Below are 115343 nucleotides of genomic sequence, written 5' to 3' on the forward strand. Positions count from 1 at the left end.
AAACTTTAGTTTACGCTTTTGGAAGAATACGAATAAGATGATAACCGTAATCAACAAAATAAGCAACACCAAAGATGATGTTGCAACAACTAATAATATTTGAGCATCTTCAGGTTGCATGATTTTTTATTCTTATATATTAAACAGTTTTACATTTTTTCTGTAATCCAATAACTTTTGGGTTTTCTTTTTGTGCAATATTAATATTAATATTGTAAATATAATTGAACTAAAAAATATAATAGCGGAAGACACAATTACAGTTAATTCTATACTTGAACTTTCCATTACATATCAGTTATTTGATTGTTATAGTTCTTTTTCATGGTGTAAAATCCAATTATAAAACAAATACACATCACAAAATTCAAGAAAAACAATACTGTACTAAAAATCTTTTGATCTCCCAAAAGGAAAAATTCAGATGCAACTTGAAACGGTAAAAATGTTCCATGAAACAATAAAATTCCTAAACTAAACCAAAAATGAGTCGATTTAGTGATATTAAGTACCATATCGCTTTTAAATATTTCTATGAAATAAAAACATATTGATATTATTAAAAAGATTACTCCTAAAGCATATGTGAAATTTTGTATACCTGTGTAAAAACTTTGAATATAGAATATATTAACTAGTGAAAAGCTAAGAAATAACAATCCAAAAGCAATTAATAAATTCTTTTTAAACTTGGGTTTTATTAATCTAAAATACCACCAATAATAAAAGAGCATAAATGTTATTATGTATGTATTATAGACAGGATAATTTAATATGCCAAACCATGAAGTGAATTTACTTCCTAAAAAATCGAATCCAGCCATTATAAAGACTGATAATAAAAAATATTCAGTCTCAGCAAATTGTCTCTTCTTGTGCTTAGTATAATTAACTAAATAAAAAAACAAACCTATAAAGGCTGTTGCTAAGACTAAATATTTTGATAAGAAACGTAATTCTACCATTAATTTAAAATGTTATTTTCCATAAATGTTTTGCGGAGGATTTCCTTGATCTCCTAAATTCATAGCAGGAATTTCCGTCACATCTTCACTGTTAGCTTCCTCATCTCTTGATAGTTCAGAACTTGCCTTGGTTGGACACATAAACAATGTGTTTTGTCCTGCTTTAGATTTATCTTTCATATTTTCAGGATATACACCAAAATAAAATCGAATACCATCTACATTAATTTTCTTCTCTAAAGCATTTTGCTTCACATAATTAATATAGCCTTCCAAATCTTCTAGAGAATACCAATTCGAACAACAGGAATCATGATCATTCTCAGTGCCAAAGACGCTGTGTTGCTTCTCTTTGTAACAAGCATTCAATTCAGATGCTTGCTGGCTAGTAATAAGTTTTTCATTAGGGGTTTTGTAGTCACTCATACTCATAGTATTATTGATTATTATTTTACCAAGTTATTTATAAAGAACCACATATCAAAGACGGTTACAAACACGATATTTAACTAACTTAATATAAGTTATTGATTTTGAGGTATTTAACCACATAATACTCAAAAATTCTCAGGGTATTTCCCTTGAGAAAGGGGAAAAACCCCTTTTATTTAAGGGACTTTCCTCTTGTCAAATGCCAAACAACACACTACATTCGCTCTACGAAATAAAACTATCTAAACCTCCAAAATGACCTCAATAGAGAAAAATAAAAGTGCATCACGATTGATTATTCAATCACATATTGATAAAGCTTTTACTGAAAAACACATTCAGTGGAATGATGGACTTAACTACACCGAATTTATTCGAGCATTATGGCGCTTGTTTCTAAATCACGATAGCTTTAAGCTAGGAACACAAGACATTTTAGGAAAACTAAGTGAAGAAGATGCCATGCAATTACTTTCTGACGAAATTGATATTACAAAATTGAAAGCATCTTAAAGTGTATACTATCTCTCGTATGCTTTTGCGAAAGTATACTGATACTTTTTTTGTCTAATTGCAATATTCTTGGGTAACCGCCAGTAGTTTGACAATCTTTCATCAAAATGATTAATTTTCCCGAAGGTGTCAATTGAATCGTGCCAGGCAAAACTGCCGAAGTAATGATTGACGGAAAGTCATTTGCGAACAATTCGTTCAATTGAAACGCCATTCTATTATTCAATCCGACTGAAAATGTAGTATTTAATAGCTTTTCTTGTTGCAGTTTAGATAAAAAGTCAAATTCTGGACCTTTAAAAACGTTAATCTCGTAACTATTGAATAATTCTGGCTGAAATCCTATGTTTGATGATACTTGTATTTTTTCAGCTTTCGCTAGATACGGAACGAAATCACCTGTTGCAATCCTAGAAGTTGCTGTGATTCCATCATAAAAACTACGACTTCCCAATATTTTTTCTGTTTGAAAACCATCTTTAACGGCTAAATACGTTCGAACTCCATATTTTCGTGCGCCAAATTCGAGTTGGTCACCTTTGGATACATTTACTGGAATATTCAGCCTTAGAAGCTTTCTATTTAGCTTTGGCGATAAATCTGCACCACAAATTACAATCTGAGTTGCTTCATGAAAATGGACGCTTGCGCCTTGCAATGTCATTTCTAAAACGGCTGCATTTTGGTCATTTCCTAAAATAAGATTCGCCAATTTTGCATGAAATTCGTCCATCACACCCGAAACTGGAACCCCATAATTTCGATATCCAAATCTTCCTAAATCTTGAATGGACGTATACAATCCGCTTTGCAAAATTTCTAACATTCTACACTCGATTTTAGTTCGTAATTTCCGCTAGAAACGGCATCCAAAATTTCATAATATTCATTCAAAGAAATTGGAACAAATTTTATAAAATCGCCCGCTTTTGCAAAACATGGTTTTTCGTTTGAAACATCAAAAAAATTGATTGGAGAATTGCCTAAAATTTGCCAACCACCAGGACTTGTTTTCGGGTAAATTCCTGTCTGCATTCCACCAATGCCAACAGCACCTTTTTTGACTTCTAATCTTGGTGTTGATTTTCGATCGATATGAAGTTGTTTATCCAATCCGCCTAAGTATAAAAAACCAGGTAAAAACCCAATGGAAAATACTTGGTATTTTGGAGTTGTATGAAGCTTTATAATTTCAGGAATAGTAAGCTCATTTTTTTGTGCGATTTCTTCCAGATCGATTCCAAATTCTGCATCATAACACACTGGAATTTTAAAACAATACCGTGTTTCGGGCGGAAGCTTTTCAGTTTCTATCAAAAATAGCCGTTCCAACAAATGTTGGAGTGATTTAAAATCAATTTTTAAATTATCATAACTTATTAACAATGAATTATTTGATTGAATTAACTCAACTATTACTTTAATATTAAATTTTGTGATTTTATCTTTAAATTCCAACACGTTATCAAGCACTTTCGAAGTCATTTCTGCTTCCCAAGTAAGCAACATTGCTGAATCTCCGTATGGTTTATACGTTGGGAATTTTGGTTTAGAATCCTTATTTTTCGTGTTGAAATGTGTATAGATTTGTTGTACAATTTCGATCGCGTTTTGCGTATCTGAATGTACACAAAATGTATTTGATTTTAATGCAATTTTTTGACCAGAAATTGTCTGTACTTTTTGTTCATTTTTCAGTATAGAAACATGCTGAATAATCTCCCCTATTTCGGTTGAAATTGCATTATCTTTTTTGCGTGAAACTAGTGTTAAATCATCATTGTAATTCCGATCAGCAAACGCTTCATAAAAGACTTGAAAATTTTGTTGTAATGCTACTTTTTCAATCACAGAATTATACGGAATATAGAGCTTATATTTGTCTTTATATTTTGAAATTGCCTTTAGAAAAAGTAATACTTTTTGTTCACTTTTTGCTACATCATTATACAATGCGCCGTGTGGTTTTATATGTGTGATTTTTGCGTCTTGCAATGCTACAATTTCTTCCAAATTAGTAATTTGATTTTGTATTGTTTTGATGAATTCAGCTTCCGACATTTCCATAGAAACGCGCCCAAAATTTTCACGATCAGGATATGAAGGATGCGCGCCAATTTCTACCTGATATTTTTTCGCCAATGCTACAACTTTATGCATCGTTTCCGAATCGCCAGCATGTCCACCACACGCAATATTGCACGCGTTTATGTACGACATCAGAATTTCCTCATTGTCTACGCCTTCTCCAACATCACAGTTGATATGTATCATTTTAAGTAAAGATTATAGATCGCTTCGCTACTAGAGTCTAGATATTAGACTTTTATTAATTAACATTTTCAACTTTAAAACACACTTACAATTCCTTTGATTCCTAAAACAATTGTGATGAGAATGATGCAAATTGCTAAGATATTTTGAAATAATGTATTCTTGTATTTCCCTAAAACATTGGACTTATTGACAATCCACACTAGAAAAATTGCAACAATTGGTAACAATAATCCATTCGCAACTTGTGCAAACGTAATGACTTCTACAGGATTAAATTTCATTGAAGAAAACACAACTCCTAAGATTAAGATAATTGCCCAAACCACACGAAATCGGTTGTCTTTTAACGTTCCTTTCCACCCAAAACAACTTTTTGCAACATACGCAGCCGCTAAAGGTGCTGTTATTGCTGACGTAATTCCTGCTGCAAATAAGCCAAGTCCGAGTAAGTATTTGGCGTATTCTCCGTATAATGGTTCTAATCCTTTTGCCAAATCGAATGCATTCGTTATATCGCCGCCAGTTGTTGCTGTTGCTGCGACAATGATTGCCATAGAGACAATTCCGCCTAAAATAATAGAGATAAATGTATCTTTTCTAGCAATTACTAAGTCTTCTTTCGTTTTCCATTTTTCTTTTACTAAAGAAGCGTGTAAAAACAAATTATACGGAACAACCGTTGTTCCTATTAATCCAATGATAATCAAAAAGTTATCTTTAGGAATTGTTGGCACAAACGTTCCTTTTAAGATTGCCATAATATCTGGTTTTGTCAAAATCGCTGTGATTATAAAGGAAATACTCATCAGTAAAACAAGCGTCACTAAACTGCGTTCCAATACTTTGTAATTTCCTATGAATAGTACAATGAACGCAATCACACCAATTAAAATTGGGTATAACATTGCATTCGCTTCTCCAAAGACCTGCATTCCCAAAGCCGCACCGCTAATGTTTCCAGCTTCGTACGCAGCATTTCCAATCACAATTGCTCCAAGAATTAAGAAGATTGCCAAGTTTCGTAATAATGGACTTGTGATTTGTCCTTTGATAACTTCCGCCAATCCTTTTTGCGTAATGATTCCGGTGCGCGCCGCCATTTCTTGCAATACTATTGTTGCAATGATGGAGAGCAACATTGCCCAAAGTAAACTGTAGCCAAATTGTACGCCAGCTTTTGTACACATCGTAACCGTTCCTGGTCCGATAAACGCAGCGGCAACCAACGTTCCTGGTCCTATATTTTTAGTCCATTTGAACATTCGCAGCAGTATTTAAAGCGTAAATAGCAAATGAACCTAACCAATGTGTTCCTTCATAATTATCATCTACAATGCTTGGTAATGAATAGTTTATGTGTTCGTTTGCCACATTTTTCAAGTGTTCATATTCGGGAAATTGATTCGCGATTCCGTATAAACACCAAGCACGACTGAAGTTTACGCCATCTAAATGGACGAGTTTTCCATCAGTGCGATCAGACACTTTTCCTTGTGCCAATTGAAAGTCTTTGTTTGCTAGTTGTGGTAAAAATTTGTGCAACCAAGTTTTGAATTCCTCTTTTCCCAAGATTCTTCGCATAATGTCTGCTTCTTCCAAACATGGCGACAGAAAGTCGAATCCGCTTGGTTCCCAAGATATTGGGCAGTTTTCATCTGTAAAGTAGAAGTCTTTTGCTCGCTTTTCTATTAAACTGGCTAACGTTGTGTCTTCCACCGTTTTTGCATAATCATACGCAAATGTGAGTCCGAACGCTGTATTTGTGTGTTCTCCAACTCGGATTGGATAGTTTAGTTTTGGTAAAAAGTCCAAATATCCTTGCACAACAATTTTTGTTAGTGGTTGTAAATTTGTTTCTAATTCGCGTGCTAACGGATCGTTCCACGTGTGTAATTCTTCTGCTAGTTTTAGCAACCAAGCCCAACCATACGTGCGTTCAAACGACTTGTTGTATTTCCCTTTGAAATATAAGATTTCAGTTTCTATATTTTCTTTGGAGATATTTTGTGCTAGTTTTTCTCTGATTTCAGCACTATTTTCCAAGTTTGGAAATTGCTTCAATAAAGTTATTAATGACCAATGTCCGTGAACCGAAGAATGCCAATCAAAACAACCGTAAAATGCTGGATGCAATGTTTTTGGCGATTGTAAATCTTCGCCACTTCCAATGGTTTGATTTAGTTTGTTTGGGTATTCTTCTTGCATACAATGCAATGGCAAGTTTGCCAAACGGTTTGCTTCTGTTAAAGATAAAGCGGTTATTTTATTAGAAACCTTCACGGTTTCACTGGTTTTTGCGGTTTCTGTGACTGCTTTTTCTGTTTTTTCGTTCGGTTGACATTGTACGAAAATACAAATCATTAAAAAATAGCTAATTTTTCTCAATGTTGAGGATGTTTTGGTTGAACGTTCAAGATAGTTATTTCTGTTTAGACTGCCTTAGACTGATTTGGACTTTGTTAGACTACTTAGATTTGTTAGATTGTTAGATTGTTAGATTGTTAGAAAAAAATAAAGAGAAATTAGAATCTTCGTTATTTAATGTTGTAATAAAACATTTAGTGAGTTCATAATGCTTACTTACAGCTTTAAACAAAAAAGCAAGCCGAAGCTTGCTTTAAATAATTGTTTTTATTGATTACTATACGTTAAAATAATTACCAACATGGGAAACATGTACCTGCACAAGTCCAGAAACAAGATACTATACAATTTGTCATGCACGTATTATCTGTTACTTTTGGCAATGTACACACAGGGCAACCGGAACGTATGTGTGTACCAACGGGAACTGGTCCGTTTGCTAAACCTCCGCTAACTTCGTCTAAATTAGATACTGCTTTTTTGTTTAATGACAGTTTTTTTATATTCTTTTTTTTCATATTCTATAATTGGTTATGTAAATTATTTTAGATTCCTACTGCCATTGGTTTGTCTGGACAACCAACTGAAAAGTTTGGACAAGCGTCTCCTTTACATTGAGTTCTACGTACTGAGTCACAAGCATGACAACCAGACCACATGTTTGTTCCTGCTGCAATAGGAGTTGCTGCCAATCCACCTTTTAAATGATCGAGTTTTGAGATTGCGCTTTTGTTTAAAGCTAATTTTGTTACATTTTTTTTCATAATGATTGAAAGTTTAGTGGTTATTAAATTTTTTTAGAATTGTTTTTGATACGACTTATAGATTTTACGTATTAAAACTTATCACAATAATAACCTGTTTTTCAAGTGTTTGAAAATAAATGTGATGAATGAAGTTGTTTTGTGACGAATGAAGAAGTATGTGTTTATCGTTTATTTTAGATACGGAAGTACTGTTTTTGTGTAACTTTTGCTGACAGGAACTTGCTCTTTCATACCATTTAAGGTTAATAATATACGTTGTGAATTTCCTTTGCGCGCTTTTATTTTATGAATGTTTACGTAGTATTGTCGATGACATTTTATGATGAAATCGTATGTTGCTAAACGTTCAGCTATGAAATGTAAGGAAGCTCTTAAGAGTTGTGGTTTTTTGTCTTCAATACTATAAATTTCTACATAGTTTCCGGATGCTTTTATATAGCCTATTTGTGATGGAATTATTTCAATACATTGATTGACCACAGGAGATTTTAGAATGATTTTCTCGTCTGATTGTATTTTTTCTTCTGTATGAATCGTTTGCAGACTTGCTTTAACAACTTCAAGAGACGTTTTGTTTGTATATAATTGATCTAATAATATGCTGATGATGAATAATGGAACACTAATCATGATCGACCTTGGAATGGTGACAAACAGATAATAACTGGTTGCTACTTCGCCAACGTCCATCATAAAACGATGGTAAATTGTTCCGAAGAATCCTGCAACACTCATTATTGCAACGAGTAGTAACCAATGATGATATGTTTTCCAAGTACGCTTTTTGTTGGTAGATTTTAGTTTGTGAAAGAACAACCAATATAATGCGTAAATAACTAAGGCTGTGTTGATTCCGTATCCAAGTTGGATGATTTTTACAGGAAGTTCATATTTTGGAATGGCTAAGTAATTGTCATACGGATCAAATGTGTAGACAAAAATCGTTAGCACAATTCCGATAATAACGGAAAGTTTTAGATAATATGACTGGTTATCAATGAGTTGATGTTTTTTCTGAAAGTAGTATGCTATTTTAGTCATTATCACATTTTTATTAAAATAGTGATTTGAAGTTACAAAATTGTTTTCTTTATTTATGGTAATTCATGTATGATTTGTTACGAAATTAACTGTTTTGTGATGAATGCATTGGTGAAATGAGTGAAATTACTTTACTAGCATGTTACAATTCGCGTAAGGGATAGAGCGATTGTTGGAGCTCTTTTAAAATGAAAACTGAGGTTAGCGAAGTTTTCATTTTAAAAAGCGACTCGCAAAAGCCCGACCTGAGTTTTTCGCGAAGGTTACGCCCAAATTAAAAGTTTATCCCAATCAACCTTCGCTGTCCAAACTTCTATATTGAATTGCTTCCGCTGTGACAATGACCTGATTTAATAGTAATTTAACTATTTAATTTTCAATTTATTACATAAAAAAAAACCTCTATTTGGTAATAGAAGTTTTAATGAAAAAAGTAATTCGTAAGTACTGAATAATTGAATATTAGTTGACCATTCTGAAAAAAATATTATTTTTTATAATTGAATTTCTATTTCTTTTGGAAGCTCTAATTCATTATCTATTTCATCCTTAAATGCAATGTAACATTTGTAAGCTGTATCCAAAGTGATTTCCTTTAAAAAAAAGTTTTCTCCATTAATATCAACTTGGTCTTCCTTGATTTCAAATGAATTTAGAGCAATAGAGAATCCTTTTCCGTTCGCTTTTACTACAGCTTCTTTTTGAGTCCAGTATTTAAAAAAGGCTTCCGTTTTATTTGTTGTTGTCTCAATACCTTGCCATTCATTTGCTGTCATTTGTGTTTTAAAATCTTCAATATTGACAGTGTGCATTTTTTCAATATCAATACCTACTTCAGAAGTGTCAGTAAGTACACAAATGACAATATTACCTGAATGCGATATATTGAATTTTATTTTTTGATCTTTTAGCCTCGGCTTACCATAAGCTGAATATTCTAAGAGTTCTTCAATGTGAACTTGATTGATGGTTTTTAATCCATGCTGCAATAGTAATCGTCCTAGTAAGGATAATTGAGCATCTTCCCATCGTCTGTATTTTAATATTCGCTCTTGGAAATTTTCAGAGAAATCTGATAAATATGTTTGCAATAATTTGTCATGATTTTCTTTTGATATGTATGTGTAGTATATGTGTGTCATTTTTTATTTTTAAGAAACACATTCATAAACTATTGCTTCTACTGCTCCTGTAGCTGAATTGATGACTCCAACATCAGTTGCTACTTCAGACATTCGTACCCAAACACCTCCATAGGTTTCTCCAAAACCAAATGCGCCCCAAATTAATTTATGTGGTGTCCAATCATGTTGTTTGTTAGGCGCAAAAAAGTCAAGTGAATCACTAAATTCTTGCGCTATAAAATGTCCATTTTTTATTGCAGTTTCAATTGCTTCTTCCCATTCAGTGCTAGAAGAGAATTTACCAATAAAAACATCTTTTCCTTGAAATCCTTGTGCCGCTTTTATGACTAGTTCATCTTTTTTTGTTCTTAATAAATTGAGCATTGAAATTTTTTCCTGATTGTATAAAACTTCACGATCAGTTATGTTTGCTGTCCAAGGAATTGATTGAAGTATTAATTGATTATCTTCTGTTGAAAATTTACCTTGTTCGGCTAATTCTCGAAGTAATCCTAAGTTTCTTTTGTCTCCATACATTCCACTAGCAATATGATCAGGAAGGTACACATTATCTAAAATGAACGATCTAAAAACATCAAGTGGAATTTCTTCACCTTCTAAGTTTAGAATAATGATGCCGTGTATGTTTGTATTTTCAAGGTATATTTTTCCTTGATTTAATTTTAGGTCTTTGAGTTTTCCAGTGAATGCTTCTCCTCGTAATCCTCTCTTTGAAAATTCTTTTTTAAGCATTTCATCAAAAAATGCCAGATTTATAGCTTCCACTTGTTTGTCTTCTATATTTCCCATTTTCACGAAAATATTGACTTCATCTCCTTGAATTTTAACATGTTGAAGTACTTTGTCTACTAAAAACTTGATGTAATATTTTTGTGAGTTTTCAGAATGATAATTTCTACGAGTTTCTTGATTTGAAAGTTCTGGGTGTAATTTTCTAATAATCGATTCAAAACTTTGCACTTGCCAACCACCTATTGACGAACCTACATTTATTTCAAGTACTTGAAATCCTTTTTTTGATAATGTTAAGTCTAATCGGCATCCTGATTCAATATTTTTTTCGTGACATATCATTGCAAATTGACTTACCATAGCATTTCCAGAAAAGTAATAGTCTGCAATTTTTTTCTGATCATTATTAAAATATAGTTTAGGAATTTGATGTAATAATTTAGGTAATTGTACACAAAGTTTCTCTAACATTGCTGCAACATCTTTGTTAATGATTACTGGCCATGAGTTTATTGGATACGCATATTTTTTAAATATTTCAGGTACTTCTTTTGCTTGAGTATTTATCCAAACAGGAAAGTCCTTTACTGATTCATTTTTGAAATTACTGAATTTATCAGAAAGTATTGTGTTTTCCATTTTTTTAATTGTGTTTTAAAAAACTAATGTTATTGTTGCTTTCCATTACACTAGGTATTGTATTCGTAAACAATTGCTTCTATTGCACCAGTTGCTGAGTTAATAATTCCTGAGTCATTTTTATTGGCAGACATACGAACCCAAGCGCCTCCATAGGTTTCTCCAAAACCAAAAGCTCCCCAAACTAGTTTGTGTGGAATCCATTGGTTGTCATTATTTGGAGCATATAAATCAATTGAATCGCTAAATTTTTGAGCGATGTATGTTTTAGTTTCCAAACTATGTATGATGGCTTTTTCCCATTCGTGTGCGGTTAAAAATTTTCCAACAAAAACATCATTTCCTTGTAAACCATCAGATATTTTAATTACAAATTCGTTTTTGCGCGCTCGTAATAGTGTAATCATATTCTGGATTTCTCCTTCATAGTTAAGTTCTACATCTGCTACGATTTCTGTCCAAGGAATGCATTTTAGAATTTTTTCGTTTTCAGAAGCTTCAAATTTCTTTTCAATGGCTAATCGTCTTAGCAATGCCAAGTTTCTTTTGTCTCTCAGAAACATAGTTCCCAAATGATCGGGGAAATATATTTTGTTAGTAATTAGTGCTTTGAAAACATCAGGTGTGATATTGTTTAATGCAAAGTCTAAAATTAAAACAGCTTGAACACTTTTATCATTATAGGATAATTGTTTGTTTGTAAACTTTAGCTTTGAAATACTATCTAAATAAACCGTGCCTTTTAGGTTTCTTTTATTGAGTTCATTTATGAGTAATTCATTGTAAAATCCGCGAATTGTTTCTTTTAGATTTGCATCTTGATGTGCTTCACTGACTAAAAAAATGTTGATTTCTTCTGGATTTCCAGATACATATTCTAGGACTTTATTCACTAAGAAATTTACATAGATGCTTTGTGTTTTTTTTGACTCATATGTATTATTATTAGAAGATTTTGTAAGTTCTGGATGCAATTCTCTGATAATTGGTTCAAAGTTTTGAAACTCCATTCCTCCAATTGATGAACCCATGTTTACTTCTAATACTTTAAAACCATCTTCAGTATATGTTAAGTCTAAACGACAACTTACGTCTACATTTTTTTCATGACACATTAAGGAGAATTTTGCGGTATTTTTATTCCCTTTAAAATAAAAGTCAGCAATTTTATCTATTTCATTATTGAAGTATAATGATGGAACTTTTTGCAAAACCCTTGGAATGAATGTACTTATTTCTTCAAGATCTTTTGTAAGTTCTTTGTTTATAATTACTGGCCATGAAGAAATAGGGTATTTAAATCCTCTAAAAAACCAGTGAATTGCTTCACTATCGTTGTCTATTATGTGAGGAATAGCCGCTTCCTGCTTTTCTATAAATGCATTATACGTATCAAATAAGATGGTATTTTTCATTTTTTGTTGATTTAATTACACAATTACAATGAAATAATTCCCCAATGAAACATGTATGTAATTAACAGCATATGAGAAAATAATACTGATAACATGATACTTCTATCTGATATTTTTTTGATTCTCACAATAAAGAATACCAATGAAATTAAGGTAAGTGCAGTAAAAACTATCGTAAGCGTGAATAAATAATTGAAGTTTTCAGGAAGTCCAAAAGCTAAAATGAAGAAGTTTTTATTCATTACTTCTAAAAGTGCGAGTACGAGTCCTGTAATGGTTACCAATCCTATAATGGAAGTAATTATGGTGATTATACGTATAATTTTATTGGATACTCCTTGATATTTTTTTCGAACTAAATTGAATGAGTATATAAATATGTAAGCTATCATGATAAGAAATGCTATCGCTAGCGGAGCAAGAAATAGAGGATCCATTTGACCAATACTATTCCCCATATTTGATACGCCTGGATTTACCGTAACGTTACTCACCAATTGCATTTTTGCTGCTTGTTTAAAAGCTTCTGCATCAGGTTGCTGCGAAGGATTTTTTGTAAAAGCGCCGATCACTTCATTTCCTATGAATGTAAACCCTGGAACATGTCCGTATGTATATCCAGTTACCGCGTATGCATTTTTGAATTTTTTCGCTACTTTTTCACCATTTGTCAAAGGCGTAATTGGATCATATTCACCAGAGATTACTATTACAGGAAAGTCAACATTTGCCAATCCACTTAAGTCGTAATTTTGTGCTAAAGAATCTGGTTTGCTAAGATTCCATTTTTCACAAACTTTAAAGTCCGATTTATAAAAAGAAAGTCCGCCTTTTAGTTTTCCGTATTGGGCAGCATTCGATTCAAATACTTGTATATCATTGTTTGGCAAAGCTTCATTACAACTTACACAGTAATATACTCCATAATCTAAGCCAAGCAAACTAGAAAAAGAAGCTACTAAAGTTCCTAATGCATCTTTGTTTCTCTCTTTAAATTGAGAAATAAGCAATGGCATTATTTCAATAAATTGTTTGTTGTAAAGTGTTTGTTGAATTGCAATTTTAAAATCTTCCGCATTGAATGTAAATTCTTCCGATTCTACAATATTTTTACTAACAGAAACCGTAATTGGATTGTCTGTTAAATCTGCAATCACTGCATAATAGTCTTCTTCTAAATTTGGAAATTCTGCATTACAGTCTGCATCATTTTTACAAGCGTTGAACACTTTACCAAGGCTTGTCATGTAATTGCTTGTATTTTCAGTGTAATAGTCTGAAATATCTGCGATGGAAGAATCTAAGATGAGCGATTGTACATCATTTGGATAGTAACTCGCATAGACTTGCGCCATATACGTTCCGTAAGAAGCGCCATAAACTATCCATTTGGAATATCCAAGCTTTGATCGTAATGCATTTAAATCTTTCGCTACCGATAAACTGTGATACGCATCTGTATCTACTCCATTTTTGATTAGTTCTTGTTTGCAAGAGAATGCTACATTTGTTTTGTCTTCTTCGTCTTTTTCAGGTGATTGATTTTTTGCAAGAATGGTTAAAAATTCTGCTCCAAGATCAGGACAAAGTCGTGGTTCTGAATATCCTGTTCCTCTGATATCAAATAGGACAATGTCATTGTTTTCACGCAATACATGATTTACCCATGAACCAATATTTTGTACGCCACTAGCTCCTGGACCACCTTGTATGAATACAACTGCTGGCGCATTTTCTAAATTTGCCTTGTTTTTTAGTACCGAAACGGCAATTTTTATGGTATTACTTTCTGGTTTTTCCCAGTTTTCTGGAACGGATAAGTAATGCCAAGTAATTGTGTCTTCATTTAGTATATCTGCATATGGAAAAAAGGAATCTGCTTTATCCAAGGATACATTTTGAGACCATCCGCTAAAGACAATGGCAAAAATAAATAGCTTTAGTATGATAGTTGTTCGTGTCATTTTGAAATTCATTATATGTGGCTAGTTTAGTGAGTGTTAAAAATTAAAATCTATGGAAATTGTTTCTTCTTTTTCGAAAGCGAAATCAATGTCAATAGCATGTATTGGAGTTGTTATGTCTGATAAGATTTGTTGTAAAAATTTTTCATATTTTACGGTAAAGAAATTCATAGTTTCTTCTTCATATTTTGTGGTATCATAAAGAATAGATCCTCTGAGATGTTCTCCTTTTACAGAAAAATCAATTAGTAAAGGAAGTCTATTGTATTTTGTAATTACAGGACTCATGTGCAAAGCAACATCTTCTGTGAGGTCAAATTTTCCATAATTAAATGTTTGGTTTTGTAATACTAGAATCGCTTCAAAACGCAATGTATTCAATACATCTTCTGTAATATCTTGATGCTCATCTACCGTTAGTAAATTTTCATGCATGTTTTTCATAAGTGCGAGAAAGGAATCATTGGATGTTACGCTACTTCGCAACGGTAATGTTTTTACAAACATTCCAACTTGATTTTCCAAGCCTGAAAAAGTACGTCCCGAATTTATGGTTCCGACACATATATCATCTATTCCATATAACTTGTGAAGTAATACATGAAAAGAAGTCATGAGTAAGGTATGAAGTGTTACGTTGTTTTGAACTGCAATTTCATTTAAATCATCCATGAATTTCTTCGGCCAATGAAATATGTGAAAACTTCCCGTGTATTTTTCTTCTGAAACACTATAATCGTAGGGAATTAAAGTTTTCCATTGGTGTTTTTGTAAATAGTTTGTCCAAAATTCTCGATTGCTTGCTTCGTTTTGTTGTTCAATATTATTTTGCCATACGACAAAGTCTTTATATTGAAAGTCGAGTTTTTCTTCTGTAAGAGATTTTTGTGTTGCCAAAGCACTGTAACGCGAGGTGATTTCTTTTACTATGATTTCTAAAGACCAACCGTCCATCATTACGTGATGTGTTGTAAATACTAAGGTGCAGTTTTGGTTTTCTGTATGAAATAACGCAACTCGGATGAGCATATCATGTTCAAGCTGAAATTCTTTGTTTGTATATTCTTTTACAGCATCATCATATTTATCTGAAGTTGTATACATCTCATCAACCGAAAAATTTACTTCTGTTGTAGAGTTGATTTTTTGGTATGGATTTCCGTTTACTTCGATGAAATTAGTTCGGAAGATTTCATATTTCTGGATGATTCCAAGAAATGCTCTTTCTAACAATTCTTTGCTCATTTCACCTTCAATAGTATATACACCAGACATATTGTAAGCAATCGATTTTTCTGATTGAAGCGACGCCAACCAAATCATGTATTGCGGAAATGTTATCGGATAATATTCTTGAGGTTTTACAGGTGTAATTGCTTGTAGCGTGCTAGTTGATTTGTTTTGTAAATAATTAACCAACGAGCTAATATCAGGATAGTTAAATATATCTTTTAACGAAAGTCGTTGTTGGTATTTCTTTTCGATTAAACCTATAAGTCTTACAGCATTTAAAGAATGTCCGCCTAAAGCAAAGAAACTTGTAGAGATACTGAAATCATCATCTCTTTCGAGTACTTTTTTATAGAATTTATATAATTCTTTTTCTTGTTTGCTTGTTGGAAGTACTACTACTTCTTCTGCCCTATTTTGTATGGTTTCTAATTGTGCTAATTGTTTTCTGTCAACTTTTTTGTTTGGTGTTAGCGGAAATTCATCAATAGCAATTAGCGTATATGGAATCATATACTCAGGGAGTTTGCTTCGCAAGTGTTTGATTACTTCTTCATAGTCAAAACCTTCTTTTTCTGAGATTAAATATGCAACCAAAAATACTTCATGATCTTTGCGCTTTTTTGCAATTACAACCGACGATTTTATATTTTTTATTTCGTTTAATTGCGTTTCTATATCTCCTAATTCAATACGATAACCTCTAATTTTTACTTGATTGTCATTTCGTCCTAAGAATTCAATTTCTCCATCTATTGTCCATTTTCCTAAATCACTTGTATCATATATGATTTCTTCAGGTTTGAAAGGATTTTTGATAAACTTTTGACTTGTTAAATATTCATCTTTGAAATATCCTTTTGCCAAGCCTTTTCCTCCAATGTATATTTTTCCAGGAGTGTTTACAGGAAGTAATTGCATGTAATCATCTAAAATATAGAAAGAAGTATTTTGTATTGGTTTTCCAATGTTTGAAGCATCTTTAGCAGAAAGAATTGGTTTGATACTAGACCAAATTGTCGTTTCCGTTGGTCCGTACATATTCCAAACTTTATACGAAGTGTCCAATAATTTTTGCGCTAATGATTCACTTAACAAATCGCCACCACATAATATTTTTAATTGTTGATCACCTTTCCAACCTACATTGTACAACATTTGATAGAAACTTGGTGTTCCTTGCATTATTGTAGGTTGTACTTTTTGTATTTCATCAATTATGACTAAAGGATCGTCTAACGTTTTATTTGCTACTACGTATAATGTTGCTCCAACAATTAGAGGTGTGAAAAATTCTAAAATAGAAATATCAAATGATTGCGTCGTTACAGAGTAGAGAATATCATGATTTTCTACGCCAGGATGATTTTTTATACTTTGTAAAAAGTTAATTAATGCTTCATGTCCTATTTCAACACCTTTTGGATTTCCAGTTGATCCTGAGGTGTAAATAATATAAGCAGAAGCTTCTGATGTGACTTCTTTTAATTCTTGATCTGAATGTTTTTTGGAATGAATTAACTTTTCAACATCAATAAAAACTACGTCTGAATTTATTAAATGTTTTAAATCCTTATTTCCAACAACACAATTTACATTGCTATGTTTTGTAATGTAGTTGAGTCGTTCTTTTGGAAAGCTAGGATCTAAAGGAATATAGGAATGTCCGGATTTTAATATTCCTAGTAATGTTAAGACTAAATCTGCCGAACGTTCCATTAGCACTGCAATTGGTGCTGTATCTTTTCCGCTGAAGCGATCTTGTATTTCTAATGCTATTGCTTTTGAAATACGATCTACTTCTGCGTATGTGTATTGTTTTTCAAAATCTTGAATTGCTATTTTAGTGGAATATTTTTTAGCGACTTCATTAAATGCTGAAAGTACCGTAGCTTTTTTAGGCAAAGGAGTTTCAGTTTCATTAAACGTATGTATTAATTGTTGCTGTTCAGTATTCGTTATATATGAATAGTCTGATAATTTTTGAGAAGGATTTTTAATAATACTTTGAAGTAATTCTTCAAAATGCATTACCGCTTGACTTATAGCTTCCGCTTCAAAATAATTGGTATTGTAATCAAAATCAATGGTAACACTTTCTGAAACATCAAATTCTCTAATATAGATTGCCAAAGCAACACGTTCTGATTGATGTGTTAGCGGAATTACCTTCGTTTTGGTATTTGCAAAATGATCTGCATAATCTTGCTTTTCATAGGAAAGCGTAATGTTAAATAGTTGTTCTCTTTCTTTGAAAACTCCTTTTTCTTGAATTAGTTTCCCTAAGGGAAAACGCTGATGGCGATAGTCTTGACGTAATTGTTGTCGTATGGTTTGGATTAATTCTTCAAAAGAGGCATCAAAATCTAGCGGAATTCGCAATGCGGAAATTCCCATGAAAAGTCCAACCGTTTTCTTGAATATTGATTTTCCTCTGTTTAGTACAGGAAGTCCAATAGAAATGTCATTATTTTGATGTTTTCTTGCGAAATATAAATATAACGTTGCTAGTATAATGTGAAACGTAGAAGCTCTATTAGCTTTAGCAATTTCGGTAAGTTTATCGTATACCGATCGTTCTATGTGAATGGTTTTACGCTTACTTTTATTACTGTATATGGTTTCGTCTATTCTTTTGAATAAAGGTGCTGGTAAGTTTTCAAATTTAGTTAACCAATATGCTTTGTCTTTTTGATAATCTTCTGATTTTGCATACAGTTCATCATCTTCTACAAATGTTTCATAACTGTACGGATATTCAGAAATTACTTTTCCGTGTTCACTGAGTTCATTATAGTTTTGTACTAAGCGTTGAAACATTACCGAAGTTCCCCATCCGTCAGTAATGATATGATGATACATAGAAAATAGATAGTGAAATGTATCATGAACTTTGACCAAAATGAACGTATGCAATAGGCTTTTAGCGTCAAAATTAAACGCTTTCCCAAACATAGTTTGCATATACTGATTTGCTTTTTCATCAGGATTACTTTCCATAGAAAAATCTAAGAAACCTAAATCAGAGTTGTGATCTGCAAGTATTTCTATTCGCGGATTTTGTATGTCATTGATTACAATACTTCTGTATGCATCATGCTGATCTATTAGTTTTTTGTAAGCTTGATTGAATATTTTTGCATCAATGATTCCTTCAATTGGGATTTTAGCGCCAATGTTATAAATAGGCTCATCAGGATATAACAATTGCTCAAAGTAAACGTCTTGTTGTGGCAACGTAAGTTTCATAGAGTTTGTATAATAGTTAAGATAGTAGCATTGAGAAGAGTTAATTCCTCAATCCAAAAAAAGATACATGTATTTTTGGCTGTTATTTTATTGCCATAAACTTTCTGTCAATTCTTGTCTACTGATTACAGGAACGTCTCTTACAATTTGTCCGTAATCAAATTTGATAATACGATTGGCATTGTGGAAATAGGCATCATCATGTGTTACAGCGATAATTGTTTTGCCCATTTCTTGTAATTTTGGAATTAATTCTTCGTAGAAATATTTTCTAAATTGTGGATCTTGATCTGCTGCCCATTCGTCCAATACGATAATTGGTTTTTCTTCTAGTAACGCAAATATTAGCGACATACGTTTACTTTGACCTTTTGAGAAGCCTCTTCTTGCTGATTCTTCTTTGTCATCAGCTACAACTTCTTTTAATTTCATTATTTCTAACCATTCATTGTAAAATGTATTACCCTCAATTTTGTAGTTATCGTAATTGTTAGAAAAGATATGGTTTTGTGTAAATACAGAAGAAATTATATTTTGCAAGTCACCTTTTATATTTTCGGTTTTTCCGTTTAAGGCAATTTCACCCATAGATGGATCATAAATTCCAGTTAGTGCATTGATGAATGTGCTTTTTCCTGAACCGTTTCCTCCAACAATAAAGATTGTTTCTCCTTTTTTAATTTCCAGATTTATCGGACCTAATGCAAAAGATTCTTTGTTTTCTTCATCATAGTAAAAGTAAACATCTTTAAAAACCAACGATTCAAACTCCAACGATTCTGTAACTTCCAAATTGACATCATTAGCTAGCAGTTTGAAATCATTCAAAAAACGATTGATTCGTGAATTTGCAACTATAAATCTCGTGTACATTTGTTGTAGATTGATCAAGTTATTTATGGGTCCTGAAACAAACATAATAATTACCACATACGAAATTACATCAGCGCGAGGCAATATTCCCATTCCTGGTAATACAAATAGAATTACAGCGATTACGACATATAATCCATATTGACTGATAAGGTTTACAGATAAAAATATATAACTTATTTTGAAATCTAGTTTTTTAGCTAAGTCCCTATTTGGCACTAAGAATTTGTTCATTAGATTAGTTCTTCTGAAGAAACTTAGTTTTAATTCTTGGAAACCATCAATTACATCTCCAACATATTGATAGTAATCTTCGTTGTATTCCCTTAATGTTGACACCTGACTAGACATGGAGTTTATGACGACAAAGTAACAGGCAGCGACTATAGCAATCAAACCTATAACAATTAATGCAGATATTGATGATAAGGAAAACATATACACTAAACAAAGTACTAGCATTAGCACTGAGTTTACCGTATGTGTAACGGTATATGGCAACTGAGAAAATGTTCTTAAATCTTCAACCGCTGTTAAAAATCGTTTTGAACCAAAACGTTCCAAACTTCGCATTGGCGCACTTAAAATTTGATTGAATATTTTCTTTTCATTATCGTATAAGACATCAAAAGCAAACTTATTTAGCCATTTCTGAAAAACAATATTTAGAAGATATGTATACCCAATTAACGCTAAAAAAACAATTCCCATATGGTCTCCTAAAAATGCCTGATTTCCAGAAAGGACATTGTTAATAATATATACAATACCAAAACTTAAAATTGTGTTGGGTAATGCATATAAAATTATATAAACGATATTTTTAATTTTTAATCGTATCATAATATAGTTTTTTGTTTTAAAATAATAGTGTTTAGGAATAAAGGTTGTTTCAAAGAAACAAAAAATTGTTTAGCGTAGAATTTCTTTAATTTTTAATCGCTCTACATCCATTTGCTGGATAACTTGTTCAATTTGTTTTTGGTTTGTAGTTTCTTCAAGACTAATGACTAATTTCATTAATACTTCTGAAACATTGAAGAATACGTAATGTCGCATTTTTTCATTCTTGATTTTTTCTCGACTTTTTTGATATAAAAAATTAAAACTTCCAAGTAAGTATCGAAATTTCATAGATGATTTTTCCGATAATTTAATTTGATTAATTGTCAAAGGAGTTCGCTCATCCACCACGTGAATGGTGGTTTTGAATTTTAGTATATATACTTCGTTTTCTTTAACTGAATATATGTTTTTTGGATACTCAACGATTAATTTGTCTGTTAAATCCATAATTGATAAGTTAGATTAATAAATATGATACGAGAATGTACTCTAAAAAGAAGTTCTTAATTTTAAAAGTTATCTTTATAACTGTTTAAAATAATAGTAGAAAGTTTTTCGGGATGACCGTGTATAAAAAAGTGATTTCCTTCTAGGAGATTAGATTCAAATGTTCCCTTGGTGAATTTTTTCCAGTTTTCAATGTGTTCGCAGCGTTCTTCTTCAGAACCCATGAGTGCATAAATTGAAGATCTAAGTTTTATTTCTTCCTCAGAATAATCGCTTTCTTTTTCTAAAATTGCAAAGTCGGCTCTCATTATAGGCTCAAAGAAATCATATAATTCATCACTATTCAGTATTTCTTCAGGTATGCCTCCAAGAATTTCCAATTCAGCTTTAAAATCAGCATCATTCATTAAATATCTAGGACCCTTATTATCAGGATCTTCAGGTTCTTTTATTCCAGGACCAGGATTTCCGGAAACAATTATAGACAGAGCAATGTCATTAATTTTTTCCATTTCATACGCAATAGAGAGTGCCAAGGTAGCTCCCATACTGTGCCCAAAAATTAAATACGGTTTTCGATGATTTCTGAGTTTTTTTATTTGTTTGGTATAATCTTCTATTGCTGCTGCTTTGGTTGCTAATAAAGATTCGTGAAATCTTTTTCCTCTCCCAGGAATTTCTAATGGAATAAATTCAAAATTATCATCCATGTAGGCTCTAAGAAAATCATAGGAGTAACTACTTCCACCCGCAAAATGGAGCAGAAATAGTTGTACTTTATGTTCAGTTCTCATGTTTAGTTGGCTCCTGCTCTTCTTCGTTCTTCATCATTACCAAATCCTCTCTGATCCACGTTGATTTTCTTATTACCAAAACTATATGTTAATGACAATCTGAAATATCTGTTACTATAGTTTTGTGTATAGTTTTGTTTAATTCCATTTACTTTTGAAACTAAATTATTCTGACTTGCAGTATCAAAAACATCATTTATAAGTACTGATAGTTGAAGTGCTTTTTCTAGGAAATCTTGTTTGTAGCCAAAGCTTAAACTATATGTTTCTCCAAAGTCAAAAAGATTCGTTTTATAAGATGTACTATACCAATAATTTACTTGAAATTTTGATGATTTCCCAAAAGAGATTGTATTGTATGATGATACATAAAGTCTGAACCCATTCATTTCTTTTGCAGTAATAATGTCATCATAAAATTCAGTTTTCGAACCTAATAAATAGACTAAATTATTGTTTTGCAACCATGATAATCCTTTGTATCCGTATGATTGTCCAAGTCCAAAGTTATAATCTTCAAAGTAGTTTTGTCTGCTAACTACTTGTGTAGTGATATCTGCTATTGGTGTAAAAATTGTTCCAAATCCGTTGGTAGTTCTGTTTAAGAAAAAATTTGTTCTTAAGTTACTTTTGTAGGTATATGTAAAGTCATAATTATCACTAAAAGAAGGTTGTAAAAAAGGATTTCCTTCTGAAAAGTTATTACTATTTACATAGAAACGGAAAGGGTTTAAATCTCTAAAACTCGGTCTGCTAATTCTTTTACCATAATTAATCACAAATTGGTGATTGTCATTTTTTCGATACGAAATATAAATCGTTGGAAATAATTTAAAATAATCATTCGTAGTCGTTTGATTTAAGGTTCTTGAAAATCCTTCGGTATTCGTATTTTCTACACGCAAGCCTACTTGAGCTTCCCATTTGTCATTGAATGATTTTGTAGCATTTATATATGCCGCTTGAATATTTTCTTCGTATTCAAATTCATTCGATAATGCTGGATCAAATACAGGATCTCCGCTTAATGTGTCAAAAAATTGTACATCACTTGAGTTTCTAATGAAACTAAATTTAGTACCATAGGATAGTTTTACAGCTTTTAACGGATGTTCAAAATCTACTTTTACACTATAATTGTCTACATTTTGATTTGAGATGTTTAATGCGGACTGATTTAATGCAATAAATTGATTAGATGGTGAGAATGTTTCTGTGATAAAGTTTCTATTAAATTCAGAATTTAAATCAAAATAATCTAAGTCTATTGATAGTTCTCTTCCTAAAGTATCCAGTTTTGAAACTAAGTGTACGTTATATAGATTATTGTTATCGTCTGGCTGACTTCTTCCTGTGTTTAACAACAATGTTTGCAATTCATCTGAAGGATCAAAAATTCGTGTACTAGCTCTATCATCTGTTCCTCCTTTGTCTACATTTCCAAGAAATTGCATTCCAATTGTCGTATTCTCAGTAATATCATAGTCGAGTAAAATTCTACCAGAATAGTCTTTTCGTTCACTTTTACCTCTCAAGTCTGTTTTCCATGTGCCGCTTGGATAGAAAATATCAGTTTGTTCTATTCCTCTTGTAAATCCTGTGTTTCCGTTTAAGTTTACAGATAACTTGAATTTATTTTTATTGTATGAGAAATTGTTTCTAAGTGTAAAGTAACTAAACTCATTTTGATTATACGCTGCGGTTGTGGTATTTTTCCATGAATTTCTAACTCCTTTTTTATAAATAATATTGATTAATCCACTATTTCCTTCTGCTTCATATTTTGCAGGCGGATTAGTAATGATTTCAATACTTTTTATATCATCTGCAGAAATAGAACTTAGAAAGTTTACCAAGTCTTCTCCACTTATTGGTAAAAGGCGTCCATCTACCATGACTCCGGTAGCTCCTTTTCCAATCATTCCAACACTATTGTTTTGAATTGTTAAACCTGGAGCTACTCTAAGTGCATCTAAAGCATCTGCACCAACAAGACCAGGATTGTTTTCTACATTGAATACAAGGCGATCCGTTTTTTGAATGATTAAGTTTTTTCTTCCTTCAAGAAAAACTTGTCCTAAACTCTCCGGATTTTCCGTTAATACGATAGTTCCAAGGTCTAAGTCTGCTTCAACGACAATGCTTTTTTCCCAATTTGTATATCCAATAAAACTTACTGTTATTTTATAAGTGCCCTTATTTGTTTTTATAACAAAAGCCCCATTTTCATCAGTTATAGCGCCTCCGATAATTTTATCATTTTCACCAGTTAAAACAACATTTGCAAAAGAAATGGATTCTTTTTCACTTGTTACTTTCCCTGTGATTTGAACTTGTGCCATTACCAAACATGGAACTATTAGCAAAGCTAAAATGCACATTTTTTTATTAATTTTTGACAAACTTTTTTTCATGAATTGGTTGTTTATATATTTATTTTGATTTTTATGAGTCCATCCTTATCTGGGATATTGTATTGTGAAGCTGATTTTAAATACACTTCGATATTTTCTACCTTGGAAGCAGAAATGCTTTTGAGATATTTGATTAATTCTTTACCAGAATATGTAACCAAGGTATTATTTATCATAATTTCCGCCTTTTCTTTCCCTACAATGAAGATGTTGTCTTTTACAACCGCAACACCTGGTGCTTCAGGTAATACATCAAAAAGAGAACTTTCATTGAACGCTTTGTTTGCATTTACTAAGAGTTCGTAATAGTTGTCATGCTTCTTGATAAATTTTTTACTGCTCGCTGCATTTTGCTTTTCTTCTAATTCAACGTTCCCTAAGTGTACGTCATTTTTGAGCGAAACTTTTTTAGACCATTCTTCACAGCCTAAATATTTAATCACAGCTGTATAAGAACCTTTGTAGGTCCAAATGTTCAAATACCCACGGTCATCGGTTACTGTTCCTGCGACTACTTTATCATTGGCATCGACTAGATACACAGTAGCATGTGGTGTGTTTTCTGAATTTACTTTAACGGTTCCTTTTAGTTGCACTTGAGATAGTATTAAATATGGGAGCAATACTGCAATCACCAATATTAGGTTTTTTTTACTGATTTTAATTATTGTCATAACGTAAACATTTTATAGGTTTTCTGTAAATAATTCTAATATATTTATAAAGTAAGGTCTATACCTTTCTACTTTATTTTCTACCGCTAGGCTTTTTGGGTATACTAATTCTATTTCAATACTATTTTTTGAAGACACACATGTCATATTAATTCTACTATCCATTTCGAAAGGAGTAGTTCTTGTATGATCTTTTCGTTCTTCTTGTTCTGAATTTGTATTATTTACATATCTAAAACTGAATATTCCTTTTGTGTGTGAATCAAGATCTATTCCCTTTTCAGCATTGAAATCATTTTTTATCATATTGTATGGAATTTGTTGATACGCTCTAGCTTTTATATACTCAGTATATCCCTTTCTAATAAAAGCTTCATATGCTTCTGATTCGATCTCCGTGTAAGGAAGTGGTAACAGATTATGCATAACGCCAAGATTTTGAGCAAAGTCAAAGTTCTCATCTTGTTGCTCTCTTCCATTAGCAATGGTTATTTGTATTCCACTATCAACATGAAATATATCTTGCATCATTTTTTTATGGATTGCCATTAAAACTCCTGTTATTGGAAGGTTGGTTTTTAAATGAATATCATTCAATTTTGAAAGTAAATCATTTTCAATGTAAAAAATTTCCGATACATCACCAGTGTTATTTTTACTATTTAACATTTTTAATGTTGGATATGTAATACTTCCCAATAAATTTTTCCAATATTTTCTGTATTCATTTCCTGTTTCAGATTGTAAAAACTCTTGTTGCCAGTTTACAAAATCTACATTCGTTGTTTTATCACCTATTATCTTTATGTCTGACAAAAAGTTTGTCAAACTTTCCCCAATAATAGTATTCGTATGATGATCCGTAAGACAATGATGAATTCCAACTAATAGAAAAGATTGTCCATTATCTTCATTAATACCAACAAATAGGCGAATTAATTGTCCATCAATAGTTTTGTATGGGTCGGTTAAATAATTTCTAGAGATTTCTTCAACCTTTTCTTCATCTGAATAATTAACAATTTGTACATCAAAGTCTACTTCTGTTGCTGCAATAGGAGTTTGAATAATAGCACCATCCAACTCCGTATACTTAATAGCTAAAACTGGATAGTGTTCTATGAATTTTTGAAATGTTTTGCGCAGTTTGTCTTCCGACTCAAAACGGTAGTAGTACGGACCTAGCATTCCTACAGACTGTGCGTTATTCATTAAATATCTTTGGTTATGTGATACAGGATAGTGTGTTTTTTTAACAGCTTTTTCTATATAATCAGAAGGTTCTGACGAAAGAATATCATCAATTAAGCCACGCAAGTTCTTTTCGTACGCCTTTATCAAAGCATTCATTGTATCTTCATCAAAGAGCGAAGTAGGATATGCATATGATAGTGTAAGTTCTCCCATAGCCTCAATTCCTAATATAGAAATTAATACATCACTATTGATTCCTGCATCTGAGCTTTCTCCAATATATGCAGATGCGTATTCAAAAACACCTTCTCCTGCTCCAACAGAATCTCCAAAATCACCTAAGTAATTAAATTCAACAGTTGGTTTCAATTCTTTTAGCGATGCTTGTTTTAAATATTTTGCAATCCAGAATCCAATTCCTTTATTAGGAACATCTCTAAAATCTTTTTTAATTTTTAATAAGTTTTTAATTGAAGATTCAGACGCATTGTCTAATACAAAAGGATATATAGATGTAAACCAACCTACAGTTCTACTAACGTCTATATCTTTTACGATATGTTCTCTTCCATGAGTTTCCATTTTTATAACACATTTATCTACATCGAAAACGTCTTTTAAGGCTAATCCAAAAGCGGTTGTCAATACATCATTGATTTCAGTATTGAACATACTAGGCACTTCTGTTTTTAAAAGTGTAGTTGTCTTTTTATCAAGTACAAAATGTGCAGTTCCATCAAGTTTATGGGTTTCTTTTTCAATTGGACGATCTGTTGGAATGCCTTTTATTTCTTGGTTACACATTTCTCTCCAATAGACAAGCTCTTTTTCCAGCACTTCACTTTGTGAATAGCTATGCAATGTTTTTGCCCATTTTTTATAGGAATCTGATTTTAAAGGCAATAACAGTTCTTCCTCTTTTTTAATATTGGTGTATAAACTTGCAATATCTTCCAAAATAATTCTCCAGGATATTCCATCTATTACTAAATGATGCACTATCAATGCTAAATAATCTCCGTCCTGTAATCTAAAGTGTCCTATTTTGAATAAAGGTCCTTTGCTAAGGTCAAAACTTTTCTGGATGTCATTTGCTAATTCTCCCATCATTTTAAGACTATCTTCTTCTTGAGATAAATCGTGGAATGTAACAAAAGTAAGATCGTTATTTATAGGAGTATTGTATTGCTTCCATTCATTTTCAGTCTGTGTAAAAGTCATCCGTAAAGCATCATGATGCGCTACTAGTTTTTGTGCACATTTTTCTAAACTTTCAGAATGTATGGGTTCTTTACTTTTTAAAACTGCTGATTGGTTGTTGTGTGAATAATTTTTGATCGTTGGTGAATTGAACAAGTACAACTGAATTGGTGTTAATTTTACGTCGCCAATTACTTCTGATTGATCAATAATGTATGTATTTAGTACAACATGTTCTGCAAGCTCCTTAATAATAGGATACATTAAGATGTCTTCTACTTTTAGACTGTATCCTTTTTGCTTTATTTTGTTTATGATTTGAAAAGACTTGATAGAATCTCCACCGATGTGATAAAAGTTATCATTGATACTTATTTTGTCTTCCTTGAAGATATCCTGAAGGATTTCCATCATTAATTTTTCTTCAAAAGTTGTTGGTGCTTCGTATACAACTTCACTTGAAAGCGCTCTTCCATTTGTTTCTTGAAGTTTTTCTTTATCAACTTTCCCGTTAATTGTCAATGGAAATTCGTTAAGTAAAATAAATTTACCTGGAATCATATAATCAGGTACTCTTTTGGACAAGAATACGTGAAGATCAGATACTTTTTCTATTTCTTCTTCATTGGTTGTAATATAGGCTACTAACTCTTTACCCGCTGCCGTATTTTTAGCAATTACAGCAACATCTTTAATAGTTGGTTTTTGCAGAATGTATTGTTCTATTTCTGAAATTTCAACACGATGTCCTCTAATTTTTACCTGATCGTCAACTCTTCCAATAAAATGAATATTCCCATCTGGAAGCCTCTTTGCCATATCGCCAGTTTTGTATAATAGTTCGCCAGCTTTGAATGGATTTTCAATAAATTTTTCTTTTGTTAATTCAGGTTGGTTTATATATCCTTTAGAAAGTCCTTTACCAGCTATGCATAATTCGCCAATAACACCTTTTGGTTGTAATTGATCGTGCTCGTTTATAATGTAAACCTGAGTATTATCAATAGGTTTGCCAATTACGATGAGTTCTTCCGCCTTCACTTCGTGTACAATACAGCCAACTGTTGCTTCCGTTGGTCCGTATTCGTTATAAATTTTGATCTTAGGATTGATACTTCTCAGAATATCTACATGATTTCGATGTAGTGCATCTCCTCCGACAATTGCAATTTTTAATGCATCACTTTTTAGTTCTAAACTATCTAAAAGAGTAATATGCGCTGGTGTTAGCTTAATGCATGAAATGCCTTTATCAATATAATCTTTAAGAACAAAAGAAATATCTTTAGATGAATAGGTTGTTAATGTTCCGCCTGATACTAATGGTAGAAATAAGCTTGTAACTGTTAAATCGAAAGCAATTGAAGTAAATAGACCAAAAGAAATTTCTTCTAGCGTTTCTAAATAATATTTTTTACCCCAAGTTATATAATTCAATAAAGCGTGATGTTGAATTAGTGTTCCTTTAGGGTTTCCGGTAGAACCTGATGTATATATAATGTATACAGGATCATTTTCAGATTGAATATTATTTACAGGTTTTGATGCGTATGCTGTAGGATCAAAATCAGCATCTACAACAAACTGTGTTCCTTTGTAAATAGCAGCATCCAATACATTGTTGGAAGTTGTTATGAGTAGTTTTGCATTTGCATCATCTAAAATAAATTGTTCTCTTTCTGGAATACTTAATGTATCTATCGGAAGATACGCAGCACCCGTTTTTACAATGGCAAGGATACAAGGTAAAATCCATTTGTTTCGCTCCATTTTTATGGCAACAATATCTCCTGAACCTATGTTGTAATTCTTAATTAAACAATCAGCTATTTGATTGGATAATTGGTCAAGTTGCACATATGTATATTTTTGTTCTTCAGAAACGATTGCAATTTTTTCTGAACTTTTCACTACTTGATTTTGAAATAAATCAAGAATCGTTTCCTGTTTTGAGAGCGTAACTTCTGTATCATTGAGCGTTTGTATTAACTCTTTCTTTTCAACCGCTGATAGTAGTTCAACAGCTTCAATAGGTTTTTCTGGATTTGATACAACTGTATGAAGTAATTGCTTGAAATGCCTCATTATTTGCATCACCATTTCTTTTTCATACACATCTGTATTGTATTCAACATCAAACGATAAATATTCGCCTTCTTCTTTGAAGGTAATATTCAAGTCAAATTTTGCAATACAAGCACCTCTATCCGATATTATGTGTTCGTCTACTACGGATACATCTCGTTTTCCTTCACCAATATTTTGTAGTATTAGCATGATATCAAAAATGGCACTTCTTGAAGTATCTCCATTTGAGTTGATGTTTTCTACCAAGTGATCAAACGGATACACTTGATGGTTGAATGCGATTGCTAAATCATCTTTTAATCGATTATAGAATGCTACAAATGACTCGTTAGAATCCATTTGCGTTCGCAATGCCAACGTGTTTACATAAAACCCTATTTGATCTTCAAGGTCAATATGATCTCTTCCAGCAATAATTGTACCTATTGTAATATCTTTTTCACTTAGGTATTTATAGAATAATACATTGCAAATACCTAGTAAACTAAAGAATAAACTTCCGCCTTCTGCATCTATGAATTTTCGTAGATTTCGGATGTCATCTGCTGCTATAAAAGTACTTAATGAATGCCCTTTATATGTTTTTACTCTTGGACGTATTTTCGTAGACGGAAGATCGATCGTTGGAATTTTTCCGTAAAGCTTCGATTCCCAATATTCTTTATGTTCTTGGTATCCGTTACTTGTTAATTGATCAAGTTGCCAAATGGTATAATCTTTATATTGAATGCGAAGTGGAGTGATTTCTGGAGTTTTACCCAAAACGAAAGATTCATAATAATTCATTACATCACCTGTGAGTACTTCCATTGACCAACCATCACTAATAATATGATGCAAATTGAAGTAAAAAATGTATTCATCTTCAGATAATTGCAGTAGACTAGCTCTGAATAATGGCCCTTTTTCTAAATCAAAAGGTATGTACGCATCTCCTAAAACATACTTTTCTACTTCTCCATCGCTGTTTTCGGAAGTTCTGTAATCTTGATAGTCAATTTTAAAGTTGAGTTGTTCAGCACTAAGTATCCATTGACATACTTTTTCTTTATCATTTTTTCTAAAAACCGTACGTAATATTTCATGACGTTCAATAACTGCATGAATGGCTTTTTTAAAACTGTCAATCTCGTAGCTTCCATTTAAATAAATGTGCATTGGCATGTTGTAAGCCACAGAAGCTTCTCTGTATTGACTTAATATCCAAAGTCGTAACTGAGCGTTCGACAATGGATAGCTTTCACCTTTTGGAGCTTCTTTTATTGTTTGGAAAGATTGATTTTTAAATTTGACTCTTGTCTTTAATAACTCAATAATTTCCTCTTTATATCCTTTGATATCTAGGATATTGTCTTGTGTCAGACTATTAACATTACCTGTAACTTCAATGTTTCCAGCCTTTTCATCAAGCTGAACTTTAATGTTTTTAGTAATTAATTCTTTCAAGATGCTCTTAGCACTTTTTACTTTTATGTTTTCCATCTTATTTTTTTTAAAAAATTAATTTTTGTCCTGTTTCGTTTTCATTTGTATTTTGTTGCTTTTCTAGCATGATAATCGTTTCCATATAATCTGATAATTTTTCTATGGTTCGTTCTCTAAAAACATCTTTGAGTTCTAATAAGATTTCAAATTCTCTGTGAATTCTTGTGATCAATTTTATGGCAACAATACTTTGTCCGCCTAATGAAAGAAAATCATCATGTATTCCTATCGTTTCTTGCTTCAGTACTTCTTGCCATAACACGGCTAACTTTTCTTCTATTTCGTTTCTTGGAGCAACATATGCAATTGTATTGGAAAGCGTTTTTCCCTCAGTTTTTATGAGTTTCTTTTTGTCTATTTTTCCATTGATTGTAAGTGGAAAGTTTTCTATTTGTATAAACACACTAGGAACCATGTAATCTGGTACTTTTTCTAATAAGAAGTTTCTAATATCTGTGATGTCTTCTCCAATGGCAGATGTAATGTAGGCGATTAGCTGTTTTTCTCCGTCTTCAGCTTCATGTACCAAAACTGCCACTTCTTTTACATGTTCTTTTTGAATAATTTGTTGTTCTACTTCTCCTAGTTCAATGCGATATCCTCTAATTTTTACTTGATCGTCTGTTCTTCCAATGAAGTGTAAATTTTCTTTATCAACCCATTTTACTAAATCACCAGTTTTGTATAGTTTTTGATTTTTTATAAATGGATTGTCAATAAATTTTTGCTTGGTTAATTCAGGATTATTAAAGTATCCTTTCGCTAATCCTATTCCAGAAATACAAAGTTCGCCTGTAACACCTTTTGGAACTATTAAATAGTTTTCATCTAACACATATACTTGTGTATTTTGTATTGGCTTTCCGATAATAATATCTTGTCCTGATACTACTTCATATACAACACAACCTACTGTTGCTTCTGTTGGTCCGTATTCGTTGTATATTTTCATGTTGGGATTGATATTTAGTAGAATATCAACATGCGATTGGTGCAATACATCGCCACCAACAATGGCTACTTTGAGTTGTGTACTTTTTAAGTTTAATGTATCTAATACCGCAATGTGTGCTGGCGTTAGTTTGATACATGTCTGTTTGGTATTTATATACGCTTTTAGTGTTGATATAATGTCATAACTCGATGGATACATAGTTAATGTTCCGCCACTTATTAAAGGTAAAAACTGACTTGTAACTGTTAAATCAAAAGCGATGGATGTAAACAAACCAAAAGAAACTTCTTCCAATCCATTGAGGTAATAGTCTTTTCCCCATAACAAATAATTAATCAACGATTTGTGACTTATTATTGCTCCTTTTGGCGTTCCTGTTGAACCTGATGTATAAATGATATACGCGTTTTGTTCGTTGGAATCTATCTTATTAATGGTTTCGTTTGTGTATTTAGTTGCATCAAAATCTGAATCAACAGTGCATATTTTCCCTGTAAAATTGGTCTCTGATAGCAACTCTGAGGAACATAATAATACAGCAACTTTGGCATCTTCTAGAATGAATTGTTCTCTTTCTGGAGCAGATTTGATTTCAATTGGTAAATAGGTCGCTCCAGCTTTTAATACCGCTAACATAGCTATTAGTAACCATTCGTTTCTATCAAGTTTTATGGCTACAATAGTATTTGGAGCAATTTTGTGTTCCCGTATTAAATACTGCGCAAGTTTATTGGATAACTCATCCAAAGCTGCATATGTATAAGTAACTTCATCTGCTTTGATAGCTATATGAGTAGGCGTTTTTTCTACTTGTGCCGTAAAAAGATCTATTAATGAACTGTTTTCAAGTACGTTTGCTTTCGTATCATTCAATGTCATATTATTTTTCAATTCCTCTATGGTTTTCATTTTAAGGTATTTTAGTATGGTTAAAAAATGAGCTTTCGTTCTGTTTCTTCTTCAATTTCTTGCGCATCTAATTGTATGCTTGTTTCAATGTATTCTGCTATGGAAGCTATTGTTCTTTCTGAAAAAATATCTTTTAATTCTATATGTACTCCTAATCTTTTATGTATTCTCGAAATGAGTTTTATACCTAAAATGCTTTGTCCGCCAAGTAAAAAGAAATCTTCTTCTATACCAATGTTTTCAATGTTGAATAGTTCTTCCCATATGGCAACTAATTCTCGCTCCGTTTTAGTACTAGGTGCAACATATATTCTTGGTTTTTCAAGTGCGAGTGCCTGTGGATTTGGAAGTTGCTTTTTATCAATTTTCAAATTAGCATTTAGTGGAAATTCCTTTAATTTCACAAAGAAATTTGGAATCATATATGCTGGAAGCCTTTTCATTAAGGTTGTTCTTATAGCTATTTCATCTACTATTTCCTCACAAATGTAGTACGCTACTAAGTCTTCGCTATTTTTTGCAATGACTACACATTGTTTTATTTCATTTATAGTAGATATTGCTTTTTCTATTTCTCCTAATTCAATACGATAACCTCTTACTTTAACTTGATCGTCTTTACGCCCTGAAAATTTTATGCTTTTATCAGAAAGCCATTGTCCAAAGTCGCCTGTTTTGTATAATCGTTGTCCTTTTAGAAAAGGATGTTGTATAAATTTTTCTGCTGTAAGTTTCGGATTGTTGATATAACCTCTGGCTAATCCATCGCCTGAAATACAAATTTCTCCAACAACACCTTCTGGCAGTAAATCATTGTTTTCTCCTAAAATATATAATTGCGTATTCGAAATTGGCGATCCAATAGCAATTACATTGTTTCTATCAACTACATCAGCATTAATTTCTTGAACAGTCGCACCAATTGTTGATTCCGTTGGTCCAAAGTGATTAATTATTTGTAAACCTTGTATGTTAACTAGTTGTTTTATATCTGAAAAAATTGCGTTGTCGCCACCAGATATTAATAGTTTTAGGTTCCCTTTTTCTAAGAGTTCTGAAAATTTGTCGTTGTTGATTAATAGGTTTAAAAGTATTGGAGTTCCTTTTAAGAAACTTATTTTATGATGAATAAGGTAGTCTATAAAACGATCTGTTGCGACTATCAAATCTTCTTTTACTATATGCAATGTTGCGCCAGATAATAAACATCCAAATACTGCTGTTAGTACGCCATCAAATGAAATACTGGCAGACATGACACTACTGTCTTTGTTTGAAATTTTAAAAGTCTTTGTGAAATATTCATTGTAATTGATAAGACTTCTATTTTCAATCATCACTCCTTTTGGTTTTCCCGTAGAGCCAGAAGTGTATATTACGTAAGCTAAGTTGTTCTCTTTTGCGTTGTCCTTACTGTTTGTTTTTTTGTATTTCTCTTTATTTTCAATAAAATCTTCTAGTATTTTTTGATTGATGATTGCTTTTGCTTGACTATCATTCATCATGTATTCAATACGATCTTTAGGATAATGAAAATCAATTGGTACATATGCTGCGCCAGTTTTTAATATTCCTAAAATAGCTACAATCAACCATTCGCTTCTTTCCAAATGAATTGCAATGATTTCATCAGGTTTTGGTGCATAGTTTTGATGTATATAGTTTGCTATTTGATTGGATAATTTATTGACTTCTTGGTATGTTAACTGTTTCTCTTCATATACTAAAGCGATATCATTTGGTGTTTTCTGTACTTGCTCATCAAACAACTCAACGATTGTATTGTTTTTTGGATAGTCAGTTTTGGTGTTATTAAGCTCGTATAGAAGATAATTTTGCTCTTCTTTAGATAAATATTCAATGTTGGCAATTTTTTTAGTAGAATTATCAAGCGTTGCTTTTAGTAACGACTTAAAATGTCTCATGAATTGCTGAATCATTTTTTTATCGTAGACATCTGTATTATAATCCAATGTATATGATAAATATCCATCTTCTTCTTTAAATGTTAACGACACATCAAATTTTGATACACAAGCACCATTATCCCAAATAGTATCTGTTTGTGTTGCATCAAATTCTGTTTCTTGTGCTTCAGAATCTTGCATTGTAAGCATGATATCGAATATAGGATTACGACTAATGTCTCTTTTAGTGCCTAAATTCTCAATTAAACTATCAAAAGGATAATCACTATGTTCATAGGCAACTAACGTGGACGCTTTTATTTGATCGTAAAAAGCTATAAAATCTTTATTAGAATCTACTTGATTCCGCAGCACAAGCGTATTTATATAAAATCCTATTTGATCTTTTAAGTCTACATGATTTCTTTCTGATATTGGAGTTCCTACGATGATATCTTTTGAAACTGTATATTTATGTAGCAAAATAGTGCTGATTGATACTAAATAGATAAATAAACTACTTTCCTGTTTTTGACTGAATTTTTTAATATCAGCCGTTGTTTCTTTTGATAGATAACTTTTAAAAGAATGACCATTATATGTTTTCATTAGTGGTCTTTTCTTGTTTGAAGGTAAATCCAATACTGGTAATTCTCCCGATAGTTGCGCTAACCAAAACTTTTTTTGAGTTGCTCCTACTTCACTTTTTAATTTTGACAATTGCCACAACGTATACTCTTTATATTGAATGCGTAAAGGCGATAGTTTTGGTTCTTTATTTGCAGTATCTGCTTTGTAAAATTCCATTACATCTTTAAACATAACCTCAACAGACCATTCGTCACTAATAATATGATGCATTGTAAGCGATAATACAAAATCATCTTCGGTGATTTGAAGCAAGGTTGCTCTAAATAGCAAATCTGATTCTAAATTGAAAGGTGTAAGTGCATCATTTGCTGCATATTCCTTGATAAAATGCTGTTTATCTTCAGCTGGCATTTTTCTTAAATCCTTGTGTTCAATAGTAAGTGCAACTTCTTCAGCAGGAATTATCCATTGGCGTACTTCATCCAATTCAATATCTTCTTTGAAAATTGTTCTCAAAATTTCATGTCGCGCTACAACTAATTGCAATGCTTTTTTAAAACTAGTTACATCTGTAATTTTCACAGGAATGCACATAGGAATATTATACGCAATAGAAGCTTCTTTAAACTTACTAATCATCCATAAACGCTGTTGGGCATTGGAAAGAGGATAGTTTTTCATTTTAGGTGCTACCGGTATTTTTATAGCTCCTAAACCTGTGCTTTTCTTTAATTGCTGTATTATTTCCGATTTGTGTATTTTAATTTGAGTAATAATATCATTTTCAATAGTTCCTGATTTGGAAAATATTTTTAACTCATCATCTACGACTTCTAGGAGGATATTTTCAGTATTTAACTTTTTAAAAAGTTGTTGTAGGTTATTCATTAAATAAGTTTTGGTTTTTTTAAAATATGAGCTTGTTTTCTGTTTCTTCTATATTTTCTTGTGCGTCTAATTGCTGACTTGTTTCTACATATTCTGCGATGGAAGCAATTGTTCTTTCTGAGAAAATATCTTTTAATTCTATGAGTATGCCTAGTTCTTTATGTATTCTTGAAATGAGTTTTATACCTAAAATACTTTGTCCGCCTAATACAAAAAAGTCATCTATTACACTGATTTTTTCTATGTTTAAAATACTACTCCAGATATCATGTATTTTTTGTTCCGTTTCATTTCTTGGCGCAACATATTCGGTTCCACTATCAATATTTTTTCCTTGCATTGATAGTAACGTATCATGAGCTACTTTTCCACTTGTATTTAATGGAATTTTAGCCACTTGGATGTATGCATTTGGCAACATGTAATCTGGCAATCTATCAGATAAGAATTGACGAATTTCTGATGCGTTTTGTTCTTTTTCTGATACGATATATGCTACCAACTCTTTATCGCCAGTTTCATTATCTTTCACTAATAAAGCAACTTCTTCAATGTCTTCTTTCGATTCTAATTGATAAGCTACTTCTCCTAATTCTATTCGATGTCCACGAATTTTCACTTGATCGTCTACTCTTCCAACAAATTCAATGGCACCATCTTGCAGCATTCGTCCCATATCGCCTGTTTTATATAAACGTTCACCTTTGTTAAATGGATGCGCTATAAACTTTTCTTCCGTTAACGTTTCACTATTTAAGTAACCTTTTGCCAATCCTGCGCCCGAAATACATAGTTCGCCAACAACACCTTTTGGTTGTAAATTGTTATGTGCATCTAACACATACATTTGTACATTCGCAATTGGCATTCCAATAGGAATTTGAGTTCCTGAAATTGCTGTTTCTTTAGTCATTTTAAAAACACAACTACAAATACTTGTTTCTGTTGGTCCAAAAGCATTGTAATAAATACCGCCAAATTCAAGGTATTCCATCACTTTGTTATAAACGGCTGCTTCTCCTGCTGTGACTAATACGTTCATATTTTTCAAGCTTTCCACGTTCAATAATTTTAAATAGGAAGGCGGAATTGTTGCAACGTCAATTTTGTTGTCAATAATGTATTGTTCTAAAAGTGCTGGCGTTTTTCTCGTATTTTCATCAACCATATATAAAGTTGAACCAGAAAGCAACGTGATAAATATTTCCGAGACAGAAGCATCAAAAGCATATGAAGCAAATTGTAACGAATGTTTGTTTTCTTCAGGATTGATGATAAATAAATCTATCTGAGCTAACATCGTATTTACAATTCCTTTATGCTGAATCATAACTCCTTTTGGCATTCCTGTGGAACCACTTGTATAAATGATATACGCCAAGTCAGCGGTTTTTACGTCAACTGTTGGTTGCGTTTCGTCATATTCAGCCGCTTCAAAATCAATATCAATTGCAAAAAGATTGCCTTCGTAATACTCCAAATCAAAAATGTAGTTTGAATCTGTTACAAGTAGCTTTACATTGGCATCATTTAGAATATATTCTTTACGCTCTTGCGGATAATTTGTATCAATTGGAATGTACGCTGCGCCTACTTTCAAAATGGCAAGAATTGTAATGATAAACTTTTCACTTCTGTCCAACTTTACAGCGATAAGATCATGTGGTTTTATAGCGTGTTCTTTTATAAAACAGTGTGCCAATTGATTGGAAACTTCATCCAATTCTTTGTATGTAAGTGATACTTCATTAAAAAACACAGCAGGAACATTTGGTGTTAAGTTTACTTGTTTCGCAAACAAGCTCACTAAGGTTTCTTCAGAAGCTGCATTTTTCTTACTATTAAAATCATGAAGAAGTTCATGCGTTTCTTTTTCAGAAATATAGCTGACTTGACTTAATGGCTTTTCAACATTTTTAAATAATGAAGTAAGTAATTGTTTGTAATGTTGCATGAAATCTACCATCAACTCCTTGTCATATCTATCTGTGTTGTATACTACATTAAAATTGATTGTATCTTCTAAAGGTTGAAAATGGAATTCAATATCATGTTTTACATACTCAAAACCATAATCTATTGTTTCATCTTTTTGTGAAGTTTCTTCTGCATTAGAATCATACATATCTTCCGATAGATTGTGAAACGTTATGGAGACATCAAAAACGGCACTACGACTTTGATCATATTTCATTTTTAAATTCGAAACAATACTATAAAAAGGATAATCTTGATGGTCATAAGCTTTGAGCATATTATTCTGTAATCGGTTGTAAAAGCTTATAAAATTTTCTGTTGGATTGATTGTATCTCTTAATGCCAATGTATTGAGATAAAACCCAATTTGATCGCTTAAATCTTCATTATCTCTGCCTGATATTGGCGTTCCAATAATAATGTCTTTTTGATCTGTATACCGATACAACAATACTTTTAAAGCGGCTAACACAGCCATAAATAAACTTCCTCCATTTTGAGCTACAAAATGTTTTAGTGCCAACGTTTCTTTTTTAGCAACCACCGTTTCTAACAATCTACCATTGTATGTTTTTTGTGTGCTAGTGATATTTTTCCCTGGAAGATCTAAAAATGGAAGTTCTCCTGATAATTGGTTTAACCAAAATTCTTTGTGCTTATTGTACGAGTCAGTATCTACCTGATTTGTTTGCCATGAGGCAAAATCTTTGTATTGAATACGCAAAGGACTTAGCGTTGGTGTTTCATTTTTTGCAAATGCTTCATAGAATGACATCGCATCTCTTCCTAAAACTTCCAACGACCAACCATCACTAATAATATGATGCATATTGTAATAAAAAACATATGCTGAATCTGCAAGTTGTAATAAACATACATTAAACAAAGGTCCTTTTTCAAGGTCAAATTCTTTGCCAGAATCTTCTTCTATAAATTTTTTAACAGCAACTGCATTGTCGGCAACATCTCTGTAATCTTTATATTGTATTACAAAATCTAATGCATCTTCATCTAAAATCCATTGGCGAACTTCTCCTTCTTCATTTTTCTTAAAAACCGTTTTCAATATTTCATGACGCTCAATAACTGCATGCATTGCTTTTTTAAAACTAGCTACATCTAAAGGTTGCTGAATTGGCAATTGATACGAAACATTATAAGCAACTGACGCACCTTCAAATTGACTCGTAATCCAAAGACTGTTTTGAGCACTTGATAACGGATAACTCTGCTGTTTTGGCACTAACGGAATTTCCTTAGATACAGCCGCATTTCCCTTGCGAAGTTCGGCTATGATGTTCTCTTTATTTTCTCTGATAAGCGCAAGTGTTTCTGGGTCAACTATTCCCGTTTTAGAGAATAATTTCAATTCTCCATTAACCTCTTCAAGAAGAATTTCTTTTTCGCTTAATTGTTTTAAAAGATTGTTCATAGTTTTATTTCTTTATACATTTCCTTAGAGTCTTTCAACTTTTCTTGTCCTTTGATAAATGCAATTTTGATGGCAATATTTTCAATAGTTCTATCAGTGAAAACATCTGTAATATTGATATCAACTTCAAATGTTTTGTTAATGAACGTCAATAGCTTAATTGCTTTGATACTATTTCCGCCAAGCGTAAAAAAGTTGTCTTTCATTCCTACTTTTTCTTCGTCTAAAACTTCTTCCCAAATAGCCGCTAGTTTTCCTTCTGTTTCATTTCTAGGTGCTATATGTGCTAAACTGCTTTCAAGTTGGTTTCCATCAATGTCCAATAGTTTGCTTTTGTCCATTTTTCCGTTAACTGTTCGTGGAAATCTTTCTATTTGCACAAAATAAGAAGGTAACATATAATCTGGCAGACTCTTTTGCAATTCCTCTCTTAAATATTCTATACTTAATGTCTCTTTACTAGTTACATAAGCTACTAATTCTTTAGTGCCTAAATGTGAATCGATTGCTATAACTGCACTAGATTCTATAGCGTGTATTTCAGATAATGCACTCTCAATCTCTCCTATTTCTATTCGATACCCTCGTATTTTAACCTGATTATCTTTTCTACCTATAAACTCAATATTTCCATCAGAAAACCATCTTGCTAAATCTCCCGTTTTATATAATCGCTCTCCTTCTTTAAATGGATGAACTATAAATTTCTCTGCTGTTAACTCTGTATTGTTTAGATAACCTCTTGATAATCCTGCTCCACCCAAAAAGACCTCTCCGACAATACCAATTGGTTGTAATTCCAATAAATCATTTAAGATGTATACTTGTGTATTGCCTATTGGTTTTCCAATAGGTAATACTTTATTTAATTTCTTTTTACGTTTGAATTCTATGGAAGTAACTGTAGTTTCTGTAGGTCCATATTTATTATAAAACTCAATATTTGGTGATATACTTTCTGCTAATTTTAAGCTACAAATCTCTCCTCCTGAAATTACTCTTTTTAAAGTATTACATTTTTCAATACCTCTTAGTTGTTCTAAATACGTGGGTGTTGCATGTAAATGTGTTATTTCATGATTATTTAGAAATGAACTAAGGTCATCACTAATTATCAACTCCTTGGATATTACTACTACTGTTGCGCTATTAAGTAATCCTAAAAAAATTTGCTCTACTGAAGCATCAAAAACATAATTTGAAAATAATAAAATATTATCCTTACTATCTATTTTAAATTCTCGAGTTTGGTAGTTAATTAAATTTATAACAGACTTATTTTCTACCATAACTCCTTTTGGTTTCCCAGTAGTACCCGAAGTATATATTACATATGCCAAATTGGAAGGTAATACAGTTATTTCTGGTTTTGTAGAAGGATATTTTTCTGCTAATTTGAAGTTATTCAATTCATTTAAATCAATACAAACCTTCCAGTTTGTATCTTCCTCTATGAAAGAAATGCGTTGCTCTGGATATCCTGAATCAATCGGTACATAAGCGCCTCCTGCTTTTAAAACTCCTAATATAGAAATGATTATCCACTCACTACGTTCTAACTTTATTCCTATTAGATCCTCTTTCTCTATACTATAATTATCGATTAAATAATGTGCTAACTGATTCGATAGTTCATCTAACTCTCTATAGCTTAACCTTGTGTCTTCAAAGACTACTGCAATAGAAGTAGGATTCTTTGCTGCTTGCTCTTCAAATAAATTTATAATGGTTTTGTCTTGTGGATACACAACTTCAGTAGCATTAAAATTCTCTAGTAATTTCTTCTTCTCATCTACAGTTAAATAATTTACTTTACCAATAGCAACATCAGGATTTGTTATTAAAGATGTTATCAATTGCTTGTAATGCTTCATTAACTTTTTCAACATAGTCGCATCATAGACATCCATATTGTAAATCATACTAAAAGAGATACAATCTCCTACTTCCTCAAATATCGATTGTAAATCAAATTTGGAAGCAACATTTTTATACTCTTTAATAGTGTCTAATTCTATTTTATCTATTTCTAAATTACTCGTATTGTCCGCGTTGTTCTGAAGTGTTAACATGACATCAAAAATATCACTACGGCTAGTATCTTTTTTCAAATTTAATTCTTCTACCAATCGATCAAACGGATACATCTGATGATTGTAGGCTTCTAAAGTATTTTCCTTTACTCTATGATACAAACTAGCAAAATTCTCATTTGAATCTACTTGATTTCTAAAAGCTAATGTATTCACATAAAAACCAATTTGATCTTTTAAATCTATATGATCTCTTCCAGATATAGGACTTCCTATAATAATATCATCCTTTGAGGTATAACGATTTAGTAATACAGTGAATGTAGATAATAAACTTATAAAAAGACTGCCTCCATTTGCTCGGGAATAATTCTTCAATACATCTGTTGTTTCTTTATCCAAATAGGTCGTTAATAATCCTCCTTTATAAGTTCTTACTTTCGGTCTTAACTTTTTAGTTGGTAAATCTATCACAGACAATTCTCCTGATAAATTTTTTAACCAATAATCACGAGATTCATGATTTTTACCCATTTGTGCTAAATGCCATGCTGTATATTCTTTGTATTGAATACGCAATGGAGTTGGTTCTTGAGGTGTTTTCCCCATGTAATAGTTGTAATATTCCATTACATCTTTTGCTAATACTTCCATAGACCAACCATCGCTAATAATATGATGCATGTTGAAATAGAATGTATATTGGTCATCAACCGTTTTTAGAATACTCGCTCTAATAAGTGGACCGTTTTCTAAATTAAATGGCTCAAATGAATCAACTTCTATATAGTGTTGTACAGCAGCTGAATCCGTTACTTCTATATATTGTATTTGAAAATTTAATGTCTTCTGATCTAAAATCCATTGTCGTATTTCGCCATCTTCATTTACTTTAAAAACCGTTCGTAATACTTCATGACGATCTATAACAGCATGAATCGCTTTTTTGAAAAGATTTAAGTCTTCAATTTGAATAGGAATAGTATACGGAATGTTATACGCTGCGGAACCTTCTTCAAATTGACTTAAAATCCATAAACGATGTTGTGCGTTGGACAACTTGTAATTTTCTTGTATTGGTACAGGTTCAATCGTAACAAAGTCCGTATGTGAAGAAGCTTCAATAATTGTACAATGTGACGCAAGTATTGGATTTTCAAAAAGTTGTTTTAGCTCAATTTTTATATTGAATGCTTTTTGATATTCATTTTTTAAACGCATCACTTTTAAACTGTGTCCGCCTAAATCAAAAAATACATCATTAACACTAACGGAAGTAATATCAAGTACTTTCATCCATATTTCAGCTACCTCCTTTTCTAATTCAGTTTCGGGAGCTACAAATGCTACTTCACTACCTTCATTGCCATTTCCTAATTTTAGCAATGCTTTTTTGTCAATCTTACCATTTTTTGTTAATGGAAAACGTTGCATGTGAATGTATCTTGAAGGCAACATATATTTAGGTAATTTTTTGGCAAGCGCATTTTCAATCAAGGTTTTGTCAATTTCAGCATCAGCCATATAATAAAGTACAATCAGTTGTTTTTCAATGAAAGCGACTGCTTTTACATTTTTCATACCTTTAATTTCCGCTGCAAAATTTTCTATACTATCAAGCTCAATTCTATGTCCAAGAATTTTTACTTGATTGTCGTTCCTTCCCATGAACTCCATTGTTCCATCTGCATTGAATCGTCCAGAATCACCCGTTTTATAGATTCTCTTTTGAGACGTTAATCCGTCAATTGGTCCATGAAGAAATGCTTTTTTAGTTTTTTCAACATCTTTAAAATATCCTCTTCCTACACATGGTCCAGCTAAAAGAATTTCACCTTTTACACCAATAGGAACTTGTTGTAAGTTTTCGTTAACAATATGAACTTCAAAGTTTTGGATTGGAATCGTCATCACAGGCACAGAATAGTTCTCCGGAACCGATTCCATAAAGTAATGCGAAGTATCATCTGACACTTCTGTAGCTCCGTATGTATTGATAATTGGAATTTTCGGATATAACGTTAACCATCTTTTTACCAACGGTTTGATTAATGTTTCCGCATTCAGAATAATATTGTTAAGTTGTAATTCAGTTTTCTTTCTTTCACTTTCCAAAAAGTGCAACATTATTAATAAATACGACGGCACTAATTCCAATACTGTAATGCGATCTTTGGCAACATTCGTCGCAAATTTTTCTACATCAATAATATCATCATTGTCATAAATAATACATGTTCCTCCAGTTAGCAATGAGGTAAACATTTGCCAAACAGAAATATCAAATGTATGTGGTGCGTTTTGCGATATAATACTATTTTCATCAATACCAATTTCATGAATTTTTGCGCCCATATGATTTAGCATTCCAATGTGCTCAATCATTACACCTTTCGGAGCTCCTGTAGATCCGCTTGTATAAATAACATATGCTAAATCGTTGGGTTGTATACGTACTGAAACTGTTTCCTCAGAAAATGATTTCAATGCTTCCTGCATATCATTTAGATTAATGATCGGAATCGAAATATTTAATCTAGAAAGTTGTGTCAGCATCGCTTCATCATCCGTAATGATAGCTTTTAACTGCGAGTTTTCAATAATTTGTGCTAGATTTTCATCCGGAAGATTTACGCCAATAGGAACATATGCGCTTCCTGCTTTCCAAATAGATAAAATACTTTCTATCATTCGCGGTGAACGCTGCATCATGATTCCAAAAAGATCATCCGTTTTTGCTTGAAACGTATCTAAAAGATATGAAGCAAATTTATTTGTATACGTTCCTAATGCTGAAAATGTAACTTCCTCATTGTTATGCTTTATTGCAACTTTATCGCTAAAAGTTTCACAGTGTTCAGTAATGATTTCAACAATGTTGCGTTCTAATGAAAAATAAGGCGTAACCGTATTTATATTTTGTAAAATTTCTATTTCAGACGCACCTTTATACTTTAATGTTTCAATAGGTTCGTATGTTTTTTCGAGTACTTCTAGCAATGTTGCATTGAAGTTTTCGCCAAATAATGTCAATAACTTTGTATCGTATACATTCCCTTTAATAGTAATTTCAAAGTAAGGTTGAGTTTCTTCTAATACACATTTAAAAATCGTTTTGATAAAATCTGTTTCAAAGATTCCTGCATGCGCAGATTCTCCTATGATGAAACTATACGGTTGTATTTTTTCAAGCAATCCTTCATCACCTAAATATTGCTGAATAATTGTCCAAGGCAATGCATAATCGATGCATTCTACTAGATTTTCCTTTTGACCAGAAAACGCCTCTTTAAAAGTAGTTTCAGGAAGTAGTTTTGGTTGTACAAAAAATAACTCATCTTTTGCTTCTACATGATCAAATTGATCCGTAGGAGATACGAATGTTATATCTTCTTGGTAATTTCTACAAAGTATTGCTACTATATTTAGGTAAAAATTATAAATTAAAACATCGGAATCATTGCAAAGCGCCGCAACTTTTGTAACCGCTTCTTTGTTGAGAAACACTTTCTCTTTGGTGATTGCATTTCTATCCTTTATATGAGTTTCAAAAAAAGAAGAGCCTTCAGCATTGGAGACATCACCAAGGTGCATTCTCCAATACTCTTCCGTTCTTGCTGTTTTTATGTCTTCCTGTAAATTCATGTTATACGGTTTCTTTTTTTAATTCCATAGTTACTTCTTCTAAGCACTCTTTTACTACTGCCACCATTTCGTCTAATTGCTCTTCATTAATGGTAAGCGCTGGCGTCATAAGAATATGATCTCCAGCAATTCCGTCTACAGAACCTCTACCTGGATATAGTACAACTCCTTTTTCTATTGCTTTTTCTCCTATTCGTTTGGAAAGTCCAAATTCTGGAGCAAAAGGTGCTTTGGTTATTTTATCTTTTACAAGTTCAATACCGCATTGCAATCCAACACCTCTTACATCTCCTACGATATCAAATTCATACAGAGACCTTAATTTTGCTCTGAATATTTCGCCCATATTTTTTGAGTTCTGAATGAGTTTTTCGCGCTCTAAAATATCTAAAACAGCATTTCCAACTGCTGCTCCAACAGGATTACACGCAAATGTGTGACCGCCCAAGAAAGCTGTTTTGGTATCTGTAAATGGTTGTATTACTTTTTCAGAAGCCATTACTGCTGATAGTGGAAAATAGCCACCACTAATTCCTTTTCCTGCAGCAATTATATCCGGAATAACTCCAAAATTATTGATTCCGAAGTTTTCTCCTGTACGTCCAAATCCTGATAAGATTTCATCTGAGATGAACAGAATGCCATATTTTTGACAAATGTTATGGATTCCTTTAAAGTATCCTTTTGGTGGCGGAACTGCGCCCATTGCTGCTGCAATTACTGGCTCTGCAATGAAAGCCGCAACAGTTTCTGGACCTGTTTCTACAATGGTTTGTTCAAATTCAGTTAGTAAACTTTGTACATATTCAGCTTCCGTTAATGCATCAGGTCTTCTGTAATTGTATGCCGGAGAAATATGCGGAAAATTGTTTAACCATTTGTCGTAGAGTCCACGACGAATTTTCATTCCGCCAATATCAAGCATAAATACAGAGTTTCCGTGATATGTGTTCCATCTAGAGATGATTTTATATCTTGAATTTTCTCCGCGTAATTGGTGATATTGTAACGCTAGTTTTACTGCATTTTCAACAGCTTCTGTCCCGCTCATTACCGTCCATGATTTTTGATATCCGTCTGGAGCAAAATCTACAAGCCTATCTAAATAATTTTCTACTACATCCGAACTGAATGCGTGTGTTGGTAATACGGAAATTCTTGATACTTGTTCCGTAATTACATCTACAATTTCTTGTCGTCCATGTCCAATATTTGCTACTGAGGATGATCCGCCTGAACCGTCAAGGTATTTTTTACCATTTTCATCATACAGATAAATTCCTTTTCCGTATTGGATTTTTGGATAGCTCTTTGTCATATCTGGACATACAGCCATTGAGTGTATTAGTGATTTAATCATAATGTAAACTTTTTTTTTGGTTAACTCAAACACCTACTATTTCCATATAGAGACTTACCCTTAAAATCTCAGATGGTAAAAGATGCTTGCTAATTATACTTGGTTTTCTTATATGTTCTGTTTAAAAATTCTCTTCGAGAGAAATTGCTCTTTTAGGTTTTGTACTTATGTTTTCTTCTCCTTGATCCATGTTTAATTCATGAAGTTTCTTTTGATGAAATACATCCATGTAATCAGCTAATTGATTGGATATGTTTCGAAACCTGTTTACAAAGAGTTCCATGTGACGTTTTTCAAATAAAGAATTGTTGTACAATATGTTACAAACAATATCTTTTTCGTGTTCATGAAATTCGAAAGAAAGATCAAATTGACATGGCATGTTGTATTGATAGTTTATAAAACTTGTGTTTTCTTTAGCGTTTTTGTCATGAACTTGATCTTCATGATATTCTACAAGTACATTGAATAACCCTGAGAATGAAGGATCATATGTATACGTAATTTGATCAATTAGTAATTCCAAAGGATACCAAGGAATACTACTTACTTCTAGTGTATGATCTTTAACAGATTTATACAATGATGCTAGCGTTTGTTCTTCTTGAATATCTGTAACTAATGGAAGATTGTTGATGTAAAACCCTATTTGATCTTCCAATTCTGCGTGTGTTCTAGTAGAAAAAGAAGAACCTACCATAATCTTCTTGTTTCCAACGTATTTGTGCATCATGAGTTTTACCAAAAAGATGATAGAAATATACATAGTTCCATCATGAAGATTGGTAATTTTTTGAAGATCATCTCTACATTTTTTCCCAAGATTGAATTGAATTCCATCACCGACATTTGTAAATTTTTCAGGTCTTTTTTTCTCAAAAGGCAAACGAACTCTAGGAATTTCTTCCTTAAATAATTGTTTCCACATTTCATGATATGCAGCTGTTTTTTTACTTGCAATTTCCTGTTGTTGCCATACTACGTAATCTTTGTATTGAATACGCAATGGTTGTACTTTTGGTTCGTCATCTCGTACATAATCATGATAGAAACTGATTAGGTTTTTAGACAATACTTGCATAGAAAGTCCATCACTAATTAAATGATGTAAATTGTAATAGAAAACATTTTTATCTTCACTAATCATGATGAATCCAACACTGATTAATGGTCCATTTTCAAGATCAAATACGTGACTCGATTTTTCCTTGATATAGACTTCTGCGGTTTCTTCCGCATTTTCATCTGACTTTAAGTCTAAATAATCAATCGTAAAATTTAATTCCTCCAAAGGAAGTATCCATTGACGTATTTCTCCATTTTCATCTTCTTTAAATACCGTTCGTAATGTTTCATAACGATCAATTACGGTGTAAATAGCTTTTTCAAATTTTTCAAAATCTAAATTCGCTTCCATTTCCGTATAAAAAGTCATGTTGTAGGATGCAGATACTTTTGGATCTTGACTTAATAACCAAAGTCTTTTTTGCTCATACGAAACGGGATAATGCGCTGCTGTTGCTATTTTTGGTATTTCCTGATAAAATTCTACAGTTGACGCTTCTATAAGTATTGATAATCTTTCGACAGTTGGCTGAATGAAAATATCTTTTAACGCTAGTTTTACACCAAATGCTTTGTGAATTTGCGTAAGTAATGTCATTGCTTTGATACTGTGACCGCCTAATTCAAAGAAACTATCATGAATCCCTATTTTGTTTCTTTCTAAAATTGTTTCCCACAAACCTGCCAATTTCTTTTCGGTATCTGTGCTTGGCACAACGAAATTTGAACCAATATCAAGTGCTAATCCTTGCGGTTTTGGCAATGCTTTTTTATTAATTTTTCCATTAGCTGTTAGTGGAAATTCGTCCAATTGTACAAAGTAACTTGGCAACATATATTCAGGTATTCTTTCTGATAAAAATGTTCTGAGTACAGCTGTTGTTTCTTTTTCATCAGAAATGAGATATGCTACTAAATTTTTCTCTCCAACTTCATCTTCTTGCGCCAATACAACACATTGTTGTACAGATTCACTTTGTAATAATTGGAATTCTATTTCTTTTAATTCAATTCTATGACCTCTAATTTTTACCTGATCGTCAATTCTTCCTTTGTATTCCAAATCGCCATTAGGCAACCAACAAGCAACATCTCCTGTTTTATAAAGTCGCTCATTTGTCTTGAATGGATGTTGAATAAAACGTTCATTTGTAAGTTCTGGACGATTCAAATATCCTCTTGCAACACCTTTTCCTGACACGTATAATTCTCCATTAATTCCGACAGGAACTAATTGCAAGTTTTCATCTAATACATAACATGCTAAAGTTGGAATTGCCGTTCCAATATTGCTTTTGTTTGCAATGATATCATTCGTTGTAATTTCTTTATACGTAACATGCACCGTAGTTTCTGTAATTCCATACATGTTGATTAATGCACATGATGGAAATGCTTCATGCCAAGCTTTTGTAATTTCTGGCATTAACGCTTCTCCTCCGAAAATCACATATCTTATAGTGTGTGCTATGTTAGAAGCGAGCATTTCTGATTGCAAAAGTTTGAATGCAGAAGGCGTTTGGTTCAATACTGTTACACTTTCTTTTGACAATAATTCTGCAAATAACTTGGTATCTTTTGCTGTCATACTTGGCACGACAACTAATTTAGACCCAAATAGTAAAGCTCCAAAAATTTCCCAAACAGAAAAGTCAAAACAATATGAGTGAAATAAACACCAAACATCTTTTTCGTTGAAATTAAATAGTTGTGCGTCGTTGTAAAATAATCGAACTATATTTTTATGTTCAATTAATACACCTTTTGGATTTCCTGTAGTTCCAGAAGTGTAAATTACATATGCTAAGTGATTCGTTTCTAATGAGTTTGACGGCTTTTTATTACTATATGTATTCTGTACAAGTCTAAATGCATTAATTGTAGCTTGATCGATATTTAGTTTGCATTTTGAATCTTTTCGGATGTAATTGATCCGTTCTTTCGGATATGCTGGATCAATTGGCACATACGCCGCACCGAGTTTTAGTACTGCAAGAATAGAAACAATTAACCATTCGCTTCGCGCTAATTCAACACTAATCAAATCTTGTGGTTGTATGTCGCAACTATCTTTTAAATAATTAGCAAATTGATTTACGACAGTATTTAATTCTAAATATGACAGCTTTTTATCTTCAAAAACAACAGCGGTTTCGTGTTGTCGCAACTGAACTTGCTTTTCAAATAGACTGACAATCGTTTCTTCTTTAGGATAGTTTATATCGCTTTTCGGATTAAAATCAACTAACAATTGTTGTTGTTCATTCTCGCTTAAACACGTTAATTCTCCAATTGCTTTATTAGGTTTTGTGAGTACTTCTGAAACTAATTTTTTGAAATGTATCAATAACAAACGCATCTCCGTTTCTTCATACAAAGTCGTATTGTAGGTAATGAAAAAATATAAATGTTCTCCTTTTTCTTGGAACGTTATTTGTATATCAAATTTTGATTTTGTGTCTCTATGATGAAAAATCTTATCTGCAAAGTCCGGTTCTACTGTTATTTCAGGTTCTGTTTCGTCTTCTCCAGCATTTTGCACCACTAACATTACATCATATAATGGATTTCTACTTAAATCTCTTTTTACATTTAAATCTTCAATTAATTGATCAAAAGGATATGCCTGATGATTGAAAGCCGTTAAGGTTGAAGCCGCTACTTTTTTATAAAAATTGTAGAAACTTTCCGTTGGAATGATCTTGTTTTTTAATGCTAATGTGTTTACATAACAACCAATTTGATTTGTTAAATCTGCATGATCTCTTCCTGCAACTGTTGTCCCAATTGTAATGTCATGAAGTCCCGTGTATTTATAAAAAAGTACATTCCATAACGCTAAAACACCTGTAAAAAGACTTCCATTTTCTGATTGAAGAAACGTTTTTAATCCTCTAGATTGTTCTAGTGATAAATAAGTTTCAAGCGAATCGCCGTCATATGCTTTTAGTTGTGGACGTTGTTTTTGAAATGGTAAATCTAAAAATGGTCGTTCGTCCGAAAGTTGATTCAACCAATATGTTTTATCTGTTTCAAATGCCGCTTCTTTCAATTTTGAATATTGCCAAGCTGCATAATCTTTGTATTGAATTTTTAATTCTGCAAGGTTTGGCGTTTTATTTTGTTTGAACGCTTCATAATACGACATGATATCTTTTGACAAAATATTCATTGACCAACCATCACTTACAATATGATGCATGTTGTAATAAATAGTATATGTATCGTGCGAAGCTCTAAAAATAACGACTCTGAATAATGGTCCTGTTTCCAAATCGAAAGTTACATAGGAATCTTGTTGAATGTAATTTCTAATTTCCGCATGCGGATTATTTTCGTGTTGCATATCATGATATGCAATGGCGAAATTTGTTTCCGACGGATCTAAAACCCATTGTTTTATTTCTTCTTGTTCGTCTTTTTTTAGAACAGTACGCAGTATTTCATGACGTTCAATTACAGCATGAATTGCTTTTTTTAGTACTGGAATATCGTAATCGCCGGTTATAGTTATATCAGTTGGAATATTGTATGCTTCTGATCCTTCATCCATTTGACTTAGTATCCACAGCCTTTTTTGCGCAGCAGATAATACATAATTATCGCTTTCTGCTACTTTGTCAATATATTTTTCATTTTGCGCTACGTTGGCAACACCATATTCTTTCAAATATGTGATAATTGCTTCTTTGTTCTCTTTAATTTCCTGCAAGAGCTCACTGTCTATACGTTCACTTTCGAAGTATAGTTTCAACTTATCACCTTCTTTAAGATCGAGATAGATATTGTTGTTTGCTAATTTTTGTAAAAAATCAATCATATTTCCATTTCATTTAAGTTTACCATTGATTTGATTGCTTCTTCTTGCTTTTTAGCCAAGGCAACTTGCGCCGCTAGACTTTTGATAGTTGGATACGTAAATATATTTTTTATGTTAATTTTCACTTCCAGTTCTTCTGAGAGTTTGTGTATTACTTTAATTGCTTTAATACTGTGTCCGCCGAGTTTAAAGAAATTGTCTGTAATTCCAATTTCTTCAAGTTCTAATACGTCTTTCCAAATGGCTACCAATGTTTTTTCAAGTTCCGTTTTTGGCGCTATATATTCTTTTTTGATAATGGCTGCTTCGTTGATTTCAGGTAAGTTTTTACGATCTACTTTACCATTTGTATTTAATGGAAGTTCCGCTAACATCATGTAATACGTTGGAAGCATATAGTCAGGCAATTTTTTGCTTAATATATCTCTAACATGTTCTTTTTTCAAAGATGCTTCTCCAACAATGTATGCAACTATTGTTTTGTTGTCATTAATTGTTCTTATGACAACTGCGGCTTGTTTTACGCCAGTAATGGCTGTCGTTTTTTGTTCTATTTCGCCTAACTCTATTCGGTAACCTCTAATTTTTACTTGGTCGTCATTTCTACCTTCAAACGTAATAGTTCCATCATAATGCCATTTACCAAGATCGCCAGTTTTGTATAGTAAACTGCTCGTATTAAAAGGATTTTGAACAAATTTTGTTTCCGTTAATTCTGGATGATTATGATAACCGCGTGCTAATCCATCGCCACCTAAACAAATTTCTCCTGTCATACCAATTGGAAGTAATTCGTGATTTTCGTCTAATATATACGCCGTACTGTTACTTATTGGAGTTCCAATTGGAATATCTCCAGAAACAGCTTTTATGTTGTGCGTTAGTGAGAATGTTGTATTTTCTGTTGGACCATATCCATTAATGATTTGTACATCTGTATAGGTAGTTCTTAATTTTTGGATATGATGTGGAGACAGTTTATCGCCTCCAACTAAAATTGTTTGTAATCCTTTAAAGATGTTGATATCAGAATCTACTAATTGATTTAACCAACCTGAAGTAAACCACATCGTTGTCACTTTTCTACGCTGTATTTCTTCTGCTAGTAAATTACTATCCAATAATACATTTTGCGAACATAGTACAAGTTCTCCACCATTTAGTAATGCGCCCCAATATTCAAAAGTAGTCGCGTCAAACGAAAATGCGCCTGTGGAAAGTATTACATCAGTTGCGGAGAATGCATAGTAATTTGTCGATTTTACAAGTCTGACAATACTTTTGTGTGCTACCATTACCGCTTTTGGAGTTCCTGTAGAACCTGAAGTGTACATTAAATATGCTAAGTTATCTGCCGTAGCATTTGTAGTTACAAATTCAGTTGTATACTTCGTTTTGTTTGCAACAAAATGTGCTAATTCTTCTGCGTCAATGTATGCTTTACAATTACTGTCTTTTTCAATGAAACTTAGTACATCTTCCGGATATTCCAGATTTATCGGAACATACGCCGCACCAGATTTCATGATTCCTAAGACCACAACTAATAGCCATTCGCTTTTTTCTAATTTTACACCTATAAAATCATCTGGCTGCACAGCATATTTTTCTTTTATATAGTGTGCAAATGCATTTGATAACTTATCTAATTCACTATAAGTGAGTTCTTTGCTTTCATATACAACTGCAATTGAATCAGGAGTTGTTTTTGCTTGTTCATGAAACAATTCAACAACAGTTTTATCTTTAGGAAATTCCGTTTTAGTATCGTTAAATACTTCTAATATCGTGTCACGTTCTTTTTTGGAAACAATATCTAACGTACTTAATGGCTTTTTTATGTTTGTACAAAATTCTTGTAGTACATGCATAAAGTGTCCAGTAATCATTTCAATTAATGCTTTGCTGTAACGTTCTTCGTTGTATACAAAAGAAATATCCATTGCTTCATCAGTAGGAACTACACCTAATAGGAAATCATAATCTACTTGGAAATGCACATTTTTAGAAAGTACTGCAAATGTTTCTTCATCATTTTCTGAGGAATTGTTTATATCTGCCAAAATATTTTTTGGGAAATTTTGAAAAACGATCACATTGTTTATCAAATCGGCACCTAAAACATGTTTGTATTGAATTTCTGATAAGTTTACATGATGATGCGCTCTACTTCTAATTCCTTCATCTCTAAAACGTATTAAAATATCTTCTATAGCTTCCGTATTATTGTATTGCAAACGCACAGGAATCATATTGATAAATAATCCTACCATACGTTCAATATCTGAAACTTCAGAAGGTCTTCCTGAAACTACGGATCCGAAAACAATATCATTTGTATTGTTATATTTAGACAACAAAAATCCCCAAATCGCTTGAATGAGTAAACTTTGCGAAATTTTCGTTTCTCTTAATACACGATTCATTTCACTAAATAGTTCACCTTCAATTGTGATGATTTCTATACCTTTTCTATGATATACTTCTTTATTTTCAGGTTGTAATTCAAAAGGAACTTTAGATTTTACTGCAAAACCATGTAGATAGTCTTCCCAAAATTTCTGAGATTCTTTTTTGTCTTTTTGAACCAACCATTTTATATAATCTACATATGGCGGTGGCGTTTTTAATATTGCATTTTCACCTTGTAATAAACTCGTTAAGAGTATGTAAAAATCATTGATCAATACACTTGTACTCCATCCGTCGATAAGTATGTGATGGAAATTCCAAATAAATTCGTATTCGTCATTGCCCAACACGACTACGGTTAACGCCATTTGCGAAGGTTCTCTTAAATCGAATCCTTGTTTTATTTGTTGCGATTTTATTTGTCCAATATATGCCTCATTACTAATTCCGCTTGGTTTTTCTTTGAACGCGAATTTAGCAGAAGCTTCGCTGTGTACAATTTGCAGTAACGAATCTGCGTATTTGTTTGTAAAGCTAGTTCGCAAAATGGTGTATCGAGAAATTAACTCGCTATACGCTTTTTCCAAAATAGAAGCATCCATATTGGAGAAACGCAAACAGAATGAAAGTTGTTCTAAGTTTGACGAAGAAGATGTATCAGAAACCCATTGAAAATACATCAATTCTTGTAATGGCGATAATTCATAGACATCTTCAACCGTATTGTTTTTGTTGATTTCAGATAAATCATTCATTGACAATTTTCTGAATGTCAAATCTGATGGAGTAATGAACGTATCTTTTTCATGCGCCAATACTGTACTAAATTCTTGAATCTTTTTTTCGTAGTTTTTTGTAAAATTCTCAATCGTATCAGCATTAAACGATGCTACATCATACGCAACCGAAATTTTTAGTTTTCCATTTATGATTGTTCCTGAAACATATAATGGCGCTTTATTTTCTGTTACTCCTATCGTTGTAATTGCTGACGTTTCCGATTGATATTCCGAAAAAATAGTTTCCTCATTTAATGGAATTGTAAGTTCTTCGGCTAAATTGAAACTTACCAATGGTTGATAGTTTTCTAATAATCCAGGATGTTTTTTAGCAACTGACTGAAAGTTATATCCGCCATTTGGAATGTTGCGCAATACTTCTTTTGTCTGAATCAATTGTTGAATATCAGAAGACGTTTCTTGTGTGAATACCAACGGATATATAGCTGAAAAACAACCAACACTTCTCGAAATAACAACTGCATCTTTGTCAAAATTTCTTCGATCATCTATAATATTGAATACATTTATTTTAGTATCAAATGTATCACTTACAACCAAGTTTAATCCTGTAAGCAACACATCTTGTAATGTTGTATGGTATGGCAGATTGACTTTTGTTGTTAGCAAGTTCGTTGCGGAAGCATCCAACGTAAATGAACAATGTCTATTATAATTGATCGTTTCCTGTGTTGCCAATTTTACATGTGTTGATCTCAATTTTGCATTCCAAAATGTATATTCTTCGTCCGTTTGCGTATCAGCTACAATAGTATTCCAACGTTTGAATGACGTAGTTTTTAGTGGGAAATCAATGGTTATTTTCTCTTGATATTGAAGATAGAAATTCGCTAAATCTTCCACTATTATTTTCCAAGAAACACTGTCTACAATTGCTTTGTACGACATTAGAATAATATGATCTTCCTTCGATGTACGTATGTGTTTTACGATACATAAAGGATTATTTTTTAAATTGAAATTCGCTTTGGCTTCTTCAATGATTTGAGAAATTTCAGTATCATTTATTTCGTAAAAATCAATCGTATAGTTTTCCGTTGAAACTTCTTCTACAACCTGAAACCATTCTTTATTTTTTTGTACAAATCTTGTGCGCAACATGTCATGATGCGTTGTCAACGCATGAACAGCAGCTTCTAATGTTTCCTGTTTTATAGTTTCTTTTGCTTTTAAGTGAACATATTGTAAATGATCTGAAGCAAGTACATTATTTTCTAAAAATCGCAATTGTGTTGGTGTAATTCCTACGTTTCCAACTATTGTTTTTTGATCTCCATTTTCGATATTGGCAACTAAATATTTTGCTAAATCTTCCAAAATTGGATGACTCAGAATATCTTCCGTAAACGTATATCCTTTTCGCTTTAAGCGTGAACCTATTAAAATCGATTTGATAGAATCGCCGCCTAAGTCATAAAAATTGTCTGTTACCGAAATGGTTTCTTCTTCTAAAACTTCTTTCCAAACAGCTACTAATACTTCTTCTTCCGTTGAACGTGGTGCTATTATTTTACGATCTGTATGTTCTTCTTGTACTTTTGGTAAAGCACGCTTGTCAATTTTACCATTTTTTGTTAATGGCATTTCGTCAATTTGAACATAATAATTTGGTACCATATACGCTGGTAAGCTTTCTCTCAATGTTTCTCTCAGCTGACCATCGTTCATTGGTTCATCTGAAATAATATAAGCAACTAATGATTTTTGTTTTTTAATCGTATCAACAGCAACAACAACTTGTTTTACAGACGTTTGCGCTAATAGTGCAATTTCAATTTCTGCCAATTCTATACGATAGCCCATAATTTTAACCTGATCGTCTTGTCTTCCAACATAATCAATTGTTCCATCATGTAACCATCTACCGAAATCGCCAGTTCTATATATTTTTTCTCCATTTTTAAAAGGATGTGGAATAAATTTACTTGCTGTTATTTCTGCCTGATTTAGATAGCCTTTCGCTACGCCCAATCCGCCAATATATAATTCTCCAATAACTCCTTCCGTAACCATTTTTCCATGTGCATCAAGAATGTATACATCTGTATTTGCAATTGGTTTTCCTATGTAAATTGGATCGTTTTCATTTTCAATTTCCTGAACAATACAGCCTACTGTTGTTTCCGTAGGACCATATTCATTGTATATTTTTATGGAAGGATTAATTGATTTCAGAATTGAAACTTGCTGCGGTTTTAACTCTTCTCCACCAACAATAGCAACTTCCAATGTGGGCGTTTTTATATCTAATTCTGCCAATAAATTTACGTGTGCAGGTGTTAGTTTTATACAAGAAACTGCACTGTTTAGGTATTCTTCTAGGATGTCTAATATGCTATTACTTTCAAATATTTTTAAAGTTCCACCACTAATTAAAGGTAGAAATAAACTTGTCAACGTAAGATCGAATGCTATAGAAGTAAATAACCCGAAATTGTAATTTGCTAAATTTTCATTGAGATAGAAATCGTTACTCCATTGTAAATAGTTTGCAATTGAACCATGCGTTATCATGACTCCTTTTGGTGTTCCTGTTGAACCACTTGTGTAAATAATATAGGCTAAATCTGAAGCGTTACACTCAACATTTGGTTGCACTTTATCATGTTCGTCCGCTACAAAATTAATATCGATTGCTAAGAGGTTTCCTTCGTAGTAATCCAAATCAAAAATATAATTAGAATCGGTTACAAGTAGCTTCAGTTTAGTCTCATTCAGAATAAATTCTTTGCGTTCTTGTGGATAATTTGTATCAATTGGAATATACGTAGCTCCTACTTTAAGAATTGCAAGTATTGTTATGACAAGATGCTCACTGATGTCCAATTGTACAGCTACAAGATCCGCAGGTTTAACATTGTATTCTTTAATAAGAGAATGCGCCAATTGATTAGATATTTCATCTAGTTCTTGGTACGTATATTTTTTCCCAGCATTTAGCGCAATTTCGTTGGGCAATTTTACACATTGTTCTTTAAATAGACTAACAAGGGTTTGGTTTGTTGGATACGAAACTTGCGTTTGATTGTATGCTGTACTAAATTTTTGTTGTTCTTTTTCAGATAAATAATCTAAGGTTGCAATTGCCTTTTTTGGATGTTTGATAACTTCTGCAACTACATTTTTATAGTGATGCAGTAATTTTTCTATCATGCTATTTTCATACACATCTGTTCTAAATGTAAGTATCAGCATTAAAGTATCTTCCATTTCTTCGAAAGAAATTGCCATATCAAATTTTGACATACATGGACCAAGATCAGCGACTTCATGTAAATCAATACCTTGCATCATTTTTCGCTCCGCGCGATCTCCAATGTTTTGAAGTGAGAGTATAATGTCAAAAATTGGATTTCTACTGGTATCGCGTTCTAATTTTAAATCTTCAACAACTCTATCAAAAGGATACGTTTTGTGTTCATACGCGGTAAGAGTTGTCGTTTTGATTTGATTGAATATCGTTTCAAAACTTTCTTCAGGATCAATTTGATTTCGTAATGCTAGTGAGTTTACATAGAATCCTATCTGACTTTCTAAATCTGCATGATCTCTTCCTGCAATTCCAGTTCCGATGACAATGTCTCTTTGATTTGTATATCGATAGAATACAATATTCCAAATAGCCAATAAACTCATAAATAGACTTCCGCCATTTGCCTTTGAAAAATTACGCAATTCCTGTGTAAGTTCAGGCGTAATAAAAGCACTCATGCTGCGACCATTGTACGTCATTACTTGTGGACGTTTTTTGGTTGTTGGCAAACTCAACACAGGCATATTTCCAGCTAATTGAGTTATCCAATAGTCTTTACTCTTTTTGAAACTTTCCGTTTCTTGTTGTGCCACTTGCCAAGCCGCATAATCTTTGTATTGTATTGGCAGTTGTGCTAATGTAGGATTTGTATTTGATTTGAACGCTTGGTAATACGTCATAATATCTTTGGTCAATACTTCCATAGACCAACCATCGCTAATAATGTGATGCATGTTGTAATACAATACAAATTGATTATTAGGAATGCGATATATATGAATTCTTAACAATGAACTTTCTTCTAAATTGAATTCTTTGAAAGAATCAGCATCAACATATTTTAAGGCTTCTTTCAATGAATGTTCTACATGAGATTGATCGTTAAAAATGCGATCAATGTCAACTTCTTCTATCGGAGTAATCCATTGTCTAATTTCTTTTTGTGCATCTTCTTTAAAGTACGTTCGTAAGATTTCGTGTCTCTCAATTACGGCAAGTACTGCTTTCTTCAAATTTGAAATATCGTATGCTTCTTCAAGCTTGAGATAACTGGGCATATTGTAAGCCGCAGAAGCTTTTTCATCAAACTGACTTACAATCCAAAGACGTTTTTGAGCATCTGATAAAGCATAACTTTCCGCTGGTGCAATCGCTTTTATAGCGCTATCATCCGCACGAGAATTTGTAGCATACTTCTTCAGAAACGCAATCAATTCTTGTTTGTGCGTTTTTAGCTCTTCAATAAGTGCTGGATCAATTTGTGGTTGGTCAAAACTTAATTCAAGATCATCTCCATTAAGAGATATGCTTATATTATTTTCTTCTAATTTTTGTATTAGATGTGTCATGTACTTATTTATATTTTAATGACGTTTGTACGTGCTTTTTTCTGTTCATCATTAATTATTTTCAGCGCAATATCTATTTCGCCAGCAAGTTCTTTGATGTTTGGTTTGGAGAAAAAATCGAGTAAATTCAACTCAACGCCGTAAAATTTGTGCATTCTTTTAATTAATGTCATTGCTTTTAGCGAATCGCCTCCTAATTCAAAGAAATCTTCCGTGATTCCAATTTTATCATAGCCAAAAAATGATTGCCATATGTCACTCAATGTTTTTTCTGTTTCGCTTGATGGCGCGACATAATTACTGGTATCGCGTATTTGCAATACTTCTTCAGTTTCCATTTCCGCTTCTTGTGTTGTTTCTTGAGAAGCATGTAATAATACTAGATTCGGATCTCTTCTTGAAATGATGTATTGTTGGAAGTTTGTTTGATGATGCGTTTTTTCAAAAATAGCAACGATTTCTTTTGACTCAATTGCTCCAACACCTAATCCATCAAAATTAATACTTGTCCAGTGTTTTAATTCTTCTTTATGATGTTGAAGAAAAGCGTCTATAAATCTATTTGCTACAGCATACGCTCCATAGGATAATCCTCCTAAAATAGAAGCCAAACTTGAACTAATCCAAACAAAATCAAGTTCTTTATTTTTGAACGTTTTATACAAGTTGAGTGTTCCATTAATTTTTGGCGCAAACTGTTCTAGCGTACTTTTTTCATCAATCGATTCAACAAACTTAAACGTGTTATTGTCAATATTTCCAGCCGCATGAATGATTCCTGAAATTTCTCCATGATTTTGAGTAATTGTTTCAATGGTTTGGTTTACAGATATTTCATCTGAAACATCCATTTGATAGTAATGTACTGCATGATGAATTTCTTGAAGCTTTTGTAATTTTTTAAATTTTGGATGCTCTAAAGCGTTCGCCGCTTCTGGTAACGGAGAACGTCCCGTAAGAATCACCGTAGCTTTGTACGTTTCCAAAATGTGTTTCGTTAATAAATTCCCTAAATATCCTAATCCACCTGTAATTAAGTATGTTTTTCCTTTTTCAATAACTGGTTTTGTTTCCCAACTATCTATTGATATTCTATCATAAAAATCAACCCATCTTCTATTGTTTCTAAACGCTATTGTTCCGGATGTTGTGTTATAGGACAACTCGTTTTTGATATCGTTTATAAGTCTTTCATTTACTTTTTCTTGTGCAATATCAATATGTAAAGCCGTTATGTTTTTATTTTCTTGTGCGCATACATTCGTAATCATACTAATAGTATCTGCGGCAATATTTAGGTGTTCATTCCCAAGAATGTCATAATTAAAGTCGGAGAGAATTACTATCTTTTTTTGTTGTTGAGAATCTGTAGCAATGAGTTCTTTACACGTTTTTAATACTGTCGTGAATGTTTGCACAATTTCATCTTGCAGTTCTCCTTGAAGCTTCCAATTATAAATAATGGCATCAAAATGATTTTTACCTTGCTTTAGCACATCAAATAAATGTGATAAATCTTCTTTAGAGTTTGAACGTATTGTGAATTTTGTATCGCTTATTTTAATAAACGCTTCCCCTTTTGTCACTTCAATTACTTTATTTCCTTCAGTAGTTAATGAAGGAATTAATTGAGCTATCAAAGCATTTTGATCTGAAAACACAAGATAGTTTGAAATAGTTGCAACTTCTTTTTGTGTTGGCAATAAAGCTGTTTTCCATTTTCGTTCATGATACCATTCATCGTGTGTTAACATACCATTATTCATGGAAGAATGATTCATTATACTTTTTTGCACGTCAACTTCTACCTCAAATTTATGTTTGTCAAAACTGTATGTTGGCGCTGAAATTTTATATCGAACTTCATGTGCATAATACACTTCCCAATCAATTTTAATTCCTGCACTCCAAAGTGTTGCTAATGCATCTGTAAAGTATAAACTGTCGTCAAATTGTTCTTTTGGATGACGCATTAAACCAACATTGGTATATTTTGTGTCTTTACTTAGTTGTTTGTAGAATGAACGCATTGATTTTCCTGGTCCAACTTCTATAAAAACTGTGTTCGATTTTTTTAATAAATGATTTAATCCGTCTGCAAAGCGAACCGTTTCACGCAAATGACGCACCCAATATTTTCCAGAAGTAGCTTCTTCTTTTGTGATTGGTTTTCCGGTAAGGTTCGAAACAAATGGAAGTGTTGGTTCCGAAAGTGTGATGTGTTGAAACTCTTTTTCAAAATCTCCTAACATTGCATCCATCATTTCTGAATGAAAAGCATGTGACGTTTTTAGTATGGAGAATGATATTTCTTTCTGCGTAAGTAGTTCCGTAAATGCCGTAATGTTTGAATCATTTCCAGAAATAATACACGAATCAGGCGTATTTATAGCTGCAATAGAAAGTGAATCATCAAGCATTGAATTTATGCTACTTGAAGAAACGCCAACAGCTACCATAGTTCCTTCTTCAATGTTGCTAATTAATTTGGCTCTCTTGGTAATTAATTTTAATCCATCTTTTAAAGAAAAAACATTCGCAATACATGCGGCTGTATATTCACCCAAACTATGACCAATCATGTTTTTGGGAGTTATTCCTAATTTTAGTAAGTATGACGCCAAAGCATATTCTACCAAGAATAGAATAGGTTGTGTATATAATGTGTTGTTTATTTTATTTTCGTCGACAGCAGTTTCGTTATAGCCCAAAATATCTTTGTACGATTCTCCTGTGATATCTAAAAGCACTTTGAAACCTTCGTCCATTACTTCTTTAAACAATGGTTCAGAACTGTACAAATCTTTCGCCATTGCGAAGTATTGATTTCCTTGTCCTGGAAACATAAATACTACAGTACTATTTTTCTTAGCAATTGTACCGCTGTTTTTATTTTGGATTGAAGAAACTTCTAACGTTTCTCCTGTATTTTTATATAATGCAAAATTGCGATAATTAAAGCTTGTTCTGCCTGTTTGTAACGTATGTGAAAGGTCTGCAAGGTTTGTATCTTGATAATCTTTTAAGAAATCTTTAAAATCTTGCGTGTAATTGTCAAGTGCCGTTTGTGTTTTTGCCGAAAATGGCATGAACACATAAGGTCTTTCACTACTTTTTTTGTTTACAGAATCATATGCTTCTAATACTACATGTGCATTTGTTCCTCCAATTCCAAAACTACTTACACCAGCTCGTAATGGTGTTCCGTTTATAGGTTTCCAATTGGATAATGCATCATTTACATAAAATGGTCCTGACGCAAAATTGATTTCTGGATTTGGCCCTGCATAATGTAAGGAAGCAGGTATTTTTTTATTTTTTAATGCTAGTGATGTTTTGATAACTCCTGCAACTCCTGCCGCTGCATCTAAATGACCAACGTTTGATTTTAAGGAACCAATTGCACATTTGTGCGAAACATCATTGTTAAACGCTTTATTTAATGCTTCTATTTCTATTGGATCTCCTAATTTTGTTGCTGTTCCGTGTGCTTCTATGTAAGAAATTGTATTGTACGGAACATTGGCTACTTTGTGTGCCAACATGATACATTCTGCTTGCCCACTTACACTTGGAGCTGTATATCCAACTTTTCTTCTTCCATCATTATTAGCTGCCGATGAACGAATGATTGCATAAATATGATCGTTGTCATTTACGGCATCTTCCATTCTTTTTAATGCAATAATCGCGCCTCCATTACCTTTCACACTTCCTGATGAATCGTTGCTAAAAGCCTTGCAATGTCCGTCTTTTGAAGTAATCATTCCTTCTGCATAAAAATATCCTTTGTAATCGGAACAATCAATACTTACGCCGCCAGCTAATGCTATTGAACATTCGCGCATTAATAAACTTCTACATGCTAAGTGAATTGATGTTAATGAACTTGAACAGGCTGTGGATGTAAAGTAACTTGGTCCTCTAAGATTTAAACTGTATGAAATTAATGTACTGATATAATCTCTGTTTGTTAATTGTGATAGCGTCAGCGGATTTACATTTTTAGGACTTGAAATAGCTGTGTGTGCTAACCACTCAAAATTGCCTGAAGCGGAAAGATATACGCCAATATTTTTAGCATATTCAGATGGCGGATAACCTGCATCTTCTAATGCTAACCAAGCAAGCTCGTGCAACATGCGAATTTGAGGATCCATAACTTTCGCTTCATCTTTTGTATATCCAAAAAATGCATAATCAAAATTCTCTATACCAGCAGCTATAGAGTTCACAGGTACATAATTAGGATCATTTATAATTGATTGATCAATTCCAAATGCTTCTAATTCTTGTTCCGTATAAAATTTAAGCAACTCATTTCCTTGCTCAAGGTTTTTCCAGAATTCTCGGATATCTTTTGATCCGTGAAATTTTCCTGAAAGCCCTACAATAGCAATATCTTTTTTTCTAATTGTTTGTTCCATAAATAATAGAAGTGATGATTGAGTGTGATTTAAAAAATATGCTTATTCATTCATTGAGGTAATAAAGTCATCTAATTCCTCTGATAAATCAGCTCCAATTTGAAACTCCGTTTCTGAGGTTTTTTCTTGGTCTTCATTCGAAAATACATTCGAAATAAAATCATCTACCGTTGTATGTTCAAATAATGAAATTGGTTTTATGCTTGTGTTGAATTCTTTATTGAAATTCTCTAAAATTTGAATCAGTTTAATAGAGTTCATTCCCATATCAAAAAAGTTATCATGGATTCCAATTTTAGAAGCGTCTGTATCCAATGCAACACTTAAGATTTCAATTAATCGCTCTTCAGCTTCATTTCTTGGTGCGGTATACTCAACATTACTTTCCAATTGTCTTCCAACAATGTTTGATAGTTTGCTTTTATCTATTTTACCATTAGATGTTAGTGGGAATTCGTCTACTTGTATAAAGTAACTTGGTAACATATATTCAGGTAACTTGTTTGATAAAAATGTTCTGAGCGTTGTTGTCGTTTCTTTTTGATCAGAAATAAGATATGCTACCAGATTTTTTTCTCCTTCTTTATCTTCTTGTGCCAATACCACACATTGTTGTATTGATTCACTTTCTAATAATTGGAATTCAATTTCTTTTAATTCAATTCGATGACCTCTAATTTTTACTTGATCGTCAATTCTTCCTTTGTATTCCATATCGCCATTAGGCAACCAACAAGCAACATCTCCTGTTTTATAAAGTCGCTCATTTGTCTTAAACGGATGCTTAATAAAACGTTCTTCCGTAAGTTCTGGGCGGTTCAAATATCCTCTTGCAATACCTACTCCTGATACATATAATTCTCCATTAACTCCTATAGGAACTAATTGTAAGTTTTCATCTAATACATAACATGATATGGTTGGAATTCCTATTCCTACATTGCTTTTATTTGCAATGATTTCGGGCATTGTAATCTCTTTATAGGTTACATGCACCGTACCTTCAGTGATTCCATACATGTTGACCAACTTGCACGATGGAAATGCTTCATGCCAATCTTTTGTAATTTCTGGCATTAACGCTTCTCCAGCAAAAATCACGTATCTAATAGTGTGTGCTATCTTAGAAGTCACCATTTCTGATTGCAAAATTTTGAATACCGAAGGCGTTTGGTTCAATACTGTTACGTTTTCTTTTGACAATAATTCTGCAAATAACTTGGTATCTTTTGCTGTCATACTTGGCACGACAACTAATTTAGATCCATATAGTAAAGCCCCGAAAATTTCCCAAGCAGAAAAGTCAAAACAATACGAGTGAAATAAACACCAAACATCAGTTGCCTTGAAATCAAATAATTGTGCATCATTGTAAAGTAATCGAACTACACTTTCATGTTCAATTAATACACCTTTTGGATTTCCAGTGGTTCCAGAAGTGTAAATTACATAGGCTAAGTGATTCGCTTCTAATGCATTTGATGGTTTTTCAATACTACATTTTGCTTGCACAAGTCGAAACGCATTAAGTGTAGCTTCATCGATACTTAATTTACAATTTGAATCTTTTCGGATGTAATTAATACGTTCTTGTGGATATGCTGGATCAATTGGCACATACGCCGCACCGAGTTTTAGTACAGCTAAAATTGAAACAATTAACCATTCGCTTCGCGCTAATTCAACACTAATTAAATCTTGTGGTTGTATATCGCAACTATCTTTCAGGTAATTAGCAAGTTGATTTACGGCAGTATCTAATTCTAAATATGACAACTTTTTATCTTCAAAAGCAACTGCTGTTTCGTGTTGTCGCAACTGAACTTGCTTTTCAAATATACTGACAATTGTTTCTTCTTTCGGATAGCTTATATCGCTGTTCGGATTAAAATCGACTAATAATTGTTGTTGTTCGTTCTCGCTTAAATACGCTAATTCTCCAACTGCCTTTTCAGGTTTTGTAAGTACTTCTGAAACTAATTTTTTGAAATGCATCATTAATGAACGCATCTCCGTTTCTTCATATAAAGCTGTATTGTAGGTAATGGAAAAAGAGATGTGTTCTCCTATTTCATTGAACGTTATTTGTATGTCAAATTTTGATTTTGTGTTTTTACGATGAAAAATCTCATCTACAAAACTTGATTCTATTGTTATTTCAGATCCTTTTTCGTCTTCTCCAGTATTTTGTACTACTAACAGTACATCAAATAGTGGATTTCTGCTTAAATCGCCTTTTACATTTAAATCTTCAATTAATTGATCAAAAGGATATGCCTGATGATTGAAAGCCGTTAAAGTTGAAGTTGCTACTTTTTTATTAAATTTTTGAAAACTTTCCGTTGGAATGATCTTGTTTTTTAATGCCAATGAATTTACATAACAACCAATTTGGTTTGTTAAATCTGCATGATCTCTTCCTGCAACTATTGTCCCAATTGTAATGTCATGAAACCCTGTATATTTATAGAAAAGTACGTTACATAATGCTAAAACACCTGTAAATAAGCTTCCATTTTGAGATTGAAGAAACGTTTTTAATCCTTTAGATTGTTCTAGTGACAAATAGGTTTCAAGCGTGTCACCATCATATGTTTTTAGTTGTGGACGTTGTTTTTGAAATGGTAAATCTAAAAATGGTTGTTCTTCTGAAAATTCATTTAACCAATATGTTTGATCTGTTTCAAATGCTTCTTCTTTCAATTTAGAATATTGCCAAGCTGCATAATCTTTGTATTGAATGTTTAATTCTGCAAGATTTGGTGTTTTATTTTGTTTGAACGCTTCATAATACGACATAATGTCTTTAGACAAGATATTCATTGACCAACCGTCACTTATAATATGATGCATGTTGTAATAGATGGTATATGAATCGTGCGAAGCTTTAAAAATAGCAACTCTGAATAATGGCCCTTTTTCTAAATCGAAAGTTACATGGGAATCTTGTTGAATGTAATTTCTAATTTCCGCATCCGGATTGTTTTCGTGCTGCATGTCATGATGCGCAATAGCGAAATTTGTTTCCGATGGATCTAAAACCCATTGACGCAATTCGCCTTCTTCATTTTTTCTAAAAACTGTTCGTAATATTTCATGACGCTCAATTACAGCATGAATTGCTTTTTCGAAACTTTCCACATTTTCAATGTTCGTTCTGATCGATAGCGGAATATTGTAAGCCATCGAAGCATCTTCAAACTGGCTTTGAACCCATAAACGATGTTGTGCACGAGAAACTTTATAATTGTCTGCGGCTACAACTTCAGGAATGCTTTCAAAGCTTACCTTATTCGCGGAAGCAATCATTGTTGCATGCGATTCCAACGTGATATTTTCAAATAGTTCTTTTAGTGTTAGCTTTGCGCCAAACGCTTTTTGATATTCGTTAATAAGCGAAGTTGCTTTCAAACTTTGTCCTCCTAAGACAAAGAAATCGCCTTTAACGCTAATTTTTTCTATCTTTAAGATGGAACTCCAAATTTCATGAACCTTTTCTTCTATTTCATTTCTTGGAGCAACATATTCCACTTCAGCAGAAAGGTTTCCAGCATTTAAAGCTATAAGTGCTTTTCTATCAACTTTTCCACTTGTGTTTAATAGAATTTTATCAACTTGAATATATTGACTTGGCAACATATAATCTGGTAATCTTTTTGATAAGAACTGGCGAATTTCTATGGTGTTTTGTTCTTTTTTAGACACGATATACGCTACTAATTCTTTATCGCCTGCTTCATCATCTATCACTAATAAAGCAACTTCTTCTATGTCTTCTTTTGATTCTAATTGATAAGATACTTCTCCTAATTCTATTCGATGTCCACGTATTTTCACTTGATCGTCTACTCTACCGACAAATTCAATAGCACCATTTTCTAACATACGTCCCATGTCGCCCGTTTTGTATAAACGTTCTCCACTAATGTAAGGATGCGAAATAAATTTTTCTGCTGTTAATTCTTCACGATTTAGGTATCCTTTAGCAAGTCCTGCACCTGAAATACATAATTCGCCAACGACACCTTTTGGTTGTATATGGTTATGTGCGTCTAAAACATACATTTGTACATTGGCAATTGGTGTTCCAATAGGAATTTGCGTTCCTGAAACTTCCGTTCCTTTCGTCATTTTAAAAGCACAACTACAAATACTCGTTTCTGTTGGTCCGTACGCATTGTAATAAACACCTCCAAATTCAAGATATTCCATTACTTTATCATAAACTGCTGCTTCTCCTGCCGTTACTAACACTTTCAAGCTTTTCAGGCTTTCCATGTTCATTAATTTTAGATACGATGGCGGCAACGTAGCTGTTTCTATTTTATGATCAATAATATATTGTTCTAAAAGTGCAGGCGTTTTTCTGGTATTTTCATCAACCATATATAAGGTTGAACCAGAAAGTAGTGCATTGTAGGTTTCAAATACGGAAGCATCAAATGAATAGGAAGCAAATTGTAGTGAATGCTTACATTCTTTTAAGTTCATACCATTGATAATTGCCATTGCTGTATTCACGATTCCTTTATGTTGAATCATAACTCCTTTTGGCGTTCCTGTTGAACCACTTGTGTAAATGATATAGGCTACATCTGATGCTTTTACCTCAACAGTTGGTTGCGTTTTGTCATATTCAGCGGCTTCAAAATCTATATCAATTGCGAAAAGGTTGCCTTCATAATAATCTAAATCAAAAATGTAGTTTGAATCTGTTACAAGCATTTTCACTTTGGCATCATTCAAAATAAACTCTTTACGCTCTTGCGGATAATTCGTATCAATTGGTATGTAAGAAGCTCCAGCTTTCAAAATAGCTAGTATTGTGATGATAAATTGCTCACTTCTATCCAGTTTTACTGCTATAGTATCATTAGATTCGATGTTATGTTCTTTTATAAAACAGTGTGCTAATTGGTTTGACACTTCATCCAATTCTTTATACGTTAGTGATGTATTATTGAAAACAATTGCTTTTGTATCAGGTGTTAAAACGGCTTGTTTTGTAAATAGACTTACTAAGGTTTCTTCTTTTGGATATGCTAATGTATTTATGTTGAATACTGTTAAAATTTCATCCGTTTCTGAAGGTGACAAATACGTAATTTGATCTAGTTTGGCGTGCGGCTTTTCTAGTACTTCTGCAAGTAATTGTTTGAAGTGTTTTAAGAAATTAGCAATGGTAACCGTATCATAAATGTCTTTGTTAAATTTCACTATAATGGAGATACAATCACCTATTGGACGAAAATGAAATTCAATATCATTTTTACAAACGCCCTTACCAAGATCAATGACTTTATTGGTATTTAATGGTTCATTACTTTCCGTTTCCGTAGGATTGTGAAGCGTTAGCGAAATGTCAAATATGGGCGTTCTACTCATGTCATATACAATTCCAACATCTTCAATTAAAAGATCGAAAGGATATAATGCATGTTCAAAACTCTCTAACGTGTTTTTCTTTACATTTGAATAAAAGGATAGGAAAGAATCGTTCGCATCAATTTCATTTCTGAGTACTAAATTGTTTACGTAAAACCCAATTTGATCTTCCAATTCAGGATGATTTCTTCCTGCAACTGGCGAACCTATTATAATATCTCTTTTGGCTGTATATTTATATAATGTTGTTTTTAATGCCGCAATAAGTCCTGTAAATAAACTTCCTTGTTGCTCTTTTAAAAAGTTGTTCAACTTTGTAGAAAGTGTTGCTGGTACTATTGTTTGTAATACATGACCGTTACTTGTTTTAAATTTTGGACGCAATTTTTGTCCTGGCAAATCTATAGTAGGAAGCTCACCTGCTAGTTTTTGACTCCAAAATTCTTTGCTTTCATTTGTTGCTTCTTTGTTGTGTTGCTCATCACTCCAAACTACATAATCTTTGTATTGTATGCGAAGTTCCGTTAATTCAGGTGTTGTATCATTTTTGTACGCATTGTAATACGTCATTACATCTTTTCCCAATACATCAAGTGACCAACCGTCGCTAATAATGTGATGCATGTTGTAATAAAACACATAGCTATCTGCGGAAAGGTGATGTAAACTTGCTCTAATTAATGGTCCGTTTTCTAAATTGAATAATTTATAAGAATCGTCAGCAATGTATTTTTTGGATGCTTCTTCAGGATTTTCAACTTCTTGGTAATCTTGATAGTCAACTTTAAAATCCAATTCGTTTGCTGGTACAATCCATTGACGAATTTCTCCTTGTGCATCTTCTTTAAATACAGTTCTGAGTATTTCGTGTCGTTCAATAGTAGCTTCAATTGCTTTTACAAAACAGTCTCGATCATATGTTCCTTTTAATTCAACCGATATTGGAAGATTATAGGCAATAGAGGTTTCTTGCATTTGACATACCAACCACAATCTTCTTTGTGCATCAGACATCTTATAACTCTGCGATGTAGGAATCACGGCTATATTTGACATGGAGTTGTTGTTGTTCTCCAATGTTTTTAAATATTCAATTAGTTCACTTTTATGAGATTTAATTAATTGAATTTGCTCAGGAGAAATTTTATTATCTATTGACGCAACTTCAATATTATCACCATTTAGTGTTAATTTTATATTTTGCTGATGTAATTGATAAATTATATTTTTAAGTTTTTTCATTGTGGCTGGTGTTAAGTCTTTGATTTAGTATTCAATCGTTTTTTCTCCGAACAAACGTTCTGCATCGATTCCTCTACTCTTACATTCCTCAACCAATTTGTTAGATTCTACAATAGGTTTTGATTCGTCCGTATATTTTAAAGAACTAATAAACATTAACCAAGGTTCTAATCCCATAGCATATACAAAGACATTTTTTGGATTAAAGATGTCTACTAACTTTTCTCCTTGTTTAAAATCACAACCAGCAAGTCTGCGCGATTGATCCATTTCACGATCAAGTTTTTTGTACATTAATGGACCGTATAACCAACTTAGTGGCGCGCCTTCACATTCCATTCCTAAGAAAATAATATCAACGTCACCTACTATTTTTTGAATCCGCTCGTATACTTTTGGCTCTACATTACAAGAATCCGCAGCAAAAATTACTGTAAGGTCGTTATGCAATGCTACGTGATAACATAATTTTGATCGTATATCAATATCCGAATGTTCACCAATAAACGGCAAACCTGTAATGGTACATTTATCCAAATTGATAGTTTCCATATCATCTAATTCAATGATATTTTGAAATCCAATTGCTTGGAACATGAGTTTTAAACTTGGATCTTGAAGATTTCCTTTTCCAGAAGATGGCACTACAATATTTTTAATACTATGTCTAAGTTGTAGTAATGTTTCAAGCAATACGTGATCTTGATGATTGTGTGTAATTAAAACATAGTCAATTTCTTCTGGTAAGTCATTAATTGTATACCGATTTACTTCTGTTTCATATCCATCATAACTTATGATTGGATCTACTAAAATCGAAATTTCATTCGTTTCTATCAATACACATGCATGTCCAAAATAGCGTGTTCTTACACCTTTTCCAGAATAGCGTTCGTATTTTTTTGGAGTTTCTGTTGTAAAGTATGTTTTGAATAACTCTTGTTTATCTAAAGGAATATTCAATTTCCCCATGATGTCTTCATAGCTATTTGGCGTTCTTTTCATTTTGAACAACTCATCAATCAATCTATCTTTAAACTTGGTATCTAAATGAATTAAGTTGTCTCCATCTAATCTTGGTGTACTCAATACAAAAGAGCGTGCATCATCTGCTTCAACTAATTGTAACGAAATAGATTGTGTTGATTCATCATAGAATTCACTTTTGTAAAGTAATGATTCAAAAAAGCGGAAATTAGGCTTGTTATTAAGATCATAATATAGCTCTACCAATCCTTGTAAAATCTCGGGAACGTTTTTATATAAAGGATCTAATGAAAAACCTATCGCTTCTTTTTGAAGCATTTCGTTCAATTCATGAATGGCATCATTTAACGCTAATAAATTACTACGCTGATCTATAGTAGTGTCATGCAACTGTTGTATTTCATCAACACGTTTTCCTCCGTAGTCAATAAAAGGTCCGCCCATCATTTCAGGCTTTTTAACTGCTGCTGCATGAATTCTAGGGTTTTTAATGTAAGAACGCATAATTTTTATGTGTCTTTCTTTAATATTCATCGCTGCCGTAGCAGGAGATACAAGATGAGACCAAGCATACCATCTATCAATTAATGCTTCAATAGCAACATTTAGTTTCAAATAATATTTTCCTGTATGTTCCATTTTTTTTTTAAAATTTGTAATTATAAGTTAGTAGTTTGATTAGATGATGACGCGATCTGCAACCTCATCATGAGGTATGATTTCTTTTTGTTTTAAATGATTTGTGACTTCGATAGCCAATTCAGCAATATTGGGTTCGCTGAAAAGTTTAGTTACTTCAATTCTGATATCAAATTCGCGTTGAATTTCCGAGGAAATTCGTACTGCTTTTAAGCTATCGCCACCTAAATCGAAGTAGTTATCGTAGATTCCTATTTTATCTTTTTGTAATATGTTTTGCCATATTTTTACAAGACTTGTTTCTACATCATTTGTTGGCGCTACATATGCAACAGTTGTCCTTACAGAAGCTCCTTGTATAAACGACAACGCTTTTCTGTCCAATTTTCCATTTGGCGTTTTTGGAAATTCTTGTACGTATTTATATTGACTCGGAATCATGTATTGTGGCAAATATTTTGACACATGATTTCTTAAATGCTCTATCCCTTCTTTTTCTGGTGAAATGATATACGCAACGAGTTCTTTTTCGCCTGCATCATTTATTATTATATCAACTACAGCATCTGTAATTGTTTCCTTGGTTTGTAATGTTTTTTCAATTTCGCCCAATTCAATACGATGTCCTCTAAGTTTTACTTGCCCGTCAATTCTTCCTAAACATTCCAATTCTCCATTAAAAAGCCATTTTGCCAAATCGCCTGTTTTGTATATTTTTTCATCATTAGAATTAAATGGATTTTGAATAAATCGTTCATCGGTGAGTTCTTTACGATTTAAATATCCTGCAGAAACACCATCGCCTCCAATGTATAATTCTCCAATAATTCCAATGGCACACAATTCTTTTTGCGCATCTAAAATGTATACTTGCGTATTTGCAATTGGTTTTCCGATGGTTACTTCATCAGTTTTAGTGATTTCTTTAATTGTAGACCAAATCGTCGTTTCTGTTGGTCCATACATATTGAAGATTGACTTTTTTCGCAAGTCTAATACTGAGTTTGCTAAATGTACTGGCAATGCTTCTCCACCAATGAGTAACGTATTAATTTTTTGTAATGCACTTTTTCCTTCTTCCGTTTGGATGAGTTCTTGAATGTATGAAGGTGTTGATTGAAGGTGTGTAACTTCATATTTTTCAATCAAATCAATACCTGATGCTTTGTTTGTTTCTTCTTGCAAAAATTGATATTGATGATAGTTACGTTCAAATATTGTTTTGAGCGTTTTTAGATGTTGTAAATTGTCAATAACAATATTCGTATCTATCCCAAAATCAAGTAAACATGCTATTTCGTCTACGCCAATGTCATGTAATTGTTTTACACGATCATAACAACTTTCTGGTGTTCCAAATAAACAACTCGTTTCATAGAAGCGATGAAATGCCATGTCCACAATCAGGTCGAAATCTTTTTCCATATCAAGATTCAACTCTTTTACAATTGGGCGCATCAATTCAATAGAATGTGCTAAGTATTTTTTGAATGGTTCTTTTACCGTATTTTTTACATATTCTAAATCATCACTAATAAAAGTGTGTAACATAATTGCTACTTTTCCTTTTTCAGGATCATATCCGTGTTTTTCCAGACTTTCTCGGTATGCTTTTATTTTTAGAGTAATTTCATCTACATTTTGACCTAATAATCGTGTCAAAACATTCGCGCCAATACTTCCTGCATAGATAAAAGTGTCTATACTTCTTGATGCAGTAATCCAAATTTTTAAATTTTCTTGAATTGGTTTTGGGTGAATTTTAAAATTGAAATCTTCTCCAACTCCATTTTTACGTGTAATCGATTCTCCACTCCATAATTTTTTTAAGACATCCAAATGGTCTCGCATTACTTTGTGACGTTCTGCATACGCATCAGGCGCCAATATAAAATCGTTTGGATGCCAACCGGAAGCAATTGATATTTCAATTCTTCCATTTGATATATTGTCAACCATTGACCAATCTTCTGCAATCATGACAGGATCGTGTAATGGCAATACGACACTTCCCGATCGGATGGTAATATTTTTTGTGGTTGAAGCTACAACAGCCGCCACAATAGCAGGATTTGGGAATTGATCACCAAAATTATTAAAGTGTCTTTCTGGAACCCAAATAGATTTAAAATCATTCTCATCTGCATACGTGGCTCCTTGCAGCAATAAATTGTATTTGTTTTCTTCTGTAATGACATCTTGCGAAGCAAAATAGAGCAATCCGAAATCTATCTTTTTTGCTTTGTTTATGGCTACACTTCTACTTTGTTGTAAAATTACGGTACTACTTCTGGTAAGTGTCCATAACATTTCTAAAATAGAAATATCAAAACTCATACTTGTTACAGACAGCCATGTTTCTAACTGTGTTGCGATCCCAAATTTTGTGTCCAATCCTAGAAAGAAGTTCGCAAGGTTTTGATGTGTGATGGTTACTCCTTTTGGATTTCCAGTAGTTCCTGAAGTATAAATTATATATGCCGTTTGTGTAGATTCAATGGTTGGCAAATTGACTTCTTGAGAACTTATTAGTTGTAAATCTTCAAAGCAAATGATGTTTGTAGTAGTTTTTAAAAACCCTTTTACAGCATTGTTTGTCAGAATAAAATCTGCTCCACTATCTTCAATCACATAGTCTAATCGTTTAATTGGGTATGAAGGATCTAAAGGTAAATATGTTGCTCCTGCTTTCATGATTCCAATAATACCAACAATGAGTTCTACAGATTTTGGCAAACTTAATATGACAACTGCTCCTTTTTTTATTCCATTCGCAAGTAAATGTTGTGCTAATTGATCGGATTGTGAAGCTAATTCTGCATAAGTTATTTTTGAAATATCATCATTGACTGCAATTTGATTTGGTGAATTTTCAACTGCTTTTTCTATAGATGTAAGCATTGAGTTTGTATCATACGAAACGGCTGTATTATTGAAATCTTTTAACAATAATGATTTTTCAGCATCAGGAATATAATTAATCTTTGAAATTGATGCTTCTGGTGTTTTACTCGCATTTATAATGAAATACTCTAAATGCATTAGCAAATTATTAGCAACTTCATGTGCGTACAAATCTGTATTGTATTCTAAAGCAACACGAAACATTTTTTCTTCATTTTCAGTAAAAGAAAAACTCAAATCATATTCTGTAGCAACGATATCTTGCTTTTTTGGACGCACTTTTATATCGCTTAAATCTTGATTTTTTTGAGAAACAACTCCTCGTTGATTTTGAAGTACTACAAATACATCAAATAATGGCGTTCTAGAGGCGTCTCTTTTTATAGTAATTGTATCTAGTAAAGATTCTAATCCAAAGTTTTGATGACTGTACGCATCTAAAAGTGTTTTCTTCTGTATTTTTAAAAAATCTGCAAATGAATCTTCCTTAGAAAAAGAAGTTCTAATTGCCATTATGTTTAGAAACAATCCAATTTGATTTTCCAAATCTGCATGCTGTCTGCCTGCGGAAGAAGTTCCAAGAATACTATCAGGATTGTTGGTATATCTGTAAAACAGACAATTGATTCCAGCCATTAATCCCATGAATGTTGTTAATTCATATTGAGCAGTTATCTTATGTAGTGCTTCTCCAAATTCACTTGAAAACTCATATGAAATTGCTTTGGCATTGTATGTTTTTATTTTTGGACGCGTATTTGAGAATGGAAGTTCTAAAACTGGCAATTCATCTTTGTAACGATCAACCCAATATGTTTTAGAAGCTTCACTTACATTTCCTTGTTTCCAAGTTGCGTAATCTTTGTATTGAATCCTTAATTCAGGAAGCGTGATTTCTTGTCCTTGTAATAGTGAGTTATACGCCATTACAATTTCTCGCGAAAGCACTTCCATTGACCAACCGTCGCAAATAATATGATGAAGGTTGAATAAGAATATATAGGTAGACGCTGATTTTTTAAGCAATTTTACTCTGAATAATCCAGGTTTTGTAAGATCGAAAATATAGTTATTGAACGATTTTATGGTTTGCTTTTCATCTTCGTCATTAGTATCGCTTAAATCTTCAAAAGAAAAAACAGTTTCCGTTTCCTCAAAAGGCACCACAATTTGATGTACAATTCCTAAACTATCTTCTTCAAATTTAGTTCGTAATGATTCATGTCTTTTGATAACGTATGCAACGGCTAATTCAAATTTATCAGGTTCAATTGCTCCTTCTAATTCTAAAGCTTTACATAAATTATAAATCGTTTTTGCACCAAAATATTGACTTGTGATCCATAAATTACGCTGTGTTGACGTAACAGGATATTTTTCTTTCAACTCAACTTTCGGAATTTTATTATCTGTCGATAAAAACGTGATTAAGAATTCTTTGTTTTCTTTAATTTCAGCCAATAGCGCCGCTGTCATTACTCCTTTTGGAGCATTGATTTTCAAATTACCTTCATCAATTGTTAGTTTGACTCCATTTGCAAGGAGTCTATCAATTAAGTTTATATTCAATGGATTGAGTTTTTGTGTACGTTGTGTTTTGCCTGTTTAGCTCAGCTATGTTATTAAATCACAAATTGATCACTTTCCTGAGTTTCTTCGGAAGGTTTATTTTGTTGTAGCGATAATAAAAGAAGCTTTGATAAATCTCTAATGGTCAAATAATTGTATAAATTTTGTATTGATAAATTTGTATCGAACGCTTCGTTTATTCTATTGACAATAACTACGGCTTGAAGGCTGCTTCCGCCTAATTCAAAATAATCATCATCAATACTAATTTGCTTGGCTTCAAAGAAATCTTGCCAAATGCTAACCAATTTTTCTTGTACTTCATTTTGCGGCTTTACAATACTTTTTTCGTTTTCTTTTTGATTCGTACTGTCATCAACCTGAAATTCATGTTCAACAATTGAAAGATTGAACGATTGCTTTTCCATTGGATTTACTTTTACTGGAAAAACTGTTTTTTCAAAAGGATACGTTGGCGCAGGAACTTTGTAGTGAACACTATCTTTATAATAGTTATCCCAAAATATATCAATGCCGCCAAGCCACAATTGCCCAAGTGTATATTGTATTTTTAGTTGATCGTTGTCAGTATCATTTTGATTAGCAAGTGTAGAAAAGCCAGAAATTTTCTTTTCACTTTGCTCTTTTACCATGTTGATTAATGTATTTCCAATACCAATTTCAACATATACAGCATCTTCATCACGTAATAACGTATTAATTCCGTCTTTAAAGTTTACTGTATTTCTTATATGTGAAACCCAATAATCGACAGATGTAGCTTCTTCTGGCTTTATATATGTTCCTGTACTGTTGGATATGTACGGGATTTTAGGCTCTTGTAAAGTGATATTTTCTAAAGCCTTTTTAAAGTCATTAAGAATGCTGTCCATACTTTCAGAATGAAATGCATGTGATGTTTTTAATTGTTTTGTTTTAACATCGTTCGCTTTTAGCGTTTCTTCAAAACCATTTAAAACTTTCGTATTTCCTGAAAAAACAATGCTATTATTGGTGTTTATTGCGGCAATGTCAATGTGTGCTGGCATTAATTTAGTGAGCGTGTCTATATCTCCTAATGCAGCTAACATACTTCCGCTTTTTGCACTATTCATGAGTGTTGCTCTTTTTATAATGAGCGCTAGTGCTTCTTCAAAAGTAAATACTTCACTAATGGCTGCTGCTACATATTCTCCTAAACTGTGTCCAATCATTCTATTTGGAACAATTCCCCAATGCATAAATGTTTTTGCCAACGCATATTCTACCAAGAATAGTAAAGGTTGCGCATATTTTGTATCGTGAATTTCAGCATTCGTATTGAATAATATATCTCTATAATCGGTTCCGTCAATTTGGTTTAAAATAGTTAAACCTTTGTCAATCCATTCTTTATAATATGGTACTGTTGTATAGAAAGATTCGCTCATTTTTGAGAATTGCGAGCCTTGTCCTGTAAATAAGAATGTAACGGAATCGTATTTTTTAGGTTCAGATGCTAATTGACTGCTTACTATATTAGTTCCGTCTACCAGAAAAAATCCTCTATGATTTAGTTGCTTTCTTCCTGTTTTGAATGTGTAACAAAGATCCGAAACGTTTTCCGTTCCCGAATTGATAAATGCTTGAATGTTTTGTTCGTATTTCTCTAGCGTTTTCAAGGATTTTGCAGAAAATGGCAAGAAATCTACCGAAGAACGTTTAGTCATTCTTGTTTCGTAGCTTGGCGCTTCTTCTACAATTACATGCGCATTTGTTCCGCCCATTCCAAATGAACTTACCGCGCCACGTAAGATGTCTTTATTTTCTAAGGTTGCGGTTGTTGTGTTTACATAAAAAGGACCATCTTCAAATCTTATATTTTGATTTGGCTGTTCGAAATGTAAACTTGGCGGAAATTTTCTATTTTTTATCGTTAATGCTGCTTTGATAAGTCCTGTAACACCTGATGCAGCATCTAAATGTCCAACGTTCGTTTTGATACTTCCTATTGCACACGTTTTATTGTTCTTGGACTCAAAAGCTAGATTGAGTGCTTCAATTTCTATTCCGTCACCTAAGTTTGTTCCTGTTCCGTGCGATTCAATAAACGAAATTGAATCTGGCTCAATTCCTGCAAATTTGTGCGCTTGACGAATACAATTGTATTGTCCTTCAACACCTGGCGCAGTAAATCCGTTTTTGTTTGCGCCATCATTGTTTGTACTTGATGCTTTTATAACTGCATATATATGATCGTTATCTGCATACGCATCTTCTAATCTTTTCAACACAACTACGCCAGCGCCTTCTCCAAAAACGGCTCCTGTTGCTTCTGCATCAAAAGCGCGACAATGTCCATCTTTAGACAAAATCATACCTTCTTGGTATTCATAACCACGTTCTTGTGTTGTTGTAATTCTAACGCCACCAGCAATTGCCATTGAACATTCTCGCAAAAGTAAATGTCTGCATGCTAAATGCACTGCTACTAATGAACTTGAACACGCTGTATTGATGTTGTAACTTGGTCCTTTTAAATCAAGTTTATAAGAAAGTAATGTGTTTAGATAATTCTTATTAGATATTTGTCCGAGATAAAACGGATTGAGCGTTTTTGTTTTGGAAAAGTTTGCAAAAGCTCTCCAGTTTATGTTATCACTTGCTGCTGCAAAAACGCCAATTTTTTTGTCAGTTCTCGCAATGTCATACCCTGAGTTTTCTATGGCTGACCATGCAATTTCAAAGAATTTTCGTGTTTGCGGATCCATATAAATTGCTTCCTCTTTTGTAAAACCAAAGAAAGAATAATCAAAGGTTTCAGAATTTGGCATAAAAGCATCTGCATATATTTTATTGGCTTCTTTTGTTTCAATTCCAAACGTTTTTAATTCTTCATCAGAATAGAAATGAATGAGCTCTTTACCATCCAAAATATTATTCCATAGGTCAGCAATAGATTCACTTCCTGGAAATGCTCCAGACATTCCAATAATAGCAATATCTTTTTTGTTTATTTTTTTGTCCATGAATCTTAGATTAGATCGAGTAGTTCATCTACTTTTTCTGATAAGTCTTCTTCTACCTTGTCCACAATGTTTGAATCATTATGAATAATTTTATTTGTGATCGCGTGTACACTTGGCGATTGGAAAAAATCAATAGGTCGTAATTTTGTTTCTAATTTTTGATTGACAAGATTTGTCAATTCTAGTATTTTTATTGAAGTTGCGCCCAATTCAAAGAAACTGTCATGTATTCCAATTTCTTTTGACGGAATGGATAATGCCTCAGCTATGATATTTACTATTGTTTGTTCTGTTTCGTTTTCTGGTGCTATATATTCTTTTGTTTTTAAGTTTGAAAGCTCTGGAAGCGGAAGTTCTTTTCTGCTAATTTTTCCAGTTCTAGTTAGTGGAAACTCGTCCATAAACATAAAAATAGAAGGAATCATATAGTTTGGCAGTTGCTCGTTTAGCAATCGCTTAATGTCTTCTGCGGTAATCGTAATCGTTTGTACAGTTTGCACATATGCCGTTAAGTATTCCGTTTCGTTGATAGTATTCACCAATACAACTACTTGTTTTATGTTTTCAAGCTGTTCTAGTTGGTATTCTATTTCTGAAAGCTCAATACGTTGTCCGTTGAGTTTTACTTGTGAATCTCTTCGGTTTAAGAATTCAATTTCTCCATTTGGAAGCTTTCTTCCGATATCTCCTGATTTGTAGATGCGGCTTTTTCCATCTGCGGAAGCGAGAAATACTTTTTTAGTCTGTTCTTCTTTATTGAGATAACCCAACGATAGATATTCGCTTTTAAAAACAATTTCTCCTTCTTGATAGATTCCAAGTTCATGATTGGCTTCATCCCAAATGAACACTTCTGTTTCCGTTACTGGCTTTCCAAGTGACAAATTGTTTCGTGTGATTTCTGTGTTGTTCGTCACAAATTTTTGAGAAACAATTGTAGCTTCCGTCGGACCATAATCATTTATAAGAAATGCATCTTTTGGAAAATATTCTTTGAAAAGTTCAACATCCGATTTGTAACAAGCTTCTCCTCCTAAATCTAACAGCCTAACCGTATGTATTTTTTCTTCTTTTGGTAAACTTTTTATGAAATGCCTGTACAACGTTGGCACCATGTGTATGATGGTAACTTTCTGTAATGCTAACCAAGTTGGTAATTGTTGTAATCCATTTTCGATAATATCATAAATACATACTGTTGCACCGTTTAAGATGGCTCCGTAGATATCTTTTACAGAAGCATCAAATGTATATGTTGAGAATACACTTAGTTTGTCATTTTCAGAAATGTGTACTTCGTTGGTGTATACACGAATGTAATGCAATACGTTTTTCTGAATTTGAAGTACACCTTTTGGCATTCCTGTTGATCCTGAAGTGTATAAAACATACGCTTCTGTTTGTGGTGCAATTGACTTATTCAGATTTGCTGTTGCTACTTCTTCCTGATTTTTTGAGAGTGTAAGTATGCGCAATTCAGGTTGTATTGCTTGTAATTGCAATGCTTTTTCTTGTGTGTCATCGCTACAAATGATCACATTACAATCAGAATCTTGTAGTATGTATTCAATTCTGTTTGTTGGATTGTTAATGTCAATTGGTACATATCCGTAACCAGATTTTAAAACACCCAACATTCCAATTACACATCTTTCATCATGTCCTAATAGTAATGCAATACGTTTGGTTTTATTGGTTACGTTGGTAAGTATGTGTTGCGCAAGTTGATTCGCATAATTATTTAAACTACGGTAACTGATATTTTTGTCTTTACAGTGAACCGCAATATTGTTTGGATATTTTTCAACTTGGTTTTCAAATCGTGCCGCAATATTTTGTGTTACTTCTGTAGCTTCAAAAAACGTAAAGTTGTTTGTTGGTCTTACAGTTGGTTCGGAAAGTATAGGTGTGTTAAATATGTCAATCGCATTGATAATTGTTGCAGGGTTTTCTACTACTTGTGTTAATGTAGTCACCAATTCATTCATCCAATACACAATAGTTTCCTTTTTGAAATATTCGCTATTGTATACGCTTCTTATGGTAAATCCGTTTTGAAAAGTTTTTATGTAACATTCAAAATCAAATTTTGGAGAAGCTTCTATTTCTCCTTGTTCAGATTCAAAATTTGTAATTGTATCTAACGTTTTTGCTTCAAAGTCTAACATGTTTAGAAATACGGAACTTATTGGGAAACGGCTGTAATCTTTTGGTATATGTAATTCTTCAAGCAATTGTTCAAAAGAGTAGTTTTGATTTCCTAACGCATCTATTACTGTTGTGTTCACATTTTGCAGAAAGCTAGAAAACGTACCAGTTTTGTCAATTGTATCGCGTAGCATCAACGTATTTAGAAAACAACCAACAACATCTTTTAGTTGCTCGTGAGTTCTGTTAGCCGCTGGAATTCCAATAATGATATCATTTTCAGATGTTAGTCTATTCAATACAATTTTTAGTGTTGCAACAAATATGGTAAAGACACTTGTGTTATGTTTTGTTGCTAGTTTTTCTATTTTTTGTTTTAGTTTTTCATCAATAGCAATTGTATGATACGCTGCTTTTGTGTTTGCAGTTTTTACTTTGGTATTAAAATCATAAGGCAATTGTAAATATGGTAAATCGCCATTCAATTTTGTTTTCCAATAGTTTGCTTGTTGCTCAAATTGAGTTGAAAGCATTGTACTATTTTGCCAAGCTGCATAGTCTTTGTATTGAATACTTAATTCGCTAATGTTTGGCTTTGTGTTTGATTTTTTAGCATGATATATTTCCATGACATCATTTACAATAATATTCATAGACCAACCATCACATATACTATGATGAATGTTGAAAAATAATTGAGATGCGCCATTTTCTGTTACAATTCCTGTTTTGAATAATGGATATGATTCTAAATCAAATTCATGATGAAAAACTTGTTCTTTTGCAATGTTTGAAGTTGCGTATGTTGGTATTTTTTCTAGTTGATGCGAAATGATTTTTTGAGATGCTTTTCCAATAGATTCTACATATACAGTTCTTAAGATTTCATGACGTTTTAAAACTTCATTGAATGCTTCATTGAATAGTGTTATATCAAAATTCTCAGGTAAGTTAAACGTAGTAAATATGTTAAACTCTCTCGATTTTCCTCGAATTTTGTGAATCATCCAATACCGCATTTGTGTCGGAGATAATTCGTAAAGTTCTTGTGTTGCAAGTTTAGGAATTTCTTGGTATTGTGTTTTTTCAAAACCTGATATTAAGGTAGCATGTTGCTTCAATTTTGTATGTACGTATACGTCTTTGAGTTGCAATGCAACGTTAAACGTTTTGTGATACGCGTTTAACAATTTGGTCAGTAATAAACTATGTCCGCCTAATTCAAAAAAGTCATTATCAACTCCTATTTTTTCTTGTCCTAATAGTTTCTCCCAAATTGCTGCAATGCTTTTTTCTATGTCATTTGTTGGCGCAACATATGCTTTTAAGATTCCGTCTTCGCTAGAAATTTCTGGAAGCTTTTTTACAGCAACTTTTCCATTTGCTGTTAATGGAATTGATTCAAGTTGTTTAAAATATTGAGGAATCATGTATGAAGGAATCTCTTCTTTTAAATACTTGATGAGATTTTCACTTTCAATTGCTTGCGATGAAATGTAATATGCTATTAACCTTTTTTCTCCTTGAATGTCTTTCGCAATTACGAGAACTTGACTTATGGTTTTCGCGTAGTTTCTGATTGATTGCTCTATTTCGCCAAGTTCAATACGGAAACCTCTAATTTTGATTTGTGTATCTTTTCTACCTGCAAATTCTATATTTCCATTCGGTAACCAACGTGCTAAATCGCCTGTTTTATATAATCGTTTTCCTTTCTCTATTGGATGCGGAACAAATTTTTCAGCAGTTAATTCTGGACTATTCAAATAACCTTGCGCTAATCCTTCTCCTGAAATACACAATTCGCCAATAATTCCTAAAGGTTGCAGTGAATTTTCTTTTGTTAAAATGTATATTTTAGTGTTATCAACAGGTTTTCCAATAGGTATATTTTCTACTTCTTTTTCCTGACAATTGTAATATGTAGCAACTACGGTACTTTCTGTTGGTCCATAATAATTAAACACACGCAATGATGTTGGTTTTGAATACGATAATGCTTCTCCGCCAGTAAATATATTAGTGTGTAGTTCTTCTATTTCTTGCTCAATAAGGTCTTGACAAACTCTCGTTGGCACGTACGCATGTGTGATTGTATTTTCTTTGAAAAATGCTGCTAGTTTCGAAATATCAAATCGAATTTCGTCTTTTTGAATTGGAAATAATGTAGCTCCTGAAATAAGGTATGGATAGATTTCCAGAACCGAAGCATCAAACCCAATTCCTGCAAAAAGAGTTGCATTACTTTTCGATGTCACATTGTGTGTTCGTTGATGCCAAAAACACAGATTTAGTAAGCTTTTATGTGAAATCATCACACCTTTTGGTTTTCCCGTAGAACCAGACGTATAGATTAAGTAGGCTAATTGTTCATTAAAAATAGAATTCTGAATAGGATTGGCGTCTTTTTTAGTCTTTTCAAAATCAATCAAAAACTGATTGTTAACGTTCAATTTTGCATTACTATCCTTTAAAATATAATCCACTCTATTCTGTGGATATTCCATATCTATTGGTACATACGCTGCTCCTGTTTTTAGAATTGCCAATTCAGCAATGATCAATTTTTCTGTTCTTTCTAGTTGAATTGCAACAAACGTTTTGGGTGCAATATTTATTTTTTGGAGAATGTAATTTGCCAATTCATTCGATTTCGCATCCAATTCTGCATACGTAATCTTTCTTCCTTCACATTGAATTGCCAGCGCGTTTGGCGATTTTAGTACTTGTTCTTTAAATAAATCTAGTACCGTAACTTCATCTAGAATAATATTGTCAGTTGCGTTAAACACATGAAGTAATACTTCTTTTTCGGCATCCGATGTAAGATCTATACTTGAAAGTGTTATTTCTGGTGTTGCAGTTATTTGATTGAATATGTTTTCTAAATGAATGAAAATATGTTTAATAAAATTTTCATCGTAAATATCTGTATTGTACTGTATTCCTAGTTGCAATCTGTCATTTTCTGAAAACGTGAATGCAATGTCAAATTGTGCTGTATTTCTTGTAATTTCATGCGTTGCCACAGAAAGGTTTTCGATATCGTTAATCGTATTTAAACCAGATTGTTGCTGATTTTGCAATACAACCATTACATCAAATAATGGCGATCTTGAAGTATCTCTTTTAAGTTGTAATTGCTCTATTAGTTGATCAAAAGGATAATTTTGATAATTATACGCATCTAATAATAACTGTTTTTCTTTGTTTAATAAGTCACTAAAAGTACTGTCTTCTTCAAAAGACGTTCTAATTGCTAGCGTATTTAAATACAATCCCAATTGATTTTCCAAATCTGGATGCGCTCTTCCTGCAATTGGCGTTCCAACGATAATATCTTGTTGATTGCTATATCTTGACAACAACGTTTTAACCGCTGCCATTAACGTCATAAACAATGTAACTTGATGCTTTTGAGAAAAGTTTTTGAGCTGAACTAATGTATTTTCAGAGAAAGACTCTTCTATGTAATTTCCTGCATAGGTTTTTGTTGTCGGACGCTTTGTATAACTTGGTAATTGAAGGATTGGCAATTCTCCTTCAAATTGTTTCATCCAATATGTTTTTGCATTTTTAAATGCTTCAGATGTATCATTTTTATCTAACCAAACTGCATAATCTTTGAATTGTATCCGTAATTTTTCTGTTATTATATCTGTATTTGCCTGAAGCTTTTCGTAGTTCTGTAATACTTCTGATGTAAATATTTCTAATGACCAACCATCACTTATAATATGATGCATTGCAATAAAGAAGATCACATCATTATTTTCGATTTTTACTAAAGAAGCACTTATTAATGGTGCTTTGGATAACGAAAATCCTTGTGTAATTTGATGATCTATGTATTGATTTGCTTTTTGAAGTGCATTTTCTGAGTTTGAAACATCTTTAAAAGATATTTTAAAATTAAAATCTTCTGTTGGAATGCTGTATTGTCTCAATGTTCCTTCTGAATCTGTATCAAAATAAGTGCGCAATATTTCATGACGATCAATGACAAGATTGAACGCTTTTTCAAAGTTTTCAATATGAAGCGTTCCTTTTAATCGTAAAGCTCCTGTAATATTATATGCATCTATTCCGCCTTCCAACTGACTCAACATCCATAAACGATGTTGCGAAGCTGTTACAGGATATTTTTCTAGATTAAAAGTTTCAATTGCTGTGTATTGTTCTTCTTCTAAAGCATTGCTAATTCCTTCAATAGTTGGATGCGTATGGAATGTTTTGTAACGTACATTCATACACATTTCTTTAGAAATTCGGTTAATGATTTGCGCAATCATTAAACTGTGTCCACCTAATTCAAAGAAATTATCTTTTATTCCAATTTGTGATACGCCAATAACTTCTTGCCAGATTGTAACCAATTCTTCTTCAACGGTATTTCTTGGCGCAACAAACTCTTTTTTGATGATTCCTGTCAGTGAAACGTCAGGCAATGCCTTGCGGTTTACTTTACCATTTGGCGTCAGCGGAATTTCCTTGAGTCGCATAAAATAAGTAGGAATCATATATGCTGGCAACTTTTCCGCTAAATAATCACGTAATTTTGATTTGTCAATGTTGATTAAAGAAGCATAATATCCTACTAATACTTGTACATTTTTCACTGTTTTTACTGCAGCAACAGCACCTAACATTTCTTCAGAGAATTGAAGAATATCATTTTCAATTTCTCCTAATTCTATACGATAACCTCTTAATTTTACTTGATGATCTTTTCTTCCAAAAAATTCTATATTTCCATCTGGACACCATCTTGCCAAATCGCCAGTATCATACATGCGTGTTTCAGTTGCAAATGGGTTTTGAATGTATTTTTCATCTGTAAGTTCTGGACGATTTAAATATCCTTTCGTAATTCCTGCTCCTGCTAAATATAGTTTTCCAATAACTCCGATTGGCAATAATTTTAAATTTTCATCTAAAATATATGCTTGCGTATTTGTAATAGGCTTTCCAATTGGAATGGTTTTATACGGTTTGTTTTGTAATGTATATGCTGTACTATACGTTGTATCTTCTGATGGACCGTATAAATTTTTAACAATGATATTGGTTTTAGTTAGCTTGCTAGCAATATCTAATGGAAATGGTTCTCCGGCTAAATTTATGACAACAACATTATTTAGATCAGATCCACCGTCAATAATTGTTCGCATTGCTGACGGAACTGTATTGAGAAGTATTTTCTCTTCTTTTGGTAAATATTCAGCAATTGCTAATGCATCTTTGAGGACTCTTATTTTCTTTCCAACAGAAAGTGTATAAAACATTTCAAATACTGAAAGGTCAAAACAATGTGAAGTTGCTGCGAACACGACGTCAAAAATAGCAAGATCAAATTCGTTTTGTGCCCAAAAAATCATTTGTACAGCATTTGAATGTGTAATCATTACACCTTTTGGATTCCCCGTAGTTCCTGACGTATATATAATGTATGCTAAATCATTTGCTATCGTATTGATAGCAACTTTTGTATTTAAATAATTATTTTTGATTTCAGAAAATTCTAATAGTTTCTCAGCATCTATAACAAATACACAATTACTATCATTTTCTATGTAGGTAATACGTTCTTCTGGATAATTTACATCAATAGGAACATATGTCGCGCCTGCTTTAAGCACTGACAATATCGCAATAACTAAATGTTCTGTTCTTTCTAATTTGACTCCAACAAAGTCATTCGATTTGATTCCTTTGACTTCTATTAAGTAACGTGCAAATTGATTGGCATGTTTTTCAATGTCTTCATATGAAAACTCCTTATCTTGATACGTTAAAGCAATTGCTTTTGGAGTTTTAGCTACTTGTTTTTCAAAAAGATCAATGATTGTTGGAGAACCTCCATGATTTTCATTGACATCATTGAATTCAAATAATAATTTATCTTTTACACCAGCTGTTAGGATAGGAATTTCAGCAATATTTTGCGAAATATGATCTTCTAGATTTACTAACCATAATTTGAATATGTTTACAAAATTTTCTGCAACATGTTGTTCTATAAAATCTTCATTATACGCCAACGTCAATTGATACGAATTTTCTTTTTTACATATTGAAAACTGAAAAGGAAGCTGATATTTTTTTGGCTGATTTTGATGTGAGTACATAAAACCAAATGAAGAATAGTCTTCTATTTTTTCTACTCTCAACAATGTTTCCACATGTTTTTTATTGTAAAGAGCATGTTTGTATGTTTCCTGTACTTCTTTCTTTATGCTGTTTAAATATGACTTAAAAGACTCTTTTTGAATAGTATCCAAAACAAATAACACTTCAGAATTTTGTTCTTGCTGTAGTTTTGAAAACACCAAATGACATTCATCAAAGTGTCGCTTTAAAAGAATACCAAATATTGTTAGAAGAACAGTAAATTCTACTATTTCTTTTTCATTAGTTAATTTGGAAAAATAAGGAATCTCATCTTTTCCAATAGCAATGGAATAACTTGCATGCGCAACTAGATCTACATGATCTTTTTGCTCATACATTCGCATTTTCTTTAACCAATAATCGGTTATGATCTTGTGCTCTATTCTATTCATTATATATAGAAATTGATGTGTGTGTTTTGCAATTGCAGAAGTCTTAGACTTCTTCTGATGTCTGTCAAAAAGTTAAGACAGTTTCTTGTTAATAATATGTTCTAGTGTTTTAATTTAGAATGCCTGTAATATTTTTATCTCCTAGCAAAGGTTTAATTTCATTCTCAATTCGGAAGTTTTTAAAATCAGCTGTCTTTTGTTAAAAACAAAAAAAATGATTTTTAGTATCATCGATATCCGCAGCAATAATTGAATCTCTTTTATGTATTTTTATTAAATTAACACATAATTCAACTCCTATTTAACAAGCAGTAACTACAGTCAATTTTTTTCATTAACCTAAATCTAAATACATTAGAAAAAATAATCATTTATTCTCCTTCAAAGTAATACGAAGGTATACTTGCAGTAATATTTTGCTGTAATGACTCTATTTGTACAATAATTTTATTGACGTTACCCACTTTAAGCACTTCGCAATTTAATCCGCTTAACGCGCCGTAATTAATTTTTTTAATTTCACCAACTTTTGGAAGTTGCGTACCCATTACAACATCTGTAACATCTTTAGATCCAATCAAAAGTTTAATTTGATTGACTTCTTTATCTGTTACTATTGCATATTCTTTACCAAAACGAATATACGCGCACGCCCCACTCACAGAGAAGGCTTTATGAAAATCTAAGGAAGATGTAAGGTTTACAAAAACGTATGAAGGAAATAAAGGTTCATGTACAACCTTTTTTCTATCACTCCACTTTTTTATCGTTTTTATTAATGGAAGATAGGCTTCTAATGACAGTTCCGAGAGGAAGTCATAGACCTTTTTTTCATGTCTCGATTTTACATACAAGACATGCCACCCATTATACAAATTTCTCATTGTTTACTATTTAAATTAGTTCAAATAGCAACACAGCTTCGCTTCCCTCAGTCACATGAGGTGCTTTTTTATTGAAATATAGGGGTGGGGAATAACTATATGAGTAAGACTATTGTTCTCCTAAAAAAGGATTATGCTATTGAACAATACTTCCATCTACTCTCTACAATGATAATATTTTTTTTATCTAATTGATATTTTTATCTCGTTTTTTTTATGAAAAATTGTAAAAACTTACATTACAATAAGATATGAAAATAATTTATATCTATTTAACGTAATGTCAACATGCTCAAATAATATTTTACTTACAATAACGTAGATTCAATTCTTTAATGAAACATCAAGAAAGGAAATTATGAAGAAAGTAATTATTTTTTCATGAAATACGACGCAATATTTTGAAGTTTGATTTACTTAAAAATAACAGTCATCGAAAGTATTAGAACACTATTAGTTGATTTTGAATGTGTTTTTTCAATGCTTTAATCTCATATATATTGAAGATGTTTTAAATAGATATATTCCAAAGAATTAAAATATATTATTAGTTCAACTTTACTTTAGAGCTTTTTTTATAACGTTACCATTGCTTATTTTTTACTAATAAAATGAGGCGTTCTTAGTAAGAGATGACCTGTATAATGTTAAGATATACTCAAAAGAAGCATTATATATTATATGAAAAATTATAATAACGATTCTCGTTTGTGAGTTTTTGACACTAAATTATGGTAAACTTGACACCTTATAATAGACTTCAATTCAGTATTATCCCAACCAACCTTCTCTGTCCAAACTTCTGTATTGGATGACTTCCGCAATATGATCTGGTATAATGTCTTTTTGTTGCCCTAAATCAGCAATGGTTCTTGCTACTTTTAGAATTCGGTCGTACGCTCTTGCAGATAAATTTAAACGTTCCATAGCATTTTTGAGAAGATTTAATGCTTGTTTGTTCAATTTGCAATACAATCGAATTTGTTTGGTATTCATTTGCGCATTATAATGCAGAATTTCAGAATCTTTGAAACGTTCTGTTTGAATTTCCCGTGCTTTGATTACGCGTTGGCGAATAACGTCACTCGATTCACCTTTGCGTTCTTCCGAAAGTTTTTCAAAAGGAACTGGTGTGACTTCTATATGAATATCAATTCGATCTAGTAAAGGACCAGAAATTTTCCCATATAGCGATGCATTTCCATTGCCGAAGCTCCCATAGGCGAGTTTGGATCGTTGAAAAACCCGCTTGGACTTGGATTCATACTAGCCACCAACATGAAACTACTTGGATATGTCATGGTAAATCGCGCTCTGGAAATCGTGACTTCTCGGTCTTCCAAAGGTTGTCGCATGACTTCTAAGATACTGCGTTTGAATTCTGGCAATTCATCTAAAAATAATACACCAGGTTGCGGATAACTTCCGCCGCCAACTAATGCAACGTCTGAAGTGGTACGTTGCCCATTTGTAACATTAAAATAAAAGCTGAAAAACCTTCTTATTTAGTACTTCCAAGCGAACATGACAAAAGCCTCGGTGCTGAACTAAAACGCCGTCACTTAGTCCTAGAATGGACACAACAGGAAACGGCTAATTACTTCGGAGTATTGAAAGATTTCTACCAAAACTGGGAATGGAATCAATATATTCCTCATATACGAAATAGAAAAAAGGTTGTTGAGTATTTGGGATATAACTATTGGGATAATGGTACAACTTCTCTTTCTAATTTGATTTTATTATATCGCATTGAGCATGACTTAACCATAAGGGAATTTACATTAAAATTAAATGTTAGTACGAGGTTTATTGAGCGAGTTAAGAATATAGAAAAGAATGTGTCTTCTGAAATGAAAAATGTAATTATTGAATGCTTGACGAATTAACTTTCTGTTTAAGTGATGAACTCCTCTTCTAAGGAATCTAAACCAGACACTATTACTTTGAATATCTTCAGCAGAATCATTATATCGATTCCATTCTCCTGAATCAAAATGGTATGCTACTATGATACTCCCATTTCTTTAAATCTGTATCCCAGAGCTTTTACTTCAACCCCATATTATTATACCCACATCTATTAAAAACAAAATTGCTACACTATAAATATTTATAGTGTAGCAATTTTATTTTTCTAAATTGTACTCAATTCTTAACCTTGGGGTTGTCTAGGTGCTACTTTAACAGGTTTTTCAGTAGGGCATGTACATCCACTGTTAGCTAATCCACCAAAAAGTGTTTCGATCTGGTAAAACTTTAAAACCTTAGTTTTTGTGAATTTTAAAGTTTTTTCATTTTTTTTATTTTTCATAATTATAAGAATTTATTAAAACAAATATAGCTGTTTTTTAGAAAAAAAGCTACTAGAAAAATAGATTTGTTTGATCAAAACACTTTGTTAAAGGTTTATTTTCTTGTTATAGCATACAACAGGAAGCTCGATTATTTTCTAATTTTTACTTTTTTAGGCTCTAACTACTACTATATCTCCAATGAGGTAAAAGTTCTAAAAAAAGTAACGAAAAATATTGTCTTTATAGAACATAATATTCTGAAGGACAATGTTTTTATGTTTTGATATGAATATATTTGTCAATGTTTTTTCTTCAAAAATTGAATCACGTGAAATTCCTAAAAGATTGAAAATTTTATATCCATATATATTACTTGATGGTTCATTCTTGTATATTGACTTTTTTTATTACATCTAGCAAAGAATAATTTTTTCTATAAAATCATACAAATTCATAACTACATTCCATTAGAAAACAATATTTCACACTTAGCACAAATAGGCATTAATTCGTTGTTATGTGTTTCTCTAAATTTATTAAACGTTTCTCCATGCCATACTTCTTTCATGGAATTTGCGTGAAGATTCCCCATTTTAAATTCAGTGAATTTTTTACATGAAACTACACTTCCCGATGGCATTACATCCATACGATTTGAAATCCCTAAACATGTAGATTTACATGAAGGCGCTTTAGATTTACCTTCGAGATATCCTTTAATTTCATGCAATTCCAAATTTGGTTGAAAACGAATTCTAATATTCCAGGTTTTATCTAAAATTCTATTAATTTGAGCAAGCAAATCATTCAATTTGCTCATGTCTATATGAAAGTCAAATGATTCCCATGTTTTTCTTTTTATGCGTGATTTTTCAAGCCATGAATAATTTTCATCATAATAGTCGGTCATAATTTGCGCTTCATCTTCTGGAATATACCACGGAAAGTTAAAGTATAAGGTATCAACTCCTTTTTCCTCAAAATACTCACAGCATTCATATAAATGCGGAATTAAATCTTCACTAAATACCGCTGCAATAGAAATGTGTCCTTTGTAAACATCTTTTTTTTGTAAGTCGATCAAATGATCGACATTGTCCATTATCTTTTTAAAAGTACCTTTTCCTCTTAATTTATCGTGCTGTGCTTCTAATCCTTCTACACTAACCAAAGTGGTGAGTTTATCAGATATTTTTATCAACGAATCTATTTTTCGTTTGATGGATAGTCCATTCGTGCAAACTACTGTATCTCTAGGATCGTTTGCTAATAGTTCCACCAACTCATTCCAATAGGTATAAATCATTGGTTCACCGCCCCATAAATAGAAATGTGATTTTGTATGCCGTGTTTCTTCAAATAGTTTTTTGACAATATTAATGTCTAAATCTCCTTGAACTTTTACTTCGCTTTTGTCTAATTGTCTATGAAAACCTTCATCGTTCCATTGAAAACAATGTGTGCAACGCAAATCACATCTATTGGTTAGTTTTAAACCTATTTCACGTGGAACTTCGGTCGCAAACGTAGGATCTTTTAGTCGTTCCGTATAGCATTTTCGAGTGAAATCAATTTTCTCTTTAAATCGCTGTAATGATTCATTTGTATATGGTTTCGTGCTTTTTGGTTGCATGCTATGTAGTGTTTATCTAATAAATTTGTTATGTGGTTAGAAAACATGGAGTTTCACTTTTAATGGCAATAATTCGCTTCTTTGTTTATAGTCACTTTTATGATTGCTCGCGCTCAATAAATTCTTTTATTGATTTATACGTAAAGAATGTTTTTACATCAACCTCTTCTAAATTAACTTCAACATCAAAAACATTTTCAATTTCTAACATCAAATAGATCATATTGAGTGATGTTATTTCAAAATAGGAAATAAGATCAACATCTTCCGGAATATTTTCTGGAGTAATGGTATTTTCTAAAATTTCGGAGAGGATGATTGCAAATTTTTCTTTCATGTGTTTGTATCTAATTTTTAGAATTTAATTAATGTATGATTCGATCACAATTTTTTTGAGTAAGACTTTCTTCAATTCTTTCTACATAAATTAATATCTATATTGGAGAATTGGGATTGATATATTGCTCAAAATCCTACTTTAAAAACTAAAATAAGGGGCGTTTGTTATTAATTTGATGTATTCTTGGGTCTAATTGCTTCAATAGTTTTATCGCCGTCTTTATCAAATTTGTGATATTCTTCTACGTATAAATTGTCATAGAATAAGCAATATGCCAATTCTCCATTTTTGTGAAAGAATGTAATAATTTGATCTGTGAAACATTGTTCGCCTTTTACCAGATAATTTATTTTGTATTTTACGAAAAATATACTTCCTGTTTTGAAGTATTCACGCTCTATTTCTTCATTGCTTTGATAAATTGCATCTTCATCATGAATACGCATTTTAAAAACTTTTTCAAATTGAGCTTTCAGTTTTTCTTCGCAAGAATCTATTTGTACGATTTTCATTTTATTTTATCAATGGATTATAGTATTCTACTAAATTATAATTTTTGAGTATATCGATAGTAAATATAGCTTTTTTTTGTGTTATTTTATTATTGAAGAAAAGAAATCTAGATTGATTTTTGTTACGCAATATGGTTTTAAATCACAATGCCTCTATATCTTCTTCGTAAGTTCCTAAAAAGTCTCCAATTAAATAGTTTGCAAGCGCTTTTTTAAAGTTTAAATCTTCATTTGTAGCTTTGTCTTCTTTTATTAAATATCGTTTGTTATCGGAATGACTTAGGTGAATACAATTCCCTTTTTTCACTCTTTTAATTCCATAATATTCTAATCTATACACCAAATCTACGTCTTCCCAACCCCAACCTACTAAGTCAGTATTCATGCCTCCTATTTTGACAAAATTAGATTTTGATAAGATAACCAAGCCTGGACAACTTCTTGCATTTTCAGATAAAAACATTCGGTTCGTTTCCACTAAAACTTCATTCCCTTTTTGGTTTTTAAAACCAATATAGTATGCAATTTCTTTTATTTCGCCTTGTATTCTTTTCTTACTACTCCTGTTACTTTCTGTTGTTTTTAGTAGCGTTAAGAATGAATTTTCATCTTTCAAGGCAGCAGTAATTTCATCGATGGAATCACTAATTACAATATCACAATCTAAAATAAATAGTGTTTCATTTTTAGCATTGTATGCTCCAATATTTAATGCTTTTGATCTATTGAATACATCACTTTCTATATGTATTAATTTAATATTAGTCAGTGCTGATGCATTTACAATTTGAGTAACCTCAGCAATATTTCCACCAAAATTGACAATAATGATTTCTATATGATCAAAATTGAATTTAGTATAATTTTTTTCTAAACTATCTGCCAAGTCAGGTCTGTTGCTCCAAGGGATTATGATACTTACATTCATGGTGTTTTTTGTTGAGAAACTACTAAAGCTCCGATTGAAATTAAATTAAATAGTATGCTATTATCTAATGTAAAGGATAATTCCTCTTTTAATTGATTATAGTTTGTGGTGGTTTCGCAAGCTTTTAAGATTTCTTCCGTTTGTGGATTGAATGGAATTTTTGCAGGCCACGTTGGATCTTCAAATATAATTTGCGCTTCTAAAATACTAAATTTACTGAAAGTTCTCAAAAAAAGTGTGCTTGAAAATTCTATGTTTTCAATGGAAGTATTGCAATATAGCTGCGCTACTTTTTTATAATAATTCCAGGAAGGTTTTACTGTTGGCAAATACTCGTTTTCTTTATATGTTAAGAAATCTAAATTACCTGTCATACTAATTGTAGACATTTTAGTGTTTGTAGAAATATTGACTATTTCAACTAAATTCTGAGCACAGTTTTTAAAAGAATAGTGTTCTTCAATTCTTTCTAAGCAATTGTTGGTTATTTTTTCTTTTAAAGCTGAATCACCATAGAGTTTTTTTATAAATTCTACTCCTTTGTAATATGCTGATCGTATTCCCGATTCAGTACTCCATGTATCTAATAAGAAACCAGTTTTTTGATGTACAATCGAATCTTTTAAACCTCCATACGCAGTTCCTATAACCGGCGTCCCACATTTCATAGCTTCAATTGGTGCATACCCAAAGTTTTCATCTAGAGAGTTTGTGGGATGTATTAAAAAATCGAATGCTCCATAACACATTGTTAATTCATCATTACTAAGATTTGATTGAAATTGAAGTATGTTTTCGCTTAGTTGATATGAATCTATGAGCTCATTTATATACGTGTGATATTCGTTTTCTGTTTTTTGCCAATTTAAAATTGGATAATCTACCCAATAGTCTCCAATTACAATAAGTTTTACATCTTTTGTAACTTCATTTTTCACTTTGTTCAATATGTGAATTGCATGATGTAGATTTTTTTGAGGCAAAATCCGAGCTACATATCCTAATAATAGTGTATTCTCATTGATATTAAATACAGATTTACACTCATTTTTAGAATAGTTCAGTTCTATATCTTTACTGATTGGTAACCTAAGCAAATGAATATTTGGAGGCATTACAAACACCTCTTTTAAGATTGCTATATCACTTGTACAATTGACAATGAAAGAGTCGTGTGCGCTTACTTTTTCAGCATTGTTAACCAAGAATTTATAATTCAAAACAGCACCGCCATGTAAGCAAAATATAACTGGTGTTTTGATTTTGTCTTTGTGTTCCCAAACTAGGTTTCCAAAGAAATTAAGAACTATATCAAAACTGTCTAGTTTTTCAAAGAATTCTTCTTCACTATGAATTAAAATTATTTCGCACGTATTTTTTAAACTTTCTATGTAAAAGCTTTTAGTTCTTTCTAAACTAATCCATCCTTTTAAACCAACACATAAGAAGCCTATTTTTTTTAATGTCATAGCTTTTACACTTCTAATTTTTGCATTTTGTTGGATATTTTTTCTTCACTATGATCTATCAGTTTTATAAAATCTTCTATAATTTTATTGGTAGAAACCTCTTTAGCATACGTCATATATAAACGTCCACAATTGTACCAAGTTTTATCTATTGAGACTTCTAATTCTGGCACATTTGCTTTAATGTGTTGATGTATTTCTTCTAAGCCTGAAAACAAATCTTTGTATACAACATCTTCTATGTGTAGTTCCACACCAATTGAATCATTAAGTGTGTATTGCACTATTTCAAAATGAACAGAACGCGGCCATTTGTTAGGATGATATCTTCTAAAATGTTCAAAACCACCTTTTAATTCTATCCTACTTTCTTTTAAAATTTCATTTTCCAATACTTCATTTAGTCTTGGTAAAACGTTGTAATCTTTTACGGAGAATAAGAAGTATTCTTTGTAATGTTGTTCAGCTACATCTTGGGAAATCGATGCTGGAGTTGAATCTTCAATCGCATCTAAATCAACCGTATATAGTTTTAGTTTTTCATTGATATTAAAATCAGCATTCAAATTTAGATTTTCATCTATATTGTTTGAAATTTCTAGCAATAGCAATGATGCTCTTCTGTAATGTCCTAATGAAAGGAAACTTTCTAAAAAGCTAATCGCGTCTAATCCGAAGTGATATAAAAACCGATTTGCAGTATTAACCGCTTTGATCATTAAATTATAATGAACCATATCTATTTTGAATCCATTCAGCATTCCAAAACAAGCATTTTCAATAGCATGTCCTAAATAATATACATGATTTTCAAAATAGCTAAGAATCACCATTTTGTCTCTTATAGATGTTAGTAAGGTAAGATCGCCATCTTCATTGAGTATTTGCTCAAAGATTAGTTGTATTAATCCGACCATTTCTGTTTGACCATCTAAAAAGCGTTGCGCATCTGGTTTGTATTTCTCTAGTTGAGCTACTTTAGCTGTAATAGCGCATAATCCTTCAGACAAGTGAAATTTACGACATACTTCAAATCCTCCGTAATCATGAGCATCAATTGCTCTATGTATTAATGCTTCTAAATCATGAGAAATTCCGTTCAGATAAAACGTGTTATTTAAATCGTTTTTTTCATAATTGTTTGCAAATGCAAAAAGCAAATGTCCTAACTCTTCTCCTTTATTTTTATTGATCCAAACACTGTTGAATGCTAAGTCTTTTAAGGAATGATTTTTAACTTTAACTGCATTAAAGTCAACGCCAGCCATACTTGTATATGCCAAAGATTGCCAAGGATGAAAATCGCCTTCAGGATCGCATTGTTTTATATAAGGTTCATTGTTTTTGTAGAAGATAAAATCTTCCATTTTTTCAATAATCGGTGCGCCTTCGTACATGAAATTTCCCCAACCACAAATAAGGTGTGACAAGTTGGGCAAACTATTTCTTTCGACTATGGTATTGACATTATTTTTTAATAAGATATTTACTTTTTTATCTACTTCTTCAAGCAAGTTAACATCTAATTTTTGTGGAGTTTCTTTTATAGTAGATTTTAATTTTTTTAGTGCTTCTTTTTCTAAATCGGAAAGCGCTATTGGAAACCATATTTTTTCCCTTTTTTTCATTGTAGAAATTCTTTAAATAAAAAAAAGCGAATGTTAAAAATACATTCGCTGATTAATTAAACTAATAATTTTTAGTTTTTTCAAGCTTTAAGTTCAGAACTATTATCTTGTAGTAGAAGTAGTGTTTGTTTCCAATCCACCTTCTTCTTCTTCTCCACAACATCCTTGTGTACAACATCCTGCTAATAATCTTCCTCCAACTAAATTAGCTTCTTCTAATTTAGTTAGCATAGCTTGTTTTAACGCGTTTAATTCTTTTTTCGAATGATTCATAATGATTTTATTTGTTTTTTATAAGAATAATTACCACCAAATATATACTTTATTAGATGAGATAACAAGAAAAAACTGTTAAAATTGGACTCCATTTACGTCCGTTCTTTCTATTGAATTTCGCTTTTTACGTTCAATATTTTTAGTTTTATTTGATTTGAAATTGTATGAAATCGCTATCCGTAATCTTCTTGATTCAGGCTCAAACACGCCTAATCTATAGGCATTGTCTGTTCTAATTTCATATTCTGGATTGTAAGTATTGAATATATCATACACCTGAATTGCGATATTTCCATTTCCCTTAAAAATTCTTTTGCTATACCCAAAATCGACTTTACCATACGGATTCCTTTTACCTTGTGGGAAAACTGCATTTCCTTTATACCTGAAATTGAATTGAAAGTTATGCTTGTTCCATGTAAACCTATTGTAGCTTCTTAAATAATAGGATGTGAAATCTCTTTCCAATATTTGACTGTCAATTATTGTTCGTATCGTAGCATTGTTTACGTCAACTGTATTTGTTATTGTATACCAGTTATTTATCTTCCATCTACTAGATACTTCCAAACCATAAGAATTATCACTTTCAATATTTTCTAGCGTGAATATATATATATCTGAATTCGCATTTGATGGTCTTTGGATATGAGAAATTCTATCATTCATATTTTTATAATAAACACTCGTTGATAGGTTGAATCCTTTTTTTTGATAATTATGAGATAATTCCAGCGCGTTGATATACGAAGGCTGTAATTCAGGGTTTCTAACCGCATATGATGTAGGAGAAAAATATTTAGGAATCGTTGTTAGCTGCCAATGTTGTGGTCTTACTAATCTTCGGTTATAACTTAATGAAATTGTATTTACATCATTTATCGTGTTAGAAATAAATACATTTGGATAGAACTGTGTATAGTCGTAGTCATAATTTTCAGTATTCAATGCTAATTCTCGCTTTACATATTCAGTTCGTAATCCCGCACTTAGGCTCCATTTATTAAAGGTTCCAGTATAATTAAAATATCCTGCAATTATATTTCTTGAGAACTTATAATCTAACGCAAAGTCAGGAAATGTTGGATTATTTATACTTGTATTTTGTAAGAATTGATCAATATCTTGAAAACTAGATTGCAATCCAAGGTCAAATGAATGTTTCGAAGAAATTTCTTTCTGATAATCTATATTGAACTGCGCAAAATTCCCACTTCCGTTATAGTTATACAGCAGTGTATTATTACCTATAGTATCTTCAGATATGCTTTCAGATTCGCTCTCATTAGGCGACCATACAAAATAAGCTTCAATGTCTAAAAAATGATTTTCTCCATCTAGAATTTTTTTGTATCCAACATTCAAATCATGATTATTATAATCATAATCTGTTTCATGAAAATTTCGGTCTGTATCATTTACAACAAAGCTTGAAATAGCTTCTGGCGAAGAAATGTTACGCTTGTAGTTTACAAAAAATTGATTTGTATCGTCAAGGAAATAATCAACTCCAAAAGTAAATGCTAGGTCATCTGCTCTGTTTATGTTTTCTGTTATTTGCAGGATATCATTTTGAAAATCTTGCGTTCTACCTTCAAAGTAATTTTTACTTTTATTATAGGATATTGAGCTATTGAAACTAAATTTATCTATCGTATAATTAGCAGAAAGGCTTGATCTATATTTTGCAAAAATTCCTATCGTGTAACTAAAATTAGTATTAATATTTAATCCTCTTTCTCTATTTTTTTTCAAGATCACATTTATAATACTAGAACCATCTGCATTCCATTTTGCTGACGGTGAAGTAATTAATTCTATTTTTGAAATATTAACAAGTGCCAATTGATCTAAGCTTCGCTGCGTAGGCTTTCCATCAATATAGATTCTTATATCAGTACTTCCCCGCATGGAAATAGTTCCATTTTCATCAATATCAACCGAAGGTATATTTTCCATAATATCTGTCATAGATGCGCCTTTGTTCATGATATCTGCATCTACACGAATAATCACTTTCCCGTTTTTTCGCTCTATGAGTTTGTCATTAGATGATGCTTCTATGAGTACTTCATCTAAGCGCTCAATTTTTTCTTCTAATAGAATGCTATCTAAAACTAAATTAGAAGCTAATTGATTAATAGGAATCAATACATCTGAATATCCTAGACTTTGAATTTTAAGCACGTAGTTTCCTTTTTCAATATCTATCAGTAAAAATTTTCCGTCTTTATCTGAATTCACTTTTTGAAATATTTTATCTTTAAGGATTAATGATATAGTAGCTAATTCAATCGGAGATTTTTTTTCCTGATCTAAAATTGATCCTTGTATAGAAAAAGTTGTTTGGGCATAACTATTTATTGAAAATAGTAAAATTATTAAGAAATTTACCCCATATTTGAAAACCATAAGCTCGTAGAATTTTAGACACTAAAAGTATAAAAAATAAATAATATAATGGTACATAAAGCCGTAATCTTAGCAGGTGGAAAAGGGACAAGGCTCGGGAATATCTCTAAGAAAATTCCTAAATCCTTACAACTAATAAATGGGATACCAATATTGCATCATCAAATTTCTTTAATATCTAAATATGGAGTTAAAGAAATTTATATCATTACAAATTATCTTACTGAAAAAATAGAAGACTCTTTACAACAAATAAAGACGCAAAAACACCTAAAAATAGTTGTTCATAAAGAAAGTAAAGAGTTAGGTACTGTTGGCGGAATTAAGGAAATTGAGCATGAATTGACAGAAAATTTTTTCGTGCTATACGGAGACATTATGTTAGATGTCGATTTAAACCGAGTCGCAAAATTTCATTCAAAAAAAAATTCAGATGCTACATTAGTTGTTCATCCTACAGATCACCCAAAAGACAGTGATTTAGTAGGCGTAAATACATCCGATAAAATAATTGAATTTTATCCGAAGTATTCAAGAGATCTTACTGCTGTGTATCCGAATATTTCAAATGCAGGCTTGTACCTTTTTTCTCCTAAATTGTTTCCATTTTTAACCAAAGGAGTTAAAGCTGATTTTGGAAAAGACATTTTCCCAAATATCATTAACAAGCTAAATATGTACGGGTATAACACGCCCGAATATTTAAAAGATATGGGCACTCCGGATCGTATTGAAAAAGTGAGAAAAGATTTTAAAAATGGAATCGTGCAAGCGAAGAATTTAGAACAGAAGCAAAAAGCTATTTTTATTGATAGAGATGGTGTTATAAATAAATTGGCTGGTTATATTAGTAAACCAGCACAGTTAGAAGTTTTTGAAAATGCCATTACAGCAATCAAAAAAATTAATACATCTGACTTTCTCGCCATTGTAATTACCAATCAACCTGTAGTTGCTAGAGGATTATGTTCTATAGAAGAATTACAAAAAATTCATCATACCTTAGAATTTACTTTAGGCAATTCTGGAGCAAAATTAGATGCGATATTCTTTTGTCCACATCATCCTGATACAGGATTTGAAGGCGAAAATTTAACTTATAAAAAAGAATGTACGTGTAGAAAACCAAAAATTGGAATGATTGAAAACGCTGTTGAACAATTCAATATTGATGTAACAAAATCCTATTTTATAGGTGATACATGGAGAGATATTGAATGTGGTACAAATGCAAAAATTAAAACGATTCTAGTTGGTAATTCTAAGGAAGAAGTAAAAGTAACTCCTACTTCAAGAGCAGAGAATTTGCTTGAAGCGGTTCACCAGATAATAAAATAATGTATGATAATTACACGAACACCATTTAGGATCAGCTTTGTTGGCGGTGGCACAGACATTCCTGAATTTTATAAGCTGCACAAAGGCGCTGTGATAAGTTCTTCCATCAATAAGTACATGTATATTAGTTCGCATCCGTTTTTTGATAAGAATAAAATAAGGCTTAAATATTCTCAAACAGAGACTGTTTCAAGTATTGGCGAAATACAACATGAGCTTTTAAAAAGAATATTTACAGAAATGAATGTAAGCAATGGAATAGAACTTTCTTCTATTGCAGATATTGTTTCAGGAACAGGAATGGGATCTTCTTCCTCTTTTACTGTGGGCGTTTTGCATAATTTAGCGGTACAGAATAAAAAAGTAATCGATAAAAATGATTTGGCACATACCGCATACGAAATAGAACGATCATTATATGCTGCTATTGGAAAACAAGATCAATACGCGGCAAGTTTTGGAGGTTTAAATCTATTTGAATTTTCAAAGAATGGAGCTGTAACTCGTACGCCTATACTACTAAACTCAGACTTTAAAACAGCGCTCAATAAAAGACTGTTGCTATTTTATGTAGGAAGTAGAACGTCTACTAAGAATATTTTGAAATCTTATGAGTATGAAAAAAAGAGAACTGTTTTAATTCAGATGACAGACTTAGTCTATGATTTAAAAAATGCATTAGAAAAAGAATCTTTTAGTGATTTTGGTAGAATTCTTCACGAAGGTTGGTTGTTAAAAAAGTCTATTTCTAATCAAATATCGAATACTGAAATTGATACCATTTATGAGACTGCTTTAAAGAATGGAGCAAAAGGAGGCAAACTTTTAGGAGCTGGCGCAAGCGGTTTTATGCTTTTTTATTGTGAAGAGAAATACCAAGCCAATGTGATTGAAAGTTTACAACCAACATATAGAAGGTTTGATTTTTCTTTTGAAGAAGATGGCTCTAAGGTTATTTTTCAAGATACCTTGATTTAATTAGTATGGAAAAAACAATTAGAAAAAGAAATGTTGAATTTAAAGTCTATGATAATCATAAAGTCGCAGGATATTGTCCAAATGGTTTTTTTACAGATTGTATTCAAAATGGAGATTGGGAAGAAGAAACATTTATCATTTTAGAAAAATATGCCAGGAAAGGTAAAGTCTATATAGATGTAGGCGCCTGGATTGGCCCGACAGTTTTGTTTGCGGCGAAGCTTTATGAAAAAGTAGTTTGTTTTGAACCAGATCCTGTAGCATTATTGACCTTAGAATATAATTTACTTATTAATGATTTTGAGCATGTTGTTCTTGAGAAAAAAGCGTTAGCAGCTCATATTGGCACCATTAAGTTTGGCGGTAATTGGGAAATGGGAAATAGTGAATCTACGATATTGGTAAATGACGCTTCTTTTTTATCAAAACAAGCTATTGAAGGGCAACGAGGAAATTACAAATCGCGTTCAGAAAATATTATTGAAGTCCCATCAATTACAATTGAAAAAGTAATGGATACGCATACTATTGATCCAGAAACAATTGGGTTGATAAAAATGGATATTGAAGGTGGAGAATATATCGTTTTGCCTGCTATGAAAGATTTTCTACAAACCTATACACCTAATTTATATTTATCACTTCATTTTGGATATCTATTGGATTTTCAAATCAATGAGATATTAGCTATTTTGTTTGAAATCTATAACAGATGCTATACAATTATTGATGAAAAAGAAATAGAAATGACTAGGATTGAAATTACGCAACAAAAGATGGAACTTTTAGTTTTTGAGAAAACTATCGAAGATTAGTAAGCAAGTTATTTTTAATCTCTCTTTTAATTGCATGAAAACAAGAAAGATGTACATCTTCTGTTATTTCCATATCATGAATTAGAATATGCATGTTTTTAGTGGCTTTATTTTTCAAATCGCCTCCATCAAATCCGCAAAAACCTATCGTCTCTACATTTTTTGAATTCGCATATTCTATTGCATTTACTATGTTTTTTGAATTTCCACTTCCAGAAATTCCGATGACTAAATCTTGTACAAGCAAAATATTTTTTAATTGTTCCCTGAAAATTTCCTCATAGTGAATATCGTTTGCAATAGCAGACACAACCGTAGTATTATCATTTAGACAAACAATACGTAGTCCTTTTATCGTTTTTAAATAATCACCAGCCACATGAGATGCAGTTGCGCCACTGCCACCATTTCCGAAAATGTATATAGTTCCTTTTCGTTTGAAACAGTTTAAAATACTATCTCTGACTGACATCAAACTAGCAGTGTCAATTTTTGATATTGTATCCGTTAAATCACTAAAATATTGCATTATAATCCGCTGTAAATTATTTGTAATAGCAAACGTTAAAGCTACTAAAGTTTACTATCATAAAAAAAGCAAACCGAAGTTTGCTTTTATCATTTTTTTTATTCGTAACACATAGGTACATCTTCTTCTGTAAATTTAACAGGCTCAACACAAGTTTCTCCATCAGAACAATTTGCTCTTCCTCCTAAAATTGAGTCGAAAACTGAAATTGAATTTTTGTTAAGTCTTAAAGTTTTTAATTTCTTTTTTTTCATGATTTAATATATTTAAGTTAATAAGCATACAAGTTAGAATAAAAGAATTAATGTTACTAGAATATTTTCTTAAAATATATTGAAGTGCTTCTTAATATTGAATAAATAGGAAATTAAAATTACTAAGCTTACTATCATAAAAAAAGCAAACCGAAGTTTGCTCTTTAATTATTTTTTATTACTAACACCAAGATGCATCTTGCTGTGTGTAACAATCCATTCTATTAGACATTTCTAGCTGGTCTAAGTGGCACATTATCAGTACAAGTTTCTCCATCAGAACAATTTTCTCTACCTCCTAAAATTGAGTCGAAAACTGAAATTGAATTTTTGTTAAGTCTTAAAGTTTTTAATTTCTTTTTTTTCATAATTCTAAAATATTTTAAGTTAATAATCATCTAAGTTAGAATAAAAAAATTAATGTTACTAGAATATTTTCTTAAAATACGGTTATAACTATAAAAATAAAACGTCCCTAAACTGAATAGTCAGAACGCTAGAAACAATAAAAAATTATGAAACTTGTAGAAAGAGATTTCTTAAACGACCATAGACGAATTATTCATGATCCTTATAAACTATTTTCTATAAATAGAAAATCTCTAATAGATATCCAAAACCGAATTTAGGTAAATTTAGTGTTATTGTAAGAAAGTTTAAAAATAATTCATGTTTCAATAGCCATTTTTTTTGAGGGTTTATAGCTATTAACGTGAGTTCGACATAAGTTTACTTAAGTAATATTTTGAACATGTTTTTAAATAAGTGCTAAGTATCTGATTTTCATATTTTTATTTTCGTTTTCTTTGCTCGCAAGAAAAGAAACAAAAGAAAGTGCGCTTTTCCAGAGGTATTTTTATATCGAACTCAGGTTATTATATAATATAAAAATCTTCTTCCCTAAGTTCATAAACGATTGCTTCTACTGCGCCAGTTGCACTATTTATAACTCCAAGGTTCGATTCGACTTCAGACATTCGTACCCAAACGCCTCCGTACATATTTCCAAATCCGAAAGATCCCCAAACTAATTTATGAGATGTCCATTCATTATTTTTATTGGGAGCTTTAAAGTTTATAGAGTCACTAAATTCTTGTGCTATAAAATCAGTTTCTTGCAATCCTATTTGTATAGCTTCTTCCCATTCTTCATTCGTTACGTATTTACCTATGAATACATCTTTCCCTTGATATCCTCTAGCAGATTTTATCACCATAAGGTCTTTATGATTTCTTAGGAAATCTATTAAGTCAAAGGTTTCTTTTTTGTATATAATATCCCTTTTTTTAATTTCGGCAGTCCAAGGTATACTGTCAAGAATCAACTCATTATCTTCTTCAGAGAATTTAGATTTTTCAGCTAATGTCCTCAATAAGCCTAAGTTTCTTTTATCTCCATACATCGTAACGCCTACATGGTCTGGAAAGTACGTTGCATCCATCAAAAATGATCTAAAAACATCTACAGGAACTTCTTCATCGTCAGAAACTAATAATATTACACTATGTATTTTTGTATTTCCTAAGTATAGGTTTCCATTTCTAAGTTTTAATGAAGATAATTTACCTGAACAAGCCATTCCCGTTAATCCTCTTTTTTTGAACTCTACATCTAATAACTCATTAAAGAAGAGAAGACTTTTTGCATCTATTTCCTCATGCTGATCCTGTCCGAAATTTATAAAAATATTAACTTCATTTTCTATTGACTTAACATGCTGTAAAGTTTTATCAATTAAGAATTTAACATAGTTTTTTTGGGAGTCTTCCGAGTGAAAGTAATTTGAATTTTCTTGATTAGATAGATAAGGATGAAATTTTCTTATCACCTTTTCAAAACTTTGAACTTGCCATCCACCAATAGATGATCCGATATTAATTTCGAGCACCTTAAATCCATCTTCAGTATACATTAAATCTAAACGTGATCCGATGTCAATCTTTTTTTCATGACTAATCATTGCATATTGGGCAATAAATTCATTTCCTGAGAAATAATAATCTGCAATTTTTTTAACATCATTATTAAAGTATAACTTAGGTATTTGCTGAATTAACTTTGGCAATTTTATACTAAGCGTCTGCAATTCATTGGCGGTAGTTTCGCTAATAATAATTGGCCATGCATTTACTGGATACATGTAATTTTTAAATAATTCAGGAAGGTCATGCTTGGATGTTTCTACCCAAACAGGCAGGTCTTTTTCTGCTTGTTCTTTTATTATTTCGTATTTATCTAATAATATGTTTTTTTCTACCATTTTTATCTTTAAAAGTTTACTGTAAGAAGTGATTAATAAGATTCATATACAATGCCTTCTACCGCTCCATTTGCTGAATTTATAACTCCAGCATCAGTATTATTGGCAGACATTCTTACCCAAACGCCTCCATAAATATCTCCAAATCCAAATGCGCCCCAAACTAATTTGTGTGGTTCCCAATTATTGGCTTTGTTTGGTGCCAAAAGATCTATAGATTCTGAAAATTCTTGTGCCACATATGTTTTTTCTTGTAGTGCTTTCTCTATAATTTTTGCCCATTCTTCTTGTTTGCAAAACTTACCAATAAAGACATCTTTTCCTTGTAATCCATCTGCTATTTTAATAACAAACTGCTCTTGTTTCTTTGCTAAAAGTTCTGGAACTGTATAGAATTCTCCTTGGTATTTTACTTGTTCATTTACAACCAATTCTGTCCAAGGAATATATTTTAAGATTGTTTTATTATCATCTTCGCTAAATTTTTCTGCTACTGCGAGTCTTCTTAATAAAGCTAAATTTCGTTTGTCTCGCATAAATGCTGTTCCCAAGTGATCAGGAAAATATACTTGATCTGTCACTAAAGCTCTAAATACATCAGGAGTAATATTGTTTAACGCATAATCTAAAATTAATACTGCATGAATCTTTTTATTTTGATATTGAAGTGTATTATTTGTAAACTTTAATTCGGAGATACTATCAATATAAGTACTTCCCTTTTTATTTTTATGTGTTAATTCCTTTTCTAAAAGTTGATCAAAAAAACTTTTAATCATATTTTTAGATGCTGCGTCTCCCAAACTTGTATTCACTAAAAATATTCCCAATTCATTATCCTGAGATGATACATGCGCTTCAATTTTGTTAATTAGGAATTTTATATATAAACTTTGTGTTTTCTTAGAATCAAATTGCTCTTTATTTGTTGAAAGTATAGGATGTAATTCTTTGATTAATGGTTCAAAGTTTTGAAACTCCATTCCTCCTATTGAAGATCCCATATTAATTTCCAAAACTTTAAATCCATCATTTGTATACGTAAGATCTAATCTGGAACTTACATCTAAGTTTTTGTTTTGACACATTAATGAAAATTGTCCTATTGTCTGATCTCCATTAAAATAAAAATCAGCAATTCTTTTAACATCATTTTCAAAATAAAGAGAAGGTATTTTTTGTAATAGCTTCGGGATTTTAATGCTTGCTTCTTTTAGCTCTTCCTTCATTTTGTTATTAATGATAACTGGCCATGAAGAAATTGGGTATTTAAATCCTTTGAAGATATCTATTAACAAATCACTATTTGTGTCGAGTAAGCTAGGAATCGTATTATCTTCCTTGAAAACTTCTTTATATTTATCAAAAAGTATCGTATTTTCCATTGGTTTTATTTAGTAATCAGTTAAAATTTAAAATGGGAATATTCCCCAGTAAATCATATAAGTTGCCAGAAGTATGTTTGAAAAAATGACCGAAAAAACGATACTTCTATTCGAGATCTTTTTAATTCTTATTAGAAACACTAATGCGGTTAGTATTACCAATACTAAGAACACTATTGAAAGTGTGAATAAGTACGCATAATTTTGAGGCAATCCAAATGCTAAAATAAAGTAGTTATGCTCTGTAACTTTCAGCAATGCGCCTACTAAACCTATTAAGCAAATCAATCCTAAGGTAGAAGAAAGAATACTTAATCCTCTTACTAAATTGTCTGAGAGATTATTATATTTTTTTCTGAAAATTTTAAATGAATACACCAAGATAAAAACCAACATAACGCTTATAGCTATTACTAAAGGTGCAAGAAAAATTAGATTCATTTCATTTAAGCTATTCCCCATTTTCGCGACTCCTTTATTTACAGTGATGTCTTTTACAATTTCCATTTTCACAACTTTTTTAAAAGCCATTACGTCTGGTTTTTGATTTGGATTTTTTATAAAAGAGGTAGCTACAGATTTTCCAATTCCTGTAAATCCAGGAACATGCCCATATGTGGATCCTGGAATATTATGTGCTGTATTGAATCTTTCTGCAACTTTTTCACCATTTGTATCTGGTGTAATTGGATCGTACTCTCCAGAAAATATCAATACAGGAAAGTTTTCTTCTTTTAAAGGATCTAAATCAAAGTTTTTGAATAAAGAATCGGGCTTATTGATATTCCATTTATCACATACTTTAAAATCTGACTTATAAAATGCTAGTCCGCCATGAAGCTTATCATATTTAGATACGTTTAATTCGAAATTAGAAAGCTCATTATTCGGAAGTGTTTCATTGCAACTTACACAATAATAAACTCCATAATCCATCATTAATAAGCTTGAAAAAGCAGTAACTAAATTCCCTAAAGCATCTTTGTTTTTATCTTTAAATTGATGTATTAATAAAGGAATTACCTCAACCAATTGCTTGTTATACAATGCTTGCTGAATAGCTACTTTAAAATCTTCAGAATTAAACGTAAAACTCTCACCTTCTATGAAATTTTTAGAAACGGGAACTGTTATAGGATTGTTTTCCATTTCATTGATTACCTCATAATACGTTTCTTCTAAATTTGGATATTGTTGATTACAATTTGGGTCATTTTTACAAGCATCAAAAACCTTATTAAGGCTATTCATATAATTGCTTGTGTTCTCAGTATAATATGCTTTAATATCTGCGATAGAAGAATCTAATACTAATGATGTTACATCTTCTGGATATATACTCGCATATACTTGTGCCATATATGTTCCATATGACACGCCATATACACTCCAACCTTTATAGCCTAAATTTGACATTAAAGCGTGTAAATCTTTTGCTACAGAACCACTATGATACGCATCAGTATCTATTCCTTTTCGTATCAATTCCTGTTTGCAGGCCAATGCAGCATTGACTTTTTGTTTTTCATCTTCTACTTCTGATTGGTTTTTAGCAAGAATTTTCAAAAATTCTTCTCCTAAATTTGGACATAATCTTGGCTTGGAAAACCCAGTTCCGCGGACATCAAAAAGTACAATGTCATGAGTTTTTCGCAACGGATGCAATCTCCATGACCATATATTACTTACGCCGCTTGCGCCTGGACCACCTTGAATAAATACTACTGCTGGAACATCTTCTTTGTTTTCACGGCTTTTTAGAACTGTAACTCCAATTTTAATGGTATTGGTATCTTCTTTTTCCCAGTTTTCAGGCACGGATAAATATCCCCATATAATACTATCGTTTTTAAGTACTTTGGCATACGGATAAAATGATTTTGCTTCTTCAAAAGAGACGCTATTCTGCGCAGTTAGAGGAGGCAAAAATCCAAGGAAGAATATTCCGATTAATACAAAAAGTCTTTTTATAAGAATCATAGTTTAGTTACGTATTATTAAAAATTAAAATCTATATCGATTATTTCCTCTTTTTCAAGATCAAGTTCAATATCGATTGCATGTATTGGTTGTTGAATTTCTAAAATTATTTCTCTTAATAGCTTTTCATGTTTAAGAGTTAAAACATCTAAAGTTTCTTTATCATATTTACTGGTATCATAAAGAATAGAGCCTCTTAAATACTCATCGGTCATCGCAAAATCGATGTTTAATGGCAAACGATTATATTCTGCAATTACCGGGCTAGATTTAAACGTTAAATTATCTGTAACTTCTACTTTTGCATAGTTGAACGTTTCATTTTGAAGTACTAAAATTGCTTCAAATCGCAATGTGTTGAGTATATCTTCTGGAAGGTCTTGATGTTCATCAACCGATAAAAGGTTTTGATGCATTTCTTGTGCAAATTCTAAAAATGAAGTTTCAGGCTTTACATGACTTCTTAACGGAAGCGTTTTTACAAACATACCTAGTTGATTATGCAGTCCAGAGTATGTTCTTCCTGAATTAATTGTTCCTAAACATATATCTTCTAGGTTATACATTTTATTTAATATTATATGAAACGAAGCCATTAGCAAGGTATGCAACGTAATTTCATTTTGAATTGCGATGGTTTTGAGTGCGCCAAGAAAGTTTTTATCCCAATTGAACATATAGAAATCTCCTAAATATTTATCCTCTGAAGAAACTTTATCATAAGGCACCAATGGTTCCCATGTATATTTTTTTAGGTATGTTGTCCAAAACGCTCTATTTCTTAATTCGTTTTCAATATTGAAATCATTTTGCCATTTCACATAATCTTTAAATTGATAGTTTAGTGCTGGAAGGTCCAGTTTTTCATTATGTTTAATGGCTATGTATCTATCGGTTAATTCTTTAATCATTAATTCTAAAGACCACCCATCTACAATTACATGATGTGTAGCAAAGACAAATTGATCTTCAGCATCTTCCATATGAAAAACTGCTGCTCTTATGAGTGAATCCTTTTCTAAATCAAATTCTTTGTTTAAGTATTTTTTTAATGCATCTTCGTATGCTGCAACCTTTAAAAAACTCCTATCTATTTCGAAAGAAACTTCTTGTGTACTTTTTATTTTTTGATACGGCACGCCATCTACTTCTATGAAATTGGTTCGTAAAACTTCATATCTATCAATAACTTCTTCAAAAACCTGTTGCATTATTGAAAGGTCTACTTCTCCTTGAATTACGTAGGCTCCATACATATTATACGCAATAGACTTCTCCGATTGTATTGACGCTAACCAAATTGCATATTGCGGAAAAGTTACTGGATAAAAAGGCTGTACTGCGATAGAAAGTATTTCTTTTCTCTTCTTTTCGTCTCCATCTTTACTTTCAAGATATTCAGAGAGCGAAATAATATCTGGCTTGTCAAATAACTCTTTTAGTGATAGTTTATATCCAAAGGTTTCTTCTAGATGTCCTATCAATCGAATGGCGTTGAGCGAATGTCCACCTAGTGCAAAAAAGCTATCTGTAATATTAAAATTTTCATCTAGTTCAAGTACTTTTTGATAAAAACTATATATTATTTCCTGCATTTCGTTTTGAGCTTCCTGCAGTTGCTTTTCATCTTTTTTATTTATATTTTCTTTCTGCTCTAGTTGCTTTCTATTTATCTTTTTATTGAATGTTAATGGAAATTCATGTAGTTCTATAATTGTATAAGGAACCATATAATTGGGTAGTTTCTTTTGCAAGAATCTAATAATTTCATTTGTATCTATCTTTTCTTTTTTCGCAATTATATACGCTACTAAAAAAGCATTTTGTTTCGCAGATTTTTTTGCAATAACAACCGATTCTTCTACAGCTGAATGATTGTTTAGCTGTGTTTCTATATCTCCTAATTCAATTCTAAAGCCTCTTATTTTTACTTGTTGGTCATCTCTTCCTAAAAACTCTATTTCTCCATCAGAATTCCATCTTCCTAAATCGCCTGTTTCATATATTTTCTCATCCACGTTAAATGGATTTGTGATGAACTTTTCATTTGTCAACGACGCATCCAAGTAATATCCTTTTGCCAATCCTTTTCCGCCTATGTATATTTTTCCATCGGTATGCGTTGGTAATAGTTTATTGTAAGCATCCAAAATATAGAAATGAGTATTATGTATAGGTTTTCCAATGTTTGAAGCTTGTGAAGCCTTTTTTATATGCTTTATGCTAGACCAAATTGTTGTTTCTGTAGGACCATACATATTCCATAACGATTGATTGGTTAACAATAGTTTTTCCGCCAACATTTCGTTTAGTAAATCACCTCCACATAGAACTTTTAAGTTGGTATTTCCTTTCCAACCTGCATTATATAACATTTGATAAAAACTTGGAGTTGCCTGAATTATGCTAGGTCGTAATACTTCTATTTCTTTAATTATGCTCTTTGGGTCTTGCAAAATTTCTTTGTTCGCAACATAGAGCGTTGCACCAGCGATAAGCGGTAAGAAAAATTCAAGAATAGAAATATCAAATGATTGTGTTGTAACTGAATACAATACATCATTGCTTGTTATTCCTGGTTGTTGTTGTATGCTTAGCAAAAAGTTAAGCAATGATTTATGTCCTATTTCTACTCCTTTTGGCTTTCCTGTAGATCCAGAAGTATAAATAATATAAGCTGTTTTGTCTGAAGAAATTGCTTGAAGTTCATTAAAATTCTCTGGCAATTTTTCAAATGTATCAACGTTCAAGAATTCTATAGTAGTATCTAACATACCTTGCATTTCGGTTGTTGCAATAAGCGTACTTACTTTACTATGTTTTATAATATATTCTAAACGTTCTTTAGGAAAGTTTGGATCGAGTGGAATGAATGCTCTTCCCGATTTCATGATCGCTAAAAGCGTAATTATTAGTTCGGAAGAACGATCCATTAGTACTGCTATTGGCGTTGTATTTCCTTGTAATTTTTCTTGTAAAAAACTTGCAATCTTATTAGACTTATTAATTACTTCTTGATACGTAAAAGATTTAAAATTATCTTTGATCGCTACTTTTTCAAGATGTTCTTTTGCAGTTGTATTGAGTTTAGATAGTGTCGTTTCCGATAGATCAAAAGGAACATTTGTATCGTTATAAGTATTTAATAATGTCTGTGTTTCAGAACTTGAGATATAATTATAGGCAAGTAGTTTTTGCGATGGATCTTTTAAGACATTATGAATTAAATCGTTCATATGTGTAACGACTTGTTTTATTGAAGATGCGTCAAAATGATTGGTATTATAATCGAAATCAATTTTTATATCTTCTAATGCGTCAAATTCTCTTATATAAATTGCCAATCCAACTCTTTCAGCTTCATGAGTCATTGGAACTACAGTTGTTTTTGTATCCTTAAAATGATTGGAATAGTCTTGCTTTTCATACGAAAGCATAATGTTGAACAACTTTCTTTTTTCTGCGGATAATCCTAATTCACTTATAAGTTTTCCTAAAGGAAATTGCTGATGCCTGTAATCTGCGCGGAGCTGTTTTTTGATAGTTTCAAGAAGTTCATTGAATGTACTTTCAACGTCTACTTCTATTTTTAAAGGCGTAACTCCCATAAAAAGACCAACCGTTTTTTTAAATTTCGCTGATTTTCTGTTAAGTACGGGAATGCCGATTACGACTGATTCTTTTTGATATCTTTTAGAAAAATACACATATAGAATACCCAGAATAAAGTGAAATGTAGAGACTCTTTTTTCTTTAGAGACTTCAATGATTTTATTATAGATACTTCTAGGTATGTATAATTCTTCACGTTTACTTTTTACGATGTCTTTATTCGGATCTAGCTTTTTTAATACGTTTTCTGGTAAATTACTAAATTTCTCTTTCCAGTAATTAGCATCCTTAGCATATGATTCCGAGTTTATATATTCTACATCGCTTTTAACATATTCGATATAACTAAAAGGGTAATCCGTTTCAATTTCACTTTTTTCAATTAACTCATTGTAATTCGCTACGAATCGTTGAAACATTAAAGAAGTTCCCCAACCATCGGTAATAATGTGATGATATTTTGAATAGAGATAACTATGTGTTTCATTTATTTTTATAAGAATAAACCTATGTAAGATTGTATCTTCATTAAGTTGAAAAGCTACCTGAAAATCTTCTTTCATGAATTTTTCAGCAACTGTTTCTGCTTCACTTTCATTAGAGAAATCAATAAATTCTAGAGGTGAATTAAACTTTTCGTGGATGTTTATTGTTACCTCATTTCCTTTAAAAACCAAATAACTTCTGTAACTATCATGCTGGTTTATAAGCGCATGATAAGCTGCATCTAAAGTGTTGAAATCTATTTTTCCTTCTATATTAATTTTAGCTCCAATATTATGAATCGGTGCTTCAGGATACATTAGATATTCATAATATATATCTTGCTGAGCAAGTGTGAGTCTCATAAAAATAATTTAATAATTTGTTTTGCTTTTAATAGAAAGAAGAAGTGTGCTTTCAAAATATTAAAAAGCTAAGAATAACCCAATAATTATTGGGAAATAGTGGTTGGTTTATATGCTGACATTAGTAAGAATGATTTTTTTCTAATGCTTGTATCGTAATTTTTTTAATTGTCGAATAGAAATTGCCTGAGTATACTTCTTTACTAGGATTAATATTTGTTGCGAAATAATACAGTTGATTGTTTTTTTCCATGTATCCAACAAACCATCCGTTATGCATTTTATCTACGATTGTTCTGCCAGTTTTTCCATATAGTACATAATCATCGCCTTTCTCTATTAAAATCAACTTCTTTACAATCATTTCGTTTTCCTGAGAGATTGGTAATTTTGAATTGTATAAACGCTCTAAAAAAGCTATTTGTTGAAATTGGTTTATGTAAGATCCTTTTTCAAACCAGAAGGTATCAATATTTGTCGAATCAATTTTCATGTTTCCATACTGAATCTTGGACACATAATATTTCATTCTCTCTGCTCCTATTTCTTTTGCCAGTTCTTGGTAGCAAGGAACACATGAGAGTTGAAATGCTTCTCTAAATGTTAGATCTTTTCTCCACGCTGGATTTACTCTATACTTTCCATTCCATTTAAAAATAAAATCTTCACCTTTTATCAATCCTGTTTCTAATCCAATAATTGAATTAACAATTTTAAAAGTTGATGCTGGCGGTCTACTTGTCCTTGCCCATTGGAAGTCATTTGAATAGAATGTGCTCTTTTTAGGATCAAAGATTAATATAGATCCGTCTAGTTTAGCATCTTCTATAATTAATTTAAAATCATGATTGTTTATAATCCGTGAAACGGAGTCATTCTTCTTGGTTGTAGAAACCTTATTTACAGTCTTCGTTTGTTTACAATTTGTAAGCAAACAAATGACACATA

Annotated in this window: 57 protein-coding genes and 1 pseudogene (2 of these 58 only partly in view); 5 read left to right on the forward strand and 53 right to left on the reverse strand. The window is 32.0% G+C overall.

Annotated elements, in window-relative coordinates; all coding sequences use genetic code 11:
- The 3 genes from IMCC3317_RS03500 to IMCC3317_RS03510 form a co-directional block, all read right to left on the reverse strand.
- Positions 1 to 120, reverse strand: partial view of a sensor histidine kinase gene (locus tag IMCC3317_RS03500; RefSeq protein WP_160128122.1) — the beginning only. It extends 663 nt beyond the left edge of the window; 120 of the gene's 783 nt are visible here — the first part of the coding sequence; its start codon is at positions 118 to 120; the stop codon falls past the left edge of the window.
- A 167-nt stretch (positions 121 to 287) separates the two neighbouring features.
- The gene (locus IMCC3317_RS03505; RefSeq protein WP_160128123.1) at positions 288 to 965 is read right to left on the reverse strand and encodes a hypothetical protein; all 678 of its coding nucleotides are present in this window, start codon (positions 963 to 965) and stop codon (positions 288 to 290) included.
- 12 nt (positions 966 to 977) lie between these two features.
- Positions 978 to 1397, reverse strand: a complete 420-nt coding sequence (locus IMCC3317_RS03510) for a hypothetical protein (RefSeq protein ID WP_160128124.1) — start codon at positions 1395 to 1397, stop codon at positions 978 to 980.
- Between the two features lie 255 nt (positions 1398 to 1652).
- Here IMCC3317_RS03510 and IMCC3317_RS03515 point away from each other — a divergent pair, with 255 nt between their 5' ends.
- Positions 1653 to 1910, forward strand: a complete 258-nt coding sequence (locus IMCC3317_RS03515) for a hypothetical protein (RefSeq protein WP_160128125.1) — start codon at positions 1653 to 1655, stop codon at positions 1908 to 1910.
- Here IMCC3317_RS03515 and IMCC3317_RS03520 read toward each other — a convergent pair.
- From IMCC3317_RS03520 to IMCC3317_RS03685, 33 genes and pseudogenes are all read right to left on the reverse strand, one after another.
- Positions 1888 to 2736 (reverse strand): 5-oxoprolinase subunit C family protein, encoded by an 849-nt coding sequence (locus IMCC3317_RS03520; protein ID WP_160128126.1) that lies wholly within the window; start codon positions 2734 to 2736, stop codon positions 1888 to 1890. The genes IMCC3317_RS03515 and IMCC3317_RS03520 overlap by 23 nt on opposite strands.
- Positions 2730 to 4184, reverse strand: a complete 1455-nt coding sequence (gene pxpB, locus IMCC3317_RS23645) for a 5-oxoprolinase subunit PxpB (protein ID WP_228054943.1) — start codon at positions 4182 to 4184, stop codon at positions 2730 to 2732. Before pxpB ends, IMCC3317_RS03520 begins: the two co-directional genes overlap by 7 nt.
- Positions 4185 to 4258: 74 nt before the next feature.
- Complete coding sequence (locus tag IMCC3317_RS03535; protein WP_160128127.1) at positions 4259 to 5449, reverse strand: Nramp family divalent metal transporter; 1191 nt, start codon at positions 5447 to 5449, stop codon at positions 4259 to 4261.
- Positions 5433 to 6548: a DUF2891 domain-containing protein gene (locus IMCC3317_RS03540; RefSeq protein WP_160128128.1), complete on the reverse strand. Its 1116-nt coding sequence runs from the start codon at positions 6546 to 6548 to the stop codon at positions 5433 to 5435. Before IMCC3317_RS03540 ends, IMCC3317_RS03535 begins: the two co-directional genes overlap by 17 nt.
- A 296-nt stretch (positions 6549 to 6844) precedes the next feature.
- Positions 6845 to 7069 (reverse strand): hypothetical protein, encoded by a 225-nt coding sequence (locus tag IMCC3317_RS03545; RefSeq protein WP_160128129.1) that lies wholly within the window; start codon positions 7067 to 7069, stop codon positions 6845 to 6847.
- 27 nt (positions 7070 to 7096) lie between these two features.
- Complete coding sequence (locus IMCC3317_RS03550) at positions 7097 to 7315, reverse strand: hypothetical protein (RefSeq protein ID WP_160128130.1); 219 nt, start codon at positions 7313 to 7315, stop codon at positions 7097 to 7099.
- Positions 7316 to 7486: 171 nt separating this feature from the next.
- Positions 7487 to 8359 (reverse strand): LytTR family DNA-binding domain-containing protein, encoded by an 873-nt coding sequence (locus IMCC3317_RS03555; RefSeq protein WP_160128131.1) that lies wholly within the window; start codon positions 8357 to 8359, stop codon positions 7487 to 7489.
- 494 nt (positions 8360 to 8853) lie between these two features.
- On the reverse strand, positions 8854 to 9501 hold the full coding sequence (locus IMCC3317_RS03560) for a 4'-phosphopantetheinyl transferase family protein (protein ID WP_160128132.1): 648 nt from the start codon (positions 9499 to 9501) through the stop codon (positions 8854 to 8856).
- 9 nt (positions 9502 to 9510) lie between these two features.
- Positions 9511 to 10875 (reverse strand): hypothetical protein, encoded by a 1365-nt coding sequence (locus tag IMCC3317_RS03565; RefSeq protein WP_160128133.1) that lies wholly within the window; start codon positions 10873 to 10875, stop codon positions 9511 to 9513.
- Positions 10876 to 10925: 50 nt separating this feature from the next.
- The gene (locus tag IMCC3317_RS03570) at positions 10926 to 12290 is read right to left on the reverse strand and encodes a hypothetical protein (RefSeq protein ID WP_160128134.1); all 1365 of its coding nucleotides are present in this window, start codon (positions 12288 to 12290) and stop codon (positions 10926 to 10928) included.
- Positions 12291 to 12313: 23 nt separating this feature from the next.
- Positions 12314 to 14254, reverse strand: coding sequence for an alpha/beta fold hydrolase (locus tag IMCC3317_RS03575; protein ID WP_160128135.1), 1941 nt, complete (start codon positions 14252 to 14254; stop codon positions 12314 to 12316).
- Positions 14255 to 14290: 36 nt separating this feature from the next.
- Positions 14291 to 18733, reverse strand: coding sequence for a non-ribosomal peptide synthetase (locus IMCC3317_RS03580; RefSeq protein ID WP_160128136.1), 4443 nt, complete (start codon positions 18731 to 18733; stop codon positions 14291 to 14293).
- Positions 18734 to 18820: 87 nt separating this feature from the next.
- Positions 18821 to 20449, reverse strand: a complete 1629-nt coding sequence (locus IMCC3317_RS03585; RefSeq protein ID WP_160128137.1) for an ATP-binding cassette domain-containing protein — start codon at positions 20447 to 20449, stop codon at positions 18821 to 18823.
- A gap of 69 nt (positions 20450 to 20518) precedes the next feature.
- Positions 20519 to 20899 carry a hypothetical protein gene (locus IMCC3317_RS03590; protein WP_160128138.1) on the reverse strand — a complete coding sequence of 127 codons (381 nt, stop codon included), beginning with the start codon at positions 20897 to 20899 and terminating at the stop codon, positions 20519 to 20521.
- Positions 20900 to 20961: 62 nt separating this feature from the next.
- Positions 20962 to 21693 carry a thioesterase II family protein gene (locus IMCC3317_RS03595; protein ID WP_160128139.1) on the reverse strand — a complete coding sequence of 244 codons (732 nt, stop codon included), beginning with the start codon at positions 21691 to 21693 and terminating at the stop codon, positions 20962 to 20964.
- Positions 21694 to 21695: 2 nt separating this feature from the next.
- On the reverse strand, positions 21696 to 24107 hold the full coding sequence (locus tag IMCC3317_RS03600; protein WP_160128140.1) for a TonB-dependent receptor domain-containing protein: 2412 nt from the start codon (positions 24105 to 24107) through the stop codon (positions 21696 to 21698).
- A gap of 11 nt (positions 24108 to 24118) precedes the next feature.
- Complete coding sequence (locus IMCC3317_RS03605) at positions 24119 to 24781, reverse strand: carboxypeptidase-like regulatory domain-containing protein (protein WP_160128141.1); 663 nt, start codon at positions 24779 to 24781, stop codon at positions 24119 to 24121.
- A gap of 12 nt (positions 24782 to 24793) precedes the next feature.
- Complete coding sequence (locus IMCC3317_RS03610) at positions 24794 to 30745, reverse strand: non-ribosomal peptide synthetase (RefSeq protein WP_160128142.1); 5952 nt, start codon at positions 30743 to 30745, stop codon at positions 24794 to 24796.
- Between the two features lie 10 nt (positions 30746 to 30755).
- Positions 30756 to 32612: a non-ribosomal peptide synthetase gene (locus IMCC3317_RS03615; RefSeq protein ID WP_160128143.1), complete on the reverse strand. Its 1857-nt coding sequence runs from the start codon at positions 32610 to 32612 to the stop codon at positions 30756 to 30758.
- Positions 32613 to 32632: 20 nt separating this feature from the next.
- Positions 32633 to 35998, reverse strand: coding sequence for a non-ribosomal peptide synthetase (locus IMCC3317_RS03620; protein WP_160128144.1), 3366 nt, complete (start codon positions 35996 to 35998; stop codon positions 32633 to 32635).
- 19 nt (positions 35999 to 36017) lie between these two features.
- Positions 36018 to 39407, reverse strand: a complete 3390-nt coding sequence (locus tag IMCC3317_RS03625; RefSeq protein WP_160128145.1) for a non-ribosomal peptide synthetase — start codon at positions 39405 to 39407, stop codon at positions 36018 to 36020.
- Positions 39404 to 45085 carry a non-ribosomal peptide synthetase gene (locus tag IMCC3317_RS03630; protein ID WP_160128146.1) on the reverse strand — a complete coding sequence of 1894 codons (5682 nt, stop codon included), beginning with the start codon at positions 45083 to 45085 and terminating at the stop codon, positions 39404 to 39406. Before IMCC3317_RS03630 ends, IMCC3317_RS03625 begins: the two co-directional genes overlap by 4 nt.
- Before the next feature lies 1 nt (position 45086).
- The gene (locus IMCC3317_RS03635; protein WP_160128147.1) at positions 45087 to 46445 is read right to left on the reverse strand and encodes an aminotransferase family protein; all 1359 of its coding nucleotides are present in this window, start codon (positions 46443 to 46445) and stop codon (positions 45087 to 45089) included.
- A 121-nt stretch (positions 46446 to 46566) separates the two neighbouring features.
- Complete coding sequence (locus IMCC3317_RS03640; protein ID WP_160128148.1) at positions 46567 to 51330, reverse strand: non-ribosomal peptide synthetase; 4764 nt, start codon at positions 51328 to 51330, stop codon at positions 46567 to 46569.
- Positions 51327 to 59144 (reverse strand): non-ribosomal peptide synthetase, encoded by a 7818-nt coding sequence (locus IMCC3317_RS03645; protein WP_160128149.1) that lies wholly within the window; start codon positions 59142 to 59144, stop codon positions 51327 to 51329. Before IMCC3317_RS03645 ends, IMCC3317_RS03640 begins: the two co-directional genes overlap by 4 nt.
- Positions 59145 to 59152: 8 nt before the next feature.
- Complete coding sequence (locus IMCC3317_RS03650) at positions 59153 to 63571, reverse strand: type I polyketide synthase (RefSeq protein ID WP_160128150.1); 4419 nt, start codon at positions 63569 to 63571, stop codon at positions 59153 to 59155.
- A 42-nt stretch (positions 63572 to 63613) separates the two neighbouring features.
- Positions 63614 to 70198: a non-ribosomal peptide synthetase gene (locus IMCC3317_RS03655; RefSeq protein ID WP_160128151.1), complete on the reverse strand. Its 6585-nt coding sequence runs from the start codon at positions 70196 to 70198 to the stop codon at positions 63614 to 63616.
- 24 nt (positions 70199 to 70222) lie between these two features.
- Positions 70223 to 71824: an MBL fold metallo-hydrolase gene (locus IMCC3317_RS03660; protein WP_160128152.1), complete on the reverse strand. Its 1602-nt coding sequence runs from the start codon at positions 71822 to 71824 to the stop codon at positions 70223 to 70225.
- Positions 71825 to 71863: 39 nt separating this feature from the next.
- On the reverse strand, positions 71864 to 76297 hold the full coding sequence (locus IMCC3317_RS03665) for a MupA/Atu3671 family FMN-dependent luciferase-like monooxygenase (protein ID WP_160128153.1): 4434 nt from the start codon (positions 76295 to 76297) through the stop codon (positions 71864 to 71866).
- Positions 76298 to 76350: 53 nt separating this feature from the next.
- Positions 76351 to 79305 (reverse strand): type I polyketide synthase, encoded by a 2955-nt coding sequence (locus IMCC3317_RS03670; protein ID WP_160128154.1) that lies wholly within the window; start codon positions 79303 to 79305, stop codon positions 76351 to 76353.
- Between the two features lie 5 nt (positions 79306 to 79310).
- Entirely contained in the window at positions 79311 to 88016 is an 8706-nt protein-coding gene (locus tag IMCC3317_RS03675; protein ID WP_160128155.1) for a non-ribosomal peptide synthetase, read from the reverse strand.
- A gap of 371 nt (positions 88017 to 88387) precedes the next feature.
- Positions 88388 to 88900 (reverse strand): UpxY family transcription antiterminator, encoded by a 513-nt coding sequence (locus IMCC3317_RS03680; protein ID WP_160128156.1) that lies wholly within the window; start codon positions 88898 to 88900, stop codon positions 88388 to 88390.
- 771 nt (positions 88901 to 89671) lie between these two features.
- Positions 89672 to 90357: pseudogene (locus tag IMCC3317_RS03685) on the reverse strand (ATP-binding protein); the annotation flags it as partial.
- 3 nt (positions 90358 to 90360) lie between these two features.
- On the opposite strand from IMCC3317_RS03685, the gene IMCC3317_RS03690 reads away from it, so the two are divergent.
- Positions 90361 to 90789 carry a hypothetical protein gene (locus tag IMCC3317_RS03690; RefSeq protein WP_160128157.1) on the forward strand — a complete coding sequence of 143 codons (429 nt, stop codon included), beginning with the start codon at positions 90361 to 90363 and terminating at the stop codon, positions 90787 to 90789.
- 266 nt (positions 90790 to 91055) lie between these two features.
- On the opposite strand, the gene IMCC3317_RS03695 is transcribed toward IMCC3317_RS03690, so the two are convergent.
- The 9 genes from IMCC3317_RS03695 to IMCC3317_RS03735 form a co-directional block, all read right to left on the reverse strand.
- On the reverse strand, positions 91056 to 91214 hold the full coding sequence (locus IMCC3317_RS03695; RefSeq protein ID WP_160128158.1) for a hypothetical protein: 159 nt from the start codon (positions 91212 to 91214) through the stop codon (positions 91056 to 91058).
- 440 nt (positions 91215 to 91654) lie between these two features.
- Entirely contained in the window at positions 91655 to 92830 is a 1176-nt protein-coding gene (locus tag IMCC3317_RS03700; protein ID WP_160128159.1) for a radical SAM/SPASM domain-containing protein, read from the reverse strand.
- A gap of 97 nt (positions 92831 to 92927) precedes the next feature.
- On the reverse strand, positions 92928 to 93167 hold the full coding sequence (locus IMCC3317_RS03705; RefSeq protein ID WP_160128160.1) for a phosphopantetheine-binding protein: 240 nt from the start codon (positions 93165 to 93167) through the stop codon (positions 92928 to 92930).
- Positions 93168 to 93337: 170 nt separating this feature from the next.
- The gene (locus IMCC3317_RS03710) at positions 93338 to 93682 is read right to left on the reverse strand and encodes a hypothetical protein (protein ID WP_160128161.1); all 345 of its coding nucleotides are present in this window, start codon (positions 93680 to 93682) and stop codon (positions 93338 to 93340) included.
- Positions 93683 to 93824: 142 nt separating this feature from the next.
- Positions 93825 to 94610, reverse strand: a complete 786-nt coding sequence (locus tag IMCC3317_RS03715; RefSeq protein ID WP_160128162.1) for a galactosyltransferase-related protein — start codon at positions 94608 to 94610, stop codon at positions 93825 to 93827.
- Positions 94607 to 96079 carry a glycosyltransferase family 4 protein gene (locus IMCC3317_RS03720; RefSeq protein ID WP_160128163.1) on the reverse strand — a complete coding sequence of 491 codons (1473 nt, stop codon included), beginning with the start codon at positions 96077 to 96079 and terminating at the stop codon, positions 94607 to 94609. Before IMCC3317_RS03720 ends, IMCC3317_RS03715 begins: the two co-directional genes overlap by 4 nt.
- Before the next feature lie 5 nt (positions 96080 to 96084).
- Positions 96085 to 97707 (reverse strand): hypothetical protein, encoded by a 1623-nt coding sequence (locus tag IMCC3317_RS03725; protein WP_160128164.1) that lies wholly within the window; start codon positions 97705 to 97707, stop codon positions 96085 to 96087.
- 102 nt (positions 97708 to 97809) lie between these two features.
- The gene (locus tag IMCC3317_RS03730) at positions 97810 to 97980 is read right to left on the reverse strand and encodes a hypothetical protein (RefSeq protein ID WP_160128165.1); all 171 of its coding nucleotides are present in this window, start codon (positions 97978 to 97980) and stop codon (positions 97810 to 97812) included.
- Between the two features lie 78 nt (positions 97981 to 98058).
- Positions 98059 to 100395: an outer membrane beta-barrel family protein gene (locus tag IMCC3317_RS03735; RefSeq protein WP_160128166.1), complete on the reverse strand. Its 2337-nt coding sequence runs from the start codon at positions 100393 to 100395 to the stop codon at positions 98059 to 98061.
- Positions 100396 to 100443: 48 nt separating this feature from the next.
- On the opposite strand from IMCC3317_RS03735, the gene IMCC3317_RS03740 reads away from it, so the two are divergent.
- From IMCC3317_RS03740 to IMCC3317_RS03750, 3 genes are read left to right on the forward strand one after another with little or no spacing between them, the layout of a single operon-like run.
- Positions 100444 to 101733 (forward strand): HAD-IIIA family hydrolase, encoded by a 1290-nt coding sequence (locus IMCC3317_RS03740; RefSeq protein WP_160128167.1) that lies wholly within the window; start codon positions 100444 to 100446, stop codon positions 101731 to 101733.
- A 3-nt stretch (positions 101734 to 101736) separates the two neighbouring features.
- Positions 101737 to 102711: a GHMP family kinase ATP-binding protein gene (locus IMCC3317_RS03745; RefSeq protein ID WP_160128168.1), complete on the forward strand. Its 975-nt coding sequence runs from the start codon at positions 101737 to 101739 to the stop codon at positions 102709 to 102711.
- A 5-nt stretch (positions 102712 to 102716) separates the two neighbouring features.
- Positions 102717 to 103526, forward strand: coding sequence for an FkbM family methyltransferase (locus IMCC3317_RS03750; protein WP_160128169.1), 810 nt, complete (start codon positions 102717 to 102719; stop codon positions 103524 to 103526).
- Here IMCC3317_RS03750 and IMCC3317_RS03755 read toward each other — a convergent pair.
- The 8 genes from IMCC3317_RS03755 to IMCC3317_RS03790 all read right to left on the reverse strand — a co-directional run.
- Positions 103513 to 104055, reverse strand: a complete 543-nt coding sequence (locus IMCC3317_RS03755) for an SIS domain-containing protein (RefSeq protein ID WP_160128170.1) — start codon at positions 104053 to 104055, stop codon at positions 103513 to 103515. The two genes, IMCC3317_RS03750 and IMCC3317_RS03755, sit on opposite strands and share 14 nt — an antisense overlap.
- A 98-nt stretch (positions 104056 to 104153) precedes the next feature.
- Positions 104154 to 104309 (reverse strand): hypothetical protein, encoded by a 156-nt coding sequence (locus IMCC3317_RS03760; protein WP_160128171.1) that lies wholly within the window; start codon positions 104307 to 104309, stop codon positions 104154 to 104156.
- 224 nt (positions 104310 to 104533) lie between these two features.
- Positions 104534 to 104677, reverse strand: coding sequence for a hypothetical protein (locus IMCC3317_RS03765; RefSeq protein ID WP_160128172.1), 144 nt, complete (start codon positions 104675 to 104677; stop codon positions 104534 to 104536).
- Positions 104678 to 105184: 507 nt separating this feature from the next.
- A complete protein-coding gene (locus IMCC3317_RS03770; RefSeq protein ID WP_160128173.1) occupies positions 105185 to 106450 on the reverse strand; it encodes a hypothetical protein in 1266 nt (421 codons plus the stop codon).
- A 152-nt stretch (positions 106451 to 106602) separates the two neighbouring features.
- Complete coding sequence (locus IMCC3317_RS03775) at positions 106603 to 107955, reverse strand: hypothetical protein (protein ID WP_160128174.1); 1353 nt, start codon at positions 107953 to 107955, stop codon at positions 106603 to 106605.
- Positions 107956 to 107982: 27 nt separating this feature from the next.
- On the reverse strand, positions 107983 to 109935 hold the full coding sequence (locus tag IMCC3317_RS03780; RefSeq protein ID WP_160128175.1) for an alpha/beta fold hydrolase: 1953 nt from the start codon (positions 109933 to 109935) through the stop codon (positions 107983 to 107985).
- 17 nt (positions 109936 to 109952) lie between these two features.
- The gene (locus IMCC3317_RS03785) at positions 109953 to 114395 is read right to left on the reverse strand and encodes a non-ribosomal peptide synthetase (RefSeq protein WP_160128176.1); all 4443 of its coding nucleotides are present in this window, start codon (positions 114393 to 114395) and stop codon (positions 109953 to 109955) included.
- A 121-nt stretch (positions 114396 to 114516) separates the two neighbouring features.
- Positions 114517 to 115343, reverse strand: the 3' portion of a protein-coding gene (locus tag IMCC3317_RS03790; RefSeq protein WP_160128177.1) for a penicillin-binding transpeptidase domain-containing protein. Its footprint extends 31 nt past the window's final position; the window shows 827 of its 858 coding nt (coding positions 32-858); the start codon falls outside the window, past its right edge — the gene reads right to left on this strand; its stop codon occupies positions 114517 to 114519.

Source organism: Kordia antarctica, from assembly GCF_009901525.1.
GTDB lineage: Bacteria > Bacteroidota > Bacteroidia > Flavobacteriales > Flavobacteriaceae > Kordia > Kordia antarctica.

What these genes read in the sequence shown, in the direction of transcription:
- IMCC3317_RS03680 (WP_160128156.1), bottom strand. Translation starts at nt 88,900, where the DNA reads ATGAGAAATTTGTATAATGGGTGGCATGTCTTGTATGTAAAATCGAGA.
- IMCC3317_RS03770 (WP_160128173.1), bottom strand. Translation starts at nt 106,450, where the DNA reads ATGTATCCAGTAAATGCATGGCCAATTATTATTAGCGAAACTACCGCC.
- IMCC3317_RS03755 (WP_160128170.1), bottom strand. Translation starts at nt 104,055, where the DNA reads ATGCAATATTTTAGTGATTTAACGGATACAATATCAAAAATTGACACT.
- IMCC3317_RS03535 (WP_160128127.1), bottom strand. Translation starts at nt 5,449, where the DNA reads ATGTTCAAATGGACTAAAAATATAGGACCAGGAACGTTGGTTGCCGCT.
- IMCC3317_RS03605 (WP_160128141.1), bottom strand. Translation starts at nt 24,781, where the DNA reads ATGACAATAATTAAAATCAGTAAAAAAAACCTAATATTGGTGATTGCA.
- IMCC3317_RS03675 (WP_160128155.1), bottom strand. Translation starts at nt 88,016, where the DNA reads ATGAATAGAATAGAGCACAAGATCATAACCGATTATTGGTTAAAGAAA.
- IMCC3317_RS03560 (WP_160128132.1), bottom strand. Translation starts at nt 9,501, where the DNA reads ATGACACACATATACTACACATACATATCAAAAGAAAATCATGACAAA.
- IMCC3317_RS03765 (WP_160128172.1), bottom strand. Translation starts at nt 104,677, where the DNA reads ATGAAAAAAAAGAAATTAAAAACTTTAAGACTTAACAAAAATTCAATT.
- IMCC3317_RS03545 (WP_160128129.1), bottom strand. Translation starts at nt 7,069, where the DNA reads ATGAAAAAAAAGAATATAAAAAAACTGTCATTAAACAAAAAAGCAGTA.
- IMCC3317_RS03625 (WP_160128145.1), bottom strand. Translation starts at nt 39,407, where the DNA reads ATGAACAATCTTTTAAAACAATTAAGCGAAAAAGAAATTCTTCTTGAA.
- IMCC3317_RS03555 (WP_160128131.1), bottom strand. Translation starts at nt 8,359, where the DNA reads ATGACTAAAATAGCATACTACTTTCAGAAAAAACATCAACTCATTGAT.
- IMCC3317_RS03520 (WP_160128126.1), bottom strand. Translation starts at nt 2,736, where the DNA reads ATGTTAGAAATTTTGCAAAGCGGATTGTATACGTCCATTCAAGATTTA.
- IMCC3317_RS03760 (WP_160128171.1), bottom strand. Translation starts at nt 104,309, where the DNA reads ATGAAAAAAAAGAAATTAAAAACTTTAAGACTTAACAAAAATTCAATT.
- IMCC3317_RS03640 (WP_160128148.1), bottom strand. Translation starts at nt 51,330, where the DNA reads ATGATTGATTTTTTACAAAAATTAGCAAACAACAATATCTATCTCGAT.
- IMCC3317_RS03735 (WP_160128166.1), bottom strand. Translation starts at nt 100,395, where the DNA reads ATGGTTTTCAAATATGGGGTAAATTTCTTAATAATTTTACTATTTTCA.
- IMCC3317_RS03750 (WP_160128169.1), top strand. Translation starts at nt 102,717, where the DNA reads ATGGAAAAAACAATTAGAAAAAGAAATGTTGAATTTAAAGTCTATGAT.
- IMCC3317_RS03595 (WP_160128139.1), bottom strand. Translation starts at nt 21,693, where the DNA reads ATGAGAACTGAACATAAAGTACAACTATTTCTGCTCCATTTTGCGGGT.
- IMCC3317_RS03725 (WP_160128164.1), bottom strand. Translation starts at nt 97,707, where the DNA reads ATGAAAAAAAGGGAAAAAATATGGTTTCCAATAGCGCTTTCCGATTTA.
- IMCC3317_RS03630 (WP_160128146.1), bottom strand. Translation starts at nt 45,085, where the DNA reads ATGAATTTACAGGAAGACATAAAAACAGCAAGAACGGAAGAGTATTGG.
- IMCC3317_RS03600 (WP_160128140.1), bottom strand. Translation starts at nt 24,107, where the DNA reads ATGAAAAAAAGTTTGTCAAAAATTAATAAAAAAATGTGCATTTTAGCT.
- IMCC3317_RS03660 (WP_160128152.1), bottom strand. Translation starts at nt 71,824, where the DNA reads ATGGAACATACAGGAAAATATTATTTGAAACTAAATGTTGCTATTGAA.
- IMCC3317_RS03650 (WP_160128150.1), bottom strand. Translation starts at nt 63,571, where the DNA reads ATGGAACAAACAATTAGAAAAAAAGATATTGCTATTGTAGGGCTTTCA.
- IMCC3317_RS03670 (WP_160128154.1), bottom strand. Translation starts at nt 79,305, where the DNA reads ATGGACAAAAAAATAAACAAAAAAGATATTGCTATTATTGGAATGTCT.
- IMCC3317_RS03715 (WP_160128162.1), bottom strand. Translation starts at nt 94,610, where the DNA reads ATGAATGTAAGTATCATAATCCCTTGGAGCAACAGACCTGACTTGGCA.
- IMCC3317_RS03710 (WP_160128161.1), bottom strand. Translation starts at nt 93,682, where the DNA reads ATGAAAATCGTACAAATAGATTCTTGCGAAGAAAAACTGAAAGCTCAA.
- IMCC3317_RS03745 (WP_160128168.1), top strand. Translation starts at nt 101,737, where the DNA reads ATGATAATTACACGAACACCATTTAGGATCAGCTTTGTTGGCGGTGGC.
- IMCC3317_RS03550 (WP_160128130.1), bottom strand. Translation starts at nt 7,315, where the DNA reads ATGAAAAAAAATGTAACAAAATTAGCTTTAAACAAAAGCGCAATCTCA.
- IMCC3317_RS03585 (WP_160128137.1), bottom strand. Translation starts at nt 20,449, where the DNA reads ATGATACGATTAAAAATTAAAAATATCGTTTATATAATTTTATATGCA.
- IMCC3317_RS03645 (WP_160128149.1), bottom strand. Translation starts at nt 59,144, where the DNA reads ATGACACATCTAATACAAAAATTAGAAGAAAATAATATAAGCATATCT.
- IMCC3317_RS03785 (WP_160128176.1), bottom strand. Translation starts at nt 114,395, where the DNA reads ATGAGACTCACACTTGCTCAGCAAGATATATATTATGAATATCTAATG.
- IMCC3317_RS03730 (WP_160128165.1), bottom strand. Translation starts at nt 97,980, where the DNA reads ATGAATCATTCGAAAAAAGAATTAAACGCGTTAAAACAAGCTATGCTA.
- IMCC3317_RS03510 (WP_160128124.1), bottom strand. Translation starts at nt 1,397, where the DNA reads ATGAGTATGAGTGACTACAAAACCCCTAATGAAAAACTTATTACTAGC.
- IMCC3317_RS03775 (WP_160128174.1), bottom strand. Translation starts at nt 107,955, where the DNA reads ATGGAAAATACGATACTTTTTGATAAATATAAAGAAGTTTTCAAGGAA.
- IMCC3317_RS03540 (WP_160128128.1), bottom strand. Translation starts at nt 6,548, where the DNA reads ATGATTTGTATTTTCGTACAATGTCAACCGAACGAAAAAACAGAAAAA.
- IMCC3317_RS03615 (WP_160128143.1), bottom strand. Translation starts at nt 32,612, where the DNA reads ATGAAAACCATAGAGGAATTGAAAAATAATATGACATTGAATGATACG.
- IMCC3317_RS03695 (WP_160128158.1), bottom strand. Translation starts at nt 91,214, where the DNA reads ATGAAAAATAAAAAAAATGAAAAAACTTTAAAATTCACAAAAACTAAG.
- pxpB (WP_228054943.1), bottom strand. Translation starts at nt 4,184, where the DNA reads ATGATACATATCAACTGTGATGTTGGAGAAGGCGTAGACAATGAGGAA.
- IMCC3317_RS03635 (WP_160128147.1), bottom strand. Translation starts at nt 46,445, where the DNA reads ATGATTAAATCACTAATACACTCAATGGCTGTATGTCCAGATATGACA.
- IMCC3317_RS03610 (WP_160128142.1), bottom strand. Translation starts at nt 30,745, where the DNA reads ATGGAAAACATAAAAGTAAAAAGTGCTAAGAGCATCTTGAAAGAATTA.
- IMCC3317_RS03740 (WP_160128167.1), top strand. Translation starts at nt 100,444, where the DNA reads ATGGTACATAAAGCCGTAATCTTAGCAGGTGGAAAAGGGACAAGGCTC.
- IMCC3317_RS03575 (WP_160128135.1), bottom strand. Translation starts at nt 14,254, where the DNA reads ATGACACGAACAACTATCATACTAAAGCTATTTATTTTTGCCATTGTC.
- IMCC3317_RS03515 (WP_160128125.1), top strand. Translation starts at nt 1,653, where the DNA reads ATGACCTCAATAGAGAAAAATAAAAGTGCATCACGATTGATTATTCAA.
- IMCC3317_RS03700 (WP_160128159.1), bottom strand. Translation starts at nt 92,830, where the DNA reads ATGCAACCAAAAAGCACGAAACCATATACAAATGAATCATTACAGCGA.
- IMCC3317_RS03720 (WP_160128163.1), bottom strand. Translation starts at nt 96,079, where the DNA reads ATGACATTAAAAAAAATAGGCTTCTTATGTGTTGGTTTAAAAGGATGG.
- IMCC3317_RS03580 (WP_160128136.1), bottom strand. Translation starts at nt 18,733, where the DNA reads ATGAAACTTACGTTGCCACAACAAGACGTTTACTTTGAGCAATTGTTA.
- IMCC3317_RS03780 (WP_160128175.1), bottom strand. Translation starts at nt 109,935, where the DNA reads ATGATTCTTATAAAAAGACTTTTTGTATTAATCGGAATATTCTTCCTT.
- IMCC3317_RS03570 (WP_160128134.1), bottom strand. Translation starts at nt 12,290, where the DNA reads ATGAAAAATACCATCTTATTTGATACGTATAATGCATTTATAGAAAAG.
- IMCC3317_RS03655 (WP_160128151.1), bottom strand. Translation starts at nt 70,198, where the DNA reads ATGAAAAAACTTAAAAATATAATTTATCAATTACATCAGCAAAATATA.
- IMCC3317_RS03620 (WP_160128144.1), bottom strand. Translation starts at nt 35,998, where the DNA reads ATGAATAACCTACAACAACTTTTTAAAAAGTTAAATACTGAAAATATC.
- IMCC3317_RS03705 (WP_160128160.1), bottom strand. Translation starts at nt 93,167, where the DNA reads ATGAAAGAAAAATTTGCAATCATCCTCTCCGAAATTTTAGAAAATACC.
- IMCC3317_RS03565 (WP_160128133.1), bottom strand. Translation starts at nt 10,875, where the DNA reads ATGGAAAACACAATACTTTCTGATAAATTCAGTAATTTCAAAAATGAA.
- IMCC3317_RS03505 (WP_160128123.1), bottom strand. Translation starts at nt 965, where the DNA reads ATGGTAGAATTACGTTTCTTATCAAAATATTTAGTCTTAGCAACAGCC.
- IMCC3317_RS03590 (WP_160128138.1), bottom strand. Translation starts at nt 20,899, where the DNA reads ATGGATTTAACAGACAAATTAATCGTTGAGTATCCAAAAAACATATAT.